The 114,911-nt window shown below is 63.4% G+C and carries 100 protein-coding genes, 2 tRNA genes and 4 pseudogenes; 56 read left to right on the forward strand and 50 right to left on the reverse strand.

The window, feature by feature from the left end; translation table 11 throughout:
* Positions 1 to 40 precede the first annotated feature (40 nt).
* From HDG34_RS13665 to HDG34_RS13695, 7 genes are all read right to left on the reverse strand, one after another.
* Positions 41 to 232, reverse strand: coding sequence for a recombinase family protein (locus HDG34_RS13665; RefSeq protein WP_311734757.1), 192 nt, complete (start codon positions 230 to 232; stop codon positions 41 to 43).
* A 929-nt stretch (positions 233 to 1,161) separates the two neighbouring features.
* Entirely contained in the window at positions 1,162 to 1,692 is a 531-nt protein-coding gene (locus HDG34_RS13670; RefSeq protein WP_184060803.1) for a hypothetical protein, read from the reverse strand.
* A 244-nt stretch (positions 1,693 to 1,936) separates the two neighbouring features.
* Positions 1,937 to 4,822, reverse strand: a complete 2,886-nt coding sequence (locus HDG34_RS13675) for a hypothetical protein (protein WP_184060805.1) — start codon at positions 4,820 to 4,822, stop codon at positions 1,937 to 1,939.
* Between the two features lie 1,533 nt (positions 4,823 to 6,355).
* Positions 6,356 to 7,129 (reverse strand): HNH endonuclease, encoded by a 774-nt coding sequence (locus HDG34_RS13680; protein ID WP_184060807.1) that lies wholly within the window; start codon positions 7,127 to 7,129, stop codon positions 6,356 to 6,358.
* 31 nt (positions 7,130 to 7,160) lie between these two features.
* A complete protein-coding gene (locus HDG34_RS13685; RefSeq protein WP_184060809.1) occupies positions 7,161 to 8,024 on the reverse strand; it encodes a hypothetical protein in 864 nt (287 codons plus the stop codon).
* A gap of 20 nt (positions 8,025 to 8,044) precedes the next feature.
* A complete protein-coding gene (locus tag HDG34_RS13690) occupies positions 8,045 to 8,782 on the reverse strand; it encodes a hypothetical protein (protein ID WP_184060811.1) in 738 nt (245 codons plus the stop codon).
* 24 nt (positions 8,783 to 8,806) lie between these two features.
* Positions 8,807 to 13,813, reverse strand: coding sequence for a type ISP restriction/modification enzyme (locus tag HDG34_RS13695; RefSeq protein WP_184060813.1), 5,007 nt, complete (start codon positions 13,811 to 13,813; stop codon positions 8,807 to 8,809).
* 150 nt (positions 13,814 to 13,963) lie between these two features.
* On the opposite strand from HDG34_RS13695, the gene HDG34_RS13700 reads away from it, so the two are divergent.
* Complete coding sequence (locus tag HDG34_RS13700) at positions 13,964 to 14,653, forward strand: DUF4145 domain-containing protein (protein WP_184060815.1); 690 nt, start codon at positions 13,964 to 13,966, stop codon at positions 14,651 to 14,653.
* 240 nt (positions 14,654 to 14,893) lie between these two features.
* On the opposite strand, the gene HDG34_RS13705 is transcribed toward HDG34_RS13700, so the two are convergent.
* From HDG34_RS13705 to HDG34_RS13725, 5 genes are all read right to left on the reverse strand, one after another.
* A tRNA-Ala gene (locus HDG34_RS13705) sits at positions 14,894 to 14,969 on the reverse strand.
* A gap of 64 nt (positions 14,970 to 15,033) precedes the next feature.
* Positions 15,034 to 15,387: a c-type cytochrome gene (locus HDG34_RS13710; RefSeq protein WP_184060817.1), complete on the reverse strand. Its 354-nt coding sequence runs from the start codon at positions 15,385 to 15,387 to the stop codon at positions 15,034 to 15,036.
* A complete protein-coding gene (locus tag HDG34_RS13715) occupies positions 15,387 to 16,178 on the reverse strand; it encodes a BON domain-containing protein (RefSeq protein WP_184060819.1) in 792 nt (263 codons plus the stop codon). The genes HDG34_RS13710 and HDG34_RS13715 overlap by 1 nt, the downstream gene beginning before the upstream one ends.
* A gap of 26 nt (positions 16,179 to 16,204) precedes the next feature.
* Positions 16,205 to 16,792, reverse strand: coding sequence for a phosphoheptose isomerase (locus tag HDG34_RS13720; protein WP_062125567.1), 588 nt, complete (start codon positions 16,790 to 16,792; stop codon positions 16,205 to 16,207).
* 142 nt (positions 16,793 to 16,934) lie between these two features.
* The gene (locus HDG34_RS13725) at positions 16,935 to 17,357 is read right to left on the reverse strand and encodes a YraN family protein (RefSeq protein ID WP_260321178.1); all 423 of its coding nucleotides are present in this window, start codon (positions 17,355 to 17,357) and stop codon (positions 16,935 to 16,937) included.
* Positions 17,358 to 17,445: 88 nt separating this feature from the next.
* Between HDG34_RS13725 and rsmI the strand changes: the two genes are divergently transcribed.
* A complete protein-coding gene (gene rsmI / locus HDG34_RS13730; RefSeq protein ID WP_184060823.1) occupies positions 17,446 to 18,330 on the forward strand; it encodes a 16S rRNA (cytidine(1402)-2'-O)-methyltransferase in 885 nt (294 codons plus the stop codon).
* A 120-nt stretch (positions 18,331 to 18,450) separates the two neighbouring features.
* On the opposite strand, the gene HDG34_RS13735 is transcribed toward rsmI, so the two are convergent.
* Positions 18,451 to 19,056, reverse strand: a complete 606-nt coding sequence (locus HDG34_RS13735; protein ID WP_184060825.1) for a septal ring lytic transglycosylase RlpA family protein — start codon at positions 19,054 to 19,056, stop codon at positions 18,451 to 18,453.
* A gap of 648 nt (positions 19,057 to 19,704) precedes the next feature.
* Between HDG34_RS13735 and HDG34_RS13740 the strand changes: the two genes are divergently transcribed.
* The 3 genes from HDG34_RS13740 (at position 19,705) to HDG34_RS13750 (ending at position 21,527) form a co-directional block, all read left to right on the forward strand.
* Positions 19,705 to 20,349 (forward strand): MBL fold metallo-hydrolase, encoded by a 645-nt coding sequence (locus HDG34_RS13740; protein WP_184060827.1) that lies wholly within the window; start codon positions 19,705 to 19,707, stop codon positions 20,347 to 20,349.
* Positions 20,346 to 20,978 carry an exonuclease gene (locus HDG34_RS13745; protein ID WP_090802665.1) on the forward strand — a complete coding sequence of 211 codons (633 nt, stop codon included), beginning with the start codon at positions 20,346 to 20,348 and terminating at the stop codon, positions 20,976 to 20,978. Before HDG34_RS13740 ends, HDG34_RS13745 begins: the two co-directional genes overlap by 4 nt.
* Positions 20,979 to 21,068: 90 nt before the next feature.
* Positions 21,069 to 21,527 (forward strand): Lrp/AsnC family transcriptional regulator, encoded by a 459-nt coding sequence (locus tag HDG34_RS13750; protein WP_012431468.1) that lies wholly within the window; start codon positions 21,069 to 21,071, stop codon positions 21,525 to 21,527.
* Positions 21,528 to 21,590: 63 nt separating this feature from the next.
* Here HDG34_RS13750 and HDG34_RS13755 read toward each other — a convergent pair whose 3' ends face one another.
* From HDG34_RS13755 to HDG34_RS13765, 3 genes are all read right to left on the reverse strand, one after another.
* On the reverse strand, positions 21,591 to 22,874 hold the full coding sequence (locus HDG34_RS13755; RefSeq protein ID WP_184061031.1) for a cation diffusion facilitator family transporter: 1,284 nt from the start codon (positions 22,872 to 22,874) through the stop codon (positions 21,591 to 21,593).
* Positions 22,875 to 23,158: 284 nt separating this feature from the next.
* Positions 23,159 to 23,461, reverse strand: a complete 303-nt coding sequence (locus tag HDG34_RS13760; RefSeq protein ID WP_008921239.1) for an H-NS family nucleoid-associated regulatory protein — start codon at positions 23,459 to 23,461, stop codon at positions 23,159 to 23,161.
* 404 nt (positions 23,462 to 23,865) lie between these two features.
* A complete protein-coding gene (locus HDG34_RS13765) occupies positions 23,866 to 24,528 on the reverse strand; it encodes a HugZ family protein (RefSeq protein WP_184060829.1) in 663 nt (220 codons plus the stop codon).
* Between the two features lie 251 nt (positions 24,529 to 24,779).
* Between HDG34_RS13765 and HDG34_RS13770 the strand changes: the two genes are divergently transcribed.
* On the forward strand, positions 24,780 to 25,994 hold the full coding sequence (locus tag HDG34_RS13770; protein WP_184060830.1) for an MFS transporter: 1,215 nt from the start codon (positions 24,780 to 24,782) through the stop codon (positions 25,992 to 25,994).
* Between the two features lie 106 nt (positions 25,995 to 26,100).
* Here the strand turns inward: HDG34_RS13770 and HDG34_RS13775 are convergent, their stop codons facing one another.
* Together HDG34_RS13775 and HDG34_RS13780 are read right to left on the reverse strand one after the other, a co-directional pair.
* The gene (locus HDG34_RS13775) at positions 26,101 to 27,246 is read right to left on the reverse strand and encodes a branched-chain amino acid ABC transporter substrate-binding protein (protein WP_184060833.1); all 1,146 of its coding nucleotides are present in this window, start codon (positions 27,244 to 27,246) and stop codon (positions 26,101 to 26,103) included.
* A 451-nt stretch (positions 27,247 to 27,697) separates the two neighbouring features.
* Positions 27,698 to 28,801, reverse strand: a complete 1,104-nt coding sequence (locus HDG34_RS13780; RefSeq protein WP_184060835.1) for a nitronate monooxygenase family protein — start codon at positions 28,799 to 28,801, stop codon at positions 27,698 to 27,700.
* Here HDG34_RS13780 and HDG34_RS38620 point away from each other — a divergent pair.
* From HDG34_RS38620 to HDG34_RS13790, 3 genes are all read left to right on the forward strand, one after another.
* Positions 28,800 to 29,027: a hypothetical protein gene (locus tag HDG34_RS38620; protein ID WP_184146058.1), complete on the forward strand. Its 228-nt coding sequence runs from the start codon at positions 28,800 to 28,802 to the stop codon at positions 29,025 to 29,027. The genes HDG34_RS13780 and HDG34_RS38620 overlap by 2 nt on opposite strands.
* Positions 29,028 to 29,122: 95 nt before the next feature.
* Positions 29,123 to 29,821, forward strand: coding sequence for a dienelactone hydrolase family protein (locus tag HDG34_RS13785; RefSeq protein ID WP_184060837.1), 699 nt, complete (start codon positions 29,123 to 29,125; stop codon positions 29,819 to 29,821).
* Positions 29,822 to 30,062: 241 nt separating this feature from the next.
* Positions 30,063 to 31,619, forward strand: coding sequence for an amidase (locus HDG34_RS13790; protein WP_221309134.1), 1,557 nt, complete (start codon positions 30,063 to 30,065; stop codon positions 31,617 to 31,619).
* A 65-nt stretch (positions 31,620 to 31,684) separates the two neighbouring features.
* On the opposite strand, the gene HDG34_RS13795 is transcribed toward HDG34_RS13790, so the two are convergent.
* The 3 genes from HDG34_RS13795 to HDG34_RS13805 all read right to left on the reverse strand — a co-directional run bounded on the left by HDG34_RS13795 (position 31,685) and on the right by HDG34_RS13805 (position 34,568).
* A complete protein-coding gene (locus HDG34_RS13795; RefSeq protein WP_184060839.1) occupies positions 31,685 to 31,996 on the reverse strand; it encodes a high-potential iron-sulfur protein in 312 nt (103 codons plus the stop codon).
* A gap of 132 nt (positions 31,997 to 32,128) precedes the next feature.
* A complete protein-coding gene (locus HDG34_RS13800; RefSeq protein WP_184060841.1) occupies positions 32,129 to 33,235 on the reverse strand; it encodes an NAD(P)/FAD-dependent oxidoreductase in 1,107 nt (368 codons plus the stop codon).
* A 355-nt stretch (positions 33,236 to 33,590) separates the two neighbouring features.
* Positions 33,591 to 34,568, reverse strand: a complete 978-nt coding sequence (locus HDG34_RS13805; protein ID WP_184060843.1) for an AAA family ATPase — start codon at positions 34,566 to 34,568, stop codon at positions 33,591 to 33,593.
* A gap of 270 nt (positions 34,569 to 34,838) precedes the next feature.
* Here HDG34_RS13805 and HDG34_RS13810 point away from each other — a divergent pair, with 270 nt between their 5' ends.
* Complete coding sequence (locus HDG34_RS13810; RefSeq protein ID WP_090802651.1) at positions 34,839 to 35,399, forward strand: hypothetical protein; 561 nt, start codon at positions 34,839 to 34,841, stop codon at positions 35,397 to 35,399.
* A 54-nt stretch (positions 35,400 to 35,453) separates the two neighbouring features.
* A complete protein-coding gene (locus HDG34_RS13815; RefSeq protein ID WP_184060845.1) occupies positions 35,454 to 36,251 on the forward strand; it encodes an endonuclease/exonuclease/phosphatase family protein in 798 nt (265 codons plus the stop codon).
* Positions 36,252 to 36,297: 46 nt separating this feature from the next.
* On the opposite strand, the gene HDG34_RS13820 is transcribed toward HDG34_RS13815, so the two are convergent.
* Positions 36,298 to 37,302 (reverse strand): aldose 1-epimerase, encoded by a 1,005-nt coding sequence (locus HDG34_RS13820; RefSeq protein ID WP_221309135.1) that lies wholly within the window; start codon positions 37,300 to 37,302, stop codon positions 36,298 to 36,300.
* A gap of 341 nt (positions 37,303 to 37,643) precedes the next feature.
* Here HDG34_RS13820 and HDG34_RS13825 point away from each other — a divergent pair, with 341 nt between their 5' ends.
* The 3 genes and pseudogenes from HDG34_RS13825 to HDG34_RS13835 form a co-directional block, all read left to right on the forward strand.
* Positions 37,644 to 38,696, forward strand: coding sequence for a LacI family DNA-binding transcriptional regulator (locus tag HDG34_RS13825; RefSeq protein WP_184060850.1), 1,053 nt, complete (start codon positions 37,644 to 37,646; stop codon positions 38,694 to 38,696).
* A 185-nt stretch (positions 38,697 to 38,881) separates the two neighbouring features.
* Positions 38,882 to 39,227 (forward strand): annotated as a pseudogene (locus HDG34_RS13830) (hypothetical protein); the annotation flags it as partial.
* Between the two features lie 18 nt (positions 39,228 to 39,245).
* Positions 39,246 to 39,455 (forward strand): annotated as a pseudogene (locus HDG34_RS13835) (ABC transporter permease); the annotation flags it as partial.
* A 186-nt stretch (positions 39,456 to 39,641) separates the two neighbouring features.
* Here the strand turns inward: HDG34_RS13835 and HDG34_RS13840 are convergent.
* Positions 39,642 to 39,854, reverse strand: a pseudogene (locus tag HDG34_RS13840) (hypothetical protein); the annotation flags it as partial.
* A gap of 683 nt (positions 39,855 to 40,537) precedes the next feature.
* Between HDG34_RS13840 and HDG34_RS13845 the strand changes: the two are divergent.
* From HDG34_RS13845 to HDG34_RS13900, 12 genes are all read left to right on the forward strand, one after another.
* Positions 40,538 to 41,308, forward strand: coding sequence for a ferredoxin--NADP reductase (locus HDG34_RS13845; RefSeq protein WP_018419136.1), 771 nt, complete (start codon positions 40,538 to 40,540; stop codon positions 41,306 to 41,308).
* A 407-nt stretch (positions 41,309 to 41,715) separates the two neighbouring features.
* A complete protein-coding gene (locus tag HDG34_RS13850) occupies positions 41,716 to 42,603 on the forward strand; it encodes a sensor histidine kinase (protein WP_184060852.1) in 888 nt (295 codons plus the stop codon).
* 10 nt (positions 42,604 to 42,613) lie between these two features.
* Positions 42,614 to 43,270 carry a response regulator transcription factor RqpR gene (gene rqpR / locus HDG34_RS13855; RefSeq protein WP_184060854.1) on the forward strand — a complete coding sequence of 219 codons (657 nt, stop codon included), beginning with the start codon at positions 42,614 to 42,616 and terminating at the stop codon, positions 43,268 to 43,270.
* Positions 43,271 to 43,570: 300 nt separating this feature from the next.
* On the forward strand, positions 43,571 to 44,962 hold the full coding sequence (locus HDG34_RS13860) for an amino acid permease (RefSeq protein WP_184060856.1): 1,392 nt from the start codon (positions 43,571 to 43,573) through the stop codon (positions 44,960 to 44,962).
* A 415-nt stretch (positions 44,963 to 45,377) separates the two neighbouring features.
* On the forward strand, positions 45,378 to 45,899 hold the full coding sequence (locus HDG34_RS13865; RefSeq protein WP_184025999.1) for a (2Fe-2S)-binding protein: 522 nt from the start codon (positions 45,378 to 45,380) through the stop codon (positions 45,897 to 45,899).
* A gap of 10 nt (positions 45,900 to 45,909) precedes the next feature.
* The gene (locus tag HDG34_RS13870; RefSeq protein WP_184060858.1) at positions 45,910 to 48,291 is read left to right on the forward strand and encodes a xanthine dehydrogenase family protein molybdopterin-binding subunit; all 2,382 of its coding nucleotides are present in this window, start codon (positions 45,910 to 45,912) and stop codon (positions 48,289 to 48,291) included.
* 28 nt (positions 48,292 to 48,319) lie between these two features.
* Positions 48,320 to 49,117, forward strand: coding sequence for a xanthine dehydrogenase family protein subunit M (locus HDG34_RS13875; protein WP_184060860.1), 798 nt, complete (start codon positions 48,320 to 48,322; stop codon positions 49,115 to 49,117).
* A 167-nt stretch (positions 49,118 to 49,284) separates the two neighbouring features.
* A complete protein-coding gene (locus tag HDG34_RS13880) occupies positions 49,285 to 50,166 on the forward strand; it encodes a MoxR family ATPase (protein ID WP_184060862.1) in 882 nt (293 codons plus the stop codon).
* 11 nt (positions 50,167 to 50,177) lie between these two features.
* Positions 50,178 to 51,443: a VWA domain-containing protein gene (locus tag HDG34_RS13885; protein WP_184060864.1), complete on the forward strand. Its 1,266-nt coding sequence runs from the start codon at positions 50,178 to 50,180 to the stop codon at positions 51,441 to 51,443.
* Complete coding sequence (locus tag HDG34_RS13890) at positions 51,434 to 52,048, forward strand: CoxG family protein (protein WP_184060866.1); 615 nt, start codon at positions 51,434 to 51,436, stop codon at positions 52,046 to 52,048. The genes HDG34_RS13885 and HDG34_RS13890 overlap by 10 nt, the downstream gene beginning before the upstream one ends.
* Positions 52,021 to 53,043 (forward strand): XdhC family protein, encoded by a 1,023-nt coding sequence (locus tag HDG34_RS13895; protein WP_184060868.1) that lies wholly within the window; start codon positions 52,021 to 52,023, stop codon positions 53,041 to 53,043. The genes HDG34_RS13890 and HDG34_RS13895 overlap by 28 nt, the downstream gene beginning before the upstream one ends.
* A gap of 9 nt (positions 53,044 to 53,052) precedes the next feature.
* Entirely contained in the window at positions 53,053 to 54,951 is a 1,899-nt protein-coding gene (locus tag HDG34_RS13900) for a DUF3857 and transglutaminase domain-containing protein (RefSeq protein WP_184060869.1), read from the forward strand.
* Between the two features lie 11 nt (positions 54,952 to 54,962).
* Here the strand turns inward: HDG34_RS13900 and HDG34_RS13905 are convergent, their stop codons facing one another.
* Positions 54,963 to 56,000, reverse strand: a complete 1,038-nt coding sequence (locus HDG34_RS13905; protein WP_184060871.1) for a serine/threonine protein kinase — start codon at positions 55,998 to 56,000, stop codon at positions 54,963 to 54,965.
* A 218-nt stretch (positions 56,001 to 56,218) separates the two neighbouring features.
* Positions 56,219 to 56,431 (reverse strand): hypothetical protein, encoded by a 213-nt coding sequence (locus HDG34_RS13910; RefSeq protein ID WP_018419122.1) that lies wholly within the window; start codon positions 56,429 to 56,431, stop codon positions 56,219 to 56,221.
* 246 nt (positions 56,432 to 56,677) lie between these two features.
* Between HDG34_RS13910 and HDG34_RS13915 the strand changes: the two genes are divergently transcribed.
* The 4 genes and pseudogenes from HDG34_RS13915 (at position 56,678) to HDG34_RS13930 (ending at position 59,946) form a co-directional block, all read left to right on the forward strand.
* Entirely contained in the window at positions 56,678 to 56,848 is a 171-nt protein-coding gene (locus tag HDG34_RS13915) for a hypothetical protein (protein WP_184060873.1), read from the forward strand.
* A gap of 2 nt (positions 56,849 to 56,850) precedes the next feature.
* Positions 56,851 to 57,870 (forward strand): annotated as a pseudogene (locus tag HDG34_RS13920) (efflux RND transporter permease subunit); the annotation flags it as partial.
* Between the two features lie 376 nt (positions 57,871 to 58,246).
* Positions 58,247 to 59,437, forward strand: coding sequence for an MFS transporter (locus tag HDG34_RS13925; RefSeq protein ID WP_018419117.1), 1,191 nt, complete (start codon positions 58,247 to 58,249; stop codon positions 59,435 to 59,437).
* A 326-nt stretch (positions 59,438 to 59,763) separates the two neighbouring features.
* Positions 59,764 to 59,946, forward strand: a complete 183-nt coding sequence (locus HDG34_RS13930) for a hypothetical protein (RefSeq protein ID WP_090805541.1) — start codon at positions 59,764 to 59,766, stop codon at positions 59,944 to 59,946.
* 100 nt (positions 59,947 to 60,046) lie between these two features.
* On the opposite strand, the gene mgrA is transcribed toward HDG34_RS13930, so the two are convergent.
* Positions 60,047 to 61,090: an L-glyceraldehyde 3-phosphate reductase gene (gene mgrA / locus HDG34_RS13935; protein ID WP_184060877.1), complete on the reverse strand. Its 1,044-nt coding sequence runs from the start codon at positions 61,088 to 61,090 to the stop codon at positions 60,047 to 60,049.
* Positions 61,091 to 61,318: 228 nt separating this feature from the next.
* On the opposite strand from mgrA, the gene HDG34_RS13940 reads away from it, so the two are divergent.
* Positions 61,319 to 61,525, forward strand: a complete 207-nt coding sequence (locus tag HDG34_RS13940; protein WP_018419114.1) for a DUF3185 family protein — start codon at positions 61,319 to 61,321, stop codon at positions 61,523 to 61,525.
* Positions 61,526 to 61,556: 31 nt separating this feature from the next.
* Here the strand turns inward: HDG34_RS13940 and HDG34_RS13945 are convergent, their stop codons facing one another.
* A complete protein-coding gene (locus tag HDG34_RS13945; protein WP_184060879.1) occupies positions 61,557 to 62,318 on the reverse strand; it encodes a phytanoyl-CoA dioxygenase family protein in 762 nt (253 codons plus the stop codon).
* A 572-nt stretch (positions 62,319 to 62,890) separates the two neighbouring features.
* Between HDG34_RS13945 and HDG34_RS13950 the strand changes: the two genes are divergently transcribed.
* Positions 62,891 to 63,265, forward strand: a complete 375-nt coding sequence (locus tag HDG34_RS13950; protein WP_184060881.1) for a hypothetical protein — start codon at positions 62,891 to 62,893, stop codon at positions 63,263 to 63,265.
* Between the two features lie 282 nt (positions 63,266 to 63,547).
* Here the strand turns inward: HDG34_RS13950 and metK are convergent, their stop codons facing one another.
* Positions 63,548 to 64,738 (reverse strand): methionine adenosyltransferase, encoded by a 1,191-nt coding sequence (gene metK, locus HDG34_RS13955; RefSeq protein ID WP_090802193.1) that lies wholly within the window; start codon positions 64,736 to 64,738, stop codon positions 63,548 to 63,550.
* 285 nt (positions 64,739 to 65,023) lie between these two features.
* Here metK and HDG34_RS13960 point away from each other — a divergent pair, with 285 nt between their 5' ends.
* The 9 genes from HDG34_RS13960 to hslU all read left to right on the forward strand — a co-directional run bounded on the left by HDG34_RS13960 (position 65,024) and on the right by hslU (position 74,699).
* A complete protein-coding gene (locus HDG34_RS13960; RefSeq protein ID WP_184060883.1) occupies positions 65,024 to 65,908 on the forward strand; it encodes a lipid A biosynthesis lauroyl acyltransferase in 885 nt (294 codons plus the stop codon).
* A gap of 172 nt (positions 65,909 to 66,080) precedes the next feature.
* Positions 66,081 to 67,016, forward strand: a complete 936-nt coding sequence (dapF, locus tag HDG34_RS13965; RefSeq protein ID WP_184061033.1) for a diaminopimelate epimerase — start codon at positions 66,081 to 66,083, stop codon at positions 67,014 to 67,016.
* A 57-nt stretch (positions 67,017 to 67,073) separates the two neighbouring features.
* Positions 67,074 to 67,820 (forward strand): DUF484 family protein, encoded by a 747-nt coding sequence (locus HDG34_RS13970; protein WP_184060885.1) that lies wholly within the window; start codon positions 67,074 to 67,076, stop codon positions 67,818 to 67,820.
* A 28-nt stretch (positions 67,821 to 67,848) separates the two neighbouring features.
* Positions 67,849 to 68,772 (forward strand): tyrosine recombinase XerC, encoded by a 924-nt coding sequence (xerC, locus tag HDG34_RS13975; RefSeq protein ID WP_184060887.1) that lies wholly within the window; start codon positions 67,849 to 67,851, stop codon positions 68,770 to 68,772.
* A 61-nt stretch (positions 68,773 to 68,833) separates the two neighbouring features.
* Positions 68,834 to 70,036, forward strand: coding sequence for a class I SAM-dependent rRNA methyltransferase (locus HDG34_RS13980; RefSeq protein ID WP_090802199.1), 1,203 nt, complete (start codon positions 68,834 to 68,836; stop codon positions 70,034 to 70,036).
* 227 nt (positions 70,037 to 70,263) lie between these two features.
* Positions 70,264 to 71,364 (forward strand): GTP-binding protein, encoded by a 1,101-nt coding sequence (locus tag HDG34_RS13985; protein ID WP_184060889.1) that lies wholly within the window; start codon positions 70,264 to 70,266, stop codon positions 71,362 to 71,364.
* Positions 71,365 to 72,046: 682 nt separating this feature from the next.
* Positions 72,047 to 72,466 (forward strand): RNA polymerase-binding protein DksA, encoded by a 420-nt coding sequence (dksA, locus tag HDG34_RS13990; protein WP_090802202.1) that lies wholly within the window; start codon positions 72,047 to 72,049, stop codon positions 72,464 to 72,466.
* Positions 72,467 to 72,805: 339 nt separating this feature from the next.
* Positions 72,806 to 73,342, forward strand: coding sequence for an ATP-dependent protease subunit HslV (gene hslV / locus HDG34_RS13995; RefSeq protein ID WP_184051150.1), 537 nt, complete (start codon positions 72,806 to 72,808; stop codon positions 73,340 to 73,342).
* Positions 73,343 to 73,352: 10 nt separating this feature from the next.
* Complete coding sequence (gene hslU, locus HDG34_RS14000; protein ID WP_090802203.1) at positions 73,353 to 74,699, forward strand: ATP-dependent protease ATPase subunit HslU; 1,347 nt, start codon at positions 73,353 to 73,355, stop codon at positions 74,697 to 74,699.
* 133 nt (positions 74,700 to 74,832) lie between these two features.
* Here the strand turns inward: hslU and HDG34_RS14005 are convergent, their stop codons facing one another.
* The 3 genes from HDG34_RS14005 to HDG34_RS14015 form a co-directional block, all read right to left on the reverse strand.
* Positions 74,833 to 75,375: a response regulator transcription factor gene (locus HDG34_RS14005; protein WP_184025882.1), complete on the reverse strand. Its 543-nt coding sequence runs from the start codon at positions 75,373 to 75,375 to the stop codon at positions 74,833 to 74,835.
* On the reverse strand, positions 75,372 to 76,682 hold the full coding sequence (locus HDG34_RS14010) for an ATP-binding protein (RefSeq protein WP_184060891.1): 1,311 nt from the start codon (positions 76,680 to 76,682) through the stop codon (positions 75,372 to 75,374). The genes HDG34_RS14005 and HDG34_RS14010 overlap by 4 nt, the downstream gene beginning before the upstream one ends.
* A 335-nt stretch (positions 76,683 to 77,017) precedes the next feature.
* On the reverse strand, positions 77,018 to 77,242 hold the full coding sequence (locus HDG34_RS14015; RefSeq protein WP_090802208.1) for a cysteine-rich CWC family protein: 225 nt from the start codon (positions 77,240 to 77,242) through the stop codon (positions 77,018 to 77,020).
* 265 nt (positions 77,243 to 77,507) lie between these two features.
* On the opposite strand from HDG34_RS14015, the gene argB reads away from it, so the two are divergent.
* The 7 genes from argB (at position 77,508) to HDG34_RS38625 (ending at position 84,863) form a co-directional block, all read left to right on the forward strand.
* The gene (argB, locus tag HDG34_RS14020; RefSeq protein WP_018419098.1) at positions 77,508 to 78,407 is read left to right on the forward strand and encodes an acetylglutamate kinase; all 900 of its coding nucleotides are present in this window, start codon (positions 77,508 to 77,510) and stop codon (positions 78,405 to 78,407) included.
* Positions 78,408 to 78,564: 157 nt separating this feature from the next.
* Positions 78,565 to 79,332 carry a pyrimidine 5'-nucleotidase gene (locus HDG34_RS14025; RefSeq protein WP_184060892.1) on the forward strand — a complete coding sequence of 256 codons (768 nt, stop codon included), beginning with the start codon at positions 78,565 to 78,567 and terminating at the stop codon, positions 79,330 to 79,332.
* Positions 79,333 to 79,373: 41 nt separating this feature from the next.
* Entirely contained in the window at positions 79,374 to 80,084 is a 711-nt protein-coding gene (slmA, locus tag HDG34_RS14030) for a nucleoid occlusion factor SlmA (protein ID WP_184060894.1), read from the forward strand.
* 321 nt (positions 80,085 to 80,405) lie between these two features.
* On the forward strand, positions 80,406 to 81,551 hold the full coding sequence (locus HDG34_RS14035) for a homoserine O-acetyltransferase (protein WP_184060895.1): 1,146 nt from the start codon (positions 80,406 to 80,408) through the stop codon (positions 81,549 to 81,551).
* Positions 81,548 to 82,156, forward strand: a complete 609-nt coding sequence (metW, locus tag HDG34_RS14040; protein WP_090802214.1) for a methionine biosynthesis protein MetW — start codon at positions 81,548 to 81,550, stop codon at positions 82,154 to 82,156. Before HDG34_RS14035 ends, metW begins: the two co-directional genes overlap by 4 nt.
* 14 nt (positions 82,157 to 82,170) lie before the next feature.
* Positions 82,171 to 83,565, forward strand: coding sequence for an AmpG family muropeptide MFS transporter (locus tag HDG34_RS14045; RefSeq protein ID WP_184060896.1), 1,395 nt, complete (start codon positions 82,171 to 82,173; stop codon positions 83,563 to 83,565).
* Positions 83,547 to 84,863 carry a M48 family metalloprotease gene (locus tag HDG34_RS38625; protein ID WP_184060897.1) on the forward strand — a complete coding sequence of 439 codons (1,317 nt, stop codon included), beginning with the start codon at positions 83,547 to 83,549 and terminating at the stop codon, positions 84,861 to 84,863. The genes HDG34_RS14045 and HDG34_RS38625 overlap by 19 nt, the downstream gene beginning before the upstream one ends.
* Positions 84,864 to 84,922: 59 nt before the next feature.
* Here the strand turns inward: HDG34_RS38625 and HDG34_RS14055 are convergent, their stop codons facing one another.
* From HDG34_RS14055 to gatC, 5 genes are all read right to left on the reverse strand, one after another.
* Positions 84,923 to 85,702, reverse strand: a complete 780-nt coding sequence (locus tag HDG34_RS14055) for an exodeoxyribonuclease III (protein ID WP_184060898.1) — start codon at positions 85,700 to 85,702, stop codon at positions 84,923 to 84,925.
* A 52-nt stretch (positions 85,703 to 85,754) separates the two neighbouring features.
* Positions 85,755 to 86,594 carry a PPK2 family polyphosphate kinase gene (locus HDG34_RS14060; protein WP_090802221.1) on the reverse strand — a complete coding sequence of 280 codons (840 nt, stop codon included), beginning with the start codon at positions 86,592 to 86,594 and terminating at the stop codon, positions 85,755 to 85,757.
* Between the two features lie 143 nt (positions 86,595 to 86,737).
* The gene (gatB, locus tag HDG34_RS14065; RefSeq protein WP_184060899.1) at positions 86,738 to 88,213 is read right to left on the reverse strand and encodes an Asp-tRNA(Asn)/Glu-tRNA(Gln) amidotransferase subunit GatB; all 1,476 of its coding nucleotides are present in this window, start codon (positions 88,211 to 88,213) and stop codon (positions 86,738 to 86,740) included.
* A 5-nt stretch (positions 88,214 to 88,218) separates the two neighbouring features.
* Complete coding sequence (gene gatA / locus HDG34_RS14070) at positions 88,219 to 89,706, reverse strand: Asp-tRNA(Asn)/Glu-tRNA(Gln) amidotransferase subunit GatA (RefSeq protein WP_184060900.1); 1,488 nt, start codon at positions 89,704 to 89,706, stop codon at positions 88,219 to 88,221.
* Between the two features lie 158 nt (positions 89,707 to 89,864).
* A complete protein-coding gene (gene gatC / locus HDG34_RS14075) occupies positions 89,865 to 90,164 on the reverse strand; it encodes an Asp-tRNA(Asn)/Glu-tRNA(Gln) amidotransferase subunit GatC (RefSeq protein ID WP_018419087.1) in 300 nt (99 codons plus the stop codon).
* A 372-nt stretch (positions 90,165 to 90,536) separates the two neighbouring features.
* Here gatC and HDG34_RS14080 point away from each other — a divergent pair, with 372 nt between their 5' ends.
* From HDG34_RS14080 to rodA, 5 genes are all read left to right on the forward strand, one after another.
* Positions 90,537 to 91,580, forward strand: a complete 1,044-nt coding sequence (locus HDG34_RS14080; RefSeq protein ID WP_004189550.1) for a rod shape-determining protein — start codon at positions 90,537 to 90,539, stop codon at positions 91,578 to 91,580.
* Between the two features lie 154 nt (positions 91,581 to 91,734).
* The gene (gene mreC / locus HDG34_RS14085; protein ID WP_184060901.1) at positions 91,735 to 92,871 is read left to right on the forward strand and encodes a rod shape-determining protein MreC; all 1,137 of its coding nucleotides are present in this window, start codon (positions 91,735 to 91,737) and stop codon (positions 92,869 to 92,871) included.
* Entirely contained in the window at positions 92,868 to 93,380 is a 513-nt protein-coding gene (mreD, locus tag HDG34_RS14090) for a rod shape-determining protein MreD (RefSeq protein WP_018419085.1), read from the forward strand. The genes mreC and mreD overlap by 4 nt, the downstream gene beginning before the upstream one ends.
* A gap of 79 nt (positions 93,381 to 93,459) precedes the next feature.
* Entirely contained in the window at positions 93,460 to 95,835 is a 2,376-nt protein-coding gene (gene mrdA / locus HDG34_RS14095; RefSeq protein ID WP_184060902.1) for a penicillin-binding protein 2, read from the forward strand.
* A 10-nt stretch (positions 95,836 to 95,845) separates the two neighbouring features.
* Positions 95,846 to 96,994: a rod shape-determining protein RodA gene (gene rodA, locus HDG34_RS14100; RefSeq protein WP_184060903.1), complete on the forward strand. Its 1,149-nt coding sequence runs from the start codon at positions 95,846 to 95,848 to the stop codon at positions 96,992 to 96,994.
* 84 nt (positions 96,995 to 97,078) lie between these two features.
* Here rodA and HDG34_RS14105 read toward each other — a convergent pair whose 3' ends face one another.
* From HDG34_RS14105 to def, 14 genes are all read right to left on the reverse strand, one after another.
* On the reverse strand, positions 97,079 to 97,813 hold the full coding sequence (locus HDG34_RS14105; RefSeq protein ID WP_184060904.1) for a tetratricopeptide repeat protein: 735 nt from the start codon (positions 97,811 to 97,813) through the stop codon (positions 97,079 to 97,081).
* Positions 97,810 to 98,592, reverse strand: coding sequence for an HpcH/HpaI aldolase/citrate lyase family protein (locus HDG34_RS14110; protein ID WP_090802233.1), 783 nt, complete (start codon positions 98,590 to 98,592; stop codon positions 97,810 to 97,812). Before HDG34_RS14110 ends, HDG34_RS14105 begins: the two co-directional genes overlap by 4 nt.
* Before the next feature lie 191 nt (positions 98,593 to 98,783).
* Positions 98,784 to 99,239: a 6-carboxytetrahydropterin synthase QueD gene (gene queD, locus HDG34_RS14115; RefSeq protein WP_184061034.1), complete on the reverse strand. Its 456-nt coding sequence runs from the start codon at positions 99,237 to 99,239 to the stop codon at positions 98,784 to 98,786.
* Between the two features lie 9 nt (positions 99,240 to 99,248).
* A complete protein-coding gene (queE, locus tag HDG34_RS14120; protein ID WP_184060905.1) occupies positions 99,249 to 99,881 on the reverse strand; it encodes a 7-carboxy-7-deazaguanine synthase in 633 nt (210 codons plus the stop codon).
* A 64-nt stretch (positions 99,882 to 99,945) separates the two neighbouring features.
* Complete coding sequence (gene queC, locus HDG34_RS14125) at positions 99,946 to 100,677, reverse strand: 7-cyano-7-deazaguanine synthase QueC (protein WP_184060906.1); 732 nt, start codon at positions 100,675 to 100,677, stop codon at positions 99,946 to 99,948.
* Positions 100,678 to 101,071: 394 nt separating this feature from the next.
* A tRNA-Phe gene (locus tag HDG34_RS14130) sits at positions 101,072 to 101,147 on the reverse strand.
* A 93-nt stretch (positions 101,148 to 101,240) separates the two neighbouring features.
* Positions 101,241 to 101,930 carry a response regulator transcription factor EsaR gene (gene esaR, locus HDG34_RS14135; protein ID WP_184051110.1) on the reverse strand — a complete coding sequence of 230 codons (690 nt, stop codon included), beginning with the start codon at positions 101,928 to 101,930 and terminating at the stop codon, positions 101,241 to 101,243.
* Complete coding sequence (locus HDG34_RS14140) at positions 101,931 to 104,357, reverse strand: PAS domain-containing sensor histidine kinase (RefSeq protein WP_184060907.1); 2,427 nt, start codon at positions 104,355 to 104,357, stop codon at positions 101,931 to 101,933.
* Positions 104,347 to 104,946 (reverse strand): DUF4390 domain-containing protein, encoded by a 600-nt coding sequence (locus tag HDG34_RS14145; protein WP_184025788.1) that lies wholly within the window; start codon positions 104,944 to 104,946, stop codon positions 104,347 to 104,349. The genes HDG34_RS14140 and HDG34_RS14145 overlap by 11 nt, the downstream gene beginning before the upstream one ends.
* Complete coding sequence (gene rsmB, locus HDG34_RS14150; RefSeq protein WP_184060908.1) at positions 104,943 to 106,382, reverse strand: 16S rRNA (cytosine(967)-C(5))-methyltransferase RsmB; 1,440 nt, start codon at positions 106,380 to 106,382, stop codon at positions 104,943 to 104,945. Before rsmB ends, HDG34_RS14145 begins: the two co-directional genes overlap by 4 nt.
* Positions 106,383 to 106,581: 199 nt before the next feature.
* Positions 106,582 to 107,439, reverse strand: coding sequence for a zinc metalloprotease HtpX (gene htpX, locus HDG34_RS14155; protein WP_018418965.1), 858 nt, complete (start codon positions 107,437 to 107,439; stop codon positions 106,582 to 106,584).
* Between the two features lie 105 nt (positions 107,440 to 107,544).
* Positions 107,545 to 108,186 (reverse strand): LysE family translocator, encoded by a 642-nt coding sequence (locus HDG34_RS14160; protein WP_184060909.1) that lies wholly within the window; start codon positions 108,184 to 108,186, stop codon positions 107,545 to 107,547.
* A 116-nt stretch (positions 108,187 to 108,302) separates the two neighbouring features.
* Entirely contained in the window at positions 108,303 to 109,298 is a 996-nt protein-coding gene (fmt, locus tag HDG34_RS14165; RefSeq protein WP_184060910.1) for a methionyl-tRNA formyltransferase, read from the reverse strand.
* A 30-nt stretch (positions 109,299 to 109,328) separates the two neighbouring features.
* Entirely contained in the window at positions 109,329 to 109,832 is a 504-nt protein-coding gene (def, locus tag HDG34_RS14170) for a peptide deformylase (protein WP_090805503.1), read from the reverse strand.
* 277 nt (positions 109,833 to 110,109) lie between these two features.
* Between def and dprA the strand changes: the two genes are divergently transcribed.
* The 3 genes from dprA to HDG34_RS14185 all read left to right on the forward strand — a co-directional run bounded on the left by dprA (position 110,110) and on the right by HDG34_RS14185 (position 114,794).
* The gene (gene dprA, locus HDG34_RS14175; RefSeq protein ID WP_184060911.1) at positions 110,110 to 111,339 is read left to right on the forward strand and encodes a DNA-processing protein DprA; all 1,230 of its coding nucleotides are present in this window, start codon (positions 110,110 to 110,112) and stop codon (positions 111,337 to 111,339) included.
* A gap of 101 nt (positions 111,340 to 111,440) precedes the next feature.
* Complete coding sequence (locus HDG34_RS14180; protein WP_018418960.1) at positions 111,441 to 111,818, forward strand: thioredoxin family protein; 378 nt, start codon at positions 111,441 to 111,443, stop codon at positions 111,816 to 111,818.
* A gap of 309 nt (positions 111,819 to 112,127) precedes the next feature.
* Positions 112,128 to 114,794, forward strand: coding sequence for a DNA topoisomerase III (locus tag HDG34_RS14185; RefSeq protein WP_184060912.1), 2,667 nt, complete (start codon positions 112,128 to 112,130; stop codon positions 114,792 to 114,794).
* The last annotated feature ends 117 nt before the right edge of the window (positions 114,795 to 114,911 follow it).

Consider the following 114,911-nt stretch of genomic DNA (forward strand, 5'->3'; position numbering starts at 1 on the left):
GTGGTTCGTCGTCTCCGGCGGCTACGCCGCCTCCGACTCCTCACCACCGGCCAAAACAATCGTCAACGACCGGCCAAGATAATTGTCGCCGCCCAGGCACTGAACCGGAAACTGTCTCTGTGATGATTCGCTGCTTTGCTACTGTGAACCCGGCTGCTTCGATTTCTTGTACTTGATTGTCCGTCGTCTGATCGACGGTAGAAACACGGCAATAGCAAAATAGTCGAGTCATCCGCACCTCATGTGTCCGTAAAGGAGGTACGAATCGTACCAGGTGTACGCAACGTATACAAGCTATTTTTCGGACACATCGAAAAGGTGTGTACGCAAGTGCTCGGTTTCGGACATTGCGTACAAAAGGTAGTGCACTACCTTTTGTACGCTTCGCGGATCATCGGACTTGGCTTGCATTCGGCACGCTCAATGCAATAGTCCTCCGCCTGACGTCGCGGGCAACCTTGGCTGTGGAGAAGCATTGCGCCGTCCCTGCGCACCTGGCCTGAGCAACAGGCACGGCGGACAAAAGGGTGGTACGCCTTTTTGTCCCATGAGGTGCGCGGTCTAAGTATCGCCATTTCCCCCAGACAAAAAATTCGCCCTGAGTAGGCTGTCGGATTCGAATCGATTGTTTATTCAGTTGGATGTCATTGCGCAAAGCAAGCACGACAGAAGGCTTCTTTTGGGAACTTGCAGTTATTCAGCACCCTGAGGAAAATGTTCGCATTAACCAGAGGAGATCAATCATGGGCGAATCATCCAACTCAAATGTCGATTACCTATCGAATCGATTCGAACGCATTTTGCGGACCAAACATTCGAAAATGCGTTGCCAGCAACGTGGAATCCCGGATGCTTGCATTCCCCTTATCGTGGATTTTGGAGACCACGAACACGATGGCCGTGGAGCGATTCGGATAACAATGACACGGCGTGCGATGCGACAGCTATATCGCACCTATGGGCGCACGTCGCGATTCGAGCAACTGGAAAACGTCTATATTGTCATATCCGCGCATGACCACGCAGTTATAACCGTAGGTCGCCTTTACCACTGAGGTTTATGCAGTCGCGTTCGATACCTTACGTCTTCCAGAATTTGCGGTCCTTTCCACGATTCTCAGCCCCACATGCAGACAAAAAATAGTCAAATACATAGGGCGGTTATGCGTACAAGTGCTCCCACTCCTCGCCACACGCATATCGGAGTGCAGATAGCTTGCCGTTCAAATTTTCCAGATCGATGTCGTCGATAACCACCAGGTTTTCCGCACCAATCTCCTCTTCGATCTTTTGCGCAGCCCTCTGCGCACTGGCCCATCTTTCGTCAGAGATGTAGTCCAGATTTTCTGGATATTTAATTGCATGCCACTCGGTGTCGCTGAGGACCTGTATTTCGCCTTCTTTGATCGATTCTCGAAGGTTCAGGTAATTCACGTTATACCAAATCTGCTTTCGAAGCATTTTAATGACTTCAGAAATCTCGGCCAAAGAGCGAGGCTTCTTTTCGAAAGGCCCGTCGTTGTTGTCGTTATCTTCGCCACAATATTCTTCGCAATTGGGGCTGACGACAGCGTTGATAGGAAAGCCTTCGGTGGCAGGCTTATTTTCAGCGGGAAGGTCGCTGTTTGAGTCTTCGCCGAAAAGGGCTTCGTACATCGGGGAAGTTACAGCAATGATTTTCTTTCGTTTCATGGTTGGTTATTTGGATTTTGTTGGGCTGTACGCCCGTCATGGATTAATAAGTGACAACAGGCGCGACGTATGGCGACCAGCCGGTTGTAAGCGGATTCAGGGTACCAGCCCCGTTAATTGTTGAATGCGGGCGACGAAGGAGATAAAGGAGACAATTCCGACCAAGTCACTTCAGTTATTAAAGATTAGCTAATAAATTTTCTGAAGGACTTAGTTTTATCTCCTTTACCTCCTACATCTCCTTTTACGACCCGCCTACTACACGCCAAGTGCGCCCGTTCTTATTGTCGCTGGCGACCTTCAGTGACAGACCATCGCAGATGCGATCACGCCGGTACTTCAGCAGCCTTCCGATTCCAGAGGTGGTGAGCTTCGGATTTGGTGATACTGCAAGTACGGCTTCGTCCAACCTTGTATCGGTTGTATCGAACGAAGATGCACGACCACAAGCCGAAAAAATTTCCTTCGCTGTAAATGTACGGCTGCCGAAGGACGCCTGCAATGCGCATAGCAGATCGCGCAGTCCATCACGTTCAGGGTCTTCGGACTGATTCTGCTTCAGTAGGTCCATTACATCGCCGAACTGGTTCGGTGCGAGTGTCTGCGCGATGAAAATGACCGTCTGACGCACGAACTTGTCCCACTCTTCGAATGAAGCAACGCGTCCTCTTGCAGGCTTGAACTCAGCGGATGTCAGGCAGAAACGGATCAACGTCAGCGCTGCGACAATCATTTCGAGACGGTGCGTCTGGCAGTATGGAAGCGGGTCTACATCGAAAGATCGTCCAAAAGGAGTTTCGACGTTTGCATCGATGCGGCAGACAACGACGCGCCTCGCCATGTCGCCAGACAGGACCATGTTGTTGCCGGTCAGCAGAACGACCGCGTTGTTCGGTACGCTAGAAACTTCAGACTTCGAGAGAACACGATCTTTGAACTGCTCTGTCGTAAGCATGGCCGCCATTGACGCGCTGTCGAACGTGCCAACAATGTTATCCAGCACAATCGCGCGATCACCTGCCAGCAATGCTGCAAACAGACGCTTTCGCATTTCAGCATCGTCATAGACGGGCGGGTAAAGCTCCGGTTCAATACCCGTTGTCAGCAAGGCGGCACACTGTGCAAGCAACGTCTTTCCGCTACCTTGCGTTGGCGCGTCATAACCGAATGCCGGAACGGCTGGCACAGCAGGTCGAACGGCTGCGGTCAACAGCGCCGCGAGATGCGCCGAACGTCCGAGATGGTCCACGAAGGGAAATTGCCGGAATGGATACCACAGCTTTTCCAGCGCCTTCCGTGCCTGTTCTTCAGTCGGGAACATCGGAACAGTGATGTCAAATTCGTGATCTACTTGAAGGAGCAGTCCAGTCTTAACATCGTAGCCGGGTTCGATCAGCAGACTGCCATCTGGCCGCAATGTCGGCGCCGAAATCACCGCCTTCAACCGCTTGAAGTTACGTGGAACGCCCGGCGACAGGATCATTTTGAACAGCTTGTCTGATGGGTCTTCCAGAACCTCGACCTGATGACCGTTCGAGGACACCAGACGATAGAACTGGACCATACCACCGAGCCAGTAACGAAGAGAATTCTCATTGAGCGCGACAGGCTTGCCATCGATGACGCGTACTACCGAATTTCCGAATTCGTAAATTTCCGGGTGATCGCGCATGATCTTCATGACATGGTCGGCCATCTCGCGTTCATAGCCTTTGCGCTTCTCGATTTTCACTACCTTGTTGCACAGCGCGAAGCTGACGCCACCGTGGGCGAAACTAAACAGGTTCTGGCGACCGGACAGGAACAGCTTACCGACGACACGTCCGCCGTCGTAGTCGGGTTCCAGTGGATCAAGGGTCAGCATTCCGTCATAACGCTGCGGGTCAGCCAAGACTTCGCCAACAGTCACTGGTTGATGATTGCCTTCAGGATCGACCACGGTGATCGACCAGTCAGCCATGAGCTGCTTACGCTGTGGATCGACAGCGTAATCCAGCATGCGCGTGACTAAGTCCGAAGGCATGGTCGGATTTGACTTCGTAAATTGTTCGAACCGTGCTTCGCGCCATTCGTCGAGCTTCTGTGCTGCTATGGTTGCCACAGCGATCCTCGCGGCGGCCTTGTACTTGTCAGCAACGGCGACGACTTCCGGGGGCGCAGTCGGAATCACGGTCTTCGTATCGACGGTACGCTTTGCGGCTATCTGGACCAACGGGTGACGGCGTTGTTCCAACGGAGGTTTACAGTCGGCGCCACCGGCGAAATCGATGCGATTTGTCTGCCATACCGTCGAGTCGAAAACACCCCGTTCCAGCAGCGAACCGCTCGATGACACTTCGACGTGGCCGTGGCCCGCCGCCCACAGGTGAACCAGCAACTCTTTGCCTGCGCGTGGAATATCAGCCGCGTCTTCGACGATGAAATAGATGCGTTGCCCTTTAATTCCGGCAAGGCATTCGCCAGTATCAGCGTTGTAGATTTCTGAGGACGTGCTTGGCATCCACACGGAATCGCACTCTGCAAGCACCGGGCAGACAGAATGAAGTAAATCAAAAAGATCGTTGCGATCCAGCGGTTCCGAACCGTCCTTCGGTGCATCATAGTCCAGCATGAGGACGCCGAGACCAGCAGGCCACGCAAATGCGGATGCTTTACGCGGTATCGCGTGCTTAGGACGCCCAGCACTTTGCCACACTGCCTCAGTCATCAATTCCATTTCAGGATGGGGCGCGACGCCGTAGATGCAGCACTGCTGTGGCGTCAGAAGTTCAAGCAGTTCGGCAAACTCATCGACGGAATCGAAGTTCTGAAGGAGAAGTTTGCCGGACGAGACGTTGCCGTGTATCTGTTTGTCGAGTTGGCCTTCGGGAGACAATGAAAACGACTTGGTAATAGGTACTGGCGACAACAGGACCGTCAGGCTGACAGGCGGCGGCAGATCGGCCTGCTGTTGTAATGCGGCATTCGTAATGCCGTCGATGCAGTCTTGCGACACCGCTGCGACCGGTGCTTCGTCGGCATTCGCCGACAGGATATTGCCTTCTTGGAACGCGGCGCACGCCGGTTCCGTGTATGTAGATTGTTGTTGATACATGGAATGAATTGTCCCGCGCAGCTTACGCGCGGCCATGACCGTACTTCATCGACCAACGAATTGATTGAATATCAACGCGCGGGCGGTCAGAACGGCTGCTTTATGGAGAAATACGCCCACTCCAATCAAATCCGGTGAGATCACGCGGCACTTTCGTGGAGACGGGCGGACTAGACAATCATATAGACGCGGTGAGCAGAACAAGCCACCGCTTAGGCGGGCTATCGGCACGGTGCCGAATACCCTTCACTTGATACTCATCGCGATGACACTCCATTTCCAAATGCGTTGTCACCGCTGTGAGAATTTGTATTATCTCAAATTCTGCAACCCCCGTCAATAAAGAGTTGCCGCCGCACCCTTTTTGTGGTATCGCGCCAACATTCCAGCTACAGCGTTGTGAACCACCTTGCCTTTATTGACACTCGCATTTTTCCGGTGAGTGCTGAATCGTCAGCACGGATCGCGGGACTAATAGCCCGAAACACCGGTGAGCGCTCACGAATCCGTGATGACTGAAACAGTCGGCCACCGACAGTGACACCGTTCCGCTGAACCATTGAACGGACTGGCACGACTGTCGGGACAGCGAGTTTTCCATCGCCAACAGTCGCGGGTGCAACAGTCGCCAGCAACCTTATCAGTGCAACAACCAATCAATCATCAATCGTTCGACTGCAACACGCAACGGATGACAGTCATTGGCTACTACCATCGGCTACAGTCACCAACCACGATTACCCGTCACCGGCAACCAATATCCATACCGTCACCGCCTACCATCACCGATCACAGGCAACAGGCAACAGGCAACAGGCAACAGGCAACAGGCACAACAATAACGCACCACTGGATCGGGTACCAAGTGCGACAGTCGCGATGGGTGCTATCAGTCCACCGTGCAATTGCCAGCATTGGTAGTCATCAGTCAGCGGCACCAGCCAGTCCATTGTTACCGATGACACCAGTCACGGAACAGACCGCCAAACAGCGCGGCGACCATTGGCACAGTGAGTGCCACCATTGCATGGCAGTGGGCTGATGGTCCGACAGACAGGTACAGTAGTGGTGAACGACGTGTCACCATCACCTGGCAATCCTATACAGTGTGACGCAACTGTAGACCAGTAAAGGATCACTCGGTCCACCATTGCAACGGTGGTGCAGTACAGTTGGTCATTGGAACCTACACCACTGGCTACCATTGACAGACCGTCTACCAATGGTCCCGCATTGGTAATGCGCCCGGTTACCACCACTGTGGTGGCATTGGCCCACTACCATTGGTATGGTTTGTCGCTGCCGTTTGAAACAGTCACCTACAGTACCAATGGCAACAGTCATTGACAGTCGAACAATAAAGTGCAACGGGGCATCAGCCGACAGCAACCGTCATCTCCGAGAACCCGACAGTTCAACAATGCAATGGTGGCGACGGTCCGACTGCTTCCACGAACGCAACAGTCGAAGCAGTACCAATGGTCACGGCGGCATACCATTGCGCTGGGAAAGGGTTGCAGTCAATGACGCGCCGCCCGCAACGGTCGCCAACAGTGCTGAATGACAACGCTACAGTGCTAACCCACTGTTCTCGTAATGGTGCGCCAACGCGGCTTCGCTTGGGCGATTCCGAGGGGCGGATGGAAGGCGCAGTTTCTTCCCATGCAGCGCACCATATTCCGTGGAACGCATCGCTGCGGCGATCATTACGACATTTGCCTTCGGTTCAATCGCCAACAGACCTAGATCAAAGAGCGTGTGGAGGTCCGTGCGCAGCAGAAGACCGTTGCCGACGTGGTTCGTTTGCGGCCCTTGGTAGGGAACAATGTGTGCCGCTTCTAAGATTTCCACTACGCCCGAACCGCTGACTGCGCAGTGCCCTCCGTATGCACGAAGCAGCTTACTTCGGAATCCGCGCTGGCCTTGTCGCTGGACAATAGCGGCGAAGGTCTTCCGTCGTGCGTCTTCGACACTATGAGGATCAAATGCACCCGATGCTTCGGCCTCATCCTGCATGTCGCTCATCTCAACGCTCAACGTCGCGCCGTTTGGCTTCGCGTTTCCCCGTTCGATCCGAAATCCCATCGCTTCGAGTTTTCGCTCGACCGTTGTCGCCCCGCCGTTGAAATCTCGCCAACCTAACGGCCCGAGTTTCGGGAACTGGTGTCCGTGCGCTGCGCCAAAGATCGCCTTGGAGTCGTAGCGCTTGCCGTTGATAAGCAGAAAATAGTCTCTCGCTTTGCCAAAGCCGTATTTTTCGAGGAAAGCGTCCCGACCGGACCGGTCGAACTCTTCCACGGCTTTCAGCACGGCTTCGGGGTCATTGACATCAATGAAGGCCATTTTGTTCTCTTGATAATGAGAGAGTCACGCGTTAAGTCATCCGACCTGACATCGGTCGATCCTCTGCCTGTGAGACAAGGTAGTCCGTCACAAGCCACATACCATTGTCAGTGGGCGCTTCGGGGAAGTTGAGTGGCTTTAGCGGCGACAGGTCTAACACCAAACGAGAAGACGCCGATATAACTGGCGATGAATCAGCAAGTCGGCGAAGGTTGAAGGGGTTGCTGTGGTCGCCCTCTTCGTTCCACACGATCCAGAAACCAAACGGGAAGAACTTGAAGACGTGTCCGTATATTGCCGTTCCGTTCCCACCCAAGAATCCCATAGCCGAGTGCTTCATGACGACCCGTCGTCGATACGGATAGAACCAATAGTAGACGCACACCTCATCCGGCAAACTTGCTGAAGAATCACGCACATACGCCCGAAGCGCGTCATCCAGTGGAATGGCGCGATCCTTCACCGTCACATCGGGAACCGCATTTGCCGCCAAGAGATGTCCAAGTACTGAACGAAGAAAACGGTTCGGCTGGTAGTCGAATAGTTGCGTTCGTGGCAAGGCCAACCGACTAACCGTTGCCCTTCGGAAATAAGCCTCAATGGTGCGAACGGCATCCCTTAAAGCAGGATCATATTCGGTTCCAAGCAGCATGTTATTGCACTGCCCGCATATCGTTCGGAAGTGCGATCCCCCCTGAGACAGAACCGGTTTGCCCGGTTTCTCCGGGCTGCTGCCGTAGACGTGGCTGATTACTGAATCGTTAATATTCCCGCAACCCTTGGGCGGCACGTGATCTTTCGTTAGAGGGCCATGCACCCGGCAGATCGCGCAGTAGCCGACGTTTGGCCCCCGGTTCGTCAACCTTTCAATTATGTTTTTCGAGTAATCGGCCATACTGGATCGCCACTAAAGATTCAGGTTTCCAGACTCACAATTGTCGCGCCACGGAGCGTGGCTTCGGGCAGCGGGGCGGCCCTGAGTCGTCGTTCATTCCCGTCGATCCACACGCGGCATGAAATATCCTTACTGTCCGCGTCTTGCGGATGGATTCGAATGTGCAGGATCGCCGGTCCAGGAATCCGACACGCGTTACCGCCGAAGCTGGCACTAATGGGGCCGACCAAGCCGATGTCCTTGTCGTCCGGGTTCGGCGATTCCCGAGAAAACCAGTAAGCGACAAAGACGCTTTTCTTTGCCTTTGGCGGAAGGTCGAATTTTTCGACGAAGCGCGGGCCGGTTGATCCGTCGTACAGTGGCGCGTTCATCACGTAGGCGGAACAGTCCTTCAGATCTACGTCCGACCGGTTCTGAACGATGGCTGCAACGCTATAGCTGCGAAATTGATCGTTGAATGCGAAATCCGGCGACCGCACGTCGTCGGCAACCGTCACGACAAGCGGCTGCATGTATCGCTGGGTCTTGATGAAACCAGCTACCGCGTAGAAGCCGACACCAATGACAAAGCCGCCCGCTGCCCCGACGACGTTGCTTACGAACGGGTCGCTGGACACATGGACGCCGAACTTTGAAAGGACGAAGCCGCCGAACGAACTGCCGAACAGCGTAAGCCATCCGAATGTCTGCGCGAACGCATCGTGAATCGTGTACCAAAGCCAACGGCGCATGAACAGCCACATTTGCTTCCAGTTCATTCGGCTTTCCCCGAGATCCGCCAATCACGCAGTCAGCGCGTCCGGCGCATCCTTCGATTCCATCAACTGGCCGACAGTTGGTCCAAGCTGCTGGACATCAAGACGCGGCAATGACTTCACGATCTTCATCGTTTCCAGACTGACGGTCACGACCCGCTGAAACAGTTCCAGCGGGTAGCGAGGATTGTTCATCGTTTCCACGGCCCAATCGTTGGCGTCATTGACGATGCCGCTGTCCTTGTCTGTCTTCACGCACTGACGTTCGACGACCCAATCCAATGCCGGTTTGCCGTTCACGACATATTCATATGCTTCCAAGGGAATGCCCTTCGCCGTGATCTTGTCGTTGTAGATCAACATCGTCGGGTCCTTGTCTTTGCCATTCTTGCCGTACCGCATCTTCTCGACACGGTAATCCGCATCGGTCAGCAACAGCCCGCTACCTTCGATCTGCAACGGGTGCTTCTCGACTGTTTCGTAATTGATGTGGAGGTCGGCCAGCTTCCGGCCCGCCTTGGAGAACGCCCAGAAGTCGGCAGCGGCTTTCACGCATGGGATGCGCGGCAACTCCTTTCCGAGATTGTCGGCATAACGTATCCTATAGTCAGGCGAGTGCAGCAAACCATAAACGTAGTAGAAAATGTCTTCCTTGGTGATCTGTTCTCCGGGATAAGAAGGCTGGAAATGAGCAAGCCCTTCGTCGGAGATTGCATCGCGGCACTTACGTTCATGCTTTGCTGGCTGCGAAGCATCAAACAGACCGCCCTGCATCGATTCGGACTTGATTTCATTGCTTGCATCGTCGTAAAGATAGAGTGGGAAGCACTGTGTGCCCCCTATAGTAGCGGCGATACATAGGTCAATCGGGGCATCGGACATCAACGCCGTAAAGCCCGAGACAGAACCCGGACCCGGCGCAGAAATGCAAATCACACGGTTAGTCGCCGTCTGGTCGGGGAAAATACGCGGCATCTGATAGACACGGTTATTAAAAAAACGGTCAAAGTAAAGCCAAGTCTTTGTGAAAGGCCGATACAGGCTCTTTACTAATACCGTCTCACTGTACTTACCTAGACGACCACTTCCCACCCCAAGTTTTTGAGCATGATCCCAACTGATCTTTGCAGGATCGACGTCGATGAAGCTGGCAACCGAACTTTCGCGGGTCTTCTTGTCTGATCCACCATGCGCTTTGCCAAAACGAGTTACCTCGCTGTTATAGAAGTCAATCATCCGCCTCATATTTGAGGACAAGCATTTCAGTGATGCGTTGTAGCACCAAGCGTCACGATTGGTCTTGACCCCACTGGAATAGCTGAGGAACAGCGCACTCGCCTCCTTACTGTCCTTATCACCCATCGCGATGTACTCGCTGAATCGATCATCGCGTTTTTTCAGCCAGTCGCCGTATTTGTCGGGCATGACGACCTGCCAGCCGTTGATGGCCCCAATCCCGGCGATGCTGGTGAACGCGGCGATCTTTTCCAACTTCTCTTCGCGGCTCAGGTAATCCCCGATGTCATGGAAATAAATCTGGCCGTGCTGCGCGGCGTCCGGATTCTTGACCAGAATCGAGACAGCAACCGGAGCGCGACTTCCCATACCGAACACGTTGTCTTTCTCTCTGCGACGCAGTTCCCCTGACGTGCGTGCATTACCACGTAGATGGAATACGTAGATGCTGCTGAACTCGTCAGCCAGACACTTTCGCAAGCCATCGGCAGTGTTTGCTTCAAGAAACCCGGCATTCGTCACGAAACCGATCACACCACTCTTGCCGATCCGGTCGCTGGCCCAGCGAATTGCGCGGATGTAGCTGTCGTAGAGAGCGGTTTTAAGCGTGGCAGACGAGCGTGCCGCATAGGTACCACGTATGCGGCTGTCCAAATGCTGATACGCGATATTCTGGTTATTGTCGTTGGCGCGGGTCTGACCGACCGAATATGGCGGGTTTGCCATGATGACACGAATATCCAGCTTCTTCTGCCGTTTGCGGCGGGCGCTATTTTGGACCAATAGCGCATCCACCATGTCTTCCTTCTCATACATTTGGAAGGTATCGGTGAGGCATATACCCTCGAACGGTTGGTACTCGCCGCCGACGATTCCATGATAGACCGCTTCGATATTGATCGCGGCGATGTAGTAGGCCAGCAGCACGATTTCGTTGGCGTGGATTTCGTGCTTGTACTTGTGCGGCAGTTCTTCCGGCTTAATCAATCCGCTTTGCAGCAACCGCGTGACGAATGTCCCGGTGCCGACGAAGGGATCGACGATGTGGACTCCCTTGCTGCCAAGCGTCTGACCGAACTCGGCTTCCAATATGTGGGCGACGCTATGGATGATGAAGTCCACGACTTCAACCGGCGTGTAGACGATGCCTAACCGCTCGGTCATCTTCGGGAAGGCGTTGCGGAAGAACTTATCGTACAAATCGACGACGATCTTCTGCTTGCCCGCTGCGTTGTCGATGCCTTCAGCACGCATTTTCACGCTTTCATAGAACCGTTCCAGCGTGTCGGCTTCCTTGTTCAGCCGGTGTTCTTGCAACACATCCAGCACGTCCTGCATGGCAAGCGACATCGGATTGTGCTTTGCGAAACTGTAGTCTTCGAACAAGGCGTCGAATACTGGCTTCGTAATCAGGTGCTGCGCCAGCATCTCGATGATTTCGCCATTCGTGATACTGCCGTTCAGGTCATCGCGCAATTCATGTGCAAAGGCATCAAAGGCTTCACGCTCGTTCGCATTGTCTGGGTTTTCGATGATGCCGGTGATGCGGTCGATGTGGGTCCGGGCAATCTTCGCTATGTCGTTGGCCCAATCTTCCCAATGATGGCGGTTGCCGACCTTCTGCACCAGCTTGGCGTAGATCGCCTTCTCGATCTCGCCGATCTCGAATTCAAGTTCGCCTTGGTTAGGTTGGGTCTGTTTCTTGACCACGTCGCCGATACCGAATCTGCCCTTACCCGCAACCTTATTCTTCGTGCCCTTTGTTTTAGGTTGCTTCTTCTGGACCTTGTCGGTGATGGCGATAATCTCCATCTTGCTGGTGTTCCTACCGGTCAGGTCCAGCTTGTTCACCATCGCGTCGAACTTATCGTCATGCGACCTAAGGGCTTGTAGTACCTGCCACACGACCTTGTAAGTCTGATTGTCGTTGAGGGCTTCGTGCGGCTCGACGCCCGCAGGGATGACCACCGGCAAAATGACGTAACCGCGCTTCTTACCGGGCGCATTGCGCATGACGCGTCCGACCGACTGGACCACGTCCACTTGTGAGTTGCGTGGCGTAAGAAAAAGCACGGCGTCGAGGGAGGGGACATCCACGCCTTCGGACAGGCAACGGACATTGCTGAGGATGCGGCACGTGTTTTCGGGCGCATCGGCCTTCAGCCACGCCAGCCTTGCTTCCTTCTGACTAGCATTCATCCCGCCATCAACGTGTTCGGCCTCACAAGTCAGACGGACTGCTTGCTCAAACTCCTCAGTCGCTTCAGCATTCTGATAAGCCTCGACGACCTCCTGGAACATCCCGGCAATCTGCTTCGAACTGACTTTGTGAGATTTGGCACCCTTCGAGATTTCAATAACCTGGCAGAATGCGACTGCGCGTGTCATCGGATCACCGTCGCCGACCAACTCTTCCGCCAATCCTTGCTTCGACATTGCCTTCCAGCAGCCGACAATCTTCGCCGCATCGTCAACCTTTAACTGGTTGTTCTCGTCCTTCAGCAAGTCTTGCAGACGACGGCTTACGTGGGCTTCCTCGACCGCCAGCACAATCACCTTGTAATCGACCAGCAGCCCACGCCTGACTGCTTCGGAGAAGGTTATGACGAACAGTTCGTCGCCATACAAGGCTTTGTCGTCCATCGAACAAAGAGCGACGTTGTCTCGTTCGGCGGTTGCCTTTGCTGTATCCGCATAGATACGCGGGGTCGCCGTCATGTACAGGCGTTTGGCGGCGCGAATGTAACCAGCGTCATGCACACGGACGAAGGTACTTTCATCCTCGCTGTCGAACGTCGCGCCGGTCGTGCGGTGCGCTTCGTCGCACACGATAAGGTCGAAGTCGGCCAGCCCTTGTTCCTTCTGCGCCCGACTGATGACATCAATCGAGTGGTACGTGCTGAATACGACGCTCATATGGTCATCGTCGTGTCGCTTCAGCATCTCCGAAGCCAGTCTTGTGGCATCCGTCGTAGCCGGGTATCGCAGTTCGTGGACGAAGGTCTGAACGGAGTCCTCCTCCTTTTTGCGCTTCTTACCCACATCGCTGTCAGAGCATACGGCAAAGCTGTGAAGCGGCGTCTCCGATTCCTGCGTCCATTCCGTCAAAGTCTGTGACAGTAGGGAAAGACTTGGAACGAGAAACAGCACCCGCTTGCCAGCGCCAGCCAATGTTTCGGCGACTTTCAGGCTGGTGAATGTCTTGCCTGTGCCACAGGCCATTATCAGCTTACCCCGGTCGGCATCGGCCAATCCCGCAATCACGCCATTCAGGGCATTGGTTTGGTGGTCGCGCAGCGACTTCTTCGCCTTGATAATTGGGGCAGTCTTCGGCTGGTACTTGCTCCAATCAATCTGACTGCTTTCCAGAGCGAACAGGTCGATCTTCGACACGGGCGGCTGTTGGTCAAACAAGGCGTGTTCAGCGTGTTCGCTCCACGGCGCGTTAGTTGTTGCGACGATGACCCGCTGTGCGAACGGCTTCTTGCCCGACGCAGTGAAAAAGCTGTCGATGTCGCTTTTCTGTACGCGATATTCCGACGCGTACATCTTGCACTGAATGGCGTGGTATTCGCCGGTACCATGCGTCTTCGCCACAAGATCGATACCGGCGTCTCGCTTGTCCAGTCCTTGCAGGTCCGCCCATTCCGCATACGTCCATACATCGCTGTATAGGTCGCGGTACGTGGCTTCGTTCCGCAGATAACAGACGATCAACTCTTCGAAGTAGGTCCCTTTCTCCCGTTCCGTGACGGCGGCTTGGCGGAAGGTATCGAGCAGTTTTTCGAGGGCGGTCATAGTGTTGGTAATTAGGGAATCGGGCCGAACGGGCCGCAAGGACGACATTATGCCGCCCCAGTCTGGTATATCGGCATCTTTCCGAATCTCCATAATGCGGGAAATACCCGCAGCATGCGGGTTGACTCAATTCAAACTGAGGCCGGAATCATGGCGACAATGAACGAACATGGACACGTCGTTGCAAACTGCCCCACTTGCAGCGGTGCACTGACGTCATTCCTTATCGGCGATCCACAGCGCGGGCCATACGGGCAGATATTCCGTCAAGTTGACGCCGGTCAAACCGAGATATACAGGTTGGCTCGGTGCACGGGATGCGGTGCGGGCGCACTCATCACGCTTTTGGCGTCGAATTTGCACGGGGACCATCCAGAATTAGCCGACTTCTACCCTGAAGCCGAAATTCGTCAAATCTTACGTACCGCCGTTCCAGAAGGTATCGTCAAGGAATTCCGTGAAGGTGAGGAATGCGCCGAAGCGGGATGCTACCGGGCGGCTGCAGCGTTGTTTCGGTCCGTGCTCGACACGACGCTGCGTGCTAACGGATACAAGCTAAAGAAGGGCACGTCGCTTGAACAGCAAATCGACCTCGCCGCCGCTGATGGCGTAATCACTGCTTCGCGCCGCAAGCGTGCGCATGACGAAATTCGGACGTTAGGAAATTACGTGCTGCACGAAAAATGGCGTGAGGTCACGCCAACCGAAGTCCAAACGGCGAAGGAGTATGCAGCACATCTCCTCCACGACTTCTACGACGACCGGGAAACTGTTCTGGCGTTGCTGCGCGAGAAAAATCGAATCGCGGAAGAGGGCCGCCCCATTGACGTTGACGGATAGAGGTGGGACCTGCTGCTAGGACAACGAAGACTGTTGACCGATTGCCAGACGCGGTGCCTTTTGCCTCGACGACGAACAGCCACCACTGTTGACCCCACATCACAGCATGTGTCATCCTCGACTCAGACAGGTAATTGTCCTGTCACCCTCATGTCACCCTCGCGGGGTGTCAAACCAAGTAACGACGGAAGAAATGCGCAAAAAAAATGGCCTAGCCATCGGCTAAGCCATTGATTTTATTGGTGGAGAGGAGGAGGATCGAACTCCCGACCTTCGCATTGCGAACGCGACGCTCTCCCAGCTGAGCTACCCCCCCAACACAAAAATAATTCTAGCACAGCCATTTTCCCTTTTGCCAAGCCTCCAGCCCCGGGAAAACCTCATCTGGACGGCGCGCCCGCGAGCACCCAGTCGACCACCGCGCGGATGTCCGCATCGCTCATTGATTGATGGGCCGGCATCGGAATCATGCCCCATACGCCGGAGCCGCCGTCCTTCACCTTGCGCGCGAGTTTGGCCGGCGCCTGCGCGTCGCCCTTGTACTTCGCGGCGATTTGCTGGAACGACGGACCAACCAGTTTGCGATCGACCGCGTGACAGCCCATGCACGCATTCGCGGCGGCGACCTGCTGGCCGCGCGGCGCCTCGCCCGCGCGAACAACCGACGTCATCGTGCCGGCGAGCGCGCCCACCACCAACGCGAACACGACACCCGCACGCGTCATACCGCGCATCAAGGCACCGCCTTCGGATTACCCGGTCGCACCGACGTCGACGAGTTGACCGGCGCAGGCGCCTGCTGATCGAGCGGCCGCGCGCTCACCGACGAATCGGGAATCGCGCCGACCGTCGGCTCGCTGACCTCGGGCTGCGAGGCGGCCACCGGCGCCGTCGCACCGGCGGCCGCAGCAGCTTCGGCTTCCTGCGGCTGGATGTACTGGAACACCTTGACCACCTCCACGACGCCCGGCACGCGGCTCGTGACGTCGGCGCCGATATTGCCCTCATTCATCGTGACGAGGCCCATCAGATAGACGTTGCCGCGCTCGGCCACGACCTTGAAATTGTTCGCCGAAATGTTCTTCTCGGCGATCAGAGCGGTCTTCACGCGCGTTTCGAGGTAGGTGTCGTTGGTGCGCGACGAGAACGAGCTCGCCGGCGCGATCGCCAGTTCATTGACGATCGTATTCACGTTGTTCATGTTCCGCACAATGCTCTCGGCACGCTGCTTGGACGCCTCGCCCGCGACCTCGCCGGTCAGCAGCACGCGGCGGTTGAACACCGTGACGTTGACGTGCGCGGAGTCCGGCAGATTCTGGCTGATCTGCGACAGCGCCTTCACCTGAATCTCGCGATCCTCGGTCTGCGCGCCGAGCGTGCGGCGGTCGGTCGCCATCAGCGCGCCGCCGCCCGCCGCGGCCCCGACAGCGAGAAAGCAGCCTTGCAGCGTGGCCGACAGACCCGCCGCGAACCCGACCACGAGCACGGTTCTCACCAGTGTCTTCTTGATGCGGAAAACGCTCATCAACTAGCTCTCCTTCGAAATCAGTCTCAGTCTTCGCCGAGCAACATGGCATCGATGCCGTCGCACAGGCAATGGATGGTCAGCAGGTGCACTTCCTGGATGCGCGCCGTGCGGTCGGACGGCACGCACACGTGAATGTCGGTGTCGCTCAGCACCTCCTGCGCGCGTCCGCCGCCCTTGCCGGTCAGCGCAACGACGATCATTTCGCGCTCATGCGCGGCTTCGATCGCGGCGAGCACGTTCGCGGAATTGCCGGATGTGGTGATCGCGAGCAACACGTCGCCGGGCTGACCGAGCGCCCAGACCTGTTTCGCGTAGATCTGTTCGAACGAATAGTCATTGGCGATCGCGGTGAGCACGGAGGTGTCGGTGCTGAGCGCAATGGCCGGCAGACCTGGCCGCTCGCGCTCGAAGCGGCCGATCAGCTCGGCCGCGAAATGCTGCGCGTCGGCGGCCGAACCGCCGTTGCCGCACGCGAGGATGCGATTGCCGTTGGCGAGCGCGGCGAACATCGTGTCGATCGCGGCGGCGATCGGCATCGACAGGGTTTCGAGGGCTTCGAGTTTGACTGCCGCGCTGTCGCGGAAGTGTTGTTGGATGCGTTCGACTGACATCGAGTCTCTATCTTCTACCGCGAATGGACCGCACTGCGCGGCCGTGTTGTGAAGTCATACTGCCAGGCTGTGGCCGCCGATGAGTTCGCGCGGCACGCGAGCGCAAGTTTATCGCACTCACGCGCGTTGTCTGCGCTGTCGGTCAGACTTCGTCGGCGCGAAACGCATCGCGCAACCACACGAGCCTGCCGCTCTCGAACGCGACGACGTCGAAACGGCACGCGGGTTCGTCGCGCGGGCCGCGGTTCGTCGTGGCGCGCGTCGCGAGATAGTGCCGCGCCGCTCGCACGATGCGCTGTCTCTTCTGCCAACCGATGCTCGCAGCCGCACCGCCATAATGCCGCTGCGCACGCGCGCGAACTTCGACGAACACCAGCGCGCCGTCACGATCACTCATCACGAGATCGATCTCGCCGCCCCGACAGGTGACGTTGCGCGCCACGAAGCGCAGACGCTGGCGCTGCAAATATTCTCGCGCGCGTGCTTCGAAAGCCGCGCCGACGGATTTGGACTGGTGAGCGCAGGAAAAGTTGTGGGCGGTTTTTGGACCGGCGTGTATGGGCATCTTTTGCGCAGTGTTCGGCACGGCCTGCTCGCGCAAGCCCACATGGCACAATGTCGGCCTCGTTCCGTCTGTTTGTGTCTTCCGTGTCATGACTCCTCTCTCCGAACTCGCGCAAGGGCAGCAGTACCCCGCCGCCGCGCTGTATGTGGTGGCCACGCCGATCGGCAACATCGCCGACATCACGCTGCGCGCGCTGCACGTGCTCGGACTCGCGGATCGCATCGCCGCCGAGGACACCCGCAACACCGGTCAGTTGCTCGCGCGCTACGGCATCTCGAAGCCGCTCGTCGCCGTGCATCAGCACAACGAGCGCACCGCCGCGCAGCGCGTGATCGAGTATCTGCAGGCCGGCGAGCGCGTGGCCTACGTGTCCGACGCGGGCACGCCGGGCATCTCGGACCCCGGCGCCAAGCTCGTCGATGCCGTGCGCGAGGCCGGCTTCGTCGTGGTCCCGCTGCCCGGCGCGAGTGCGCTCGCCACCGCGCTCAGCGCGACCGGCGACTGGGCCGCGACGTTCTCGTTCCTCGGCTTCCTGCCGCCGAAGCCGAAGGCGCGCGCCGCCGCCTTGCAGGCGCTCGCGCAACATCCTCACGCGATGGTGTTCTACGAAGCGCCGCACCGGATCGTCGAGACGGTGCAGGCGCTCGCCGATGTGTTCGGCGGCACACGCCGTCTGCTGATCGCGCGGGAACTGACGAAGTTACACGAAGCCCTGCACCAGGGCACCCTGGCCGAAGGGCCAACGTGGCTCGCTGCCGACGCGAACCGGCAGCGTGGCGAATTCGTGCTGGTGGTCGAAGGCGCGGCGCCCGAAGCGGCCGGCGAGCACGATCACGACGCGCTGCTCGGCATCCTGCTGGAAGAATTGACGGTGAGCAGCGCGGCGAAGGTCGCGGCGGCGCTCACGGGCGCATCGCGCCACGCGTTGTACGCGCGCGCGCTGGCGCTGAAGGAAGACAAGCCCGAAACGTGAGGGTCGGGCCCGGCGGGTAAAAGGCTGACGGCAACAGAAAAGGGCCGCATGTCGCGGCCCTTCGATTTTCTGCAGACGGTTGGTTCAGCCGACGCGGCATCATCGCCACGTAACGTCACATCACTTGTTCGAATCCGAGTTCGACGCGAGCGTCTCGTTCAGCTCGGCGCGCGCTTCCTGCTGCGTGAGCCCTTCGATCTTGACCCGCGCGGTGCCGGTGTGGCGCATGTCGAGCATGGCGGCGGCCGCCATCGACAGGTCGATCACGCGGCCGCGGGCGTATGGGCCGCGGTCGTTGATCCGTACGATCACCGAGCGCGAATTGGCCGGATTGGTCACGCGCACGTACGAGCCGAGCGGCAGCGTGCGATGCGCGGCCGTCATGGCATGCATGTCGTAACGCTCGCCATTGGCGGTGCGGCGGCCGTGGAAGAAGCGTCCGTACCATGACGCGCGTCCGATCTGATGGAAGTCCGCGACGTCGACGCCGTCGTCGGTGAGCGGCTGCGCGTCAGCCAGCGGCGACGCGGGCGCGTTCGACGCGCTCGGGCTCGAGGCCGGCGCGCTACCGAACGATTGCGGTCCGAAAGAGCTCAGGTGCATGTTCTTTGTACTTTGCGGCGTGTCGTTCGCGGACGTATCGGGCGCGCCCGGAGGCGTGGCACAGCCGGCCAGTACAAAAAAGGCAAAAAGAGTCCCTACACCACGGGTTAGCCGAGTTTTCATAAGACGTGCAATCACATTGTCGAGCCGCGTCACCCGCAAACTGCTGGGTATGTTGCTTGCGGCTCCGGCGGTAGGGACGACAACGCGCCGCGCGAAAATGCGCAGTACGTCAAAGCCCGGATACGGCTCACTCAGCCGCTACCGCACGGTTAATTTTCACGTCTGGCGCAACCTGTCCCCGGCAGCCTGACCAGACCCCACATGCCGCCAACTGAACGTGGCAATGACACGTTCTTGCGCGCGCAACTCAGCGCGCAGGAACGGCGGCGTAGGCCCCACCCAGCGTCACGGAGATTAATTCCGTAGCAGGCGCGCGGCGCCTGGCTGGGCAAGACGTGTGCATCGAACGCATCGATACTGATGGCCGTCGGTATTCCGACAGCCCTTACTTGAACGGCGAGCGGCATTCCCTTTTTGTGGGAACGCATCGCCTTGTGGCAGCACAATTCCTAGTGCATGGAGTCCATTATACCCAAAACTTTTTTTTGGGATGGTGAGCTGCTCAAAAACTTGATCAATCTTCACATTTATCGCAAAAATGGACATACGAAAGTCCGAGACGGGCCGTGAGCCGGCCCCGTCGCATGGGCGGCGGAGGCTGTCGCGAGGCCCGGTACAATCAACGTTTTCCCAGCGCGTCGTCCAGCCATGAAAGTCACCCTGATCCCCGTCACGCCGTTCCAGCAGAACTGCTCGCTGCTCGTTTGCGAGGCCACCGGGCACGCTGCCGTCGTCGATCCGGGCGGCGACCTCGACATGATCCAGCGCGAGATCGCGCGGCAGAACGTGACCGTCGAAAAGGTCTTGCTGACCCATGGCCACATCGATCACTGCGCCGGCGCGAAGACACTCGCCAGCCACTACGGCGTGCCGATCGAAGGTCCGCATCCCGACGAACGCTTCTGGCTCGACAAGTTGCCGGACCAGAGCACGCGCTTCGGCTTCCCGGCCGCCGACGCCTTCGAGCCGGACCGCTGGCTACAAGACGGCGACACCGTGCATTTCGGCGACGAAACCCTCGAGGTCTACCACTGCCCCGGCCACACGCCGGGCCACGTAGTCTTCTTCAGCCGCGCGCACCGGCTTGCACTAGTTGGCGACGTGCTGTTCGCCGGCTCGATCGGCCGCACGGATTTCCCGCGTGGCAATCATGCGGATCTGATCCGCTCGATCCGCGACAAACTCTGGCCGCTCGGCGACGACGTCACGTTCGTGCCCGGCCACGGCCCGACCTCGACGTTCGGCGCCGAGCGCCGCACGAATCCCTACGTCGCAGACGGAGTGGGCGCATGAGCAGCGAAATCTATGTGAGTACCGACGTCGAAGCGGACGGCCCGATCCCCGGCCCGCATTCGATGCTGAGCTTCGCATCCGCCGCATACACCGAAGACAAGCAGCTGATCGCGACGTTCTCGGCGAATCTCGAACTGCTCGAAGGCGCAGCGCCGCATCCGGTTCAGGAAGCGTGGTGGAAGACCCAGCCGGAAGCATGGGCGGCCTGCCGCCAGGACTTGCAGAAACCCGAGGCCGCCCTGACCGCCTATGTCGAATGGGTCGAGGCGCTGCCGGGCAAGCCGGTGTTCGTCGCGATGCCCGCCGGCTTCGACTTCACCTATATGTTCTGGTACATGATGCGCTTCGTCGGCCGCTGCCCGTTTTCGTGGTCGGCGCTCGACATCAAGACGCTCGCGTTCGCGATGACCGGCCTGCCGTACCGCAAGAACATCAAGCCGCGCTTTCCGAAGCACTGGTTCGACGAGCATCCGCACACGCACGTCGCGCTCGACGACGCGATCGAGCAGGGTGCCCTCTTTTGCAACATGCTGAAGGACTTGCGCGCGCGTCAGCCCGAGCTGCCGGGGGATGGCAAGGATGATGGGGACGGCTCAGGGCAAAACGCCGCTCCCGACCCGGTAAATTAGGCAATCTCGCTCGCGAGAGCCGTTTTACATTGCGTTTCGTTTTCGCGCCCTCTACCATGCGTTGATACGGCGACGCTAACGGAGGCGCAGTTGACACTCGATACGTTCTCACAGAAGATCCTGCGCCTACTGCAGCTCGACGCACGTCGTTCCGTGCAGGAAATCTCCGACCAGGTCGGGCTGTCGAGCACGCCGTGCTGGCGGCGCATCAAGGACATGGAACAGTCGGGCGTGATCCAGCGCTACACGGCGCTGCTCGATCGCGAAAAACTCGGCTTGCATGTGTGCGCGCTCGCGCATATCCATCTGACGCGCCACACCGAAGGCGGCGTCGAGCAGTTCGAGCGGGAAATCGCCACCTGCCCCGAAGTGACCGAGTGCTACAGCACGACCGGTGAATCCGATTACATCCTGAAGATCGTCGCGCCGGACATCAAGGCGTACGACAGCTTCCTGCACGAACGCATTTTCAAGATTCCAGCCGTCGCGCAGGTGCGGACGAGCGTCGTGCTGCGCGAAATCAAGTTCGATACGCAGTTGCCGTTGTGACGCATGCCGCCGCCGCGGGCGGCATGAAGGTTCGCGGCATCGGGTGTCCGAAACTCATCGGACTCAGGCGGCGTTGTGAGGCTCCGTGGCGATTGACCGACCGCCGGGGGCGACGCCGGTCTTGAGTTCCGCCACCGAACCACCTTGCGCGGCCGAGATATCCCGTTGCAGCAGCACGTCTAGCTTGCGCGCGCCGAGACGACGCTTGAGCGCCTCCAGATCGACGCGCCCAAGCGACTGCGCCTCGCTTTCCAGCAGACGCGCGGCCTCTGGGCCGTCTGCAGCGCGCCCTTCAACGGACGCCGCCGCCGGTAACACCACCTCCACGTCGAGCCCGGTGCTCAGGTAGTGCAGATTTATCCCAGCGGCCTGCAAGCCCCAGGCCGCCAGCGCCGCGTCGACCTCGGCGGTCACGCGCTCCCGCGGCGGCAGATCGACCGGTGGATGCGCGAGCGCATCGTTTTCCGGATCGACGTGGATCAGCGCGTCGAGCACGCGCTTGTCGGTCAGCACACGCAGCCGCGCCGACTCCGCGATGTAATGCCCTTCCGATACCGAAATCATCGGATCGACCAGAATGTGCGCGTCGACGAGCGCGAAATCGCCCATCTTGCGCGTACGCATTTCGTGCACGTCACGCACGCCGGGGGTGGACATCAGCAATGCGCGCATGTCGGCCGCGGCGGTTTCGTCGAGCGCGCGGTCCGACAGATCCTGCAGCGCGTCCCAACCGAAGGTCCAGCCCATGCGCGCGACCATGAAACCGACGATGGCCGCCGCGATCGGGTCGAGCAACCGCAAGCCGGCGAGACTGCCGATCACGCCGATCCCCACCACCAGCGACGACGCCGCGTCCGAGCGCGCGTGCCATGCGTTCGCGATCAGCATCGCGGAACGCACGCGCTTCGCCTCGCGCAGCATGTAGCGAAACAGCGCTTCCTTGCTGACCAGCACGAGCGCCGCGACCGCGAGCGCGCTCATGTGGACGGCGGGAATATTTTGCATGTCGGCGAGCCGCGTACCGGCGCGCCACAACATGCCGACGCCGACCGAGATCAGCAGCGCGCCGAGAAATAACGACGCCACCGTCTCATAACGGCTATGCCCGTAATTGTGATCCGCGTCGGGCTTGGCCCCGCTGTGCCGATTGGCAATCAGCACGACAAAATCGGAAATAAGATCGGCAAGGGAATGGATACCGTCGGCAACTAGCGCCTGCGAGTGCGCGATCGTGCCGATGGCGATTTGCAGCGTCATCAACACGCTATTGAGCGCAATACTCGCAAAAGTACTTTTGCGCGCAACGCGTTGTTTCTCGGTGGTTTGGGCGATCGCGGCGGACTGCATGCTGAAAGGCGGAAAGGTCAATTATTGTTATTGTACCCGCCGCGAATCGCGCGTGCAGGGAAAAGCGGAAAAAACCTTTTTAAATCAATCGCTTATCTAAACGAAAAGCATTCGCGTTCCAGTTGCCCTGAAGCGCATGCGACAAAAAGTCGGCGCCGCAAATGACGAAAACCGCGCCCTGAACGGTGCGCGGCTTTTTCAGATTCTGCAGCAGGCTATAAACGCGGTGGATTGCCGCTATTCGTACTACGTGCGGCCAACCCTCACTGCCCGCCTGATCGTGATTACTTCTGGATCAGAAACTTTTCGCGATCAAGACCTGCAATCCAGCGCGGCGGCTTGCCACGACCGGACCATGTGCTGCCGCTTTCCGGATCGCGATATTTAGGAGCGACGCCTGCGCGCGGCCGGCTCGCTTTAGCGCCTTTTGGTGCGCGGCCGCCGCCGAGTTCGCTCAGCGAAATGCCGTAATCCGCCATCTTCTGCTTGATTTCATTCAAGACTTCCGCGTATTCGCGCGACTTCGCTTCTTCAATCTGCTTTTCGAGCTTCTCGCGCTGTGCGAGCAGTTCCTTGTAAGAAGACATAGGTTTCCCTTGTGGTATGGATAAATGACCGCCGGTCTTTTGCCGACTCGCCTTTGAAGGTTTCATGCCTCGGAATTTGACGGCGAGATTAACACAAAATAGAAAGGCTGGATAAGCAACCGGAAAAAATTAATTTAAATTCGTTTCAAAAAGTTTCCTGCGCTGCTTTTGGGTCGGACTACGGCCTTTCTAATCGCTGATTTCGCATGTCGCTAAAAAAGTCCACTCATCTGCATATTTACATGATTTAACTATCAAGAAATGAGACTTGAGCGGTCCATTGCACATCGAACATTTCACGGCATGAAAGCTTTGACTTGGATAAACCGCGCACTATTGAGACAAAGATCAGACCCGTTCGTCGCGACTAGCGCACGCGCGCTTTCTCGATAAACGATAAATACTTAATCCGCATGCCGCTCGATGCAGACTTCGAGCGCGGCGTGCAATGTCCCGGTATCGGACCGGGCGCCATCGAATGCGAAACGGTGGCGCACGCCGTTGCGTTTCAGATCGGCGCCATAACGGTCGACACCCAGCAATTCGACGCCGCCCGCGCCACTCAGCCGGTGACCGAATTCCGCGATCAGCGCGTCCTCCTCGCTGACTGCAAGCGGCGGCAGCGGATCGAGTTCGGCGCCATCGAGCCAGCCCATCGCGCCAAAGCCGCCGATGTAGCGCAGCCGCTCGACCTCCATGATCCAGAACGTGAAATCGCCCAGCATCAGGTAGCGCTCCGCGTCCGGGTGATAGCGCAGGTAGCGCCGCGCCAGTTCCGGGCTCGAGCCGACCGGCTCGAAGCGGCCAAGCAGCGTGACGCGCTGGCCGCCCAGCACGTCGCCGTCGGGTGCGTCGACGGCCAGAAAACCGGCGCGCGGATCGGCGTGCAGGTTGTGCGTGTGCTCCGCGAGCCGGCTCACGAGGATCGTCGGATGATGCCGCGCGTCCGGCGCGAACGGCAGCACCGACGGATACGGAAAGCCCTCGGGCTGGCGAGCGTGCGTGGCGAGCGTGCCGACCGTGGCCGTGTGCAGCAGATGCAGCGGAGCGTGAGCCGGAATGTTCAACTGAGCGTTCCTCGGTGAATTAGGAATGAATGGAAAGCGGCGAGCGGCAGAAAAGCCGCCGCGCACGGCAATGCAAAAACCAACTGCGGCGTGCCATGGCATGACAGCCGGCAATACCGCCAGGTTGCATCCCCTAGCCTATCAATCGTATGCGCCCGATCCCACGGCTCCAAGCATTCGCCACCACGCTTCGATAGAATCGAAGATCCGCTTTCAATGCGCTTTCTCGCGCACTTCGCCTCGAGACCTCCGTGCCCGATCACCAAGCCTCCGAATTCGCCGTCCTGCCCGCCGCGCATCGCAATCTGTCCGTCACCGCACGGCAACGCGCACGCATTGCCACGATGGCGGTATTTTTCATCGCCGGCATGATGTACGCGTCGTGGGGCGTGCACGTGCCGACGGTGCGCGACCGCTTCCATCTGAATCCGGCGATGCTGTCGTTTGCGTTGTTCGCGGTGGCGGGCGGATCGATCGGCGCGATGGTGACCAATGCGTCGTGGATCGCGCGGGTCGGCACGCGCCGCGCCTGCCTGACCGGCGGCCTCGCGATGGCCGCCTGCGCCGCGTTGGTCCTCGTCGTGCCGGCGTACTGGATCCTGCTGGTCGTGCTGGCCGTCTTCGGCGCGGGCATGGCCACGCTCGACGTCGCGATGAACGCCGAAGCGAGCGCCGTCGAAAAGGCGCTCGGCAAGCCGATCATGTCGTCGCTGCACGGGATGTTCAGCCTTGGCGGCATGTTCGGCGCGGCGGTGGGCGGGGCGCTGCTGTCGCGCGGCATGGCGCCGGCTGTGCATCTCGCGCTCGCCGCGGCGGCCAGCGCGCTCGTGCTGGTGCTCGCGTGCCCGTCGGTGCTGCCGCACGTGCCGCACGCCGAGCATCCCGATGCCGCGACGCCGCGCGCGAGCCGCTGGCGCTCGCCGGCGTTGTGGGCGCTCGGCACGATGGCGCTGGTCGCGCTGATCGCCGAAGGCGCGATGTACGACTGGGCAACGGTCTATATGCGCGATGTCGTGCTCTCCACGCCCGCGCTCGCCAGCGCCGCCTACGCGGCGTTTTCCGGCGGCATGGCGGCAGCGCGTTTTGCCGGCGACGCGGTGCGCGCCCGCTTCGGCGCGCCGCAACTCGTGATGATCAGTGCGGCGCTCGCCTGCGCCGGGATGGTCGACGCGCTGCTGCTGCCGAATCCGGTGGCCGCGCTCGCCGGCTTTGCGCTGATCGGCCTGGGCCTCGCGAACATGATGCCGGTGCTGTTCGCGGCGGCCGCGAGCGTGAAGGGCATCCACGCGGCCGAGGGACTGGCGCACGTCGCGGGGCTGGCCTATTTCGGGTTGCTGCTCGGACCGGTGATCATCGGTGCGGTCGCGCAGGTGACCAATCTGACGATCGGGCTGTCGGTCGTCGCCGTGTGCGCCGCGATGATCGCGCTCGTCGGGCCGAAGGTGCTGCGGCGTTTGAAGATCTGACGCAAACGCAACGCCAAAAAGAAGAGGCACGCAAGCCTGACGGCCCACGTGCCTCTTTAGCGGCAAATCGAAGTGCGGCCCGACGCCGCCTTCGACCACACCGAATTTACATCTTCACGACGTCGAGCAGCGTCTTCTTGCCTTGCTTGTAGTTGTACAGCGAGATCACGCCGTGCTGCAGGTCGCCCTTCGAGTCGAACGTCGTTTCGCCGATCACGCCCTTGTAGTCGGTCGTCGGCATCGCTGCCAGGATCTTCGCCGGATCGGTCGAGTTAGCGCGCTTCATCGCGTCGACGATGATGTACACCGCGTCATACGTGAACGGCGCGTAAATCTGGATCGGCTGGCCGAAGCGCTTCTCGTACTTCGTTTCGAACGCCTTGCCGCCCGCCATCTTTTCGAGCGCCATGCCGGCTTCCGAGCAGACGATGTTGTCGGTTGCGTCGCCGGCCAGGTCCGACAGCTTGTCGGTACACACGCCGTCACCTGCCAGCACCTTCGCGCGCAGGCCGAGCTGCTTCGCCTGCTTGGCGAACGGGCCGCCGGTCGCGTCCATGCCGCCGTACATGATCGCGTCGGGATTTTCACCCTTGATCTTCGTCAGAATCGCGCGGAAGTCGACGGCCTTGTCGTTCGTCGCGTCGTGCGACACGACGTTCATACCGAGCGACTTCGCCGTCTTCTCGAATTCGTTCGCGAGACCCTGGCCGTAAGCGGTCGAGTCGTCGACGATCGCGACGCTCTTCACCTTCATGCCCTTCGCCGCGTAGTTCGCGAGAGCCGGGCCTTGCTGCGCGTCGGTCGCGACGACGCGGTAGGTCGTCTTGAAGCCTTGCTGCGTGTAGGCCGGGTTCGTTGCCGACGGCGAGATCTGCACGATGCCCGCATCGCTATAGATCTTCGATGCCGGGATCGAGGTGCCCGAGTTCAGGTGGCCGACCACGGCGACGACCTTGTCGTCGACGAGCTTCTGCGCAACCTGCGTGGCCGTGCGGGGGTCGGCCGCGTCGTCCTGCGCGTCGAGTTGCAGCGTGATCTTCTGGCCGCCGATCGTCAGACCCTTCACGTTGATTTCCTCAATGGCGAGGCGCGCGCCGTTTTCGTTGTCTTTACCCAGGTGAGCGATACCGCCAGTCAACGGCGCGACGTGACCGATCTTCACGACCGTGTCGGCCGCGGCCGATGTTGCCAACGTCGCGAACAGCACCGCCGCAGCGCTGATCGGCAACAGCTTTTGAATCTTGATGTTCATGTAAGTCTCCAGTTTCGGTCAAAACAACGTAATCGCCCTGTGCCCCGCTTCCCCTACTCGTGTCGCTCAGTCCCGTGGACGACCACGCCGGTTGCATCGTTCATGCACTTGGCCAGTACGTTTACCGGACTGTTTGTGACAGTTGGCAAACCGTACTTGCGCGCAAGTGTAGGCCATCAAATTAATTTGCGGGAATTTTTTGAGAAAGTGGGAACAACACTAATAGCGCAGTTCCCGGGCGAACCGCTCGTGGCTTGGGCGAGCGGACCGGAAAGCCCCAGCCCATGCGGGTTTCCGCTAATTAGGAAGTTTCTCCGCGGGCGCGGATTTAGCCATTTTCCGGCTTCTGTCACATATGATTCGAAGGGTTTTTCAACTCAAAAATGTGGCGTGCCGCACAGGATAGTGAGTGCGGTAAAAAACTTGAATCAGCCTTAAATCGGCCATGCAATCAACGCAAGAACGCGGCGATTCGCACGGAGGCCGCCTGCCATTCCTGCTCGAGCTGCGCCATCAGTTCGATCGCGCCGATTGCTTCGGCGCGCGTGTGGCCAAGCGGCGCACCCTGCCCCGCCCACAACGACAGGTAATCGCCGTTCTGCGCACGCGCCGCGTTTTGCCGCAGCTCCTGCGTCAACGCGTTTTGCACCGGATATGGCGCGATGCTGTCCGCCGAGTCGCGCAAACGTTGTATCAACGGATTGCGGATACCGCGCGCGTGGCGACCCGTGATCGCGCGCGTCACGGTGGTCGAGGTATCTGACATGCCGCGCACGCGGGTTTTCCATACCTCGGGGATCGCGCTCTCGCGGGTGGTCAGAAACGCGGTGCCCATCACCGCGGCTTGCGCTCCGAGCGCGAGTGCCGCGACGATGCCGCGACCGTCCATGATGCCGCCGGCCGCGAGCACCGGCAGCCCGGTCGCGTCGACCATTTGCGGCACGAGCGCCATCGTGCCGACCAGCGCATCTTCGAATGCGCCGATGAACGTGCCGCGATGCGCGCCCGCCTCCGCGCCTTGCGCGGCGACGGCATCGGCGCCCGCATCGCGCCACGCGATGCCTTCGGCAACATGCGTCGCAGTCCCAACTACATAGCTGCCGCTCGCGTGCAAACGCTCGACGTCGTCCGCTGCTAGCAGTCCGAACGTAAAGCCGGCGACCGGCACCCGCAATTCGATCAGCGTTTCCAGTTGCGCGCGAAAGTCAGGCGCATAGCGTGCGAGCGGCTGTCCCGGCGGCAAGCCGAGATCGGCTCGCAGCGGATCGATTGCGTCGAGAGCGCGGCGCACGGTGGCTTCATCGGGCGAGACCGGATCGAGCACGAACAGATTCACGCCGAACGGGCGATCGGTCAGCGCGCGAATCGCCGCGACCTCGCTCGCGATCTTCTCGGGTGCGAGCGCCGCCCCCGCGAGAAAACCAAGTCCGCCCGCATTGGATACCGCCGCGACGAGCGCCGGCGTCGTCGCGCCGCCGGCCATCGGCGCCTGCACGACGGGTATCCGCATCTGGAAGTGCTCGGCGAACGGCGTCACGAAACTGCCTTCATTCATGTTCGTTTCCTTCCGGCGCAAAGCCGTCGATGTGCTGATTCATGCGCTCGCCAACATGTTCGCGAGATGCGCTGACACGCGCGAGCCATCACGCGCTGACTTTACCGACACGCGCCATCGCGGAGAAATGAATTATCGAGATCGTTTCAATCGCCTGACGAGAATCGAAGCACGCCGCATCACCCGCGAGGCCCCGTCCCGCCTCCCTGCAAGGCGATTCTTTTGATGGCAAACTAACCGCCCGTTGCAGGGCCTCGTGGCCTTGAGCGTTTCGTACACACCGACCTCGCGCGGCGGTCGCGCGAGTCAATGGAGAACAGCATGAGCACGACTTCCCGATGGATCGACATCCCCGCCGGCAACGACAGTTTCGGCGGCTACCTCGCGCTGCCGAAGGGCGGCAAGGGACCGGCCGTCATCATCATTCAGGAAATCTTCGGCGTGAACGGCCATATCCGCTCGGTCGCGGATCAGTACGCGCAGGACGGCTATGTCGCGCTCGCCCCGGACGTGTTCTGGCGCGTGCAGCCGCGCGTCGAATTGACGTATGACGGCAAGGATCGCGAAAAGGGCATCGAGCTGATGCAGAAAACCAAGGTCGACGACGCGGTCGCCGATCTCGGCGCCGCTGCGGCCGCCTTGCGCGCGCTGCCGGAAGTGACCGGCAAGATCGCGGCGATCGGCTACTGCTTCGGCGGCCGTCTCGCCTATCTGGCCGCGGCGGCCGGTTCGGTCGACGCCGCTGTCGCCTACTACGGCGGCGGCATCCATAACCATCTCGACAAAGCCGCGAACATCAAGGTGCCGATGCAGTTCCACTACGGCGAGCTCGACACGCATATTCTGCCGTCGGACATCGGCCAGATTCAGGAGCGCTTCGCGGGTCGCGGCGACGTGCAATTCAACATCTACCCGAACGCCGACCACGGTTTCAACTGCTCGGAGCGTGCATCGTACAACCAGCACGCGTCGGCATTGGCGCATGGCCGCACGCTGACGTTCCTCGGCGAGCGGATGTAATCCGCGGTTCCGGTATTCGCCGGCCCCGCCGCGTTGCGCATGTGATCGCACGCTCGCGCATTTGAAGTGCGCACTCGGATTCACACGAGTCACGTCGGCGCTCAACTCGGGTACTCTGTGCAAGACGGCGTGTCGGCCGACACGCCGTCTTTTCACATGTGCGACGCCCGAGCGGGGCAACGCGATGCCGAGCGAAACGCCTCAGTCGCGCGTGCATGGCCGGCCACGAATTCGACGCAGCATGCCAACCGACCGCGAGGGCTCAACCGACGTGCAATCAGACTATCTCGCTCATGACGCCATCGGCCTCGCCGAACTCGTGCGCACGCGCCAGGTCAGCGCGCGCGAATTGATCGACGTCGCGATCTCGCGCACCGAGGCCGTCAATCCCGCGATCAACGCGGTCGTTCTGAAGGACTACGATGCGGCCCGCCAACGTGCGTCGCGCGAAGACGCGAATCGCGCGAATACCGTCGACGGCGCGAACGGAACGGACAACTCCGCCGCCCACGCCGCGCTCGCCGGCGTGCCGTTCCTGATCAAGGATCTCGGCGCGCCCGTCGCGGGACTGCCCATGGCAATGGGCAGCCGACACTACCGGCACTTCATTCCGACTCAGGATGCGCCGGTCGTCGCGCTCGCGAAAGCGGCGGGTTTGAATATCTTCGCGAAGACCAGCACGTCCGAGCTCGGCCAGATGCCTTATACGGAGCCCGAACTATTTGGCGCGTGCCGTAATCCGTGGAATATCGATCACACGCCGGGCGGTTCGAGCGGCGGCGCGGCGGCGGCGGTCGCTGCCGGCATCGTACCGCTCGCGCATGCGTCGGACGGCGGCGGCTCGATCCGGATTCCGGCGTCGTGCTGCGGACTGTTCGGCCTGAAACCCTCGCGCGGTCGCGTGCCGCGCGCGGCGCAGGCCAGCGCCGGCGAACTCGGCATCGATCACGCCGTGTCGCGCAGCGTGCGCGACAGCGCGTTGCTGCTCGATCTGCTGGCCGGCAACGCCGAGCGGCCGAGCGGCGCGCCCGGCACCTTTCTCGGCGCGACGCGCGAGCCGTGCAAACCGCTGACGATCGCCTACGTGACCGAGCCGATGCTCGCGCCGTCGTTATCGGCCGATGCGCGCGCCGCGCTCGACGACGCCGCGCAACTCGCGAGCTCACTCGGCCATCGTCTGGAGCCGGTGTCGCTCGGCGTCGATTTCGCGGCGGTCCGTCATGCGTTCCTGACACTGTGGTCGGTGACCGCCGAGGACCTCGTGCTGAACGCGGAGCGCATCACCGGCCACAAGCCAACGCGCGGCGAGTTCGAGATTTCGACATGGGCGATGGCGCACGTCGGCCGCAAGCTCGGCGAGCAGGGCTTGCCGGCCGCGCTCGACGAACAGCGCCGCATCACTGCGCGTCTGACCGACCTGCTGAACCGCTACGACGTGCTGTTGTGCGCGACGCTCGCGTCCGCGCCGATCAAGATCGGCGAGATGCGACCAAGCTCGGTCGAGCGCATGCAGATGCGCGCGGTCACTACGATACCGCTAGAACGATTGATGAAGAAACTGCTGTTCGAAGCGTCGAACAAGGCGTTCGCGTGGGCCGGATGCACGGAGCTGTTCAACCTGAGCGGCCAGCCGGCGATGTCGGTGCCTTTGTACTGGAATGCGCGCGGGCTGCCGATCGGCGTGCAGTTCGCGGCGCGTACCGGCGGCGAGGCGACTCTGTTCAGACTCGCCGCGCAACTCGAGGCGGCACGGCCGTGGTTCGACAGGCGGCCACCATTGATGAATGCGCGCCGCTAATAGTCCAGCGGCCCGCTGCAATGAAGCTTTGAAAAACCGGCCCGGCTTGCGCCGCGCAGGCTTGATCAGGCCTTCTTGTTATAGGCGCTGCACCATCCCGTGGCCGCGACCTGCTTGCCCGCGAACATCGGGCAGAGGCCGTAGGCATCGCCCGCCTTGCCCTGGAAGAAGCTGCAGTTGCTGCATTGCTCGCCAGGCGTGTATTTGGCGAATTTCGCCTTGTCGACCTTGCTCGCGTCCGCCTTGTAGCCAAGCGCCTGCGCGGTCGGATCGGTTTCGGAGACTTTCGGCGCGTCGGCGAACGCCTGGCGCGACAGCGCGAACGTCGATGCCACACCGATGCTGGCGATCAAAAACGTACGACGGGAAGAACTCATGGGGACTCACTCCATTTATATGGGAATCAACGCCGTTCTGATGACAGCGTTCGCCAAGCATAGCAACGTAGCCGTCGCCCGTGATATTCCAAATGCTAAAGATAAGCGGATCGGTACGGTCCAAACGCAGCCTCAAGGCCGCCCGCTCAGCTCGCAGACCCGCTGCGCAATCGCAAGCGATGCCGTCAACCCCGGCGACTCGATGCCGAACAGATTGACGAGCCCGCGCACGCCATGCGCGGCCGGCCCCTGGATCATGAAGTCCGCGGCGGGCTCGCCCGGGCCGGACAACTTCGGACGAATACCGGCGTACGCCGGCTGCAACGCGCCATCGGGCAAGGCCGGCCAGTACGCGCGAATCGCCGCATAAAACGACTCCGCGCGACGCGGATCGACGTCGTAATTGATCGCATCGACCCATTCGACGTCGGGGCCGAAGCGCACCTGGCCGCCCAGGTCGAGCGTCAGATGCACGCCGAGGCCGGCTTCGTTCGGCATCGGATAGATCAGGCGGCTGAACGGCGCGCGCCCCGAGATGCTGAAGTAATTGCCGCGCGCCAGGTAGAGCGGCGGCACGTGGCGCGAGTCGAGTCCGCGAATCTTGCGCGCGAGTGCGTTCGCATGCAGACCCGCGCTGTTGATCACGCAGGCAGCGCTGATCGTGGTGGGCGCCGCACCGCCGACCGCGATGGTGAAACGGCCGTTGTGAGCCTCGATCGCCTCGACCGGCGCATGGAACGCGTACACGGCGCCGTCGCGCTCGGCATCGCCTTGCAGCGCGAGCATGTACTGATGACTATCGACGATCCCCGTTTGCGGCGAAAACACCGCCTCCACGCATTCGAGCGCCGGTTCGAGCGCCTGCGCCTGATCGCCGGTGATGCGCAGCAGGTCGAGCACGCCGTTGTCGCGCCCTTTGGCCATGATGCTTTCGAGCTGCGGAATCTGGTTGCGCGACGTGGCGACGAGCAGCTTGCCGCAGCGCGAATGCGGCACGTTGCGCTCGGCGCAATAGTCATACAGCATTTCGCGGCCGCGCACGCACAGCGTGGCCTTCAGCGATCCGCGCGGATAGTAGATGCCCGCGTGAATCACTTCGCTGTTGCGTGAACTCGTGCCCACGCCGATGGCGTCGGCGGCCTCCAGCACGATCACCTCGCGCCCGCGCGCCGCCAGCGCGCGCGCCGTCGCGAGGCCGATCACGCCGGCGCCGATCACTACACATTCGATCTGATCCATATCCGTTGACGCGGCGCATTGGGCCGCGCGCTGCCTCGTTCAGCCGATGGAAGGAAGACAAGTACGGCACCTCGCCGCCGCGTTCCGTTTGTTGTCGAACGCATCTGTCCGCTGGTCTGCTTATGTCTTTTTATCACCGCCACGGAAAATTGTACGACTCGGTACAGACAGAAGTGACAAACGTTCGTGCGCGCCGACCAGGCGATGGCGGCGCAAGCTGGCTCGATTCTGCGCTCCACATCGAAAATAGCAATAATTGCCGCGGCATTCACCACGCAGGCTGTCCAAATTTGCCGAGACAGCTCCCCAAATTCCAGAGAAGCGGGGTTTGGGTGCAAAAAACCGACCGAAAACCTCAAAAACCGATCGGTTTTCGCCGGTTTCCGTAATCGAGGCGGATATCGGCGGGCTCGATCTGGTCGCGTCCTGCGATGCGCGCCGCGCCGAAGCCGTTCAGGATCGCGCGGCGCATCTCGCGCGGCGACGCCCGCTTGAGCGCATCGAGCGTCGCTTCGCCAAGCGTCCCCGGAAAGCGCAGGCCCCAGTTGTGCGCGCCGCGGATCTCGTCGTAGATCGACTGCGCGATGCGTCGCGCGCCGGCGTGGTCCGGCGGCGAGATCTCGTAGACGTTCATGCGGTTCAGGATCGGCTCGGGGATCGCGCGTTCGTCGTTGGCGGTCGCGATCCAGATCACGTTGCCCGCGTTGATCGGTATCTCGGCGAACTCGTCGATGAAGCTCTGGGCGGTGTCGTGTTCGAGTAGCGCGTACAACGCGCCGAGCGGATCGTATTGCGAATCGCCGCTCGCCTTGTCGATTTCGTCGACGGCGATCACCGGGTTCGCGTAGCTGCCGTTCACGAGTGCATCGAACACCTTGCCCGGCTTCGCGTTCTTCCATTGCGACGAGGCGCCCGACAGAATCCAGCCCGCCGTCAGCGAACTCATCGCGACGTATTGGTACGCGGTGCCGAGCAGGCGCGCGAGCTGCTTCGCGAAATGCGTCTTGCCGATGCCGGGCTCGCCGAGCAACAGGATCGGCATCAGTTCGAGCCGGTCCTCGGTTTCGAGGCACAGCGCGACCTGCTTGCGGATGTCGTCGAGCGGTGCGGAAAAATTGGGCAGCGCGCCGATCAGATCGTCGATCGACGGCATCCGGTTCGGCTTCACGCAGAATCGCAGATTGCCGGTTTTCAGCATCTTTTCGTAGGTCGCGCGCAGCGCCTCGTTCGCGCCCTCGCCGAGACCGTTCAGCGCGCTTTCGACCTCGTCGAGGTCATACACCCGGCTGAACGAGGCCACGGCGATTTCCTGTTTGACCATTGCTGTCGTCATCGCTCACCCCGTCTGGCTGATTCTGCAGCGGCGGCGCCTTGTGAGCGCCGGTTCGAGTCCAGTGTAGCGAGGACACAAACGCGTGCAAGCCAGCAGTCATGTGGCTCTGCTGCTAACGATCGCGGGCATCCCATCCTCATCTGGAATGGAGTGTTGCTGAACCGGCCCTCGTCGACCGTGTCAGAAATCGTTGCGGCCATCGGGGGTAAGATGGCTCTCTAATTGCGACGAGGCACCCACGCAAGCGACGCGTAAGCGGAGATCCTTTTTATGTGGAAAACCAGTATCGTGGCCATGCTGCTTGGCGCTTCGTTGCTCGCCCACGCGCAACAACAGCCAGCGCAGCAGGTCGTGCAATGGCAGCTGCAGGTGGTGAAAGATGGCCAGCAGATCGATTCGTTCGACGGCACCACGACCGTCGGCCAGGCGCGCACGGATACGCATCACCAGGTCGTGCAACACGAGGTCGGCTGCAAGGACCAGCCGGCCGGCAGCATCGATCTGTCACGCACGATCACGGTGTCGCCGCTGCGCGTCGATCCCGAGGGCGTGATGTTTTCGATCGACACGCAGGAAACGCTCGAGGACGACAATGCGCGGCGCACCGACATCGGCTGCAAGCTGCCGCCGCAGCCGCGCCAGGTGAGCGCGAGCCACCCGGGTCTCGTGGTGCCGCCGGATCAATGGGCGAGCTGGACGATCGTCGATCACAATCCGAACCTCGTGTACCGCGTGCATGCGAACGTCGTGAGCAACGGCGCGAACGGCAACGGCACGAACGGCGGCATGAGCGGCAATGGCGCCGCGACCGGCAGCAGCAATCCGAACTGACAGGAACCGCGCGCCTTACCGACGCGCTCAAACAGAACACGTGGATAACGCGGCATGCGAAACCCAGAAGAACTGATCCGCGAGAGCCTCGCGCCGAACGATTTCGTCGCGGTGAGCTGGAACCTGCACAAGGGCCGCACACCGCTCGGTTTTCAGGCCTGGCAGGCGATGCAGCGCTGGGTTCAATCGACCCACGCGGACGCGTACTTCCTGCAGGAAGCGATGGCGCGGCGTATGCCGTCGCCGGTATTGGCGAGCAGTTTCGGCACGCCGATGGGCGATCCACTGACCGATGTATGGCACTGTCAGGCAACCGAAATCGCGCGCGCGCTCGAACTCGAAGTCGCGCTCGGCCCGAACGTGTTCAAGCCGTCATGGCGGCACGGCAATGCGATCCTGTCGCCGCATCCGCTCGATCTCGGCGGCCGCTGGGACATCTCCGCGCACCGCTTCGAAAAGCGCGGCCTGCTGGTCGCGCGTGCGACCTTCGGCGGACGACTCGTCACGTTGCTCTGTGCGCATCTCGCGCTGACGCGCCCGGCGCGGTTGCGGCAGATGGACTGGATCGCGCACTGGATCGCGAAGGAAGCCCCCGACGGTCCGCTCGTGCTGGCCGGCGATTTCAACGATTGGCGCAACGATTCGGTGCCGCTCTTTCGCGAGCATGGCTTGCAGGAAGTCGCGACGCTGCTCGGCGAACCGGCGCGCACGTTCCCGGCGTTCTCGCCGGCGCTGTCGCTCGACAAGATGTTCGTGCGCGACATGCAGCCGGTCGAATGGATCCAGCCGACGCAGGAGACCGCGTGGCTGTCCGATCATTTGCCGTATATGGCGAAGTTGCGGCTGGAGTGAGCGCTTCTGCTGGTTGAGCTTTCGCCAACGGAACGCGCGTCCCGCCTCACTCGCGATGCGGCGTCCAGCTCAACGCCGCTTCGATCTCCTCCCCCGGCTGCAATACGCAGCCACCGACGTGTTCTTGTGTACCCACCGCGTTGAAGCAATCGGTCGTATTCGTGACCGGTTCCACGCATAGCTGCGGATCATTGACCGGCGCGAACACGACCAGGTGATCGAACGGCGCGTCGGCACGCATCGTCAGATTGCGGCGCTCGTCGGGCCACGCGATCGTCGCCACGCGCGACCAATTCGAAAAGTTGTTGTCGAGATCGAACGCATCGGGCGACATGCCCGCGCGCAATGCGTCGACGGCGGGATGCGGGCCGAGATGCGTCGGCAGCACGTCGGTGTCCGCGTGCCACATCGCCTGCACGTCGGCATGGATGCGCGTCGACGCGGTGCGCGGATAGTACGGATGATGGCCCATGCCGAACGGCATCGGCCGGCCGGCGAGATTCCGCGCGGACATCGTGATGTGGAGCGCGCCACCGCGCAACTCGATACGCTGCCGCGCGCGATAGCGAAACGGCCAGTCGCCGGTCGCGCTCGCATCCGGTTCGTGCTCGAAGTGCAAGTCCACCGCGCTTTCGCTGCGCGCGCCGACGCGCCACGGATGCCGCCACGCGTTGCCATGCAGCGCGTGGGCGAAACGCGGGTCGTTGCCGGCGAGATCGATCGTCGCGCCGTCGAACGCGAAGCGCGCATCGCGAATCCGGTTGCAGTATGGGAACAGCGGAAAGCTCGCCATGCGCAGCGGATCGCGCGCTTCGAACGCTTCCGGCAGCGCCGGCCGCAGCCAGTGCAACGGACCTTCCGGCGTGACTTCGTAGAACGCCGCGAGCGCGCCGCCAACGTCCGGCGCGAGCACCGCTCGCAACGCACCGGCCGACAACGTGACGAGGCGCGCGGCGATCACGGGATCGTCGAGCCATGAGCGTCGAGTCGCCGATCGAGTCACGGCATGTGCCTCGCGCGGCCGGGCAGGATTCAGGGAAACGTCGCGCATGGTCAGACGAGGCGAAACCGCGAGTGGAAAGCGGCATCAACGTGCATTCATATCTCCTTTGACGTGCCGCGCACCCCCGCGGCCGGCGGACCACCTCAGTCCGCCCCGAGCGAGAATCGCACGACACCGCACCATTGGTCAATATTATTAGTAATAAATTCGTTCAAAAAGGGCCGGTAACGGACCGTACGCTCCGTTCCCAAATGGCGGGTTAGCGCGCGTTGCCGCGCGCATATTATTAGTGGTACCGTCAGTAGCATGATGCCGCTGGCATTCCCCCGCTTCAGCGCCGCCTCCGCGTGGCCCGCACGATGAAAAAATCGACTCAACGCCGTCCCACCATGACCGACATCGCCAAGCTCACCGGCGTGTCGCAATCCACCGTCTCGCTCGTGCTCAACAACGCGGCCGGCGCGAAATTCTCCGATGCGACCCGCAACAAGGTGCTGAAGGCCGCGCACGACCTCGGCTACCGGCTGTCGCTGCGCGCGCCCGTAGCGGCATCGGGCGACGAGCGCAACCTGATCGTCTATCTGGCCGACGAAATCTCGACGAGCCCGCACCCGGTCGTCAACATCGACGGCGCGCGCGACGCCGCGTACGTGAGCGGCAAGATGCTCGCGGTCTACTCGACGCACGGCAACGCCGACATCGAAAAACAGGTACTCGACACGGTCCTCACCAATCCGCACGTGTTCGGTGTGATCTACGCGACCGTCTACACGCGCAAGGTCGCGCCGCCGAGCGCGCTGTCGCAGGTGCCGACCGTGCTGCTGAACTGCTACACCGGCGACAGCACGTTCTCGTCCGTGGTGCCAGCCGAGGTCGCGGGCGGCCATCTGGCGACCGAGTACCTGCTGCAGGCCGGCCACCGGCGCATCGGCTACATCAACGGCGAGCCGTGGCAGGACGCCGCGAAAGACCGCCTGAAGGGCTACCGCACCGCGCTCGCGACCGCCGATCTGCCTTTCGCGGCCGAACTCGTGCGCGACGGCGACTGGAGCCCCGGCCTCGGCTTCGAGCTGACGCTGTCGCTGATGCGCGAGGCCAATCCGCCCACCGCGATCTTCTGCGCCAACGACCTGACCGCGATCGGCGCGATCGAGGCGCTCAAGCAGCTCGGCCTGCGCGTGCCCGAGGACGTGTCGGTGCTCGGCTACGACGACCAGGAAATCGCGCGCCACACGCATCCGCCGCTGTCGACGGTGGTGCTACCCAACTACGAACTCGGCCGCTGGGCCGTCGAAACGCTGCTGCAGGAAGAGCACAACCGCGCAGCCGGCGCGCCGGTGCGCCATCGCACGGTCAAGCTCGACGGACCGCTGGTGGACCGCACCTCGGTCCGGGTAATTACCGAGGCAAGAGCTGCGACAATTAATATTATTAGTGGTTAACCGATAATAATTTTGAGTGGAATAATCGGCACGTCAGGTCGGGAAGACAGCGCACCGGTGGGTCATAGCCAATCGCGCGCTCGCCGGCGAACCAACGTCGGCCCCCCGGCTGGACAGAGGCAATCCCGAGCAGCACGAAAAGCAAATAAACCGTCACCGGTTACTGGAGGAAGACATCGCGGCAAATGGTGGCGCTTGCGCGCGCGGTGTCGTCGGACGCGAAGATGGTGATCATGGACGAATCGACGTCGTCGCGCGACGAGCGCGAAGTCGAACTGCTGTTCACCGTCGTGCGCAAGCTGCGCGACGACGGCCGCGCGGTGATTTTCGTCTCGCATCGGCTCGACGAGCTGTGCGCTGTGCGATCGCGTGACCGTGATGCGCGACGGCCAGACGGTCGTGCAAAGCACGATGGCCGAGATGGACAAGCTGCAGTTCGTCACGACGATGCTCGATTTCCGCACGCCCAAGCAGGCGCGCGAAGCGGGCATCAGCACGATCTACCGGGAGATCAACCTGGTGCCGTTCCGCGAATCTGAGCGTCGCCGCGGGCGCGAGGGTTCAGTCGCGATGACGATTGCCGGCGTGCTGCTGCTCGGGCTCGTGTTCAATCTGCTGAACTTCGAGAACGGGCTCGGGTTCATCAGTCTGTCCGCGTACTGGCAATCGGTGATTCGCGGCGTGTTCCTGCTACTCGTGATCGTGCTGCAGGCGCGCGTGTTGAAACAGCGCGGAACAAAGCGGGTGCCGGCGGTGTGAGCAAGCGGCACCTGCGAATTGGCGTCATCAATTCCATCGGACAGAATTTCCTTACTTGGCCGAGGCTTGCCGCCACAATCGCCGCCCCCGACCCATCTCTGTGTACCGATAGACTCGCCGCGAAACCGTGTGACCGTGACGCGTCCCCGACGCGTCACGACGTCCCCGATCGTCGTCCCGGTTTCCTTATTGACTGTCGGTGCGCAACGTCCAGACGGTCGCCGTATTCGTGGCGTCGTCTACCGCGGTGAACTGCAAGTGGCGCTTGCTATCGAGGCCGAGTGCGAGGCCGAACGCGAGGCCAAACGCGGAGCCCGGCGCAGGGTCGACCGACATTTGAGCGACGAATTGTCCGTCGACGGTGAACTCGACGATTTCGCTAGGACGTTTCGGGTCGGGCGCGCGACGCACGCGGCGCGATGCGCGTGCCCGTATCACCAACCCGTCGAAGCCAGTGTATGAACCGAATGCAGATATCGCACGAGAAGCCTCCATTTGACACCTCCTACTCGCATGGGCGGCCGCAGCCGCCAGGACGAGTCGCGCACCCACCGCGCTGCCTGGCTTAGCGCGACTCGCCTCCTGCGTAAACGAGGCAACGTCGGGCGTATTCCCCAAAAAATCGCGGCGCGCAAACGATAGTCGAAAGCGGGGCGATCTCGATGGCGCCGGCAGGGCTCCTCCCCATTTGCCAGTTTTATCAGCAGGGTCAATGCTGCAGCGCACGCCGCCTTTCGGTATCATCCTGAAAATGTTGCCCTTGCGGCGCGTCGCTTTCGCGCCTGCCGGGCAACCAATGGCAGCCGCCCTTCGCGGCGTTCGCCGAATCGCCGTACCCCGCTGAAGCACGGCCGCACTCACGCCAACGTACTTCGCGGCGCCAGCAAGCCGGCGCCGCCGCTTCCCGGTTTGGCAACCCGCTTTACCACGCTCGACCGCCGCGCCGCGGCCCCGCCCCGGCAGGCACGGTAAAATGACGGATTGCGCGGGAGTCCCGACCACGGGTCAGCGCAGCATCGCCCTTGCCGTGCCGGCCGGCTCAGACGACTGGCCGCCTTTGTTTTCGCACTATCCAAGAAGCCATGAGCAACCTGAATTCACAAACCGTCCTGAGCGTCCATCACTGGACCGATACGCTTTTCAGCTTCACCTGCACGCGCGATCCGTCGTTCCGTTTCGAAAACGGCCAGTTCACGATGGTGGGCCTGCAGGTCGAGGGCAAGCCGCTGCTGCGCGCATACAGCCTCGCCAGTGCGAACTACGAAGAACATCTCGAATTCCTCAGCATCAAGGTGCAGGACGGCCCGCTCACATCGCGTCTGCAGCACCTGAAGGTCGGCGACGAAGTGCTGATCGGCAAGAAGCCGGTCGGCACGCTGGTGGCCGACAACCTGCTGCCGGGCAAGACGCTGTGGCTGTTGTCCACCGGCACGGGCCTCGCGCCGTTCATGTCGATCATCAAGGATCCGGACATTTACGACCGCTACGAGCGCGTGGTCCTCACGCATACCTGCCGTTTCGTCGACGAACTCGCGTACAAGGAATACATCACCGAGCACCTGCCGGCGCATGAACACCTCGGCGAGTTCGTACAGGAAAAGCTGCTGTACTACCCGACCGTCACGCGCGAAGCGTTCCAGAACCGCGGCCGCATCACCGAGCTGATCGAAACCGAAAAGCTGTTCGCCGACCTCGGCGTGCCGGGTTTCTCGCTCGAGGACGACCGCGTCATGCTGTGCGGAAGCCCGCACATGCTGCGCGACACGCGCAAGCTGCTCGAAGACGCGGGCTTCAAGGAAGGCAGCAACAACGAGCCGGGCCATTACGTGGTCGAAAAGGCCTTCGTCGGCTAAGCCGGCCGGCATTCTTCTTCGCGGCCCGCGCGCCGCGAATTCCAAAAAAAAGGAGCCTCCGGGCTCCTTTTTTTGTTGCTCCGTTACAAATCGGAGCGCGTTGCGTCACCTTCGCTGTCAGAATTCCTCTGACAGCACGAGTCCGCGGTAAACATCATGTAATCTCTGAAGACTCTGCGCTAAGCCTTGGTACGACTGCTTTTTTAATCTTTTTGAGATATCATCGCGCCGCGAGATCAGACGAATTCATGCACCGATTGTCGTCAATCCGAGTTGTTACTGAATGTAAATTTCGTTACGTTGGGCCATCGTGTTTCGTCCGACGCGAAACCTCGTCATTCGCGGGCTTTGATTCCGTCTGCGCGTGCCCGCTTCGCCGTCCACTCCGCCTCCTGAGAGGGAAATTCATGGATACGTCGACTGCCGTCCCGTTCAACGCTGCGCTGGCTTCGTCCGCGCAGCGTGATGGCTTCGACATGCCATCGCTCGCCGCGCGCGAGATCGAGCGGCTGCGCGCGCGGGTACGCGAGCTGTCGGCCGAATTGGTCGACGCGCAGGAAAGCGTGCGCCGTCACGTCGCGCGCGAGCTGCACGACGGCGTCGGCGCCGAGCTGACTGCGACGCGCTTCGCGCTCGCCGGCATCGAAACCTGGCTGCCCGCCGACGCGCCGCCGCAATGCGCGGCCGCGCTCGCGGTCGCGAATCGTTCGCTCGACGCCGTGCAAGCGGCAAATCGCGACGCCATCGCGCAACTGCACGCGCCGTCGTTCGAGACAGGCCTCGCCGGCGCGCTGCAGTGCTGGGCCCGCGACTTCTCCATGCGCACCGGCTTGCGCATCACCTTCACCTGCAGCGTCGACGCGCGGCTCGCGCGCCTGCCCGCCGATGCCGCGCTCGCCGTGTTCCGCGTCGCGCAGGAAGCGCTGAACAACATCGCGAAGCACGCGCGCGCGACCTGCGCCGACCTGCGCGTCGAAACCGGTGCGCGTCATCTGAGGCTCCTCGTCAGCGACGATGGCATCGGCCTGCCGCGCGGCGCGCGCGAACGCGGTGGCCAGAAAAAAACCGGCGATCATTTCGGCCTCGCCGGCATGCAGGCGCGCTGCGCCGCATTCGACGGCACGCTGCGAATCAGCGCGAGGCGCACGAGCGTCGGTCGTGGCGAGGACAGCGGCACTGGCAGCAACGGCGCCATCACCCCGCGCGGCACCCTGATCCAGGCCCGCTTCGCGTGGCACGCGCTGCTCGCGGCCGCCCCAACGCCGCGCGCCGCCCGGCGCGCGCTGCAATCGTGAGCCCGCGACCATGAGCCTGCGCATCCTGATCGTCGAAGATCACGCGGTGGTCCGCCAGGGCGTTCGCCATCTGCTGCTCGATCGCGGCGTCGCGCGCGAGGTCGCCGAGGCGCAAAGCGGCTCCGAAGCGCTCGACCTGGTCGTCCACCAGAGCTTCGACGCCGTGCTGCTCGACATTTCGCTGCCCGACATGAATGGCGTCGAGGTGCTCAAGCGTCTGAAGCGCAAGGCGCCGCGCGTCGCGGTGCTGATGTTCTCGATGTACCGCGAAGACCAGTACGCGGTGCGCGCGCTCAAAGCCGGCGCGTCCGGCTATCTCTCGAAGACGGTCGATGCCGCGCAGATGATCGGCGCGATCCAGCAGGTCGCGGCGGGCCGCAAGTACGTGAGCCCTGAGATGGCCGAGGCGCTCGCCGACTACGTGTCGTTCGACGGCGAGCAGTTGCCGCACGAAAAGCTGTCCGATCGGGAGTACCAGACGCTGTGCATGCTCGCGTCCGGCAAACGTCTCACCGATATCGCGGCCGCGCTGTCGCTGTCGGTGAAGACCGTCAGCGTGTACCGCACGCGGCTGCTCGACAAGATGAAGCTGCGCAACAACGCCGAGCTGACCTTCTATGTAATGAGCAACCGCCTCGTCGATCTGAATCCCGCGATGGCGGGCTAGCCCAGCAGGCGCCGCCAGCCGTGCCTGCGGCGTTGCGCCGCAGGCGTCCGATCGTGGCGCCGGCGCAAACGGAGAGATTCCATCCTCATCAATTGACTATTCAGTCAATAGCTTCACCGCCGCCCCGCTTCCGGCACCGCAAGACCTCCTCGAAATCACCTCCTGGCGGGAGTTTCCGCCCATCGCCTTGGCCCAGAAAGCGCCGCGCGCGAACCAGCCCGGCGACACGCATCCGCTAGAATCGCGGGTTTTCCCGACATTCGGCGCGCAACACGCGTGCACCACTGGAGACCCACGCCAATGTCCCTGTTTCGCAAAAAGAGCGTCGAGCACATGCTTGCGGCGAGCGCTCAGACCGCCGGCCTGAAAAAGGCGCTGGGCGCGCTCGACCTGACTTTCCTCGGCGTCGGCGCCATCATCGGCACCGGCATCTTCGTGCTGACCGGCACGGGCGCCTTACAGGCCGGTCCCGCGCTGATGATCTCGTTCCTGATCGCGGCGGTCGCCTGCGGCTTCGCCGCGCTCGCCTACGCTGAATTCGCATCGACGATTCCGGTCGCCGGTTCGATCTACACGTACTCGTATGCGACGCTCGGCGAGCTGGCCGCGTGGATCATCGGCTGGGACCTGATGCTCGAGTACGGGCTCGCGACCTCGGCGGTGTCGGTCGGCTGGTCCGGCTATCTGCAGTCGTTGCTGTCGGGCTTCGGCGTATCGCTGCCGATGGCGCTGAGCGCAGCCCCCGGCGCCGTGCCCGGACACGAAACGCTGTTCAACCTGCCCGCCTTCCTCGTGATGATGGCGATCACCACGCTGCTGTCGCTCGGCGTGCGCGAATCCGCGCGAATCAACAACATCATGGTTGCGATCAAGGTCGTCGTCGTGCTGCTCGTGATCGGCGTCGGCGTGTTTCACGTCACGCCGGCCAACTGGCACCCGTTCATGCCTCACGGCTGGAGCGGCGTGTTCGGCGCGGCCGCGGTGATGTTCTTCGCGTTCATCGGCTTCGACTCGGTGTCGTCGGCGGCCGAAGAAGTGAAGAATCCGAAGCGCGACCTCCCGATCGGCATCATCGCGTCGCTCGGTGTGTGCGCGGTGCTGTATGTGGCCGTGGCCGCGGTCGTCACCGGCATCGTGCCGTCCGGGAAGTTCATGGGCATTTCGCACCCGGTGTCGTACGCGCTGCAACTCGCGGGGCAGAACTGGGTCGCGGGCTTCATCGACCTCGGCGCCGTGCTCGGCATGCTGACCGTGATTCTCGTGATGGCCTACGGTCAGACGCGGGTGATCTTCGCGATGTCGCGCGACGGCCTGCTGCCCGCGAAGCTGTCGAAAGTGCATCCGCGTTTCGCGACGCCGTTCTTCACGACGTGGCTCGTCGGCATCTTCTTCGGCCTGATCGGTGCGTTGGTGCCGCTCAATGTGTTGGCTGAGCTGATCAATATCGGCACGCTCGCGGCGTTCTCGATGGTGTCGATCGCAGTGCTCGTGCTGCGCAAGACGCACCCAGAGCTGCCGCGCGCGTTCCGTTGCCCTGGCGTGCCGGTCGTGCCGGTGCTCGCGGTCGCATCGTGCCTGTTCCTGATGCTGAACCTGCAAGGCATCACGTGGGGCGCGTTCGTGATCTGGCTGCTGATCGGCATGGTTATCTATTTCGGCTACTCGCGCCGTCATTCGAAACTGGCAAAGTAAAGCGCCGTTCCGATGAAGCCACGCCAATGAGCTGAATGCTCGCGAGCGTGGCCTCGCTTTCCGCTGATCTATCGATGCGCCCCGTCATGCTCCGCAGACGGGGCGCTTGTCTTTGCGGCGTCCCATTCCGTGGCCGCCGTGTTCTCTTCGTGCGCTCGCGCGCGCCGAACACACTTCCCCTCATAGCGCGCCCGCGCGATTTGTGCTTTACTTTTCGGCAGATTTGTAAAACCCGTAGCACCCTCATCGGACTTGGCGAATCGAAGTCAGCACGCAGTCGAAGCAAAGCAGGGGCAATAACAATCACAGGTCCGGTCTCACCCACAGCAACTATCTTGCATGGGATCGTGGTCTGCGCCGAGGCAGGGATCGATACGCCGAAGCGCTCGCTCCGATCAATATAGGAGACAGCTTCATGGCGATCAGCATCAGTCTGACGGTCAATGGCGCGCCCGTGAGCGCCTCAGTCGACCCTGGCACCCTGCTTGTCCAGTTCCTGCGCGATCAACTCCGTCTGACCGGCACCCATGTCGGCTGCGATACGGCGCAATGCGGCGCCTGCACCGTCCATCTGAACGGCCGCGCGATCAAGTCCTGCAACATCCTCGCCGTGCAAGCCGATGGCGCGGAAGTCACGACCATCGAAGGGCTCGCGCACAACGGCGCGCTGCATCCGATGCAGGCCGCGTTCAAACACTGCCACGGTCTGCAATGCGGCTTCTGCACGCCGGGCATGGTGATGAACGCGGTGTCGCTGGTGCAGCGTCAACCCGATCTGACCGGCGACGAGGTGCGCGAGCAGCTCGACGGCAACCTGTGCCGCTGTACGGGCTATCACAACATCGTCAAGGCCGTGCTCGAAGGCGCCGCGGGTATGAAGTCCGCCGCATCGAGCGCATCTGCCGGCGCGAATGCCGCCGGCGCCACCGCCGCCTGAGGAGCCGTCGATGAACGCACCCGATACACAGAGCCTGATTGGCGCCGCCGTCGAACGCAAGGAAGACTATCGCTTCCTGACCGGCAAAGGCCAGTACACCGACGACATCGTGCTGCCGCAGCAAACCTACGCGGTGTTCCTGCGCTCACCGCACGCGCACGCGAAGATCAGAAGCATCGACACGAGCGCGGCCAAACAGTCGCCGGGCGTGATCGCGATCTTCACCGGCGCGGATCTCGCCGCCGACAACGTCGGCGGACTGCCGTGCGGCTGGCTGATCCATAGCACCGACGGCAAGCCGATGAACGAGCCGCCGCATCCGGTGATCGCGCATACGAAAGCACGGCACGTGGGCGATCAGGTCGCGCTCGTGATCGCTGAATCGATCAAGGCGGCGAAAGATGCGGCCGAACTGATCGAAGTCGATTACGAAGAACTGCCGGCCGTCGTCGATACCGCGCATGCGGCCGACCCTGGTCAAGCGGCCGTGCACGACGAAGTGCCCGACAACGTCTGCTACAACTGGGGCCACGGCGACAAGGCCGCGACCGACGCCGCGTTCGCGAAAGCCGCGCACGTGACCACGCTCGATATCGTCAACAACCGCCTCGTGCCGAACGCGATCGAACCGCGCGCGGTCAACGCGAACTATTCGGCGCAGGACGAGAGCTACACGCTGTACGTCGCGAATCAGAACCCGCACGTCGAGCGGCTGCTGATGGCCGCGTTCGTGCTGTCGCTGCCGGAATCGAAGCTGCGCGTGATCGCGCCGGACGTCGGCGGCGGCTTCGGCTCGAAGATCTTCCTGTACGCCGAAGACGTCGCGCTCACCTGGGCGTCGAAGAAGATCGGCCGGCCGGTCAAATGGACCGCCGAGCGCTCCGAGGCGTTCCTTTCCGATGCGCACGGCCGCGATCACGTGACCAAAGCCGAGCTTGCGCTGGACGCCGACGGCAAGTTCCTCGCCATGCGCGTGCATACGATCGCCAACATGGGCGCGTATCTGTCGACGTTCGCGTCGAGCGTGCCGACGATCCTGTACGCGACGCTGCTCGCCGGGCAATACGCAACGCCCGCGATCTACGCCGAAGTGAAGGCCGTCTTCACCAACACCGTTCCCGTCGATGCGTATCGCGGCGCGGGCCGGCCGGAAGCGACGTTCGTCGTCGAGCGTCTGGTGGAAGCCGCGGCGCGCGAGATGAAACTCGACCCCGCGGAAATCCGCCGCCGCAATTTCATCACGCAATTCCCGTACGCGACGCCGGTCGGCCTCACCTACGACACCGGCGACTACAACGCGATCCTGTCGCGCGCGCTCACGCTCGCGGACGTCGAGGGCTTCGCCGCACGCCGGCAGGAATCCGAAAAGAACGGCAAGCGCCGCGGCCTCGGCTATTCGTGCTACATCGAGGCATGCGGTCTCGCGCCGTCGAACATCGCGGGCGCGCTCGGCGCGCGCGCGGGCCTGTTCGAAGTCGGCCAGATCCGCGTACATCCGACCGGCTCGGTCACCGTGTTCACGGGCTCGCACAGTCACGGCCAGGGGCATGAAACGACCTTCGCGCAAGTCGTCGCGGATCGCCTCGGCATTCCGCTCGAAAGCGTCGAGATCGTGCACGGCGACACCGGCCGCATCGCGTTCGGCATGGGCACGTATGGTTCGCGTTCGATCGCGGTCGGCGGCTCGGCCATCTCGAAGGCGCTAGACAAGATCGAAGCAAAGGCGAAGAAGATCGCCGCGCATCTGCTCGAAGCGTCGGCTGAGGACATCGAGTTCAGGAACGGTGTGTTCCGCGTCGCGGGCACCGACCGCACCAAGGCGTTCGCGGAGATCTCGCTCGCCGCGTACGTGCCGCACAACTATCCGCTCGACGTGCTCGAACCGGGGCTCGAAGAAAGCGCGTTCTACGATCCGACCAACTTCACGTATCCGTCGGGTGCGTATATCTGCGAGATCGAAGTCGATCCGGACACCGGCGTCTCCCGCATCCAGCAGTTCACCGCGGTCGACGATTTTGGCAACGTGATCAATCCGATGATCGTCGAAGGTCAGGTGCATGGCGGGCTCGGGCAAGGCATCGGCCAGGCGATGCTCGAGCGCTGCGTGTACGACAACGACAGCGGCCAGTTGCTGTCCGGCTCTTACATGGACTACGCGATGCCGCATGCGTCCGACCTGCCCGACTTCACGGTCGAAACGTCGAAGGGCACGCCGTGCACGCACAATCCGCTCGGCGTCAAGGGCTGCGGCGAAGCGGGCGCGATCGGCTCACCGCCGGCCGTGATCAACGCGATCATCGACGCGCTCGCGCCGCTTGGCGTGACCAATCTGCAGATGCCGGCCACGCCGCATCGCGTCTGGTCCGCGATTCAAGCGGCGAAGCAAGCCTGACCCAACGATCCTGAGCGGAGCATTCGACATGTATTCATTCGAGTATCAACGCGCGACGGATCCGCAAGCGGCCGCCGCAGCCCTCACCGCCGACAGCGACGCGAAGTTCCTCGCCGGCGGCCAGAGCCTTCTGCCGACGATGCGCCTGCGTCTCGCGCAGCCGTCGCAACTGATCGACGTGACGCGCATTCCCGCGCTCAGGACGATCACCGTCGACGCCAGCACGGTGACGATCGGCGCAGCCGTCTGTCACGCGGACGTCGCCGAACACGCGGACGTGCGGCGCGTGTTGCCCGCGCTCGCGGAGCTGGCCGCGAATATCGGCGATCGCCAGGTGCGCGCGCTCGGCACGATCGGCGGCTCGCTCGCGAACAACGACCCGGCCGCGTGCTACCCGGCGGCGGCGATGGGCCTCGATGCGACGATCGTCACGGACCGGCGGCGCGTCTCTTCGGCCGATTTCTTCGTCGGCATGTACGAGACCGCGCTCGCGCCCGACGAGCTGATCGTCGCCGTCGAGTTTCCGGTGCCCGAGCGTGCCGCATACGAGAAATTCCGCAATCCGGCCTCGCACTTTGCGCTGGTCGGCGTGTTCGTCGCGAAGGTCGCGAGCGGCGTGCGCGTCGCGGTAACGGGGGCGGCGTCATCGGTGTTTCGCGTGGCCGAACTCGAAAGCGCGCTGTCGACGAACTTCACGCCCGAGGCGGCACGTGCAGTGAGCGTGTCGCCAGACGAGCTGAACGACGACATGCACGCGAGCGCCGCGTATCGCGCGCATCTGATTCCGGTGCTCGCCGCGCGCGCGGTCACGAAGGCAAATGCCTAGCGATCCTCGCTAGGCGCCCCGGCTTGCCGCGCCTTCACCACGGCGCGCGCAAGCCGGCTTCGTTCACTTCGCGAGCCGGCGCGACAGTTCGACGCCGGGCTCGCGGCCATTGCGTTCTTCACTCGCGCCACGCTTTGCCATGGCCGTCGCGCAGATTCAGGACCACCATGCAGCCGGCTTCGATCGACGACACCCTCGCCCAACTCGCCGCCCAACGCTATTTCGCGAGCCGCGAGCTCGCGACCGCACTGTATCTCGCGCTGCGCATGGAGCGGCCGTTGTTCGTCGAAGGCGAGCCGGGTGTCGGCAAAACCGAGCTCGCGAAAGCCGCGGCGGGCATGCTCGGCACCACGCTGCTGCGGCTGCAATGCTATGAAGGCCTCGACACCGCGAGCGCGCTTTACGAATGGGACTACCCGCGCCAGATCATGGCGCTGCGGCTTGCCGAAGCGAGCGGCGAGCGCCCCGACAACGACACGCTATATCGTGGCGAATTCCTGCTGAAGCGTCCGCTTCTGCAGGCGTTGATGCCCGACGAAAACCATCCCGGCGCGCGGCGCGTGCTGCTGATCGACGAAATCGACCGCGCCGACGAACCGTTCGAGGCATTCCTGCTCGAACTCCTGTCCGACTTCCAGGTATCGATTCCAGAATACGGCACCGTGCACGCGACGCAGCCGCCGCTCGTCATCATGACGTCGAACCGCACGCGCGAAGTGCACGACGCGTTGAAGCGCCGCTGTCTGTATCAATGGATCGGCTATCCGGACCGCGATCGCGAACTGGAGATCGTCGCCGCGCGCGCGCCGCAAACGTCGGCGCAGTTGCAGCGGCGCGCGGTCGACTTCGTGCATCGGCTGCGCGGCATGGATCTGTTCAAGGCGCCCGGCATCGCCGAGACGATCGACTGGTGCCGCGCGCTCGAAGCGCTGTCGGTCACGGAGCTCGATCCGCAATCGGTGCAGAACACGCTCGGCGTGCTGCTCAAGTATCAGGACGATCTCGCGCGTGTGGATGCCGCGCAGATCGCGCAGTGTCTGTCCGGGTGAGGGTGATTGGCATGACGAACGGAACCGGCTCGGGCAGGCTCGACGACACGAACCAGCACACTGCGCCCACGCTCGCGCGCAACGTCGTCCATTTCGTGCGCGTGCTGCGCGGTGCCGGCTTGCCGATGTCGCCCGCACAGGCAGTCGACGCACTCGCCGCGTTGCAGTGGATCGACCTCGGCCGCCGCGACGACGTGCACGCCGCGCTTGCGGCGCTGCTCGTCACCGCGCCCGACGAACGCGAACTCTTCAATGCCGCGTTCGATCTGTTCTGGCGCGACCCCGATTGGGAAGGCAAGCTGCGTGCGCTGCTGCTGCCGAAAGTGCGCGACGGGCTGCCACCGCCGAAGCGCAACAACCGTCTCGCCGATGCGCTCGCGGTGCGCATGCCACCGTCGCCGCATCTGAATGCGCCGCAGGAAACCGAGCAGCACGAGTTGCATGCGCAGTTGACGTTCAGCGCGCAAGAGCGGCTGCGTCATCGCGATTTCGACACGCTGAACGCCGACGAATGGCGCACGCTGCGGCATCTGATTCGCGGCCAGCGGCTGCCGCTCGCAACCGAATCGACGCGGCGCCTGAAGGCGGCATCGCACGGCACGCATGCGGACTTGCGCGCGAGCGCGCGGCATGCGGTGCGCGCCGGTGGCGACTGGACCGTGTGGAAGTATCGCGCGAGGGTCGAGCGCAAGCCGCCGCTCGTGCTGCTGCTCGACATTTCCGGCTCGATGAGCAACTACTCGCGCGCGGTGCTCTACTTTTGCCACGCGTTGTTGCAGTCGCGCGAACGTCTGCAGGTGTTTCTGTTCGGCACGCGGCTCACGAACGCGACGCGCGCATTGCGCGAACGCGATCCGGACGTCGCGATCGCGACGCTCAGCGATCAGGTGGTCGACTGGTCGGGCGGCACGCGCATCGGCGCGGCGCTCGCCGAGTTCAACCGACGCTGGGCGCGCCGCGTGCTCACAGGTCGTGCGACGGTGCTGCTCGTCACCGACGGTCTCGATCACGAAGCGATCGACGTGCTCGATACCGAAATGGCGCGGCTCGCACGCTTCGCGCATCGCATCGTGTGGCTCAATCCGCTGCTGCGGTTCAGCGGCTTTACTCCGAAGGCGCGCGGCGTGCAGGCGATCCTGCCGTATGTCGACGCGCATCGTCCGGTTCATAATCTAGACAGTCTCGCAGCATTCGGCCACGATCTCGCGCAACTGACGCGCGCGCCTCGCCACGCCGTCGCCGCGACGACATTCGCAGGAGCAACGTCATGGAATTGAGCGAAATTCATACGCTGCCGGTCACGCAGCAGCAAACCTGGGACGCGTTGAACGACACCGAGATTCTGCGCGCTTGCATCCCCGGCTGCGAAAGCATCGACCCGGACGGCGAAAACGCGTACCTGGTCACGCTGAGCGCGGCGGTCGGCCCGGTCAAGGCGCGCTTCAAGGGGCGCATGCAACTGACCGATATCGACGCGCCGAACACCTACACCATTGTGTTCGAAGGCCAGGGCGGCGCCGCGGGTTTTGCCAAGGGCAACACGCATGTCACGCTCGAAGCCGACGGCGATGCCGCGACGAAGCTCTCCTACACCGCCAATGCGCAGGTCGGCGGCAAGCTCGCGCAGATCGGCTCGCGGCTCGTCGACGGTGCGGCGCGCAAGATTGCGGGGGAGTTTTTCAAGCGCTTGAGCGCCCAGCTCTCGGGAGACAATAGCGCTGATGAAACAGCGGAAGGCGACGCCCCGGTGCAGACCGAAACCGAAGCCGAAGCCGCATCCGCCTCCGGGCAAACGGAATCGAACGAGGCCGCGGACGGCGAGTCCGGCGGCGAAGCAAAGAAAGGGAAGAAATCATGGACAGCGTGGATCTCGAAGTTCTGAAAACCAGCGCCCGCTGGCTGGCGGACGGACATCGCGCGCTCCTCGTGACGGTCGTGAAGACGTGGGGCTCGTCGCCGCGTCCCGAGGGCGCGATGCTCGCGGTGCGCGATGACGGCCTCGTGGTGGGCTCGGTGTCGGGCGGCTGCATCGAAGACGATCTGATCGATCGCGTGCGGCAACGGGGCATCGAGCAGACACATCCGGAGGCGGTGAAGTACGGCATCACGGCCGAGGAAGCGCATCGCTTCGGCCTGCCGTGCGGCGGCACGATCCAGCTCGTGCTCGAACCGTTGACGCGGCAAAGCGGCATCGCCGAGCTGTGTCACGCGGTCGAAAATGGCCGGCTCGTCGCGCGCGAACTCGACATGACGACGGGCGCGGTGCGGCTCGACAACGCGCAGGCGACCGACGGCGTGCATTTCGACGGTGAGCGTCTGTCGACGATCCACGGCCCGCGCTACCGGATGCTAGTGATCGGCGCCGGGCAGTTGTCTCGCTACCTGTGCCATATCGCGGTGGGGCTCGATTATCAGGTGACGGTCTGCGATCCGCGCGAGGAATACACCGAGGAATGGGACGTGCCGGGCACGAAGATCGTACGCACGATGCCGGACGATACCGTGATCGACATGAAGCTCGACGAGCGCTGCGCAGTGATCGCGCTCACGCACGATCCGAAGCTCGACGATCTCGCGCTGATGGAAGCATTGAAGACGCCGGCGTTTTATGTCGGCGCGCTCGGCTCGCGCAGGAACAATCACGCGCGACGCGAGCGCCTGAAGGAGTTCGATCTGAACGAAGCCGAACTGGCCCGCTTGCACGGACCTGTCGGCATTTATATCGGCAGCAGGACGCCGCCCGAGATCGCGGTGTCGATTCTGGCGGAGGTGACGGCGGCGAAAAATGGCGTGTCGCTGCCGACGCTATTGCAGGTCGAAGGCGCGAAGGCCGCGCGGGAGATTGCGGCGTCGGGTGGCGCCGCTTACAGCGTGTAGCCCGCCGTCATGCGACTCTGCCTCGTGGTCCTTGCCTCCGCCGGCTGGCTGGCCGGCGTTCACGCCGCGAGCGCGAGCGCGCCGCTCAACCTGGACGATCCCTACACCAACGAAGGCGAGACGCAGACCTTCACCGTCAACACTGACGGCTCGTATGCGAAGCTCGATTCGATGACGCTGCGCGTGAACAACGAAGCCGGCGTCGAGCGGGTCGCTCAGCAATACGTCTGGTTCAACCGCAACATGGCCGACGTGCAGATCCTCGAGGCCTACACGGTCACCGCCGACGGCAAGCGTCACGACGTTGCGCCCGAGCAGATCCGCGACGTGCAGGAAGTCCGCTCGTTCGACGCGCCGATGTTCCAGGACATCCAGGAAAAGGTGATCGTGTTCCCCGCGGTCGAACCCGGCGCGCGCGTGCATCTGACGTACCGCAAGACGCAGCGTCAGCCGATAGTGCCGGGCGAATTCAGCGACTTCACGCCGCCCGATCTCGCGCCGACCCGCAACTTCCGCCTGATCTACGACCTGCCCGCCGACAAGCCGCTGTATGCGGACGCGCGCGGCTTCAGCGCAGTGACACCGGTCACGCGCGACGGCCGCACGCGTTACGAATTCCGCTATGACAAGGCACACTTCGACCGGCTCGAACGCGGCTCGGTCGCGTACGTGTCGTACGGTGATCGGCTGATGGTGTCGACCTTCCCGAGCTATGCCGCGTTCGCCGCCTCCTATCGCAGCTCCGCGGCCGACCCGGGCGCGCACGACGTAGCGATCACCCAGTTCGCGCAGCAGCTGAGCGCGCACGATCAAACCCCACACGACAAAGCCAAAACGCTGTACGACTGGGTTCGCCGCAATATCCGCTATGTCGCGATCTACGTCGGACGTGGCGCCGTCGTGCCGCACAGCGCGAGCGCGATTCTCGCGAACCGCTATGGCGACTGCAAGGACCACGTCGCGCTCTACGGCGCGCTGCTCGACGCGGTCGGCGTGAGCAACGAGCCGGCGTTGATCAGCAGCGGCACGATCTACACGCTGCCGAGCGTCCCGGGCTACGGCGTCATCAATCATGCGATCACGTGGCTACCCGATTTGCAGATGTACGCGGATTCGACCGCGTCGAACGTCGAATTCGGTTTTCTGCCTTCGTCCGACATGGACCGTCCTACCGTGCTGATCGGCGACGGCGTGCTCTCGCAAACGCCGGCCACCGCGCAGATGTCGCGCAGCACCGATCTCGCGATCAAGATCGAACCGGATGGCTCGGCGAGCTTCACGTATCGGCTGCAGGATGCCGGGCCGTACGCCGAGCAGGCCCGCGCGCGGCTGCGCACGCAAACGCCCGCGCAACGCGAGGAATCGATTCAGGCCGAGTTACGCAACGCGAATCTGCGCGGCACCGCGACGCTGACGACGAGCGACCTCAGCGCGGCCGACGGCCCGCTCACGCTGACGATGAAAGGCACGCTCGAGAGTCTCGTGGTGACCGGCATGACGGCCTCGATTCCGGCCTTGACGAGCCTCGGCGGCGGCGTCGAAGCCGACACGCGCTACTGGCTCGGCGAACGCAAGCGCACGCAGCCGTTCGTGTGCCACAACCTCGCGATCCACGAACGCGCGCGCATCGAACTGCCGGCCAATTTCCGCGTGCTCGACATGCCGGAGGCGCAACGCACGCAGGACCGCTTCGTCGATTTCACGTCGCAGTACGCGTTCGACCCGCGCAGCAACGTGGTCACGATGACGCGCGACGGCGCCACCCATTTCGACAGCGACGTCTGCACGCCCGACGATTTCACGCGCATGCGTCCCGCGATCGAAGCGATTGGGCGGGACGTGCGCGCGGAGGTAATCGTCAGATCGACGTTGGTGGAGTCGTCGAATGTGGCGTCACAGGCGCCTTGACCGTCAACACGTCAAACCGGCCACAACGGCCCTTCCTGCATCGCGCCGATCTGCTCGCGCATCTCGAGGATGCGATCTTCCCAGTAGCGCTGCGTGTTGAACCACGGAAACGCGGCGGGAAACGCCGGATCGTTCCAGCGGCGCGCGAGCCATGCCTGATAGTGAATCAGCCGCAACGTGCGCAGCGCTTCGATCAGATACAGCTCGCGCGGATCGAATTCGCAGAAATCCTCGTAACCGGCGAGCAGATCGGCCAGCGCGCGCGACGCCTCCGCACGCTCGCCCGGCAGCAGCAGCCACAGATCCTGAATCGCGGGCCCCATGCGGCTGTCGTCGAAATCGACGAAATGCGGGCCCGCGTCGGTCCACAGCACGTTGCTCGGATGACAGTCGCCGTGCAGACGCAGCCTGCGAATCTCGCCAGCCCGCTCGAACGCACGCGCGACGCCTTCGAGCGCGAGATTCACGACGGTTTCCCACGCGATGCGCAGATCGTCGGGCACGAAACGGTGCGCGAGCAGAAAGTCGCGCGGCTCGTAGCCGAACGTGTCGATGTTTAGCGTGGGACGTTCTGCGTAGTCCTGGGTCTGCCCGATCGCATGAATGCGTCCGATGAAACGCCCCAGCCATTCCAGCGTGTCGCGCCGGTCGAGATCCGGCGCGCGACCGCCGCGTCGCTCGAAGACCGAGAAGCGGAAGCCGTCGAAGCTGTGCAGCGTGCGGCCATCGAGCACACGCGCGGGCACGGCTGGGATCTCGCGCACGACGAGTTCGGCGACGAACGCGTGCTCTTCGAGAATCCCCGCGTCGCTCCAGCGCTCGGGACGATAGAACTTCGCGACCACGGGCGGACCGTCTTCGACGCCGACCTGATACACGCGATTTTCGTAGCTGTTGAGCGGCAACAGACGGCCGTCGGTACGCACGCCGGTCGTTGCGAGCACGCCGTCGATCGCGTCGAGCACGGTTTCCGGCGTGAGCCGCGCGAATGGCACGGCGCCATCGGCGCCGGCCTCGGGATAGGAATTGTCGGGAATGGTGTCGTTCATGCCCCGCATTGTGCGCCGCGCCGCGGGTAAAGACGAGGGCGACGACTCACAATGCGTGGGTGGCATCGCTAGAAATACGGGCTGATTTGGGACGCGCCGTGAATCGACGCGCGCATCGGCCCACGGCGATGCTGGCGAGCCGAGCTCACCTTACAGCATCACTACAGCCCGCACCTGCGGGTCACACAACGGCAATGAGCAACCGGTAAGCCTCTCGTTCAATGCGTCTGCGCGCCGGCCGGACGTATCAGGTCGCCGGTATCGATCAGATCTTCCAGGAAAAAGGGTTCGGTATTGAGTTGCTGCGAGGCGCCGGGCTCGCCGGCGTACCATGCCACCATCGCCATGTCGCCAAGAATGCGCATGACGATTCCGCGCGCGCCTTGCGGCACGGCGATATGTACCGATCGGACAATGGAACCGACTTCCATGATAATTCCCCGCTTCCCTTAGCCGGCTTTATGATTTCACGCCGGTCGAGGTGATGATAAAAACGCCGCTTCGCATTTGACGTTGCGTGCGCACTTAATCTGTCGCGCGCATGGCGCGTAAGAGGTTCGAGTCATTGTTCCCGCTTTGCGGGGCTTTGGGAAGGCGAATAGAAGGCTTTCACCCGTCGTTTCGCCCTATTCCCATTACGCTGAGCACGGCCGATTATCTCGGCGTCAGACGTCGTAATGCAGACCATCATAAACCCTGCGGGGGGAGACATCAAAAACGTGCATTGCCGGAACGATCTGCCAGATGCGGGCGCCGCGCGGCTTCGCACCTGCCTTCGCGCCGAGGTGCGCGCCTGCGTTTCCGATCCGCGCGGCGCGGTCGCCGCTCGTTTCATTCGTCTGCGCTAGTCATGTGGATCGTTCGTCTCGCGCTACGGCGCCCCTATACGTTCGTCGTGCTGGTGCTGCTGTTGCTGATCGTCGGACCGTTGACTATTCTGCGCACGCCCACCGACATCTTTCCGAACATCGATATTCCGGCGCTCTCGGTCATCTGGTCGTATAACGGCCTGCCCGCCGACGAAATGGAGCGGCGCATCGCGCTGAACTACGAGCGCGGCTTGTCGGTGGCGGTCAACGATATCGAACACACGGAATGTCCACGCTCGATATCGTCGACCGCATCAAGACGATGATGCCGACGCTGCGCAATCTGGTGCCGCCGTCGCTGAATATCGATCCCGTCGCCGACCAATCGCTGTTCGTGCGTGCATCCGTGCAGGGCGTATTGCGTGAAGCGCTGATCGCCGCGTCCCTGACGGGCCTGATGATTCTGCTGTTCCGCGGCAACTGGCGCGCGACGCTGATCATCGCGGTATCGATTCCGTTGTCGATGATCACGTCGATCATCGCGTTGTCCGCGCTCGGTCAGACGATCAACAACATGACGCTCGGCGGCCTCGCGCTCGCGGTCGGGATTCTCGTCGACGATGCGACCGTCGCGATCGAAAACATCAGCCATCAGCTCGAACAGGGCAAGACGCTGGAACAGGCGATTCTCGACGGCGCGCATCAGATCGCGATTCCGACGCTAGTGTCGACGCTGGCGATCTGTATCGTGTTCGTGCCGATGTTTCTGCTCACCGGTGTCGCGCACTATCCGTTCATTCCGCTTGCCGAAGCGGTGGTGTTCGCGATGCTCGCGTCGTACTTCTTCTCGCGTACGCTCGTGCCCGCTCGCGAAGTATCTGCTGCGCTATCACCACAAGCCCGCGGATTTACATCACACACCGGTGCAAACGCGCAATCCGTTGATGCGCATGCACTACGCGTTCGAGCGCGGTTTCTCGCGTTTGCGCGAGCGCTACCGCGTATTTCTTGAAGCGCGTGTCGCGCGACCGGGACTGTTCGTCACGCTGTTTCTCGCGTGCCGACTCGGACATCCTGATCACGCTGAACCCTGATCATCATCCGAGTGCCGGGCGACGACGCGCTCGCGCATCCGTCGACGGCGACTTCGGGGGCGACGCGGGCGCCGGCGCCGGGCAGTGAAGCCGGGGCGCACGGCTAGCGCCGGGAGACAGGCGCGCGACATGTTGCGGATGGAGCGCTGCGGGTCACCATTGGCACGCCGCGTTGCCCGCGACGCCGGCTTGAAACGCGTTTTCAGCGTATCCTTAACACTTTTGCGCGTTTCCGTGTGACCCAAGGAGTTTTGTTGTGACCCTGCCGCCGCCATCCCAGCGGACCGCATCTGCCGTTCCCTCCCGCGGCGCAGCTTCAGCTGCTTGCGCAAGCACCACCACCGTGTCGGACATCCCTTATCTCGAACGCGGCTCGCGCGCGTACTGGCGTGCCAGCCTCGCGCTGCTGTTCGCCGGCTACGCGACGTTCTCGTTGCTCTACTGCGTGCAGCCGCTGCTGCCGTCGTTCTCCGAAGCGTTCAACGTAACGCCGGCGCAAAGCAGTCTGTCGTTGTCACTATCCACTGCTGCGCTCGCGCTCGCGATCTTCGTCGCCGGTTTCGTCTCCGAGGGTTGGAGCCGGCACAAGTTGATGACGCTGTCGCTGACGGTGTCGTCGGTGCTGACGATTGGCGTATCGGTCGCGCCGCACTGGCACCAGCTGCTCGTGCTGCGTACGCTCGAAGGGCTCGCGCTCGGCGGCGTGCCGGCCGTCGCGATGGCTTATCTCGCCGAGGAAGTGCATCCCGACGGCCTCGGCCTCGCAATGGGCCTGTACGTCGGCGGCACGGCGATCGGCGGCATGGCCGGGCGAGTCATCACCGGCGTGGTCGCGGATCTGTTTTCGTGGCGCGTCGCGATCGGCACGATCGGCGTGCTCGGCCTGCTGTCGATGCTCGCGTTCCGCGCGCTGCTGCCACCGTCGCGCCATTTCGTGCCGCGCCGCGGGCTCGGCTTCGCGCATCACCGCACGCTGCTGTTGCGCCAGTTCACGCGACCGGGTCTGCCGCTGCTGTTCCTGCTCGGCTTCGTGCTGATGGGCAGCTTCGTCACGCTGTACAACTACATCGGCTACCGGCTGCTCGCGCCGCCGTATCGGTTGAATCAGACGGAGATCGGCGCGATTTTCATCGTCTATCTGGTTGGCGTGGTCGCGTCGCCATGGTCCGGGCGCATGGCCGACACGTTCGGCCGCGCGCGCGTGCTGATCGGGAGCCTGCTGCTGATGGTGTTCGGCCTCGCGCTGACGATGCTGCATCCGCTCGCGGCGATCGCGACCGGTATCGCCTGCGTGACATTCGGGTTCTTTGCCGGGCATTCGGTCGCGAGCGGCTGGGTCGGGCGTCTGGCGAAAGACGCGAAAGGCCAGGCCGCTGCGCTGTATCTGCTCGCGTACTACATCGGCTCGAGCCTGGTCGGTTCGTATGGCGGCCATGTGTGGGCCGGTCATGGCTGGAACGGCGTCGTCGGGCTAGTCGGTGCGCTGCTCGTGATCGGCTTGATCGCGGCGAGCCGCCTGCGCGGGCGCGAATAGCCCGGCGTATCGGTCGCGTTGCGCGGTGCGGGCACCGCGAGCCGGCCGCAATCAGCCAACCCGCATGGATCGGCGGCAAAACGAAAGGCTTGCGTAAGCGAACGTTTGCTATTTTCCGCCGCGTTTTGTTGCGCCGCGCCAATCGCCGCGGGCCGCGCCGCGCCTGGGTTCAGCAGCTTACGAATAAGCGCCGACGCGCCAGCTTGCGCCGTCGCGCCGCTCGATCGGTCTCCTATACTCGATTCGTGCAATGGCGCGGCATGATTTCGAAGCCGCGGCCTCTGCCGGAACGACATAGCAACCATCCCGCATGGGAGGAGACGAAGATGACCTACTTTACGATCGGCGATTTCATCCTGGTCATTCCGATGGCATTGGCGGGCGCGCTATTCGTCGGCGCGCTGCCCTGCAAGACCGAGTTGCGACACAACGGGCTGCGTGTGCTGGGCGCGCTGATCGGTGTGATGTGCGCGGTGGCGCTGGTCGAGGGTCTGCCGGCGCTCGTGTAGCGGCGCGGCAAAATACCTGCAGAAAAGCCGCACGCTGAGCGTGCGGCTTCGTTTTGCCCTTGCGTCCGTCCGCCTGTTGTGCGGACGGCTCCTCACGCGATCAGATCGCCTGATCGGTCGACGGCTTTTCCCACAGATTGATCCCGCCTTCGGTCGCATAGCGATCGATTTCAGCGAGTTCGTCGGCCGAGAATGCGAGCTTCTTCAGCGCGCCGACGTTCTCGCGCACCTGCTCCGCGCGGCTCGCGCCGATCAGCACCGAGGTCACGCGTGGATCGCGCAACGCCCACGCGAGCGCCATCTGCGCGAGGCTCTGACCACGGCGCTGCGCGATGTCGTTGAGCTTCCGCACGTGCTCGATGTTCCGCGGGCTCAGATGCTCGTCTTTGAGCGAACCGCCGCCCGGCTTGTTGACGCGCGCATCTTCCGGCACGCCGTTCAGGTACTTGCCGGTCAACAATCCCTGCGCGAGCGGCGTGAACGCGATCGTGCCCGCGCCGACTTCATCGAGCGTATCGAGCAGGTCGTGTTCGATCCAGCGGTTCAGCATGTTGTACGACGGCTGATGGATCAGCAGCGGCACCTTGTATTCGGCGAGCAGCTTCGCCATTTCGCGCGTCTTCGCCGACGAGTACGACGAGATGCCGATGTACAGCGCCTTGCCCTGCTGCACCGCGCTCGCGAGCGCGCCCGCGGTTTCCTCGAGCGGTGTATGCGCGTCGAAGCGATGCGAATAGAAGATGTCGACGTAATCGAGGCCCATGCGCTTCAGGCTCTGATCGAGACTCGCGAGCACATATTTGCGCGAGCCACCGCCCTGGCCGTACGGACCGGGCCACATATCCCAACCGGCCTTCGACGAAATCAGCAACTCGTCGCGATACGGTTTGAAATCGTCCGTGAACAGACGGCCGAAGTTGGTTTCCGCGCTGCCGTACGGCGGGCCGTAGTTGTTCGCCAGATCGAAGTGCGTGATGCCGAGGTCGAAGGCCGTGCGCAGGATGTCACGCTGCGTCGAGATCGGCGTGGTGTCGCCGAAGTTGTGCCACAGGCCGAGCGACAGCGCCGGCAGTTTGAGACCCGACTTGCCGCAGACGCGGTATTGCATGTCCGAATAGCGTTCTGAAGCTGCTTCGTAAGCCATTGCTAGTGTCCTTGTCGATGAGATCGCCCGAGGATGGCGGGCGTGAGGATTCGCGCGTTGCGGGAGGCGTGCTGCTGGGGAGATTTGTTGTTGTGGTGTCGCCGCGGTGCGGCCAGACCGCTATGTTAGCCAATCGACGCGGCGCTTGCAGCGCAACCAGTATGCGGGATGGACGAGCACGCACGGCTCACCTACACTCTCGCCGGTTCAGGTTGATGGGAGGTGCAGATGACGAAAGCGATTTCGATCGCGCTGATTGTCGGCGGTATCGTGCTGCTGTATTTCGGCGGGCAGGCATTCAATTCGGTGAGCAGCGACGTGTCGCGCTTCTTTACCGGCTCGCCGAGCAACAAGGCGATCGTGCTGATCGTCGCGGGCGTGGTGGCGACACTCGCCGGGCTGACGGGAATCGCGATGTCGGGGCGCAAGCGCTGAGCGTCGGCGCGAGGCCCGCGACCAAAATAATCTAGAACGCGATCTCGGGCTTCGCGGCCGAGCGCGTGCCGGGCAGGGGCACATTGCTTGCGCCGTGATAGGTGAACACCAGCGAGAACTTCACCTGGTCGCTCAGATTCTTGCCGGCCGAGTGCAGCGTGTTGCAGTGAAAGAACGCCACGTCGCCAGTCTTCAGCTCGGGCGACACCGCCGTGCGGATCGCGGCCTCGTTCTCGGCGAGATCCGCGCGGAAAAACTTCGCTTCGTCGAAGCGGTCCGATGTGAACGCGGCGCCGTGCGATTGCGGCACGAACCACAGCGCGCCGTTATCGACGGTTTCCGGGCCGACAGCGAGCCACACCGACACCAGATCGTCGCGCTCGAACGACCAGTAGCGCACGTCGCGATGCCAGCCGGTCAGGCTGCCGTACGCGGGGTGCTTGGTCATCATGCAGTTGTGATGCGCGCGCGACAGACGCGGCTCCTCGCCAAAATACAGCTCCATCCAGCCACGGATTTCGGACGCGGTCGCCCATTGCGCGAACGCGGAGTGACGACCGTACGCGTCGAGCAGGCGCCGCACCGTATGTCCGCCCGGAGCATCCTTCGATGACGGCGCGCCCGGATACTGCAAATCCGCTTCGAATTCGATCGGCGCCGCCGCTTCCTGCAGCTGTCGCTGCGCGATCCGCTTCAGCTCGTCGCAACGCTCGGGCGACACGAGTCCTGGCACGACGACAAAACCCTGCTCCCGCAACGTTTGAATCTGCTCTTTCTTCGAATGGAGTGACATGGCGTTCCGTTACCGTCGACTGACTGATGTTCGATTGTAAAACGGGCGCGATCGGGATGCGTTGGTTCACCGCGAGAGGCTCCTGCGTCCTGCTGATCTTTTGCGCTGGTCGCCTTCGCTTTTCGCGGCGCGCCAATGCACCGGTTTCAGGCGCGCGGCGCGCCCGCACCGCACATTCGCTGGGCAAACGCGCACGCAAATCGCCCGTAAGGGGTGACAGCAAACCGGCATCAGCGACGATTCGATCCGCGGAGAAATCTGGTTCGCGCAGGGTATTAACCGACTTTCTGACGTCACGATTCCCGTGTAGCCTGCTCGCATGTCGATCGTCGCTTACGCAGTTTTCTGTTGTGCGCAGGCCGCCAGGGCCCGTGCCGTCGGTTTCTCCGCGTTGTACCTTTGCTGCGCTGTGCGCCGTGTTTCGCGTCGCAATCTCCCGCGCCACGACCCGCAACGAATTTCCCGCTTTCAGGCCGTTCATCGCAACCCCGTCATTGGCACATATGGTGCTGTTTGTCCGTGCACATCCGGTGCACGCGCCGACGTGCGGTTCATTGCCTAAATGTGAAGCCATGCATACTCTTTTGAGCACCCGTCTTACCCGCGCCGCGCTGAAAGCGGCGCGTCCCGCGCGCCGCCATATGATGCGGGCGCTGCGCCATCATGCCGCGCGCACCCGCGCGCTCGGCGAGCAGTGGCGCGACGCGAAGGCCGTCGACGGCTTTCGCACCTGGTTCCATACGTTCTTCTCGGCGCTACGCCAGCAGAGCGGCACGCGCCGTCTGTCGCTGCGCACGCTGCTGCGCAAACCGACACCGTTGCGCCTCGCGGTCGCGAAACGCGCGCCGGCGGTGCGCACGCCTGCGAGCCGCCGACCGCGTCGCCTGTCGGCGAGCAGCGGCGGGTGGTTCGCGTTTGCGTTTGCGTTTGCGTTTGCGAGCCGGTGAGATTGCTGGGCCGGGGAGTTGCAGTTGCGCGTTGAGTGGCTAGACCGCTGATCTGCCGACCGGCTGGCCGTTCACCGCTGGGCCGACTTCGAGCACCGCAAGACTTCGAGCACCGCAAGACTTCGAGCACCGCAAGACTTCGAGCACCGCAAGACTTCGAGCGCGCCGCCTCGACGACGTGCTTCGCGCGGCGGCATCGCTACGCCATCAATGGACAAAGAAAAACCCCGCCGGCTCACGCCGGCGGGGTTCGTTTGCTTTCAAGCGGCGATCGGCTCGACCTTATTCGGCAAGCGCCGCGACCGGCTCAGTGCCTGCCGCTTCAGCGAGTGCGAGCGCCTTGTCGGTGGCTTCCCACGTGAATTCCGGCTCTTCGCGGCCGAAATGACCATACGCCGCGCTCTTCTCGTAGACCGGGCGCAGCAGGTCGAGCATCTGGATGATGCCCTTCGGACGCAGGTCGAAATGCTGACGCACGAGTTCCGTGATCGTCGCATCCGACACGCGGCCGCTGCCGAACGTGTTGACCATCACCGAGGTCGGCTGGGCGACGCCGATCGCGTACGACACCTGGATCAGGCAGCGCGATGCGAGGCCCGCGGCCACGATGTTCTTGGCGACGTAACGGCCGGCGTACGCTGCCGAGCGGTCCACCTTCGACGGATCCTTGCCCGAGAATGCGCCGCCGCCGTGCGGCGCCGCGCCGCCGTAGGTATCGACGATGATCTTGCGGCCCGTCAGACCGCAATCGCCCTGCGGACCGCCGATCACGAAACGACCGGTCGGGTTCACGAGGAACTTGATGTCACCCTTGATCAGTTCGGCCGGCAGCGTCGGCTTGATCACTTCCTCGATCACCGCTTCGCGTAGCGTGTCGAGCGCGATGTCCGGCGAATGCTGGGTGGACAGTACGACGGTGTCGATCGAATGCGGCTTGCCGTCGACGTAGCGCACGGTGACCTGCGACTTGGCATCCGGACGCAGCCAGGGCAGACGGCCGTCGCGGCGCAGATTCGCCTGACGCTCGACGAGGCGGTGCGACAGGTGGATCGGCAGCGGCATCAGTTCCGGCGTTTCCTCGCACGCGTAACCGAACATCAGGCCCTGGTCGCCCGCGCCTTGATCGAGGTTGTTGTCGTGCGCGCGGTCCACGCCCTGGGCGATGTCCGGCGACTGCTTGTCGTAGGCGACGAGCACCGCGCAGCCGCGGTAGTCGATGCCGTAGTCGGTGTTGTCGTAGCCGATGCGCTTGATCGTGTTGCGCGCGATCTGGATGTAGTCGACGTTCGCGGTGGTGGTGATTTCACCGGCCAGCACGACGAGACCCGTGTTGCACAGCGTTTCGGCCGCGACACGCGAGTACTTGTCTTGAGCGAGGATGGCGTCGAGGATCGCGTCCGAGATCTGGTCCGCGACTTTGTCGGGATGGCCTTCGGAAACGGATTCGGAAGTGAAGAGATAGTCGTTTGCCACGTTGCAGACTCCTGTTAGTGGTTACGGTTGCGTTCCACGTAGCCGACTTCGGGAGTCTGAAGCGGCGACGCTTTAGCGGATTACCTGACCGATGGACGCATAACCCATGAAAACCCATGGACCGCACCCGCCGGCTTCGCCCCGCAAGTTGTCTATTAACTCGGCGAAGCCCTTATTATAGCGACTTCCTTTGAATGTCACAGAGTCGAAACGAGTGCGGTATCACTTCAATTTTTCCGCTTTCCACAATTTCGCCCCCTGCGGCGCCGCGCGCCTGGAGGCTGCATGCTGAGCCGCTACGGCGCGAAGCTCGCGATCGGGCTGCTCAAACTCTTTGCGCTGTTGCCTTACGGATTCGTCGCTCGTCTCGGTGACGGGCTCGGCTGGCTGCTCTACCAGATCCCGAGCCGTCGCAAGCACATCGTTCATACGAATCTGAAGCTGTGCTTCCCCGACTGGAGCGACGAGCGCCGCGAGGACGTCGCGCAAAAGCACTTCCGTCATGCGATCCGCAGCTATCTCGAGCGCAGCGTGCAGTGGTTCGGCCCGGCGAAGAAGCTCGACAAGCTGATCCAGCTCGACAGCGCGATCGACCTGACGGATCCGAACCTGCCGCCCACATTGTTTCTCGGCTTTCATTTTGTCGGCATCGAGGCCGGTTCGATCTTTCTGAACTACTCGCTGAAGCGCCAGTGCGGCTCGCTCTATCAGCCGATGTCGAATCAGGAGTTCGAGGAAGTCGCGAAAGCAGCGCGCGCGCGTTTCGGCGCGGACATGGCGAGCCGCGCGGACAGCGCGCGCGTCGTGCTGCGCTGGCTGCGCGAACGCAAACCGGTGATGCTCGGCGCGGACATGGACTACGGCGCGCGCAATTCGACGTTCGTGCCGTTCTTCGGCGTGCCGACCTGCACGCTGACCGCAGTCGGCCGTCTCGCCAAGGTCGGGCACGCGCAGGTCGTACCGTTCATCGGCGAGGTGCTACCGAACTACAAGGGCTACCGGCTCAAGGTCTTCAAACCTTGGGACGACTATCCGACCGGCGACGATGACGCTGATGCGCGACGCATGAACGAGTTTCTCGAAGAGCAGATTCCGCTGATGCCCGAGCAGTATTACTGGGTGCACAAGCGGTTCAAGACACGCCCGCCGGGGTTGCCGGGGGTGTATTGAAGGTGGGGCTGGGCTCCTTGCATGCCGTACCGTTTCCGATGTGCCAACGTGTATCATCTGCTATTGGCCGGGCACGGCTCCAATGGGTGATTCACCCAACGGCGGTGAGGCCGGGATTTCCGGCTTCGCCCGCACGCGCGAAGCCCTACGCAGCAACGGATACACGGAAAACGTGAAGCTCAAATTCACCAAAATGCACGGCGCGGGCAACGACTTCGTCGTACTCGACGGCTATACCCAACCGGTTGATCTAACCACGGCGCAGGTGCGCGCGTTGGCGAACCGCCATTTCGGCGTCGGCGCCGACCAGTTGCTGCTGGTCGAAAAGCCGACCGTCGAAGGCGTCGATTTCAGATATCGCATCTTCAATTGCGACGGCGGCGAGGTCGAACACTGCGGCAACGGCGCGCGCTGCTTCGTCAAGTTCGTGCGCGAGCGCGGTCTCACCGACCAACGCAGCGTGCGCGTGCAGGTCCAGAAAGGCACGATCACGCTGACGATGCAGGACAACGGCGAAGTGATCGTCGACATGGGCACGCCCGTGTTCGATCCCGAACTCGTGCCGTTCGCGACCAAGGGTCTGCAAGGCCGCCGCGAAGGCGAGGATACGCTATGGCCGCTCGACGTGAACGGCACGACGCGCTGGATGTCGGTGGTGTCGATGGGCAATCCGCACGCCGTGCAGGTCGTCGACGATGCCGAGGTGTTCCCGGTGCTCGCCGAAGGTCCGGCCATCGAGCGGCACACGCGCTTCCCGCAGCGGGTCAACGCGGGCTTCATGCAGATCGTCAACCGCAACGAGATCAGGCTGCGCGTCTACGAACGCGGCGCAGGCGAAACGCTCGCGTGCGGCACCGGCGCGTGCGCGGCGGTCGCGGCCGGCATCCGGCGCGGGCTGCTGGATTCGCCGGTGCTCGTACATACGCACGGCGGCGATCTGACCATCACTTGGGACAGCGCGCACCCAGGCGCGCCGCTGCTGATGGCCGGCCCCGCAGCCACCGTCTTCGAAGGGGAGATCGAGTTGGCCGAAGAGGCGTCGAGCGCCTCGTCGGACTCGACGCAGCACAATCCGTCCAGCCCGGCCGACATGGCGCCCTCCGTCTAACTCATTGACCGACGCGCCGCCGTGAGGCGGCCGTCCCGTAGTCCTCTAGCCGAAACCATGAACGATCGCGAAGTCGCCGAATACCTGCTCGCCAATCCCGAATTCTTCGTCGAACACGCGGAAACGCTCGCGACGATCCGGCTCGCGAACCCGCACGGCAAAGCCGCGGTGTCGCTGCAGGAGCGGCAGATGGAGATGCTGCGCGACAAGAACAAGCATCTGGAGCGGCGTCTTGCCGAACTGCTGCGCTACGGTCACGAGAACGACAGCATCGCGTCGAAATTCAACCGCTGGACCATCCGTGTGATGGCCGAGCGCGATCCCTACGCGCTGCCGCGCACGATCGCCGGCGGTCTGCGCGACATCTTCGACGTGCCGCAAGCGGCTCTGCGCGTGTGGGACGTCGCCGAGCCGTATGCGCAAGCGGACTTCGCGCGCCACGTCAGCGAGGAAGTGCGGATTTTCGCGGGCAGCCTGAGCACGCCGTACTGCGGCGCCAACACCGGCTTCGAGGCCGCGCAATGGCTCGCGCAAGCTGCGGTCGCGTCCCACGGGACGACCAACCCGGCGGCAAGCGCGACCGACGACCTCGGCGTCGCGTCGAACGGGACGGCGCAGAGCACCGAATCGATCGCGCTGCTCGCGCTGCGCGACCCCGAAGGTGTCGAAGACGCGCCGACGTTCGGCCTGCTCGTGATGGGCTCATCCGACCCGCGGCGCTTCCACGAAGGCATGGCCACCGATTTCCTCACGCAGATCGGCGCGCTCGCGAGCGCCGCGCTGAGCCGGCTGCTGCCGCGCTGAGCCGCGCCACGCAACGTCACCGCGTACCGTGACCGCCGCCGACCCGATCGCCGCCTACCTGTCGCATCTCGAGCACGAGCGGCGGCTGTCGGCGCACACCCTGCGCGGCTACACGCATGAGCTCGCGGAACTGAAGCAGCTCGCCAAAGGCCGAGCGCTCGAAAGCCTCACCGCCGTCGACATCCGCGGCGCCGTTGCGCGCGCGCATGCGGGCGGTCTCACCGCGCGGTCGATTGGCCATCGGCTGTCGGCATGGCGGGCGTTTTATCGCTGGCTCGCGGGCCACGTCGAGTTGCCGGCCAATCCGGTCGCCGCGGTGCGCGCGCCGAAGCAGGCGAAAATGCTGCCGAAGGCGCTTTCCGTCGACGACACCGCGCGCCTGATGGACAGCCCGCCCGCCGACTCGCCCGAAGGCCTGCGCGATCACGCGATGCTCGAGCTGTTCTACTCGTCGGGCCTGCGCCTCGCCGAACTGGTCGGCCTCGACGTGCGTTTCGCCGACGTCGACGGCTATCGCTCGGCCGGCTGGCTGAAACTCGATTCCGGCGAAGTCGAAGTGCTCGGCAAAGGCAACCGGCGGCGCGTCGTGCCGGTGGGCAGCAAGGCGGTCGCGGCGCTGAACGCATGGCTCGAGGTGCGCGAACCGATGGTCCGCCACGATCCGCATCCGCTGTTCCTGTCGGCGCGCGGCAACCGGCTGTCGCCGAACGTCGTGCGCGAGCGCGTGAAGCGCGCGGCGCTCGCCGCCGGCATTCCGGCCAACGTGCATCCGCACGTGCTGCGCCATTCGTTCGCGACGCACGTGCTGCAGTCGAGCGGCGACCTGCGCGCCGTGCAGGAGCTGCTCGGCCACGCGAGCATCACCGCGACGCAGGTTTATACGGGCCTCGATTTCCAGCACCTCGCCCACGTCTACGACAGCGCGCATCCTCGCGCAAAGAAACGCAACTGATCACGCGACTGACGCCGCGCGCCACGACGCGCCGCCTTCGCTTGCACTTTACCTACACCTGATGAATACCGTTACGCTCAAACCGTCGAAAGAAAAATCGCTGCTGCGCCGCCATCCGTGGGTTTATGCCAATGCGATCGAGCACGTCGACGGCCGCCCCGCGCCCGGCGCGACCGTGCTCGTGCGCGCGCACGATGGCCGCTTTCTCGCCCGCGCCGCCTACAGCCCGCACTCGCAGATCCGCGCGCGCGTCTGGAGCTTCGACGAAGCCGAGCCGATCGATCACGCGTTCTTCAAGCGCCGCGTGCAGCGCGCGTTCGCGCATCGTCAGGCGATGGTGCGCGACACCGGCGCCGTGCGGCTGATCTTCGGCGAGGCGGACGGTCTGCCGGGCCTGATCGTCGATTACTACGTCGCCGAGGACGCGGATCAGCGCAGCCAGATCGTCTGTCAGTTCATGGCGGCCGGCGTCGAAGCATGGAAGGACGCGATCGTCGCGGCGCTGGTCGGCGCGACCGGCTGCCCGAACGTCTACGAGCGCTCGGACGTGTCGATCCGTCAGAAGGAAGGGCTCGAGCAGATCACCGGCGTGCTCGCGGGCGAGCCGCCTTCCGAGAAGCTGATCGCGAGCGAAAACGGCGTGCGCTATCACGTCGACGTGCGCAACGGCCACAAGACCGGCTTCTATGTCGACCAGCGCGATAACCGCCTGCTCGTGCAGCAGTTCGCGAAAGATCGCGACGTGCTGAACTGCTTCTGCTACACCGGCGGCTTTTCGCTCGCGGCGCTCAGGGGTGGCGCAAAGCGCGTGGTGTCGGTCGATTCGTCGGGTGAAGCGCTCGCGCTCGCGCAGCAGAACGTCGCGGCCAACGGCTTCGACGCCGACCGCGCGACCTGGCTCGACGCCGACGCGTTCAAGACATTGCGGCGCCTCTACGACGAAGGCGAACGCTTCGACCTGATCGTGCTCGATCCGCCGAAATTCGCGCCATCGCGCGAGCACGTGGACCGCGCCTCGCGCGCGTACAAGGACATCAATCTGACGGGCCTGAAGCTGCTGCGCCCGGGCGGTTTGCTGTTCACGTACTCGTGCTCGGGCGCGATCGATCCCGAGCTGTTCCAGAAGATCGTGTCGGGCGCGGCCGCCGACGCACGCGTCGACGCACGCATCCTGAAGCGCCTTGGCGCGGGCGTCGATCATCCGCTGCTCACTGCGTTCCCCGAAGGCGAGTATCTGAAGGGGCTGCTGTTGCAAATCGCCTGATCGCCCTTATTTTCCCGGTGATTGCGCGTGGCGGCGGCGGCAGCGGCCCGCCTCCGCGCAGGCGGCCATCAGCGCGGCCGCCCCTGCGCCCGCCTGGCAAATATGTTTCAATGACCGGCTGGACGGGGCTCGCGCCATCTGGCTGCGGCGGCCCGCCTAACGCATCTGGCTAGCCTTGCGCGCTAGCGTCCGATCACGCACCGTTTCACGACTTACAGGCGACCCACATGATTCCAGTCACCATCCTGACCGGCTTTCTCGGCAGCGGCAAAACCACCCTGCTCAAGCGCATCCTGAACGAAAAGCACGGCATGAAGATCGCCGTCATCGAGAACGAGTTCGGCGAAGAGAACATCGACAACGAGATCCTCGTGCAGGACACGAGCGAGCAGATCATCCAGATGAGCAACGGCTGCATCTGCTGCACGATTCGCGGCGACCTGTCGCGCGTGCTCAACGATCTGGCCGCGAAGAAGCAGGCGGGCGAAGTGGACTTCGACCGCGTCGTGATCGAAACCACCGGCCTCGCGAATCCGGGCCCGGTCGCGCAAACCTTCTTCATGGACGACCAGATCGCGAGCGAATTCCTGCTCGACGCGATCATCACGCTGGTCGACGCGAAGCATGCGAACCATCAGCTGGACGAGCACGAAGTGGTGCAGCGCCAGGTCGGTTTCGCGGACCGGCTGTTCATCACGAAGGCCGATCTGGTCGACGAGCGGCACGTGGGCGATCTGCGCCACCGTCTGCTGCACATGAACCCGAAGGCGGCGATCAAGGTCGTCAATTTCGGCGAGGCGGACATCAAGGAAATTTTCGATCTGCGCGGCTTCAACCTGAACTCGAAGCTCGAAATCGATCCGGACTTCCTGAGTGAAGACGAACACGCGCATAGCCACGCGCACGCGCACGACGAGCACGGCCACACGCAAGGCGACCATGACCACGATCACGCCAATTGCGATCACGACCATGGCCATTGCGATCACGAAGGCCATGATCACGGACATCACCACCATGCGCATCACGACGACAAGATCAAGTCGTTCGTGTACCGCAGCGATCGTCCGTTCGATCCGAACAAGCTCGAAGACTTCCTCGGCGGCATCCTGCAGATCTATGGCGAGCACCTGCTGCGCTACAAGGGCGTGCTGTACATGAAGGGCGTCGATCGCAAGGTCGTGTTCCAGGGCGTGCATCAAATGATGGGCAGCGACCTCGCCGCGAAATGGCAACCGGCCGAGAAGAAGACCAACAAGATGGTGTTCATCGGCATCGAACTGCCGCGCGATCTGATCACCGACGGTCTCGACGCCTGCCTCGCCTGAGCGGGCGCAGCGCCGTCGCGCAAGCAAGCCTCGGAGCAAGCCCACGACACGCCGCGCGCAGCGCGGCATGCGCCGTGCTACTTCTAGTGCGGTGAGACGCCCGCCGCCGACTGCGCGGGCGTGAATCCTCTGCTGAAACTGCGACGCCGCGGCGCCGAGGCCTTTCGAATCCAGGCCATATGAAAAACGCGTGAAAACCCTGCTGTATTAAAGCGCGCACGACCATCGCTTTTTGGCTTTCTGCGCGTTATATTTTCGGGATATCGCAGCGCCGCAGGCCGGCTTTCAGCAGTTGCGGTGCCGTATTGTGATTCAGTTACAATACGTGCCCACTGGAGAATGACAACGAATTGCCCGGTCGCGCGTATCCCGCGACGGGCCTGAAACGGCGCCGGAAAATCTTGTCCGGAGACACGCCGAAAACGCCGGCGGGCATGGCCTGAAAGGGCACGCGCTCGTCGGCGAGCGATGCCTCAGGAGCATGTGTGAATCGGTTTCCAGAGGAGTTCGGCCCCGCAGCGGCGTAGCTAGCAACGCCCGGTGTGTGGGCGCCAGGCGCTTCGGCGTCACGACAGTCCAACGTTCGTGGCCACCCTGCGCTGCGCGTCCGCGCGACGCGTTTGCGGGCAATACGAAAGTGCGGGCCCTATGAGTTTTGCCTCACATTGAAGAAGTAAGCCAGATGACGACGAAACGACTCTTGACCGAAGCCGAAATCCTGAAGATGAGCGACAAGGATTACATGAATGCGGATCAGCTCGCCTTCTTCAAGAACAGGCTCGAACAGTTGCAGGCGGACATTCTCCGCAATGCCGGCCAGACGACCGAGAACCTGCGCGAAACGGTCATCGTGCCGGACCCGGCCGATCGCGCCACGATCGAGGAAGAGCATGCGCTCGAACTGCGCACGCGCGACCGCGAACGCAAGCTGCTGAAGAAGGTGCAGCAATCGATCGCGCGAATCGAGGCGGGCGACTATGGCTGGTGCGAGGAAACGGGCGAGCCGATCGGCATTCCGCGTCTGCTTGCGCGGCCCACGGCTACGCTGTCGCTCGAAGCCCAGGAGCGCCGCGAACTGCGCCAGAAGCTGTTCGGCGACTGATTATCTGCGGCGCGGCTTCGGCTTAGCGCCCTGAAAACGCTGCTTCGTCGAGAGGCGCACGGTGAACCGTGCGCCTTTTCTTTTTGCGCGACATCCGCGCATGCTCCGCCATCCGTCCCGCCCCGCCGTCCCTTCCCGCCTCGTTTCTCAGGCTCCCTGAGCGGATTTTCAGTTTTTCGTCCTATGCCTTCCGGCGGATCTTGATATGACCGCGCGCGCCCTAAAATAGATCGGACATGCGCTCACGAGCGCGCCAGCCGGCGCGCCGTCCGCTGACTGGATTCATGCGGTAGCGCACAGCGCTGCCGCGTTCTACCCGTTTTGCAAAGAGGAACGCATATGGAGCAATTTCACGGCACGACGATCGTTTCCGTGCGCCGCGGCAACAAGGTGGCGCTCGGCGGCGACGGCCAGGTCACGCTCGGCAACATCGTCATGAAAGGCGGCGCGAAGAAGGTCCGGCGCATCTACAACGGCAAGGTGCTGGTCGGCTTCGCCGGCGGCACGGCGGATGCCTTCTCGCTGCTCGACCGCTTCGAGGCGAAGCTGGAAAAACATCAGGGCAATCTGACGCGCGCGGCCGTGGAGCTCGCGAAAGACTGGCGCACCGACCGCATGCTGCGTCGTCTCGAGGCGATGCTGATCGCCGCGGACGCGACCACCACGCTCGTCATCACCGGCAACGGCGACGTGCTCGATCCCGAAGGCGGCATCTGTGCGATCGGCTCGGGCGGTGCGTACGCGCAGGCGGCCGCGAAGGCGCTTGCCGACAACACCGAGCTGTCGCCGCGCGACATCGTGGAGAAGTCGCTGGAAATCGCCGGCGACATGTGCATTTACACGAACCATAACCGCGTCATTGAGACGATCGAGTAAGGACCCATCGATGAGCACCATGACCCCCGCCGAGATCGTCTCCGAACTCGACAAACACATCATCGGCCAAGGCCGCGCGAAGAAGGCCGTGGCGGTCGCGCTGCGCAACCGCTGGCGCCGTCAGCAGGTCGACGAACCGCTGCGCCAGGAAATCACGCCGAAGAACATCCTGATGATCGGACCGACCGGCGTCGGCAAGACCGAAATCGCGCGGCGTCTCGCGAAGCTCGCGGACGCGCCGTTCATCAAGATCGAAGCGACCAAATTCACCGAAGTCGGCTACGTGGGCCGCGACGTCGACAGTATCGTGCGCGACCTGATCGAAATTTCGGTCAAGCAGACCCGCGAAACCGAAATGCGCAAAGTGCGGACCAAGGCCGGCGATCTGGCCGAAGACCGCATCCTCGACATCCTGCTGCCAACCGCACGGCCGGTCGGCTTCGGTTCGAGCTCGAGCTCGACCGACACCGCCGATGAAGGCAGCACGACGCGTCAAACGTTCCGCAAGCGCCTGCGCGAAGGCCAGCTCGACGACAAGGAAATCGAGCTCGACGTCGAGCAGCCGCAGGTCGGCATGGACATCATGGGGCCGCCGGGCATGGAAGACATGACCGAGCAGATCCGCTCGATGTTCGCCAACATCGGCGGCGGCAAGAAGATGCGCCGCAAGATGAAGGTCAAGGAAGCGCTGAAGGTGCTCACCGACGAAGAAGCCGGCAAGATGCTGAACGACGAAGAGGTGAAGAGCAAGGCGGTGCAGAACGTCGAGCAGAACGGCATCGTGTTCCTCGACGAAATCGACAAGATCGCGTCGCGCAACGAAGCGGGCGGCGGTGAAGTGTCCCGTCAGGGTGTCCAGCGGGATCTGCTGCCGCTCGTCGAAGGCACGACGATCAACACCAAGTACGGCATGGTGAAGACCGATCACATCCTGTTCATCGCGAGCGGCGCGTTTCATCTCGCGAAGCCGAGCGATCTGATTCCCGAGCTGCAGGGACGCTTCCCGATTCGCGTCGAGCTCGATTCGCTGTCGGTCAACGACTTCGAATCGATCCTCGTGTCGACGGACGCGAGCCTCGTCAAGCAATACCAAGCCCTGCTCGCGACCGAAGACGTGCACCTCGAATTCGCCGACGACGGCATCCGCCGTCTCGCCGAGATCGCGTACTCGGTCAACGAGAAGACCGAGAACATCGGCGCGCGGCGTCTTTATACGGTGATTGAAAAACTGCTCGAAGAAGTGTCGTTCTCGGCCGGCAATCATTCGGGCCATGCAGTGCAGATCGACGCGGCGTATGTCGATAGCGCGTTGAACGAAATCGCCGAAGACGAGGATCTGTCGCGCTACGTGCTTTGACATGCGCGGTGACAGCGCGAAGCGCTGATGCATGAAAAACGGGCTGCCTTCGCATAGGCAGCCCGTTTTGTTTTGTGCCGCCCTTCCCGCGGCGGCGCCTCGAACAGCCAACGCCGCGCCAGAAGATCGCCGCCTACTGCTTCACCGGCCGCTTCGCCAACTTGCGCTGCAACGTGCGCCGATGCATGTTCAACGCGCGCGCGGTCGCCGAGATATTGCCGTTGTGTTCTGCGAGCACACGCTGGATATGCTCCCATTCGAGCCGCGCCACCGACAGCGGCTGCGGATGCTCGATCGCCTCCTCGGCCTGCAACGCGCTCGCCTCGCTTTGCAGCGCCGACAGGATCGTCTCGACGTTGGCGGGCTTTGCGAGATAGTTGTCGGCGCCGTCCTTGACCGCCTGCACCGCGGTGGCGATGCTCGCGTAGCCGGTCAGCACGAGCATGCGCGCATCGGGCTGCAGATCGCGTAACGGCGCGACGAGCGTCAGGCCGGAGTCGTTACCGAGATGCAGGTCCACGGTGATCTCGCTGAACTTCTGCTGATTCGCGAGCCGGATCGCCTCGTCCGCGTTGTGTGCTTCGGTCACCGTGTAGCCGCGCCGCGTCAAGCCGCGCGCAAGGATGCCGGAGAACACTTCGTCGTCGTCGATCACCAGAAAATTCTTCTCGCTCATGCCTGTTTCTCCGTGTTGGATGGCGCGGCGCCATGTGGGCTCGCTCCGGAAATCTTGCGCGCGGCGAGCGGTAGTCGCAGCACCGCACGCGTGCCGCGCGGCCGTCCGCCGTTGGCGTCGGTCAGCTCGATCGATCCCTTCAGACGCGCCGCCGCCGAAAACGCCAGATACAGGCCGACGCCGTGACCGCCCTGCGTGCTCTCCACCGGCATCGCGCCGAGCGAGCCGCGCAGCGCGGCCGGAATGCCCGGACCGTGGTCGCACACTTCGAACACGATCTGGTCGCCGCGTGGCGCGAGCACGCAGGACAGCGTCACGTGATCGCGGCTCGCGCGCGCGGCGTTGTCGAGCAGGATCGTCAGTATCTGGCTGACGGCCACCGTGTCGTTGAGACTGACATCGGCGGGCGGTGTGCCAAGCCGCTCGAACTTCACGTGAGGATGGCGCAGGCGCCATTGCCCGGCAAATGATTCGAGCCATTCGTCGACCGGCTGGCGGTTCGTCGTGGTCGTTGCGCGGCTGCGCAACCGCGCGAGCGCCGACGTGCACAACATCATCTGCTGCTCGAGCAGCTCGAGATCGGCGCGGTAGGGGGCGAGTCCCGCGTCGGTCCGCGCCGCGTCGCGCAATTCTTCGGACAACATCGCGATTGTAGACAGAGGGGTGCCGATTTCGTGGGCCACGGTGGCCGCCTGCACGCCGAGCGCGACCGCCCGTTCGTCGTGGAGCAAGCGCTGCTGCGCTTCTCCAAGCGCTGCGTCACGTAGCCGCAGCGCTCGGGACATGCGCGCGACGAACCACGCAATCAGCCCCACGCTGACCATGAAGTTGACCCACATGCCCGAGCGGTAGTAGTCGAACAGGTTGGCGGGATTCTCGAGATTGAGCGGCACGGAATCGAAACTGAGCATCGCGTAGCAGGCGACCGCGAACGCCGCGAGCCAGGCCATCAGATACCACGGCAGCACGGCCGCCGCGATCGCAAGCGATGGCAGGTACAGCGACACGAACGGGTTGGTGGTGCCGCCGGACAGGAACAGCAGCGCCGACAACGCCCCGAGATCGACCCAGATCTGCCCGAACAGCTCGAGGTTGGACTCGGGACGCTGCTGCGACACGCGCCACCACGTGAGCGCGTTGAACAGCACTTCGAGCCCGATCACGAGCAGCATCGCCGGCAACGGCAGATTGGCGCCGATGAAGATCTGCACGAACGCGATCGTCAGCAGCTGACCGATGATCGCGAGGCTGCGCAGCCAGAACAGATGACCGAGATTGACGCGGCCGGTGTTGGTTATACGGTGCATGACCCTAGTCTACCCGTTACGCCGCCGCGGCCCGAGCCAGTGGCGCTGCGGCAGATGAAGCCCGTTGCTTCGCCGCCGCGGCCAAACTGCACCCGCTCGACGACGCCCGCCATTATTGCCCCACTCGACCCGGGAAACGCCGTCGCACAATTCCGCGCCGGCTACACGCTGCGGATGGCCAGCCGGCACGCCGACGCGATCGCCGCGGTTCGGCAGCTGCGGTTCGGCGAATGGGAGCCGGCGCTGGAAGCGATTGTGCGCGATCTGCGGGCGCGGGTGGCGCAGCATCGCCGCGCGTCGGCGGTTTCTGATCGGCCCCGGGGCAAATCCGACCATCACGGCCGCTCATGCTCACTCGCCTCGTGTGTCGCCTGTGCAATCTCCGCGGCCAGACACTCCGGGCATAGACACCGGCCGCCTGGCTTTAACCGCTCGACCGGTAGCGGCGGCAGCGCGCGGCACCAGCAGTTGGACGGCTCAGTCTGCATGCCGCAGTCGAAAGCATTGCCGCAGCGCGGACAGCGTGCGCTGCGTTCGGAGCGGGGGGAAGACGATTTCATCGCAGATCGGCGCTCAGGGCCGGGGACATTGATCAAGCCATGATGCCATGACTGACACGCTCAGGTGCAGTCGTCCGTTCGGCCAATGCACAGCCGTCACGCAAGTGCGTTACGCTTGCTGTTCGTCGCCCCCGTGGCGCGTCATGGTGCGGTACGCCAAGCCTGCACCGCCCGTCGCTCGCGCCGCGGCCGAAAACCCTGTTGCAGCGCGCCAGTCCTGTACAATTCGCGCTGTTTCAACTGTTCCGTGCCCGAGCCTGCCGCCATGTCCGAGCTTCCCGACCTCTCGCAGATTGCGCCCACCCTGAAAGCCGAAATTCTGGCCGAGGCGCTGCCTTACATCCGTCAGTATCACGGTAAGACCGTGGTCATCAAATACGGCGGCAACGCCATGACCGAAGAGCGTCTGAAGCAGGGCTTCGCGCGCGACGTGATTCTGCTGAAGCTGGTCGGCATCAACCCGGTCATCGTGCACGGCGGCGGTCCGCAAATCGACCAGGCGCTTAAGAAAATCGGCAAACAGGGCACGTTCATTCAGGGCATGCGCGTCACCGACGAAGAGACGATGGAAGTCGTCGAATGGGTGCTCGGGGGGGAGGTGCAGCAGGACATCGTGATGCTGATCAACCACTTCGGCGGCCACGCGGTCGGCCTGACCGGCAAGGATGGCGGCCTGATCCACGCGCGCAAGATGCTGATGCCCGATCGCGAAACTCCGGGCCAGTACGTCGACATCGGCCAGGTCGGCGAAGTCGAGTCGATCAACCCGGCGGTCGTGAAGGCGTTGCAGGACGACGCGTTCATTCCGGTCATCTCGCCGATCGGCTTCGGCGAAGACGGCCTGTCGTACAACATCAACGCGGATCTCGTCGCGGGCAAGCTGGCGGTCGTGCTGAACGCCGAAAAGCTCGTCATGATGACCAACATCCCCGGCGTGATGGACAAGGAAGGCAATCTGCTGACCGACCTGTCGGCGCGCGAAATCGACGGTCTGTTCGAAGACGGCACGATCTCCGGCGGCATGCTGCCGAAGATCTCGTCCGCGCTCGATGCGGCGAAGAGCGGCGTGCGCTCGGTGCACATCATCGACGGCCGCATCGAGCACTCGGTGCTGCTCGAAATTCTGACCGAACAGCCGTTCGGCACAATGATCCGCTCGCATTGATCGTTGCGGCATCCCCGGCACAGGGGTTGCGTCCGAGGGGCGCGACGCCTGTGCCCCACCTCGCGGCCGGCAGTCCATGCGCGCCCCCGAGCGTTGATGCGGCAATCTCTGCGCATCCGCAGCATGAAACGCCCGTCAGCGGCTGAAGAAGTTCACCATGTGCACCCACACTTCGCGGCGCCGCCGTCCTGACCTCGCAGGCGGCAAGCCCGTCTGGCTGTTCGATCTCGACAACACGCTGCACCGCGCGTCACATGCCATTTTCCCCGCGATCAATCGCGGCATGACCCAGTACATCATCGACGCGCTGCAAGTCGACATCGACGAAGCCAACCGTCTGCGCACCGGCTACACGCTGCGCTACGGCGCAGCACTGCTCGGTCTCACGCGCCACCATCCGCTCGACGCGCACGACTTCCTTAAGGTCGTGCACACGTTCCCCGACCTCTGCTCGATGATCCGCCACGAGCGCGGCGTCGCGCGTCTGATCGCGGCGCTGCCGGGCCGCAAGATCGTGCTGACCAACGCGCCCGAAACCTACGCGCGCGCGGTGCTCGCCGAGTTGCGCATCGAGCGGCTATTCGAGCGCGTGATAGCGATCGAGCACATGCGCGATCGCCGCCAATGGCGCGCGAAGCCCGATCACGCGATGCTGCGCCGCGCGATGCGCGACGCGCACGTGTCGCTGAAAGACGCGATCCTCGTCGAGGACACGCGTTCGCACCTGAAAAACTATCGACGGCTCGGCATCCGCACCGTGTGGATCACCGGGCACCTGCCGCGCAAGCCGCACGCGGACGGTGTACCGACGCGCCTGCCGGGCACCGGCCGGCCGCATTATGTCGACCGCAGCATTCGTTCGCTAAAATCGCTACGACTGGGCACGCGCTCGGTTCGATGGAAGGGACGCAAGCCGGGACAGTAGGGACGAAAGCCGCCAACGACATCAGCCGGGGGACCACAGCCATGCAGCCGATCGACAAGCCTGACGAAACCTCAGCCGCAGCCTCCCCCGCGGCGCCGGCCGCCACACGCTCGCCGCGTCCGAAGCCGGGCGAGCGTCGCGTGCACATCCTGCAGACGCTTGCCAGCATGCTCGAGGCGCCGAAGCGCGAGAAGGTCACCACGGCCGCGCTCGCCGCCCGGCTCGGTGTGTCGGAAGCCGCGCTGTATCGCCATTTCGCCAGCAAGGCGCAGATGTTCGAAGGGCTGATCGAGTTCATCGAGCAGACGCTGTTCGGCCTCATCAACCAGATCACCAATCACGAAAACAACGGTGTGCTGCAGGCGCGCGCGATCGCGCTGATGCTGCTCAACTTTCCCGCGAAAAATCCCGGCATGACGCGCGTGCTGACCTGCGAGGCACTGATCGGCGAGCACGAGCGACTCACCGAGCGCGTGAACCAGATGCTCGAACGGGTCGAGGCATCGCTGAAGCAGTGCTTGCGGCTCGCGCAGACCGAAGCGCTTGCCCGTGCGGATAACGACGTCACAGGCAACGCCGGCCCGCAGACCGCACCGCAATCCGCTGCGTTGCCTGCCGGCTACGATCCCGCCATTCGCGCGAGCCTGGTGGTGAGCTACGTGATCGGCCGCTGGCATCGCTATGTGCGCAGCGGTTTCGCGCGGCCGCCCGCCGAACACGCGGACGAGCAACTGCTGCTGATTCTTCAGTAGTCCGCGAGGACTCGCCCCCTTCGCGCGGCATCGCCCGTGCCGCTGCCGCGCGGAATTTTCCGCTATACTTTGCGCCTGATGTTGCCGCGGCCTTCCGATGCATAACGGGCCGCGCCAAGGCATCCCGATACACGTTGCACCCGGTTTCACACCCTTTCACGCGCCGATTTGCTGACTCGATTGCGGGCGCGCGAACCCTTGGCCCCAGGCCCGCGGTTCACTATAAATGCGGCTAAAGAGGTCGTCAGCTGCGCACACCGTCCTTCTCTTCGTGCTTCGCCGACGCCGTTTAGCCGCCCTGTTGACTCAATGGCGGAATGAATGGAATCCATCGGCATCGTCGCTCCCCAAAAAATGCATTTCACCGAGCCGCTGCCATTGCGCAACGGCAGCTCGCTCGCAGGCTACGACCTGATGGTCGAGACCTACGGCACGCTCAATGCCGCGCGCAGCAATGCGGTGCTCGTGTGCCACGCGCTGAACGCATCGCATCACGTGGCGGGCGTGTACGCCGACGATCCGAAGGACATCGGCTGGTGGGACAACATGGTCGGCCCGGGCAAGCCGCTCGATACCGACAGGTTTTTCGTGATCGGCGTGAACAACCTCGGCTCGTGCTTCGGCTCGACCGGGCCGATGAGCATCGACCCCGCGACCGGCAAGCCGTATGGCGCGACCTTTCCGGTCGTCACCGTCGAAGACTGGGTCAACGCTCAGGCGCGCGTCGCCGACGCCTTGGCCATCACGCGCTTCGCCGCCGTGATGGGCGGCAGTCTCGGCGGCATGCAGGCGCTCGCGTGGAGCATGATGTATCCGGAGCGGGTCGCGCATTGCATCGTGGTCGCATCGACGCCGAAACTGTCCGCGCAGAACATCGCGTTCAACGAGGTCGCACGCTCGGCGATCCTGTCAGACCCCGACTTCCACGGCGGCAACTACTACGCGCACGGCGTGAAACCGAAGCGCGGCCTGCGCGTCGCGCGGATGATCGGCCACATCACGTATCTGTCGGACGACGACATGGCCGAAAAATTCGGCCGCTCGCTGCGTCGCGCGGAAGGCGCGCTCGATGACTACAACTTCAGCTTCGACGTCGAATTCGAAGTGGAATCGTATCTGCGCTATCAGGGCGACAAGTTCGCCGACTACTTCGACGCGAACACCTACCTGCTGATCACGCGCGCGCTCGACTACTTCGATCCGGCCAAGGCCTTCGACGGCGATCTGACCGCCGCGCTAGCGCACACCACCGCGAAGTATCTGATCGCGAGCTTCTCGACCGACTGGCGTTTCGCGCCGGCACGCTCGCGCGAACTGGTGAAGGCGCTGCTCGACCACAAGCGCACGGTCACCTATGCGGAGATCGACGCGCCGCACGGCCACGACGCCTTCCTGCTCGACGATGCGCGCTATCACAACCTGCTGCGCGCCTACTACGAACGCATTGCAAACGAGGTCAACGCATGAACCAGCGAGCACTTGATTACCTGGCATTGCGCCCCGACTTCCGCGCGATCGCCCGCTGGGTCGAACCGCGCGCGACCGTGCTCGATCTCGGCTGCGCGGACGGCTCGTTGCTGTCGCTGCTGAACGAAGAACTGGACGTGCAGGGCTACGGCATCGAGATCAACGACGCCGGCGTGCTCGCCGCGACGCAGAAGGGCGTCAACGTGATCCAGCAGAATCTCGAAGACGGCCTGCGCCTGTTCGAAGACGGCAGCTTCGATTTCGCGGTGCTGTCGCAGACGCTGCAGACGATTCATCAGACCGCGGCGATCCTGCGCGAGACGGTGCGCGTCGGCAAGCAATGCATCGTGTCGTTTCCGAATTTCGGCTATTGGGCGCATCGGCTGTCGGTGTTGCAGGGGCGTATGCCGGTGTCGAAGTCGCTGCCTTATCAATGGCACAACACGCCGAACGTGCGTGTGCTGACGATCAAGGACTTCGAAGCGCTCGCGCCCGAAGTCGGCATCGAGATTCTCGATCGCGTCGTGCTGCATGACGGACAGGTGGTGCGTTGGGGCGTGAACTGGCGTGGTAGTCTTGCGGTCTATCGCGTCAAGAAAAGCTAACGTCACTTATCCACATGTCGAACCCGCCGCACGAGGCGCCCGCACTTACCGCTCACGAAGAACATCCCGGCTGGCGCGCGTTTTTGAATACGCGCATGCTGATTTGCGTCTTTCTCGGCTTCACGTCGGGATTGCCGCTGTTTACGCTCGTCTACCTCGTGCAGGCGTGGCTGCGCTCGGAAGGCGTCAATCTGAAGGAAATCGGCCTCTTCGCGCTGATCCAGTTTCCGTACACCTGGAAATTCGTCTGGGCACCGCTGATGGACCGCTACGTACCGCGCGTGCCCGCCTGGCGGCCCGGCAGACGGCGCGGCTGGATGCTCGTCACGCAATTGCTCGTGGCCGGCGCGATGGCGACGCTCGGTTTCGTGTCGCCACGCGAATCGATCTGGACCGTCGCCGCGCTGACCGCTCTGGTCGCGTTCTTCGGCGCGAGCTCCGACATCGTGATCGACGCGTACCGGCGTGAATTGCTCAGCGACACGCAGCAGGGCCTCGGCAACGCGGTGCACGTGAACGCGTACAAGATCGCGGCGCTCGTGCCCGGTTCGCTCGCGCTGATTTTGTCCGATCATCTGCCGTGGAGCACCGTCTTCATCGTGACGGCCGCGTTCATGCTGCCGGGCGTTCTGATGACGCTGGTCGTGCGCGAGCCCGAGGTGCACGGCGAGCCGCCGAAGAATCTGCGCGAGGCGATCGTCGAGCCGTTCAGGGAATTCATTCAGCGCGACGGCTGGCGCACTGCCCTTTTCGTGCTCGGCTTCATCTTCCTGTACAAGCTCGGCGATACGATGGCGACCACGCTGTCCACGTCGTTCTTCCTCGACATCGGCTTTTCGCGCACGCAGATCGGCGTGATCGCCAAGACCACGGCGTTCGGCGCGAGTCTCGCGGGCGGCATCGTCGGCGGGATCTGGCTGATGAAGATCGGCATCGGCCGCGGCTTGTGGATCTTCGGTTTGCTGCAGATGGTGTCGACGCTCGGCTTCGCGTGGCTCGCGCATCTCGGCCCGGATTCGCCCGGACTTGCCGCGATTTACAACATTGCCGTCGCACTGAGCCAGGGGACGACGAAGCTGCTGTCGTTCGTCGGCATCGACTGGAGCGTGCAGCTCGATCCACGCTCGGTCGCGCTCGCGCTCGTGTACGGCTTCGAGACCTTCGCCACCGGTCTCACGATGGCCGCGTTCACCGCGTATATCGCGAGCACCACCGATCCGCGCTACACCGCGACGCAGTTCGCGCTGTTCACGAGCCTCGCGTCGGTGCCGCGCACGCTCGCGTCGGCGGCGAGCGGCTATGTGGTCGCGCGGATGGGCTGGTTCGACTACTTCATCCTCTGCACCGCGCTCGCGGTGCCCGGCATGCTGCTGCTGGTGCGCATCGCGCCGTGGAGGGACCGGTCGTGAAGGTACCGCTTCCGACCCGCGCGCGCCGCACCACACTCAGCGCCGTAAGCGTCCTCGGTTGCGCGAGCGTCGCGCTGGCGATGCCGGCGGGCGCCTATGCGGCCGGCACGCCGGCGACTGGCGCGAGCCCGGTGAGCGGCGCGCAAGCGCCCGCGCCGGCCGCCGCCGCCGCGACCACCAGCGGTGCGACGCCCAACCCGGCCCCGATGCCTGCGGCCAGGTCCGCGACCAGCGGCACCAGCGCCGCGGAAAACGCGACTTCGGCTGCAGGCGGCAACAGCGGCAACAACAGCGCCGGCGGTGCCAATCCTGGCGCGAATAACAGCACCGGTGCCAACGCCGGTGCCCCGGGCACGCCCAGCGCTAGCGGTAGCGCTCCGGGCGCCGCTACTTCCGGCTCCGCGCCGCAGCTCGCGCACGCCCCCGCCACCGCCAAAGCGCCCGCCGCGGCATCGGCCCCCGCGGCCGTCCCGCCGCCCTACTACGTGAGCCCGCAACTGCGCTACGGTGGCTACATGGTGTTCCGCAACCTGATCCCGTCGTCGATGCTCGAGGCGCAGGCCGCCGAGGAGTTCAACCAGATCGTCTACGGCGCCAGCCACGCGAACCGCCTGTACGGCGAGACGGACGCGCGCGTGACGCGCGTGCGCTCGATCATCGACCGGATGATTCCGTACTCGTTGAAATGGAACGAGCGAGCCAAGCTCTGGAAGTGGGAAGTCGCGGTGGTGCGCTCGACCGACATCCGCATGTACTGCCTGCCGGGCGGCAAGATCGTCGTCTATAGCGGGATTCTCGATCGCGTCCGCCTGAACGACGACGAGGTCGGCATGCTGATCGGCCATGAGATCGCGCACGCGTTGCGCGAGCACGCGCGCATGCGGCTCGGTCAGTTGCAGGCGAGCCAGCTCGATTCGTCCGGCACGATTCCGCAACTGTTCGGCCTCGCCGATCTGGGCATGGCGCCGCTCGGCATCGGTTCGCGTCTGCTGGAAATGAAGTACGAGAGCACCGACGAAACCGAAGCCGACGTGATTGGCAGCGATATCGCGTCGCGCGCCGGCTTCGATCCGCGCGCGGCGGTCACGCTGTGGGATAAGCTCGCGCAGGCGACGCGCGGCAGTCGCGGCCAGGGCTTCATCTACGTGCACCCGTACACGCCGGCGCGCCGCGACGACATCATCAAGCGGCTGCCGGACATGCTGCCGCTGTACGCGAAGGCAATCGGCAAGAGCGTCGACGAGTTGCCCGATTATGCAGGCATCGGTCGGCCGACCCGCAAGCCTGCGCGCGACTGATACCCCGGTTCTACGACTGCCGGCGGGCCACGGCGCTGCACGCGTCGCGGCCGGTGGGCTTACTTTTTGACCTTATGGTCATAGTCGACGGTCAGCGGCGCATGGTCGCTGAACTTGATGTCGCGGAACACGTCGGTGCGCTTCGCCTTGCTTGCGATGCCCGGCGTCGCGATCTGGTAATCGATCCGCCACCCGACGTTCTTCGCATACGCCTGACCGCGATTGCTCCACCACGTGTACTGCTCGGGCCGCTGGTCGAGCGTGCGGAACACGTCCACATAACCGACTTCGTCGAACAGTTTGTCGAGCCATGCGCGCTCTTCGGGCAGGCAGCCCGAATTCTTCTGGTTGCTCTTCCAGTTCTTGATGTCGATTTCCTTGTGCACGATGTTCACGTCGCCGCAAACGATCACCTCGCGCTCCTTCGCCAGTTCGGCGAGATGCGGCATGAACTCGTCCATGAAACGGAACTTGGCCTGCTGGCGCTCGTCACCGCTCGACCCCGACGGCACATACACCGAGACCACCGACAGCTTGCCGAAACGCAGCTCGACATAGCGCCCTTCCGGGTCGAACTCCTCGCTGCCGAAGCCGATGACCACTTCGTCCGGCTCATGACGCGTATAGACGCCCGCGCCGCTATAACCCTTTTTTACCGCATGCTGGAAATAGCCGGTGAAATCATGCGGCGCCATGAACTCCGGCGTCATGTCATCCTGCGAGCATTTGATTTCCTGCACGCAAAGCACGTCGGCGCCCTGTTCGCCGAACCAGTCGAAAAAGCCCTTCTTCGCCGCCGAGCGGATGCCGTTGAGGTTGGCGGTAATCAGACGCAACATGTCTTTCCTCTTTTGTTCGATTCGTTTCTGAAGCCAAGGGGCAAGGCCGCGTTCACTCGACCTTGACGCCCTTCAGCGATTCCTTGGCCGGCGGATATTCGAGCTTCAGCGCGTCGAGCGTGCGCAGCAGCAGTTCGGCGACCATCACGTTGCGATGCGTCTTCGACTCGGCCGGAATCACGTACCACGGCGCGTATTCCGTCGACGTCGCGGCCAGTGTGTCGCGATACGCGGACTGATACGCGTCCCACTGCTTGCGCGCTTCGAGATCCGACACGTCGAATTTCCAGTGCTTCAGCGGATCGTCGATGCGCTCCTGCAAACGCACACGCTGCTCGTCCCTTGAAATGTGCAGCATGCACTTGAGAATCGTCGCGCCGCTGTCGGCGAGCATCTCCTCGAACTGACGGATGTGGCGGCACCGCTGCTGGAACGCCGCGGCGTCGAGCGCGCCCAGCACGGTCGGCACGAGCAGGTCTTCGTAGTGACTGCGGTTGAAGATCGTCAGCTCGCCGGCCGCGGGTGCCTGCGAATGCACGCGCCACAGGAAGTCGTGCGCGAGTTCGACAGGCGTCGGCGCCTTGAACGGCACGATGCGCAAGCCGAGCGGGTCGACTTCGTGAAATACCGCGCGGATCGTGCCGTCCTTGCCGCTCGTGTCCATACCTTGCAGCACTAGCAGAACGCGGCGCTTGCGCTGCGCGTGCAGCCGCTCCTGCAGGTTGTCGAGCAGCAGGCCTACTTCCGACAGACGCGCGCGGTCCGCGTCTTTCGAGCCGCTCGAAAACGGCTTCGCCTTCGGATCGAAATGGTCGAGCGAGAAGTGGTTTTTTTTCTTGCCGTCGTCGAAATACGGCACGCGGAAATCGTCGAGATCGGGTTGCTTTGTCATGCATACACTCCAAGGTCTACGCTTACCTACGCTTAACCGGCTGAAGCGGGTCCGCAAAATAAAACGGGCCGTTGCCCTGCTTCGATCCGGCAACGGCCCGTGGTGACACGGGCGCGATCACGCCCGGCCCGCGGCACTTCAACTCAGGACAACTTCTTCTTGAGCAATTCATTGACCTGAGCAGGGTTGGCCTTACCCTTGGTTGCTTTCATCGCCTGGCCGATCAGCGCGTTGAACGCCTTTTCCTTGCCGGCGCGATATTCGTCGACCGACTTCTGGTTCGCGGCGAGCACTTCGTCGATGATCGCTTCGAGCGCGCCGGTGTCCGAAATCTGCTTCAGGCCTTTCGCCTCGATGATGCGATCGGCGGCGGCTTCGTCGGTGGCCTTCTCTTCCCAGATCGCGAGGAAGATTTCCTTCGCGATCTTGTTCGAGATCGTACCGTCGGCAATACGTTGCAGAACCAGCGCCAGCTGCGCGGCCGAGACCGGGCACGCGGCAATGTCGAGGCCTTCGCGATTGAGCTGCGACGACACTTCACCCATCACCCAGTTCGCCGCGACCTTCGCGTTGGCCGCACCGAACTTGGCGACCACCGCTTCGTAGTAAGCGGCCGTCGCCTTGCTCGAGGTCAGCACGTTCGCGTCGTACGGCGTGAGTCCGTACTGCGACACGAAGCGCCGCTGGATCGCTTCCGGCAGTTCCGGCATCTCGCTCTTCACGCGCTCGACCCACGCGGCGTCGATCACGAGCGGCATCAGGTCGGGGTCGGGGAAATAGCGGTAGTCGTGCGCGTCTTCCTTGCTGCGCATCGAACGCGTCTCGCGCTTGTCCGGATCGTACAGACGCGTTTCCTGCACCACCGTGCCGCCGTCTTCGATCAGCTCGATCTGGCGACGCACTTCGTACTGGATCGCTTCTTCGAGGAAGCGGAACGAGTTCAGGTTCTTGGTCTCGGTGCGCGTGCCGAATTCCTTCTGGCCGACCGGACGCACCGACACGTTCGCGTCGCAGCGGAACGAGCCTTCCTGCATGTTGCCGTCGCAGATGCCGAGCCACACGACGAGCGTGTGCAGCGACTTCGCGTAGGCAACGGCCTCGGCCGCGCTGCGCATTTCCGGCTCGGTGACGATTTCGAGCAGCGGCGTGCCGGCGCGATTCAGGTCGATGCCGGTCATGCCCGCGAAGTCTTCGTGCAGCGACTTGCCCGCGTCTTCCTCGAGGTGGGCGCGCGTCAGGTTGATGGTCTTCTCGTACGCTTCCTTGCCCGCCTTTTCATTGGCCGGCACCTGGATCGTCACCTGACCGCCCTGCACGACGGGAATTTCGTACTGGCTGATCTGGTAGCCCTTCGGCAGGTCGGGGTAGAAATAATTCTTGCGCGCGAAGATGCTGCGCGGCGCCACCGTTGCGCCGATCGCGAGGCCGAACTGAATGGCGCGTTCGACCGCGCCGCGGTTCATCACCGGCAGCGTGCCCGGCAGCGCCAGATCGACGGGGCTGGCCTGCGTGTTCGGCGCGGCGCCGAATTGGGTCGCGGTGCCCGAGAAGATTTTCGAATGCGTCGACAACTGCGTGTGGGTCTCCAGACCGATCACGACTTCCCATTGTTTGGTCATGGTGCTCACACTCCTGCCGGTGCCTGACGGTGCCAGTCGGTCGCGCGCTGGAACGCGTCGGCCACCTGCAGCATCCGGGCTTCGTTGAAATAGTTGCCGATGATCTGCAGACCGACCGGACGCTGCGCGTTCGCGCCCGCGCCGAAACCGCACGGCACGCTCATGCCCGGCAGGCCGGCGAGGCTCACCGACAGCGTATAGATGTCGGCCAGATACATCTGCACCGGATCGTCGCCCTTCGCGCCGATGTCCCACGCCACCGACGGCGCGACCGGTCCCATGATCACGTCGCACTGCTTGAACGCTTGCTGGAAGTCCTGCGCGATGATGCGGCGGATCTTCTGCGCCTGCAGGTAGTACGCGTCGTAGTAGCCGTGCGACAGCACGTAGGTGCCGACCAGAATGCGGCGCTTCACTTCCGGGCCGAAGCCTTCGGCGCGCGACTTCTTGTACATGTCGAGCAGATCGCGGTACCCGGCCGCGCGATGGCCAAAGCGCACGCCATCGAAACGCGACAGGTTCGACGATGCTTCGGCCGGCGCGATCACGTAGTAGACCGGGATCGACAGTTCGGTCTTCGGCAGCGATACCTCGACGAGCGTCGCGCCAAGCGCTTCGTACTGCTTCAAGGCGGCGTCGATCGACGCGCGCACGTCGTCGGCGAGACCGGGGCCGAAATACTCCTTCGGCAGGCCGATGCGCAGACCGGCGAGCGGCTTGTCCGTGCCGCCGTCCTGCCACGACTTGCCGAGATAGCGCGTGTAGTCCTCGCGCTCGTGCGAGAGGCTCGTCGAGTCGCGCTCGTCGAAGCCGGCCATCGCGTTGAGCAGCGTCGCGCAGTCCGCGGCGCTTTGCGCCATCGGGCCGCCCTGGTCGAGCGACGACGCGAACGCGATCATGCCGTAGCGCGACACCCGGCCGTACGTCGGCTTGATGCCGGTGATGCCCGAGAACGACGCCGGCTGGCGGATCGAGCCGCCGGTGTCGGTGCCGGTCGCGGCGGGCGCGAGACGCGCGGCCACGGCGACAGCCGAGCCGCCCGACGAACCGCCCGGCACGGCCTTGCGGTCCCACGGATTCTGCACGGCGCCGAAATACGAATTCTCGTTGGACGAACCCATCGCAAACTCGTCCATATTGGTCTTGCCCACGCACACCATGCCGGCGTTCTGCAGACGCGCGACCACGGTCGCGTCGAACGGGCTTTCGTAGTTCGCGAGCATCTTCGAGCCGGCCGTGGAGCGCCAGCCCTTCGTGACGAACACATCCTTGTGCGCGATCGGCAGGCCGACCAGCGGGCCCGCATGGCCGGTGTGCAGCAGCGCGTCGGCGGCTTTCGCCTGCGCGAGCGTCAGTTCCGGATCGACCTGAATGAACGCGTTCAGGCTATTGGCCGCGTCGATCCGCTTCAGGTACAGCTGCGCCAGTTCGACTGCGGAGCATTCCTTGGCCGCGAGCGCAGCGCGCAGTTCGCTCAAACTTTTTTCATGCATTGCGTTTTATCCTGGAAAGCGCGGCAGCGTGGTCACGCCGCCGTGGAGGCGTTCGGTTGCCCGTCGGCAGACCGGTCCGGCAAGGTTCGCGGCGAGGACGCGCGTCTGGACCACGGAGGCTCGCGCCGACGCCAGACCCGGGGTCTGCCCGGCGGGTCTTATTCGATCACCTTCGGCACGAGGTACAGGCCGTCCTGAACGGCCGGCGCGGGGCGCTGGAAAGCCTCGCGCTCGACCGTCTCCGTGACGGCGTCGTCACGCAGACGCAGCGCGACGTCTTCGATCTGCTCGATCGGGTGGGCAAGCGGCGCGATGCCGGTGGTATCGACCGCCTGCATCTGCTCGACGAGGCCAAAAAAATCATTGAGCTGGGCACGCGTGTGCTCGGCGTCGGCATCGGCCAGTTCGAGTCGCGCGAGATGCGCGATGCGTTTTACATCGGTCAGGGTCAGAGCCATGCAGTCACCGGAAAGGGTGGAATGTCACAACAGTTAAAAAGTCGCGTTGTAACAGCGGGTTACGACAAGATAGGACAATCCGGAAAAAGGAGCGGCAATGACAAAATGTGCGCTCCGTTTCCTTCAAAACATCCAAAATTATAAGGTATCATTACGCGTTCGACCCAAACCCGGACCGACTTACCAAGGCCTTACGGACAATTCCAAGAACGTCCGGCGCTTTCCGCCCTGGCTTTGCAACGGCCTCCGGTAGACTCCCCCGCGGCTTCAAGTTCATGTGGCGTCGCTACCGCCCGGTTGAAGCTGTTATTTTTCCGCTGCCGCCCTACGCATACGGTGCGAGGCCCGGCCCCCAGCGAGACAGGATTTTGAATGTTCGGTTTTTTGCGCAGCTACTTCTCCAACGATCTGGCGATTGACCTCGGCACCGCCAACACCCTTATCTACATGCGCGGCAAGGGCATCGTTCTCGACGAACCGTCGGTCGTGTCGATCCGCCAGGAAGGCGGCCCCAACGGCAAGAAGACCATTCAGGCAGTCGGCAAGGAAGCCAAGCAGATGCTCGGCAAGGTGCCGGGCAACATCGAGGCGATCCGCCCGATGAAAGACGGCGTGATCGCCGACTTCACCGTCACCGAGCAGATGATCAAGCAGTTCATCAAGACTGCTCACGAATCGCGCATGTTCTCGCCGTCACCTCGCATCATCATCTGCGTGCCGTGCGGTTCGACCCAGGTCGAGCGTCGCGCGATCAAGGAAGCCGCGCACGGCGCGGGCGCCTCGCAGGTGTATCTGATCGAAGAGCCGATGGCTGCCGCGATCGGCGCGGGCCTGCCGGTGTCGGAAGCAACGGGTTCGATGGTCGTCGACATCGGCGGCGGCACGACAGAAGTCGGCGTGATCTCGCTCGGCGGCATCGTGTACAAGGGCTCGGTGCGCGTCGGCGGCGACAAGTTCGACGAAGCGATCGTCAACTACATCCGCCGCAACTACGGCATGCTGATCGGCGAACAGACCGCCGAAGCCATCAAGAAGGAAATCGGCTCCGCGTTCCCGGGCTCCGAAGTCAAGGAAATGGAAGTGAAGGGCCGCAATCTGTCGGAAGGCATTCCGCGCAGCTTCACGATCTCCAGCAACGAAATCCTCGAAGCGCTGACCGATCCGCTGAACCAGATCGTGTCGTCGGTGAAGATCGCACTGGAACAGACGCCGCCGGAACTCGGCGCGGACATCGCCGAGCGCGGCATGATGCTGACCGGCGGTGGCGCGCTGCTGCGCGACCTCGATCGCCTGCTCGCCGAAGAAACCGGCCTGCCGGTGCTCGTCGCCGAAGACCCGCTGACCTGCGTCGTGCGCGGCTCGGGCATGGCGCTCGAACGCATGGACAAGCTCGGCAGCATCTTCTCGTACGAGTAAGCGAGCCTTCCTCCCATGTCAGTAGCGCGGATCTGGCACACGGCCCCTTGCGGGCCGCTTTGTCGTTGGCTGGGCCGACCAGCCTCCGCTCGCTGACCGCGCGCGCCTTGCGCGTCGCCGTCTCACCCAACCGCTCACGCCCCCGGCGCCGACCATGGAATACAGTCCGCCGCCCCTGTTCAAGCAAGGCCCCTCCGCTCTGGCCCGACTGGTGTTCTTCGTCGTGCTGGCGCTCGCCCTGCTGATCTCCGATGCCCGCTTCCAGACGCTCGAAATCGTCCGCGGCGTGCTCGGCGCGGGTCTTTATCCTTTGCAGCGCGCAGCGCTCGTGCCGCGCGACATCTTCATGGGCGCCGCCGACCTCGCCGTGACGAGCGCCACGCTGCGCGACGAGAACGCGAAGCTGCGCGCGAAGGATCTGCGGCTGTCGCAGCAGGCCAATCTGGCCGCGTCGCTCGCCGCCGAAAATGGCCATCTGCGCGCGCTGATGCAACTGTCGCAGAGCCTCACCACGCAATCGCTGCCCGCCGAAATCCAGTACGACACGCGCGATCCGTTCACGCAGAAGGTCGTGATCGGACGCGGCGCGCAGCAAGGCATCCAGAACGGCTCGCCGGTCGTCGACGAAGATGGCGTGATCGGCCAGGTCACACGGGTGTTCCCGCTGCAGGCCGAAGTCACGCTGCTGACGGACAAGGACCAGGCGGTGCCGGTCGAAATTCTGCGCACCGGCTTACGCAGCGTGATCTACGGTACGCCGAAGGGCGACACGCTCGATCTGCGCTTCGTGCCGATCAGCGCCGACGTCCAGACCGGCGACGAGCTCGTCACGAGCGGCCTCGACGGCGTGTATCCGCCGGGGCTGCCGGTCGCGAAGGTCGTGCGCGTCGACAAGCAGGCCGACACCGCGTTTGCGCACGTAGTCAGTCTGCCGGTCGCCGCAGTGCGCGGTGCGCGTCAGGTGCTCGTGCTGCACGTCCAGAACAACGCGCCGCCGCGCCCGGCGGACGAACCCGACGCGGCAACCGTCGCGAAGGAAGCGAAAGCGAAGAAGGGCGCCAAAGCAGCGGACGGCAAGGGCGCGGCGGACAAATCCGCCGCCAGGCCAGCCGACAGGAACGCCGCCGACAAAGCGCCGACCGAAAAGCCCGCAGCCAAATCCGTGGAAAAGGCGCCGGGCAAAGCTGCGGCCGACAAGAAGTCCGACAAGCCCGCAGCCGACAGGAAAGCCGAAAAGCCGGCCGCCGCGAAGAACGTGAAGCCGCAAGCCGAGCCGGGGGCTCAGCCATGAATCGCCCGCAATACATCCTGCAGCCGGTCAACCCGTACTTCATCGCGTTCAGCCTCGCTTCCGCGTTCCTGCTGAACCTGATGCCGTGGGGGCGTCTCGCCGGCGTGCCCGATTTCGTCGCACTCGTGCTGCTGTTCTGGAATGTCCATCAGCCGCGCAAGGTGGGCATGGGCATCGCGTTTCTGCTCGGTCTGCTGATGGACGTGCACAACGCGAGCCTGCTCGGCGAGCACGCGCTCGCCTACACGCTGCTCTCGTACGGCGCGATCACGATTCACCGCCGCGTGTTGTGGATGTCGCTCGGCGTGCAGACGTTCGCGGTGATGCCGCTGCTCGTCGTCGCGCAACTGGTGCCGTTCGTGATCCGGTTGTTGACCGGCGCGGCGTTTCCGGGCTGGAGTTATCTGATCGACGGTTTCGTCGAAGCTGCGCTGTGGCCGGTCGCCAGCATCTTGCTGCTGATGCCGCAGCGCCGCCCCGCCGACCCGGACGATACGCGCCCCATTTGATCCCGCATCGGGCCCACCGGCCGCGGCCAGTTTGGGCGCACACTCTTGATGGCCGCATGCCGGCCTTTTGCAGAATCGCATGACCGAATTCAAGGACACTCAACAGCAGCTCACGAAATTCCGCCTGCGCGTCGCGGCGGCCGGCCTGTTCGTGTTTGTCTGCTTCGGGCTGATCGGCTTCCGCTTCCTGTTCCTGCAGGTCTGGCACTACAGCAAGTACTCGCTGCAAGCCGATGAAAACCGCATCTCCGTCGCGCCGATCGTGCCGAACCGCGGCATCATCACCGACCGGAACGGCGTCGTGCTCGCGAAGAACTACTCGGCCTATACGCTTGAAATCACCCCGTCGAAGCTGAACGACACGCTCGATAACGTGATCGACAACCTCGCCACCGTCGTGTCGATCGATGCGCGCGACCGTCGCCGCTTCAAGAAGCTGCAGGAAGACTCGAAGAACTTCGAAAGTCTGCCGATCCGCACGCGCCTGACCGACGACGAAGTCGCGCGCTTCACCGCGCAGCGCTTCCGCTTCCCTGGCGTCGAAGTGCGCGCGCGGCTGTTCCGCCAGTACCCGCTCGGGCCGACGGCCGCGCACGTGATCGGCTACATCGGACGGATTTCGCAACGCGACCAGGACCGCATCGACGACGCCAGCGATCAGAACGACAGCGATCCGGACCACTACGATCCGCGTCTTGACGCGAACAACTACAAGGGCACCGATTACATCGGCAAGATCGGCGTCGAGCAGAGCTACGAGACCGAACTGCACGGCCAGACCGGTTTCGAGGAAGTCGAGGTGACGGCGGGCGGCCGCCCGGTGCGTACGCTGTCGCGCACCCAGGCGACGCCGGGCAACAACCTCGTGCTGTCGCTCGACATCGGCCTTCAGCAGGTCGCCGAGCAGGCGTTCGCCGGACACCGCGGCGCGCTCGTCGCGATCGAGCCGTCCACCGGCGACGTGCTCGCATTCGTGTCGGCGCCGAGCTTCGATCCGAATTCCTTCGTCGACGGCATCGACCAGCAGACCTGGGACGAGCTGAACAACTCGCCCGACCATCCGCTCCTGAACCGGCCGCTGCACGGCACCTATCCGCCGGGCTCGACCTACAAGCCGTTCATGGCGCTCGCCGCGCTGACGCTGCACAAGCGCACGCCGAGCTGGGGCTTCCAGGACCCCGGTTACTACACGTTCGGCGGCCACACGTTCCGCAACGACGTGCGCTCGGGCCAAGGCTGGATCGACATGAACCGCGCGATCGTCGTGTCGAACGACACGTACTTCTACATGCTCGCGCACGATCTCGGCGTCAACAACATCGCGAACTTCATGAAGCCGTGGGGCTTCGGGCAGATCACCGGCATCGACATCGCCGGCGAAGCGAAGGGCATCCTGCCGTCGACCGACTGGAAGCGCCACGCGTACCGCCGCCCCGAGCAGCAGAAGTGGTACGAAGGCGAAACGGTCAGCCTCGGCATCGGCCAGGGCTACAACTCGTTCACGATCCTGCAGCTCGCCCATGCCACCGCAACGCTCGCGAACAACGGCGTCGTGATGAAGCCGCACCTCGTGCGCGACATCGAGAATCCGATCACGAAGGACACGCGGCCGGTGGTGCGCGATCCGAGCGACAAGATCGCGGTCAAGCAGCAGGACATCGACTTCATCAAGCGCGCGATGGAAGGCGTGGTCACGAACGGCACGGCGGCCAAAGTATTCGCGGGCGCGCCATATCAGGCGGCCGGCAAGACCGGTACCGCGCAGGTGTACTCGCTGCAAGGCGCGAACTACAAAGGTCACGCGGTTGCCGAGAATTTGCGCGATCACGCGCTGTTCATCGCCTTCGCGCCGGCCGATCAACCGAAGATCGCACTCGCGCTGGTCGTCGAAAACGGCGGTTGGGGCGCGGAGGCGGCCGGTCCGATCGCGCGCAGGGTGCTCGACTATTACCTGGTCGGCAAGAACAAGCCCGGTGCGGAAGAAGCGGCCGTCGCGGTAGCGGCATCGACCACGCTCGAAGCATCCGCGCCGCAGGTCGGCGATACGCCGGCCTCGCATGATGGCGCTCAGCCGCTCAGGATTGCGGCGGGCTTCAAGGCACTGCCGATGCCAGGGGCGGCGGCTGCCGCGGTGACCTCCGGTGCGTCGGCGGCCGTTGCGGCTTCGGGCGCGAATGGCGCGTCTGTGCCGGTGGCGGCGTCGGCTGGCGCGGCGGCAACGGTGCCGGCCAGCGCGCCGGCAGCGGCTTCGGCCACCGCAGCGCGCGCGGCCTCGGCGGCGAAGCCGGCATCGGCTTCGTCCGTGGCAAAGAAATCCGCGTCGCGTACGTCCGGCGCCCCGCACCAACCCCGTCCGGCAAGCGAGCCGGCGCCGACCGCAGCGGCACCATCGCGCGAGGACAGCTTCCAGGGCGCGTCGCCGCGCCAGCCGGCCGCCGGCGGCATCGACGAATAAGGAGAAAGGCATGCAATTCGACAAGCGCGCCTGGCTCGAGCGCATCAAACGGATGTTCGTAGGCTTCGACCGTCCGCTCGCACTGATCGTGTTTCTGCTGCTGTGCGTCGGCATCGTCACGCTGTACAGCGCGACGCTCGACATGCCGGGCCGCGTCGAAGACCAGTTGCGCAACATCCTGCTCACCTTCGTGCTGATGTGGGGGCTCGCCAATGTGCCGCCCACTACGCTGATGCGCTTCGCGGTCCCGCTCTACGCGTTCGGGATCGCGCTACTGGTCGCAGTCGCGATGTTCGGCCTTACGCGCAAGGGCGCGAAGCGCTGGATCAACGTCGGCGTGGTGATCCAGCCATCGGAAATCATGAAGATCGCCACACCGCTGATGCTCGCCTGGTACTACCAGCGCCGCGAAGGCGTGATGCGCTGGTACGACTACCTGGTTGGCTTCGTGATCCTCATCGTGCCGGTCGGCCTGATCGCGAAGCAGCCCGACCTCGGCACGGCCGTGCTCGTGTTCGCGGCCGGCCTGTTCGTGATTTACTTCGCGGGGCTGAGCTTCAAGCTGATCATGCCGGTGCTGATCGCGGCCGTGATTGCGGTTGCATCGATCGCGGCGTTCCAGGACAAGATCTGTCAGCCCGAAGTGCAGTGGCCGCTGATGCACGACTACCAGAAGCACCGCATCTGCACGCTGCTCGATCCGACCTCGGACCCGCTCGGCAAAGGCTTCCACACGATTCAAGCGGTGATCGCGATCGGCTCGGGCGGCCCGCTCGGCAAGGGTTGGCTGAAGGGTACGCAGGCGCATCTGGAGTTCATCCCCGAGAAGCACACCGACTTCATCTTCGCGGTGTTTTCGGAAGAGTTCGGTTTGGCAGGCGGAATCGTGCTGCTCACGCTGTACATGCTATTGATCGCGCGCGGGCTCTACATCGCGGCCAACGGCGCGACATTGTTCGGGCGATTATTGGCCGGCTCGTTGACGATGGCGTTCTTCACGTACGCGTTCGTCAATATCGGCATGGTGAGCGGAATTCTGCCGGTGGTCGGCGTGCCGTTGCCGTTCATGAGTTACGGTGGCACCGCGCTGACTACATTGGGCGTCGCGATCGGGCTGATCATGAGCGTCGCGCGACAGAAGCGGTTGATGCAGAGCTAACCCGTAGCTAGCGGCACGCTAGCAAACGACAATGCAAAAAAGGGCGCTCGTTGCGAGCGCCCTTTTTGCTTTTTTGCTGCTTTATTACTGCGGCTTCACTTCCTTCTGATCGCGCAGCTGCGCGCTCAACTGCTGATACTTCAGGCGCGCGGCCGGATCGCCCTGCGCCGCCGCGGCCGCGTAATATGCGCGCGCCACATTCAGATTCCGGTCGACGCCATCGCCGCCACGCTCGTAGAACGAGCCGGTCACGTACTGCGCGGTCATGTCGCCGCCCTGCGCCGCTTTCTTGTACCAGACGAACGCCTGCTTGTTGTCACGCTCGGTACCGCGTCCGTCGAGGAACTGATTCGCGAGCGCGAGCTCCGCCTGCACATGGCCCTGCGCGGCCGCCTTCATGAACCAGCGATGCGCCTCCACCGGATCGCGCCCGACGAACTCGCCATCGTCGTACATCTTGCCGTACACGTATTGCGCGTGCGACATGTTCGCGTCGGCGGCCTTGCGCAGCCACTTCTTGCCTTCGTCGACGTTGACCGGCGTGCCTTCGCCGTTGAGCAGCATCATCGCGTAATTGAACTGGGCGAGGCGGCTGCCGCGCTCGGCGGCCTGGCGGAATTCGCTCAGCGCCGCGCCAAGATTGCCGGCGTTGTAGTCGGCCACCGCGGATTGCGTCTGCGGATCGTTCGCCTTGGCGACGTGATCCTGTGCATACGCGGCGTTCCACGCCCCAGTCGCGAGCAGCGCCACCGCCATGGTCACTTGCGCGGTCACTCGCGTGATCATCCGCCCGGCGCCCCCCTGCACTCTGCCGTTCATGACCTCACCTCCTGTAATGCCTGGCGCGTCGCGCGCAACATCCAGATCACGTCGGCGGCTAGCGCGACGAAGCGAAAACCGGCGTCGCGATGCTGCCGCGCGCTCGCCACGTCCATCGCGAAGATGCCGGCGGCAATGCCGGCTTTGTCCGCCGCGCTGACGATACGCGCCATCGCCGCCTGCACGTCCGCGTGTTTCGCGTCGCCGAGATGACCAAGGCTCGCGGCCAGATCGGCCGGCCCGACGAACAGGCAATCGACGCCCGGCGTCGCCGCGATCTGCTCGACCTCCCGCAAGCCGCGCGCCGATTCGATCTGCACAATCGTCGCGATCTGTGCGTTGGCCGTCTGCACGTAATCACGCCGCATGCCGTAACCGGCCGCGCGCACGACGCCCGCGACGCCGCGCAGGCCGTCGAGCGCCTCGGCGGTCGGATATTGGGTGAGCCGCACGGCGCGTGCCGCGTCTTCAGCGGATTCGATGTTCGGGAACATCAGCGTGCGCGCGCCGGCGTCGAGCACGCGCTTGACGAGCCACGGCTCGCTCGCGGGCACCCGCACCACCGGCTCGCTCGGCAGATGCGCGGCGGCAATCGCGCGCAATTGCGACTCGACGCCGCCGCTATCGTTGGGCGCGTGCTCCATGTCGATCAGCAGCCAGTCGAAGCCGGCGTGCGCGAGTGCTTCCGCGGCGGCCTCGCTGCCGAGCGACAACCACAGCCCGATCAGCGGCGCGTTGTCCTTCAGACGTTGTTTGAGGGAGTTGGTGAAGGTGCTCATCGGCTGGCCTCGTGCAGGTTTGCAATGCGAAGCGGGGCCAGATAGCGGATCAGCCAGGCACCGGGGCGCTGACGGCCTCGTTGCCTGCTGCGACGCGATGCGGTGACCGGCATGTCTCGCTCCGTGTGTTGGTCGGAACGATCATACCGTGACAATAACGCGAGAGTTCGTTCGCGTGGCGGGGCGTGGATTCAGGTGGGAAGCGAGTCGCGGACCACCTCGGCCCAGCAATTCGGCGTCTCGTACAGACGCACTTTGTGCAGGCGCAGGTTCACGCCGTAGTGCGCGTCGTAGACGTTCGCGAGAATGTCGAACGCAATCGCGGCGAGGTTTTCGACGGTCGGAATGCGATCGATCACGACCGTCTTGTGATCCGCCATGCTGTCGAGGAAGCCACGCACCTGCGTGTCGCCTTCGTAGACGAGAAACGCGTGGTCCCACTTGTCGACCAGGTGCTCGTTGGCGAGCGACTTCACGTCGGCGAAGTCCATCACCATGCCGCGATCGGGCGCGCCTTCGGTGTCGACCAGATCGCCTAGCAGCGTGATTTCGAGCACGTAGCGATGGCCATGCAGATTACGGCACTGGCTGCGGTGATCGGGAATGCGGTGGCCCGCGTCGAATTCGAGTTTTCGGGTAATCGTCAGCACGGCAAATCAGGGAATGTTCAGATACTTGTGAGTCTGCATCGACAGGCGCCACTGCGGATGACGTTTGCACCAGTCGATCGCGAGCTTCGTGTTGATGTCGCGCGACGGGCCGTCCATCGGCTGGACGAGGAAATACTCGAAGTCGAGCTTGGCGTAGTCGTCGAGGCGCTGGTTGTCCTGCGGGATCACGACTTTCAGTTCGTTGCCCTTCGTCACGACGAGCGGCGCGTCGGCCTTCGGGCTCACGCAGATCCAGTCGATCGTGTCGAGCACCGGCAGCGAGCCGTTGGTCTCGATCGCGATCTCGAAGCCGGCCGCGTGCAGCGCGTCGACGAGCGGCTGATCGAGCTGCAGCATCGGCTCGCCGCCAGTGCACACGACGAAGCGTTCGCCCTCGCCTTGCGGCCATTGCGACGCGATCATCGCGACCAGTTCGTCGGGGGTGCGGTACTTGCCGCCGTTCTCGCCGTCGGTGCCGACGAAATCGGTGTCGCAGAAACGGCAGACGGCGTCCGCGCGATCCTCTTCGCGGCCGGACCACAGATTGCAGCCCGCGAAACGGCAGAACACGGCCGGCCGCCCGGCATTCGCGCCCTCGCCCTGCAACGTGTAGAAAATTTCCTTGACCGCGTACGTCATGCTGCTTTCTGTCCTGTGTTCCTGAATCAATGATGGTCAATGATGGGCGCTCTCGCGCGAGCCGTCAGACCGGCTCGGTGACTTTTTCGCCGGCGAGATAGGCCTCATAGCCGCGTTTGCGCAACCGGCATGCCGGGCATTCGCCGCAGCCGAAGCCCCATGCGTGCAACTCGGCCCGTTCGCCGACGTAGCAGGTATGCGTCTCGACACGCACCAGTTCCACCAATGCGTCGCCGCCGAGCTCGCGCGCGAGGCGCCACGTGTCGGCCTTGTCGAGCCACATCAGCGGCGTCTCCAGCGCGAAACGCGCGTCCATGCCGAGATTCAGCGCGACCTGCAGCGCCTTCATCGTGTCGTCGCGGCAATCGGGGTAGCCCGAGAAGTCCGTCTCGCACATCCCGCCGACCAGCACCTGCAAACCGCGCCGATACGCGATGGCCGCGGCGATCGTCATGAACATCAGATTGCGGCCCGGCACGAACGTGTTCGGCAACCCATTGGCCATGGCTTCGATTTCGATCTCGCGCGTCATCGCGGTGTCGCTGATCGCGCCGAGCAGCGACAGGTCGATCGTGTGATCGTCGCCGAGACGATCGGCCCACGCCGGAAACGCACGCACGACGGCCTGACGGAATCCTTCGCGGCATTCGAGTTCGACACGATGACGCTGACCATAATCGAAGCCGACCGTTTCGACCGTGTCGTAACGGTCGAGCGCCCACGCAAGACACGTGGCGGAATCCTGGCCGCCGGAAAACAGCACGAGCGCGCTACGCTTAGCGTCTTTGCGGATCACCGTGATACTCCGTGAATGAGAGTGCCACGTCGCGCTGCGCGAGGTGCGCCATGCAAGCAACGCGGCGCGACGTGTGCCGGCACTGTGCCGGCCCAAAGCAGTATAGGTCGCGCGTTGCGCGGGAACGTGGCTGGGCGCTTATACCGCCGATCGTCGGGCGAAGGATTGGGTGCTTCGGTGCGACATGCTCGGCACTGCATTCGCGCGGTGCACGACCGCGTGCGACGCCTGCATGCAAGTCCTTGAACTGGCGCGATTTTATCACGCGACACCGAAGTCGCCGACACCAGCTGTTCCACGCGCGCGGCTTCAACTGCATGGCAAGCCGAAGTGACGACTTGCCCGCCAAACGGAAAAGCCCCAGGGAATCTTGCGATTTCCTGGGGCTGAATCCTGGTGGCCTGGGGCGGAATCGAACCACCGACACGCGGATTTTCAATCCGCTGCTCTACCAACTGAGCTACCGGGCCAACGAAGAACGAAACTATATCAAGCGATCCGCAGTTCAGCAAGCCCTTTCATAAATAATCTGCCGGGCCGCGTTCGCATGCAACACGTGGCGCTCACTCCCCTTTGTTCTTGCCGAGATCGACGCCGAGTTGCTTCAGCTTGCGATAAAGATGCGTGCGCTCGAGACCGGTCTTCTCCGCGACACGCGTCATGCTGCCGTTCTCGCGCGCGAGGTGATATTCGAAGTACGCGCGCTCGAACGCATCGCGCGCATCGCGCAGCGGAATGTCGAACGAGATCGACGCGGTTTGCGCGACGAGCGTGCCGCCGCCGACGCCATCGGACGACAGTATCGGCAACGCGGCCGCCGACGCGACTGACGATGCGCTGACCGGCAACGCCGGCTTCGCAGCCACGCCGCCAGGCACGGCCGCCGCGTTACCACGCGCGAGTCCCTGCTCGACCGCCTTTAATAGCTTCTGCAACGCGATCGGCTTTTCGAGGAAGTTGAGCGCGCCGATCTTGGTGGCCTCGACCGCGGTGTCGATCGTCGCGTGACCGGACATCATGATCACGGGCATCGTCAATTGACCTTGCGCGGCCCATTCCTTGAGCAGCGTCACGCCGTCGGTGTCCGGCATCCAGATGTCGAGCAGCACGAGGTCCGGCGCCTGACGCAGACGGAACTCGCGCGCCTCCTGCGCGTTTTCAGCGGCCTCCACGACGTGTCCCTCGTCGCTGAGGATCTCCGAGAGCAGTTCCCGGATGCCCATTTCATCATCTACCACCAGGATGGTTGCCATTTACGCTGCCCTTGTCTGCACTGTTGCTTTTGTCGTTCCCTGCGACGCGCCGCCGTGCGCCGGATGGGCACCCGAACCAGGTGCACCCGGCTGCGCGGGGTCGTCCGCCAGTTGAAGGAAGAGAATCGAAATCTGCGCGCCTTCGATCACGTCGCCGGCCTTCATGCGATTGCGAATGTCGATGCGCGCGCCATGTTCGTCGACGATCTTCTTGACCATCGCAAGTCCCAGACCCGTACCCTTGGCCTTGGTCGTCACGTACGGCTCGAACGCGCGCGTGAGGATACGCGCGGGGAAGCCTGGTCCGTTGTCCGACACTGTCAGACGGACCGCGACGCGCGCCTTGCCTTGCGCGTCGGGGTCTCCGTATTCTACTGTCCTCGTCTCGAGCAAAACACGCGGATGCGCGACTTCGGCGACCGCGTCCTGCGCGTTCTGCAGCAGGTTGTGGATCACCTGTCGCAACTGCGTCGCGTCGCCGCGTATCGCGGGCAAGGTCGCCAGCTCGACCTGGATCGCGCCCTTGCCTTCTTCGATACCGTACAGCGTGAGCACCTCGCTGACCAGACCATTCAATTGCAGATGCGCGAGTACCGCGGGCGGTGTGCGCGCGTAGTCGCGGAAATCGTCGACCATCTGCTTCATCGCGGCGACCTGATTGACGATCGTCGTCGCGCCGCGCTTCAGCACGTCCGCATCCGACGGCGCGAGCTTGTCGGCGAGCTTCATCTGCAATCGTTCGGCCGACAGTTGAATCGGCGTGAGCGGATTCTTGATCTCGTGCGCGAGGCGCCGCGCGACTTCGCCCCATGCGATCGAACGCTGCGCGGAGATCACGTCGGAGATGTCGTCGAACACGATCACGTAGCCCGCGGTCTGCATGCCCTCAGCGTCGCGCTCGTTCGCCGCGACGAGGCGCGCGCCGCGCACGAGCAGCGTGAGCGGCTCGGTTTCGCCGGGCACCGGCACCGAGAACTGCTGCTGCCAATGGCCGTTGTCGTCATGGCCGTCTTCACTCGCCGCTTCGCGATCGGCGAATGCCTTGCGCACCATCGCGCCGAATTCGCCGAGCACGCCGATCTGATCGAGCGACGAGCCGAGCACCGTCTGGAACGGCTGACGGAAAATCCGCTCGGCGCCTCGATTCGCGGTGGTCAGCCGGAATTGCCGGTCGAACACGAACACACCCGCGGTCAGGTTCGCGAGGATGCTCTCGAGATACGCCTTCGAATGCTCGAGCGCGATACGATTTTTCTCGACCGCCCCGCGCGCTTCCGACAACTGCCGCGTCATCGCATTGAACGACTGCGTGAGGAAACCGAGTTCGTCGCGCGACTTGATCTCGCGCTTTGGCGTGTAGTCGCCCTCGGTGATTTCCTTCGTGCCCTGCGCGAGCAGGAATAGCGGCCGCGCGAGCTGATTGCCGAGCGCCAGCGCGAGCATCATCGCGATGAAAGTCGCGAGAAACAGCGACAGGGTCAGCGTGCCGATGTACATCTTGCGCAAGCCGGTGCGGCCGAGCGCCTTCTCCTGATACTCGCGATACGCGCGCTGCACCGAGTCGGCATTGCGCGCGAGTGTCGTCGAGACCGGCTGCGTCAGTTGCAGGAAGCGCTCGGCGGGCTGCAATAGCGACGCGTTCGCATCGGGAATACGCTGCACCACGCGCAGACGCAGCGCTCCCTTGCCGCCGTGCGCATTCGGATCGCCGTCCACTTCGCCTTCGATCGCCGCATAGCCATGGCCACGCGCCTGCTCGATCATCAGCGGTGTCGGCAGATCGTTCGGCAGCAGCATCGCGTAGTTGCCGGACGCCTGCGCGACCACGTGCATGTCCGGCGTCGCGCCAGACATGCTGCGGGTCGGCTCGACGATCGTCGCGTCCTGCACACCGAACTGGTCGCGCAAACGCAGCAGCGTCAACGTGGTGCCGGCCGCATCCGCGCTCGCGAGCTGCTCGGACATCAGACGCGCCTTCGTCTGCAGATCGGACAGCGACGCGTCGAGCATGCCGCGCCCGAGGTTGAGGCCGGACGCGAGCGCGGTTTCGACGTTCACGTCGAACCACGACTCGATGCTGCGCGACACGAACTGATACGACACGATGTAGATGATGCCGCCCGGCACCACACCGACCAGCGCCATGAAGAACGCGAGCTTCGCGAGCAGCCGTGTGCCGAATTTGCCCGTGCGTAATCGCACGATGATGATGACGACGAGCGTCGCCACCACCAGCAGAAAGATCAACGCGACCGCGACGTTGGCCGCATACAGCCACTGGTAATAGCGGTCGAAGAATTCGGTGTTCGCGCTGGCGGCGGCCAGCAACACGAGCAGCAACACGGCCGTCACCGCGACCGTCGACACGAGCACGCGCACGACGATGCTGCTGACACTGGTGGAAGATGAGCGCACTTTATTTAGCACGATCGGCGGCCGTGAAAGTGAAGCGCTTCCAATCGGAGGCGAGGTTCCAGTCGCGGTTGTTCACCGCGTCGATCTGGAACGGCTTGGGCATCAGCCCGATGTCGAGTTGCATGCGCACGGACGCGTTATAGGTTTCGCCGACCCGCACCTGATTGCGGTCGATCACGTGCCACGACGTCACGTGCTTGATCACCGCGAGCGCATCGTTGAGCGTGGAAAAGCCGAGCTGCAAGCCGCCCGACTGCACGCTCGACACGCGATATTCGCGCGTGAGTGGCTGGAACGACAGCCGCAAACTTTGCGACACGCTGACCGGCTGCTCGTCGAACCAGTACCAGCGCGGCCGGCTCAGTTCGAAATCGGTCGTGAAATAAAGCGGAATGCCTTTGTTGACCGCGTCTTCGAGATTGCTGTTCAGCTGGAATTCGAAATGCGCGTCGAGACTCCAGCCGCCGTTGTCGGCCTGCAGCGACGCCCGCTGCACCGCTATCGAGTCAGCGTGCGCCGCGCCCGGCGCTGCAAGCCAGACGGCCAGCGCGATCCAGAGCACGGCAGCGAGCCGAAGCGGGAAGAAGCGTTTTATGGTCACCGTTTCTGAAAGCGCGCGTAGAAAAATCCGTCGTGGTCTGAGTTCGTGCCGGCGCTGAATTCAGCGGGTCGTCCAGCATGAGAACCGGCCGATGGGTCGGCGGGCGCGCGGGCAACTGAGGGTAAAAGCTGCCCCGGCGCGTCCAATCGTACCGCATCCTGGTGCTGGTTTCCAAACCACTGTGCCTGCAACTCGCCCTCTTCGGGGAAGATCGAACAGGTGACGTAAAGCATCTCGCCGCCCGGTTTCACGAGCGGCCACAGCGCGTCGAGAATGCGGCGCTGTTCGGCGACGAGCGCGGCGATATCGGACTGACGACGCAGCCAGCGAATATCCGGATGACGCCGCACGATGCCCGACGCCGAGCACGGCACGTCGGCGAGGATGCGGTCGAACGGCTGGTCGAGGTCGTCGTGCCACTGCGCGGGGTTGCCCGCGTCGCCGATGCGCACTTCCGCTTCGAGCTTCAGACGCCGCAGGTTTTCGCCGATGCGGCGCGCGCGAGACGCATCGCTTTCGAGCGCAACCACTTGAATGTTGGCGAGCTCGAGCAGATGCCCGGTCTTGCCGCCAGGGGCCGCGCATGCGTCGAGCACGCGCATGCCGTCGCGCACGCCGAGCAATTGCGCGGCGAGTTGCGCCCCTGCGTCCTGCACGGACACGACACCTTCGCTGAAGCCCGGAATGCGCTCGACCGGCATTGGCGTCGCGAGCGTGACCGCGTACTCGCCAGCCTTGCTTGCGGCGATCTGCTGGCGTTGCAGCACTTGCAGATAGGCGTCGACCGTCGAATGACGCGCGTTCACGCGCAACGTCAGCGGACCTTGCGTGTTGCCGGCGGCCAGCACCGATTGCCACGCCTCGGGCCATGCGCGCTTCACCGCGTCGATCCACCAGGCCGGATAGTTCCAGCGCGCTACTTCATCGGCTTGCACCGAGGCGAGCAACGTGTCGCGCTCGCGCAAGAAGTTGCGCAGCACCGCGTTGACGAGCCCCTTCGCGAACGCGAACTCGCGACGCGCGCCAATCACCCTGACCGCCTGGTCGACGACCGTGAACGGCGTGTAGGCGGCGCTCGCTTCGTCGTCGACGAGCAGCGCGAGCGCGCACGCGAGCACATGCGCGACGTGCGGCGGAGGCGCCTTCTTCACCAGCTTCGCGATCAGCCACTCGGCGGTTGCGAGACGGCGCATCGTGCGATAGGCGATATCCTGCACCGCGCCGCGCGCCGCTGCGGCGTTGTCCTCGGGCACCGCCACGAAAACGCTTTGCAGCGCCGCGGGCAAGGCCGCGCCGAGACGCACGGCGCCGACGGCCTGGGCCGCGCAATCGAGTGCGAACCCGAGCGATTCGGGCGACAGTTGCAGCGTCGACAAACGGGATTCGCGCGAATGCGCCGACGAGGAAGCAGAACGCGAAGAAGGCTTTGGAGTCATGAAGGGAGCAAGGGCAAGCCGCACGGTGCGCGCGGCGCAATCAGCGCACATTGTAGCGTGGCGCCGGTGGGGCGCTGCCATGCGTGGGTGGTGGCCGCAGACGCTGTCGCGCAGTGGCGACGAACGGTGCGAAAAAAAGCGGGCCTCGCGGGCCCGCTCTTCAGTACTTCAGGCTCGACGCGCCGAGCGACGCGGCGCCTCAGTCGAAGCGCCCGGTGCGCGCCATTTCCATCAAACGCGCGATGCGTTCCTCGGTCGCCGGGTGCGTCGAGAACAGACTCGCGATACCGCCGCCCGACAGCGGATTCATGATCATCATCTGCGCGGTGGCCGGATGCGCCTCGGCCGTCGGGAACGGAATGCCGCTCGCATAGCGATGGATCTTGTCGAGCGCCGACGCCAGTGCCTGCGGGTCGCCCGAAATCTGCGCGCCGCCCCGGTCGGCTTCGAATTCGCGCGCACGCGAAATCGCCATCTGGATCAACGCACCCGCAATCGGCGCGAGCAGCGCAACCGCGATGCTCGCGATCGGGTTCGCGGGACGGCCGTTTTCGTCGCGGCCGCCGAAGAACATCGCGAAGTTCGCCAACGCGGAAATCGCGCCGGCCATGGTCGCCGAAATCGTCGAGATCAGAATGTCGCGATGCTTCACGTGCGCGAGTTCGTGCGCCATTACGCCGCGCATTTCGCGCTCGGACAGTACGCGCAGAATGCCGGTGGTCGCCGCGACTGCCGCGTGCTCCGGGTTGCGGCCGGTGGCGAACGCGTTCGGCGCGTCTTCGTTGATCAGGTAGACGCGCGGCATCGGCAGGTTCGCGCGCGTGGCGAGATCGCGCACCATCCGATAGAACTGCGGCGCGCTGTTTTCGTCGACTTCCTGCGCGTTGTACATGCGCAGGACCATCTTGTCGGAGAACCAGTACGAGAAGAAATTCATCCCAAGGGCGATCACGAGCGCGACCATCATGCCGCGCGACCCGCCGATCATCCCGCCGATCACGATGAAAAGGGCCGTAATCGCGGCCATCAACATCGCGGTTTTCACCCAGTTAAACATGTCTGCAACTCCTTGCCCCGAGCGTGGCCTTCATCTCCGTGCCGCGCGATTGCGGCGCCAGACTGTAAGCGAAATGTTAGATATGGGCGATGCGGGAAAATTCAATCATCGCGCGGCGCTCGCGAGTTTGATGCCCAGGCCGACGAACGCGCTGCCGACGCCGCGATCGAGCCAGCGCTTGACCACCGGTTTGCCCGAGAAACGCTGCGTGACGCTTCCCGCGATCCACGCGACGAAGCTGTTCCAGACCATGCTCATCAGCACGAAGACCGCGCCGAGCGTGAGAAACGCGAAGGTCTTGTGTTCGCTGCCCGTCGTGACGAATTGCGGGAAGAACGACACGAAGAACAGCACGACTTTCGGGTTCAGAACGTTGGTCCAGAAGCCTTGCAGGAACAACTGCCGCAGCGACTTCGGCGTGGACGACGCGCGCGCGTCGCCGACCGGCGCATCCGCGGCCGGTTTCGTGAAGATCAGGCGCACCCCCAGATAGATCAGATAAATCGCGCCGACGAATTTGACGATGGTGAACGCCGTCGCCGACGCGGCCAGCAGCGCGGTCAGTCCAAACGCGCAGGCAAGCGAGTGAATGCAACAGCCCGCCGAAATGCCGAGCGCCGACATCAGCCCCGCGCCGCGGCCCTGGGCGACGCTGCGCCCGACGATATAAGCGGTATCCGGCCCCGGCGTGATGTTCAGGAGAAAAACCGCGACGATGAAAAACTCGAAATGGACGATGCCGAACATGTGATGCACCCTCGAAAACCTGGTCTGCTGCATGGAGGATTCTAACGCGCGTCGCGCTCGCGGCGGGCGCGGAGAACACCGGCCGAATGGACGATGCTCCGGCGTGCGAGACGCGCTTATTGCGCCTCGGGAAGCTGGAAGCGCTGGCCTGCGGCGAGCGGCGAGCCAGCAAGGAATTCGCGCACCGGCAGGCGCTTGCCGCCGGGCTTCTGCAATTGCGTCAGACGCAGTGCACCTTCGCCGCAAGCGACCAGCACGCCGTCGGGCGCAACCTCGACGATGGTGCCTGGCGCCTTGTTGCTGCCCGACGCCGGCGAGGCCACGGCGGTGGCGGCCCAGATCTTGACGGTGCTGCCGTCGTCGAGCGTGCCGGCGCCGCCGGGGAACGGGTCGAACGCGCGCACCTGACGCGCAAGCGCCTCGGCCGGCCGGCGCCAGTCGAGCGCCGCTTCGTGCTTGGCGATTTTCTCGGCGTAGGTCACGCCGTCGGCCGGTTGCGGGATCGACGTCAGCTTGCCGCTGCGCTCGAGCTCGATCAGTGCGTCGACGATCAGTTGCGCGCCGTCCCCGGCGAGGCGGTCGTGCAGCGTGGCGGTGGTGTCGTCGGCGGAGATGGGGGTGCGTACTTCGGAAATCATCGCGCCGGTGTCGAGTCCAGCGTCCATCTGCATCAGCGTGATGCCGGTTTGCGCGTCGCCCGCCTCGATCGCGCGATGAATCGGCGCCGCGCCGCGCCAGCGTGGCAGCAGCGACGCGTGGATGTTGATGCAGCCGAAGCGCGGAATGTCGAGCACTTCCTGCGGCAGGATCAGCCCGTAGGCGGCGACAACCATCACGTCGTGCGGCGTCGCGCGCAGTTGCTCGACGCCGGCGGCGGCTTCCTGTGGATATTTGCCAGCGCGGCGCAGCGACGTGGGCTGCGCAACCGCAAGGCCGTGCTCCTGCGCGTAGCGCTTGACCGGACTCGCCTGCAGCTTCATGCCGCGACCCGCCGGCCGGTCCGGCTGCGTCAAGACGAGCGGCACGGCAAACCCGGCGCCATGAATCGCGGCCAGCGCGGCCGCGGCGAATTCCGGTGTGCCGGCAAAGATGACGCGCAACGAATGACTCATGAATGGGGCGATAGGCAAGTTGAAAGCGCGTTACATCGCGTGGGCGAGCTTCTTCATCTTGCTCTTGATGCGCGTTTGCTTCAGCGGCGACAGATACTCGACGAACACGTGGCCCATCAGGTGATCCATTTCGTGCTGAATGCACACGGCGAGCAGCCCCTCGCAATCGAGCTCGAACGTTTCGCCCTTCTCGTTGAGCGCACGCACGCGCACTTTCTCGGCACGCTCGACGTTGTCGTAGATCCCGGGCACCGACAGGCAGCCCTCTTCCGACAACTTCCTCTCATCGCTCGACCAGACGATTTCCGGATTGATGAACGCGAGCAGTTCGTCGTGCGTTTCCGACACGTCGATCACGATCACGCGTTCGTGCACGTCCACTTGGGTGGCGGCGAGGCCGACGCCGGGCGCCGCGTACATCGTTTCGGCCATGTCCGCGACGAGACGGCGGATACGGTCGTTGACCTCCGGGACTGGCTTCGCCACCTTGTGCAGCCGTTTGTCCGGGTAATTGAGGATGCTCAGTAAAGCCATGATTTCGAGTGTGATTTGAGACGCCGCCAACCGTTGGCGGCTCGCGTTGGCCATTTGGCCAGGTTGTGAGCCTGTCGTAATACGCAGAGGATAGATGATGTCGAACCGGTTCGATTCAACGCGCCTCGTGCGCCCGACGACGAACCCGCGCCGGTAAGCGCGGCGCCGCGATTATTCGCGGCTCATTGCCGTTTTATTTCCGCGTTTTTATTTCGGATGATGAAAATTTTAGCATGGCGCCCGCCTGCCCGCAGGCCCCGCCAGAGGAGCGACCCGCATGCAGACCTTGCCCGCGACCCGTATCGAACTTGCCGCCTGGCTGCGGTTGTCACTTGCGCCGGGCCTAAAACCCGCGGCGTTGCGCCTGTTGCTGGGCGCATTCGGGCTGCCGCAGGCGCTGTTGGCGCAGTCGCCGGAGACGCTCGTGGAGGTCGCCGGTGACGCCGCGGCGCGCGCGGTGCTGGCGCCGCCGGGTCCAGCGTTCGACGGCCAGCTCGATGCGGTGCTCGCATGGCGCGAGCAGCCGGGCAACCAGATCGTCACGCTCGACGATCCCGCCTATCCGCCCGCGCTGCTGACGATCCCCGATCCGCCACCGCTCCTATATATAAAGGGCCGGCTTGATTTGCTGCATACGCGCGCGGTCGCGCTGGTCGGCAGCCGCAGCGCGACGCCGCAGGGCATCGAGGATGCGCGGCGGTTCGCGCGAGAACTGTCGGCGGCGGGCGTGACGGTCGTATCGGGGCTCGCACTCGGCATCGACGGCGCCGCGCATCGGGGCGGGTTGGAAGGTGCCGGCGGAACGGTCGCGGTGGTCGGCACCGGCGCGGACCTCGTCTATCCCGCCGCGCATCAAGCGCTCGCGCGGCAGATCGCCGCGCAGGGTGCGATTCTCTCGGAGTGGCCGCTCGGCACGCCGGCACGCGCCGCCAACTTCCCACAGCGCAACCGGCTGATCGCTGGGCTGGTCAGCGGAGTCGTGATCGTCGAGGCGGCTATGCGTTCCGGTTCGCTCATTACCGCGCGGCTTGCCAATGAGATGGGGCGCGACGTGTTCGCGTTGCCCGGATCGATTTACGCGCCGTTGTCGCGCGGCTGTCATCGGATGATCAAGCAGGGAGCGCGGCTCGTGGAAACGCCTGACGAGGTGCTGGAGGAGCTCGGTTTTGCCCGGCGGCCGGCGGGCGATGCGAGACGCTCGGCGAAGCGGGCCGTGCCGCTGGAGCATGCGGGTTTGCACGTTTCGTCGGGTGGGACCGCTTTGCCCGCTACGACCGCAGCCTTCGCCGACTCACCGGCGTCCGGGCCGGCCCCGCAGCCGGCGCTCGCCCCTGACGCACAGCGTCTGCTCGCCGCGCTCGGCCATTCGCCGACCACGCTTGAAATTCTCGCCGCCCGTACCGAGATGGAGAACGCCGCCCTGCACGCCGCCTTGCTCCGGCTCGAACTCGCCGGCGAGGTCACGCTGCTGCCCGGCGGCCGCTTCATGCGAGCCCATCATGACTGAGCCGAGACTGACCGGCGTCAATGCAGATTGGCAACTTTTCGCGACCGGCCATGCTACATTCGCGCCAAAGCACCCGACAAAACACACAAGGAAATCACTTCATGCCCGCGCTGAACCTCGACACCGACCAGGACCGGATCGCCGAGCGCGTCAACGAACCCGACACGCTGTTCGTTGCATGCCTGTGCGCGGAGTGGTGCGGAACGTGTCGCGAGTACCGGGACTCCTTCAACCAACTGGCCGAGCGGCACCCGGAAGTCTGTTTCGCATGGATCGACATCGAAACTCATGCGGATCGGTTCGACGATCTGGACGTCGAGAATTTCCCGACCGTCCTGATCGAAGACTCGGTGACGACACGGTTTTTCGGTACGGTTTTGCCACAGGTGTCGATCGTCGAGCGGATGCTGTCGGATCTGACCGCGCTGCCCGGCGTAACCGGAGCGCCGAAGCTCCGACCGGCGCTGGCGGTCGCCTGAAGGCGGCCTCGCGCGCCGCCCGGTCAAACGGAAAGCCTCGCGACGAGCGGCTTGCGGCACAGGCCCCCGCCGATCATTTGGGACGGCATCGCGGCTGGCATCGCTGTCCGCACGCGGCGTTTGCCGCAGTTGATCAACCGCCGGACGCGCAATTATGATGACGCGCTTTTTATGGCACTTGACCCGTTGGGTTCGCACCTTGTGCTATAAAGCGGTCGTTATTGGATCGAAAGAGGTCTCAAGCGAGCGTCTCGCGCCATGTTGGCCCTCAAGGCCACCAACCCGGATCTACCAACCTCACATCGAGTCATGTCCAAAGCACTGATCATCGCCGAAAAGCCTTCTGTCGCGAACGACATCGCGCGCGCTTTGGGCGGCTTTACCAAGCATGACGAGTACTACGAAAGCGACGACTACGTCCTTTCATCGGCAGTGGGCCACCTGCTGGAAATCGCCGCGCCCGACGACTACGAAGTCAAGCGCGGCAAGTGGAGCTTTGCCAATCTGCCCGTCATTCCTCCGCATTTCGATCTGAATCCGATCGCGAAGAGCGAGTCGCGCCTGAAGGTGCTGACCAGGCTGATGAAGCGCAAGGACATCGACCGTCTGATCAACGCATGCGACGCGGGGCGCGAGGGCGAACTGATTTTCCGCCTGATCGCGCAGCACGCGAAAGCCAAACAGCCGGTGCAACGGCTGTGGCTGCAGTCGATGACGGCCGGCTCGATCCGCGACGGTTTCGCGCGTCTGCGCAGCGACGAAGAGATGCAGCCGCTCGCCGACGCGGCGCGCTGCCGCTCGGAGGCGGACTGGCTCGTCGGCATCAACGGCACGCGCGCGATGACCGCGTTCAACAGCAAGGGCGGCGGCTTTTTCCTGACCACGGTCGGGCGCGTGCAGACGCCGACGCTTTCGATCGTCGTCGAGCGCGAAGAGAAGATTCGACGCTTCGTGCCGCGCGACTACTGGGAAGTGAAGGCGGAGTTCGTCTGCGCGGGCGGCTTCTACGAAGGCCGCTGGTTCGATCCGAAATTCAAGCGCGACGAGTTCGATCCGGAGAAGCGCGATTCGCGCCTCTGGGCGTTGCCAGCGGCAGAGACGATTGTCGCGGCTTGCCGCGGCCAGCTCGGCACGGTGACCGAGGAGTCGAAACCGTCGACGCAGCTGTCGCCCGCGCTCTTCGACCTGACCAGTCTGCAGCGAGAAGCCAACGGCCGCTTCGGCTTTTCGGCGAAGAACACGCTGGGTCTCGCTCAGGCGCTGTACGAAAAGCACAAGGTACTGACCTATCCGCGAACCGACGCGCGCGCGTTGCCCGAAGACTATCTGGACACGGTCAAGCAGACGCTCGGCATGCTCAAGGAGAGCAACAACTACCTGCCGTTCGCGAAGCAGGTGCTCGACAAGGGCTGGGTGAAACCGAACAAGCGCATCTTCGACAACTCGAAGATCAGCGACCACTTCGCAATCATCCCGACGCTGCAGGCGCCGAAGAATCTGTCCGAGCCGGAGCAGAAGCTCTACGACCTCGTCGTGAAGCGCTTCCTCGCCGTGTTCTTCCCTGCCGCCGAATCCCGAGTGACGACGCGTATCACCGAGGTGGTCGGCCATCACTTCAAGACTGAGGGCAAGGTGCTCGTCGAGCCGGGTTGGCTGCAGATCTACGGCCGTGAAACCAGCGGCGATGACGCGAACCTCGTGCCGGTGCAGAAGGACGAAAAGGTCAAGACCGACAAGATCGCCGCGCAGCAACTGATCACGAAGCCGCCCGCACGCTACAACGAAGCGACGCTGCTGTCGGCGATGGAAGGTGCGGGAAAACTGGTCGAAGACGACGAATTGCGCGAAGCGATGGCGGCCAAGGGGCTCGGCACGCCGGCAACGCGCGCGGCGATCATCGAAGGTCTGCTCACCGAAAAGTACCTGATCCGCGAAGGACGTGATCTGATTCCGACCGCCAAGGCCTTCCAGCTGATGACGCTGCTACGCGGCCTCGGCGTGAAGGAGCTGACTGCGCCGGAGCTAACCGGCGAATGGGAATACAAGCTGTCGCAGATGGAGCGCGGCAACCTGCCACGCGACGCGTTCATGCAGGAAATCGCGCGCATGACGCAGACTATCGTCAAGCGCGCGAAGGAATACGATTCCGACACGATCCCGGGCGATTACGCGACATTGCAGACACCTTGCCCGCATTGCGGTGGCCAGGTGAAGGAAAACTACCGGCGTTTCGCGTGCTCGAAGTGCGAGTTCTCGATCTCGAAGATTCCGGGCGGCCGTCAGTTCGAGATCGCCGAAGTCGAAGAACTGCTGCAGAACAAGACGATCGGGCCGCTGTCGGGCTTCCGCAGCAAGATGGGGCGGCCGTTCTCGGCGATCCTGAAACTGTCGCTCGACGACGAGATCAAGAATTACAAGCTCGAGTTCGACTTCGGCCAGGACGCGGCCGGCGAAGACGGCGAGCCGCCCGACTTCTCCGATCAGCAGCCGGTCGGCGCGTGTCCGAAGTGCCAAGGCCGCGTTTTCGAGCATGGCATGAGCTACGTCTGCGAAAACTCGGTGGCGAATCCGAAGTCGTGCGACTTCCGTTCCGGCAAGGTGATCCTGCAGCAGGAAATCGCCCGCGAGCAGATGGCCAAACTGCTCGAGGAGGGTCGCACCGATCTGCTGACGAACTTCAAGTCGTCGCGTACCGGCCGTAACTTCAAAGCTTTCCTTGTCAAGCAGAACGACGGCAAGATCGGCTTCGAATTCGAGAAGAAGGAGCCGGCGGCGGCGAAGACCGCAGCGGCGAAGACTTCGGGTGCTCGTTCCGCGGCCAAGGCGATGCCGGAAGCGGACGAAGGTGATACCGCGGTGGCCGTGAAGGCCGAGCCGGCGGAAAAGAAGGTGGCGGCGAAGAAGGCGCCCGCCGCCAAGACCGCGGCGGCCAGGAAGGCACCGGCGAAAAAGACCGCGGCGCGAAAAACCGGCTAGTAGGGCGAGATTCGGATCGGCGGCTCGCGGTGGTAGCAGGAATAGCTACATTAGCCACCGCAGTCGGCGATCCGTGCACAGCCCGCGGCGTAGTCCGCATCTGTCCATGAAAAAAGG

The organism is Paraburkholderia sp. HC6.4b (assembly GCF_014200875.1).
Classification (GTDB): domain Bacteria; phylum Pseudomonadota; class Gammaproteobacteria; order Burkholderiales; family Burkholderiaceae; genus Paraburkholderia; species Paraburkholderia tuberum.

Excerpts from the sequence above, each read along its gene's own strand:
- HDG34_RS13665 (WP_311734757.1), bottom strand. The coding sequence starts at position 232 with ATGACTCGACTATTTTGCTATTGCCGTGTTTCTACCGTCGATCAGACG.
- HDG34_RS13670 (WP_184060803.1), bottom strand. The coding sequence starts at position 1,692 with ATGAAACGAAAGAAAATCATTGCTGTAACTTCCCCGATGTACGAAGCC.
- HDG34_RS13675 (WP_184060805.1), bottom strand. The coding sequence starts at position 4,822 with ATGGCCGCGCGTAAGCTGCGCGGGACAATTCATTCCATGTATCAACAA.
- HDG34_RS13680 (WP_184060807.1), bottom strand. The coding sequence starts at position 7,129 with ATGGCCTTCATTGATGTCAATGACCCCGAAGCCGTGCTGAAAGCCGTG.
- HDG34_RS13685 (WP_184060809.1), bottom strand. The coding sequence starts at position 8,024 with ATGGCCGATTACTCGAAAAACATAATTGAAAGGTTGACGAACCGGGGG.
- HDG34_RS13690 (WP_184060811.1), bottom strand. The coding sequence starts at position 8,782 with ATGAACTGGAAGCAAATGTGGCTGTTCATGCGCCGTTGGCTTTGGTAC.
- HDG34_RS13695 (WP_184060813.1), bottom strand. The coding sequence starts at position 13,813 with ATGACCGCCCTCGAAAAACTGCTCGATACCTTCCGCCAAGCCGCCGTC.
- HDG34_RS13700 (WP_184060815.1), top strand. The coding sequence starts at position 13,964 with ATGGCGACAATGAACGAACATGGACACGTCGTTGCAAACTGCCCCACT.
- HDG34_RS13710 (WP_184060817.1), bottom strand. The coding sequence starts at position 15,387 with ATGCGCGGTATGACGCGTGCGGGTGTCGTGTTCGCGTTGGTGGTGGGC.
- HDG34_RS13715 (WP_184060819.1), bottom strand. The coding sequence starts at position 16,178 with ATGAGCGTTTTCCGCATCAAGAAGACACTGGTGAGAACCGTGCTCGTG.
- HDG34_RS13720 (WP_062125567.1), bottom strand. The coding sequence starts at position 16,792 with ATGTCAGTCGAACGCATCCAACAACACTTCCGCGACAGCGCGGCAGTC.
- HDG34_RS13725 (WP_260321178.1), bottom strand. The coding sequence starts at position 17,357 with ATGCCCATACACGCCGGTCCAAAAACCGCCCACAACTTTTCCTGCGCT.
- rsmI (WP_184060823.1), top strand. The coding sequence starts at position 17,446 with ATGACTCCTCTCTCCGAACTCGCGCAAGGGCAGCAGTACCCCGCCGCC.
- HDG34_RS13735 (WP_184060825.1), bottom strand. The coding sequence starts at position 19,056 with ATGAAAACTCGGCTAACCCGTGGTGTAGGGACTCTTTTTGCCTTTTTT.
- HDG34_RS13740 (WP_184060827.1), top strand. The coding sequence starts at position 19,705 with ATGAAAGTCACCCTGATCCCCGTCACGCCGTTCCAGCAGAACTGCTCG.
- HDG34_RS13745 (WP_090802665.1), top strand. The coding sequence starts at position 20,346 with ATGAGCAGCGAAATCTATGTGAGTACCGACGTCGAAGCGGACGGCCCG.
- HDG34_RS13755 (WP_184061031.1), bottom strand. The coding sequence starts at position 22,874 with ATGCAGTCCGCCGCGATCGCCCAAACCACCGAGAAACAACGCGTTGCG.
- HDG34_RS13760 (WP_008921239.1), bottom strand. The coding sequence starts at position 23,461 with ATGTCTTCTTACAAGGAACTGCTCGCACAGCGCGAGAAGCTCGAAAAG.
- HDG34_RS13775 (WP_184060833.1), bottom strand. The coding sequence starts at position 27,246 with ATGAACATCAAGATTCAAAAGCTGTTGCCGATCAGCGCTGCGGCGGTG.
- HDG34_RS38620 (WP_184146058.1), top strand. The coding sequence starts at position 28,800 with ATGTTCGTTTCCTTCCGGCGCAAAGCCGTCGATGTGCTGATTCATGCG.
- HDG34_RS13780 (WP_184060835.1), bottom strand. The coding sequence starts at position 28,801 with ATGAATGAAGGCAGTTTCGTGACGCCGTTCGCCGAGCACTTCCAGATG.
- HDG34_RS13785 (WP_184060837.1), top strand. The coding sequence starts at position 29,123 with ATGAGCACGACTTCCCGATGGATCGACATCCCCGCCGGCAACGACAGT.
- HDG34_RS13790 (WP_221309134.1), top strand. The coding sequence starts at position 30,063 with ATGCCAACCGACCGCGAGGGCTCAACCGACGTGCAATCAGACTATCTC.
- HDG34_RS13795 (WP_184060839.1), bottom strand. The coding sequence starts at position 31,996 with ATGAGTTCTTCCCGTCGTACGTTTTTGATCGCCAGCATCGGTGTGGCA.
- HDG34_RS13800 (WP_184060841.1), bottom strand. The coding sequence starts at position 33,235 with ATGGATCAGATCGAATGTGTAGTGATCGGCGCCGGCGTGATCGGCCTC.
- HDG34_RS13805 (WP_184060843.1), bottom strand. The coding sequence starts at position 34,568 with ATGACGACAGCAATGGTCAAACAGGAAATCGCCGTGGCCTCGTTCAGC.
- HDG34_RS13810 (WP_090802651.1), top strand. The coding sequence starts at position 34,839 with ATGTGGAAAACCAGTATCGTGGCCATGCTGCTTGGCGCTTCGTTGCTC.
- HDG34_RS13815 (WP_184060845.1), top strand. The coding sequence starts at position 35,454 with ATGCGAAACCCAGAAGAACTGATCCGCGAGAGCCTCGCGCCGAACGAT.
- HDG34_RS13820 (WP_221309135.1), bottom strand. The coding sequence starts at position 37,302 with ATGCGCGACGTTTCCCTGAATCCTGCCCGGCCGCGCGAGGCACATGCC.
- HDG34_RS13825 (WP_184060850.1), top strand. The coding sequence starts at position 37,644 with ATGACCGACATCGCCAAGCTCACCGGCGTGTCGCAATCCACCGTCTCG.
- HDG34_RS13845 (WP_018419136.1), top strand. The coding sequence starts at position 40,538 with ATGAGCAACCTGAATTCACAAACCGTCCTGAGCGTCCATCACTGGACC.
- HDG34_RS13850 (WP_184060852.1), top strand. The coding sequence starts at position 41,716 with ATGGATACGTCGACTGCCGTCCCGTTCAACGCTGCGCTGGCTTCGTCC.
- rqpR (WP_184060854.1), top strand. The coding sequence starts at position 42,614 with ATGAGCCTGCGCATCCTGATCGTCGAAGATCACGCGGTGGTCCGCCAG.
- HDG34_RS13860 (WP_184060856.1), top strand. The coding sequence starts at position 43,571 with ATGTCCCTGTTTCGCAAAAAGAGCGTCGAGCACATGCTTGCGGCGAGC.
- HDG34_RS13865 (WP_184025999.1), top strand. The coding sequence starts at position 45,378 with ATGGCGATCAGCATCAGTCTGACGGTCAATGGCGCGCCCGTGAGCGCC.
- HDG34_RS13870 (WP_184060858.1), top strand. The coding sequence starts at position 45,910 with ATGAACGCACCCGATACACAGAGCCTGATTGGCGCCGCCGTCGAACGC.
- HDG34_RS13875 (WP_184060860.1), top strand. The coding sequence starts at position 48,320 with ATGTATTCATTCGAGTATCAACGCGCGACGGATCCGCAAGCGGCCGCC.
- HDG34_RS13880 (WP_184060862.1), top strand. The coding sequence starts at position 49,285 with ATGCAGCCGGCTTCGATCGACGACACCCTCGCCCAACTCGCCGCCCAA.
- HDG34_RS13885 (WP_184060864.1), top strand. The coding sequence starts at position 50,178 with ATGACGAACGGAACCGGCTCGGGCAGGCTCGACGACACGAACCAGCAC.
- HDG34_RS13890 (WP_184060866.1), top strand. The coding sequence starts at position 51,434 with ATGGAATTGAGCGAAATTCATACGCTGCCGGTCACGCAGCAGCAAACC.
- HDG34_RS13895 (WP_184060868.1), top strand. The coding sequence starts at position 52,021 with ATGGACAGCGTGGATCTCGAAGTTCTGAAAACCAGCGCCCGCTGGCTG.
- HDG34_RS13900 (WP_184060869.1), top strand. The coding sequence starts at position 53,053 with ATGCGACTCTGCCTCGTGGTCCTTGCCTCCGCCGGCTGGCTGGCCGGC.
- HDG34_RS13905 (WP_184060871.1), bottom strand. The coding sequence starts at position 56,000 with ATGAACGACACCATTCCCGACAATTCCTATCCCGAGGCCGGCGCCGAT.
- HDG34_RS13910 (WP_018419122.1), bottom strand. The coding sequence starts at position 56,431 with ATGGAAGTCGGTTCCATTGTCCGATCGGTACATATCGCCGTGCCGCAA.
- HDG34_RS13915 (WP_184060873.1), top strand. The coding sequence starts at position 56,678 with ATGCAGACCATCATAAACCCTGCGGGGGGAGACATCAAAAACGTGCAT.
- HDG34_RS13930 (WP_090805541.1), top strand. The coding sequence starts at position 59,764 with ATGACCTACTTTACGATCGGCGATTTCATCCTGGTCATTCCGATGGCA.
- mgrA (WP_184060877.1), bottom strand. The coding sequence starts at position 61,090 with ATGGCTTACGAAGCAGCTTCAGAACGCTATTCGGACATGCAATACCGC.
- HDG34_RS13940 (WP_018419114.1), top strand. The coding sequence starts at position 61,319 with ATGACGAAAGCGATTTCGATCGCGCTGATTGTCGGCGGTATCGTGCTG.
- HDG34_RS13945 (WP_184060879.1), bottom strand. The coding sequence starts at position 62,318 with ATGTCACTCCATTCGAAGAAAGAGCAGATTCAAACGTTGCGGGAGCAG.
- HDG34_RS13950 (WP_184060881.1), top strand. The coding sequence starts at position 62,891 with ATGCATACTCTTTTGAGCACCCGTCTTACCCGCGCCGCGCTGAAAGCG.
- HDG34_RS13960 (WP_184060883.1), top strand. The coding sequence starts at position 65,024 with ATGCTGAGCCGCTACGGCGCGAAGCTCGCGATCGGGCTGCTCAAACTC.
- HDG34_RS13970 (WP_184060885.1), top strand. The coding sequence starts at position 67,074 with ATGAACGATCGCGAAGTCGCCGAATACCTGCTCGCCAATCCCGAATTC.
- HDG34_RS13980 (WP_090802199.1), top strand. The coding sequence starts at position 68,834 with ATGAATACCGTTACGCTCAAACCGTCGAAAGAAAAATCGCTGCTGCGC.
- HDG34_RS13985 (WP_184060889.1), top strand. The coding sequence starts at position 70,264 with ATGATTCCAGTCACCATCCTGACCGGCTTTCTCGGCAGCGGCAAAACC.
- dksA (WP_090802202.1), top strand. The coding sequence starts at position 72,047 with ATGACGACGAAACGACTCTTGACCGAAGCCGAAATCCTGAAGATGAGC.
- hslV (WP_184051150.1), top strand. The coding sequence starts at position 72,806 with ATGGAGCAATTTCACGGCACGACGATCGTTTCCGTGCGCCGCGGCAAC.
- hslU (WP_090802203.1), top strand. The coding sequence starts at position 73,353 with ATGAGCACCATGACCCCCGCCGAGATCGTCTCCGAACTCGACAAACAC.
- HDG34_RS14005 (WP_184025882.1), bottom strand. The coding sequence starts at position 75,375 with ATGAGCGAGAAGAATTTTCTGGTGATCGACGACGACGAAGTGTTCTCC.
- HDG34_RS14010 (WP_184060891.1), bottom strand. The coding sequence starts at position 76,682 with ATGCACCGTATAACCAACACCGGCCGCGTCAATCTCGGTCATCTGTTC.
- HDG34_RS14015 (WP_090802208.1), bottom strand. The coding sequence starts at position 77,242 with ATGAAATCGTCTTCCCCCCGCTCCGAACGCAGCGCACGCTGTCCGCGC.
- argB (WP_018419098.1), top strand. The coding sequence starts at position 77,508 with ATGTCCGAGCTTCCCGACCTCTCGCAGATTGCGCCCACCCTGAAAGCC.
- HDG34_RS14025 (WP_184060892.1), top strand. The coding sequence starts at position 78,565 with ATGTGCACCCACACTTCGCGGCGCCGCCGTCCTGACCTCGCAGGCGGC.
- slmA (WP_184060894.1), top strand. The coding sequence starts at position 79,374 with ATGCAGCCGATCGACAAGCCTGACGAAACCTCAGCCGCAGCCTCCCCC.
- HDG34_RS14035 (WP_184060895.1), top strand. The coding sequence starts at position 80,406 with ATGGAATCCATCGGCATCGTCGCTCCCCAAAAAATGCATTTCACCGAG.
- metW (WP_090802214.1), top strand. The coding sequence starts at position 81,548 with ATGAACCAGCGAGCACTTGATTACCTGGCATTGCGCCCCGACTTCCGC.
- HDG34_RS14045 (WP_184060896.1), top strand. The coding sequence starts at position 82,171 with ATGTCGAACCCGCCGCACGAGGCGCCCGCACTTACCGCTCACGAAGAA.
- HDG34_RS14055 (WP_184060898.1), bottom strand. The coding sequence starts at position 85,702 with ATGTTGCGTCTGATTACCGCCAACCTCAACGGCATCCGCTCGGCGGCG.
- HDG34_RS14060 (WP_090802221.1), bottom strand. The coding sequence starts at position 86,594 with ATGACAAAGCAACCCGATCTCGACGATTTCCGCGTGCCGTATTTCGAC.
- gatB (WP_184060899.1), bottom strand. The coding sequence starts at position 88,213 with ATGACCAAACAATGGGAAGTCGTGATCGGTCTGGAGACCCACACGCAG.
- gatA (WP_184060900.1), bottom strand. The coding sequence starts at position 89,706 with ATGCATGAAAAAAGTTTGAGCGAACTGCGCGCTGCGCTCGCGGCCAAG.
- gatC (WP_018419087.1), bottom strand. The coding sequence starts at position 90,164 with ATGGCTCTGACCCTGACCGATGTAAAACGCATCGCGCATCTCGCGCGA.
- HDG34_RS14080 (WP_004189550.1), top strand. The coding sequence starts at position 90,537 with ATGTTCGGTTTTTTGCGCAGCTACTTCTCCAACGATCTGGCGATTGAC.
- mreC (WP_184060901.1), top strand. The coding sequence starts at position 91,735 with ATGGAATACAGTCCGCCGCCCCTGTTCAAGCAAGGCCCCTCCGCTCTG.
- mreD (WP_018419085.1), top strand. The coding sequence starts at position 92,868 with ATGAATCGCCCGCAATACATCCTGCAGCCGGTCAACCCGTACTTCATC.
- mrdA (WP_184060902.1), top strand. The coding sequence starts at position 93,460 with ATGACCGAATTCAAGGACACTCAACAGCAGCTCACGAAATTCCGCCTG.
- rodA (WP_184060903.1), top strand. The coding sequence starts at position 95,846 with ATGCAATTCGACAAGCGCGCCTGGCTCGAGCGCATCAAACGGATGTTC.
- HDG34_RS14105 (WP_184060904.1), bottom strand. The coding sequence starts at position 97,813 with ATGAACGGCAGAGTGCAGGGGGGCGCCGGGCGGATGATCACGCGAGTG.
- HDG34_RS14110 (WP_090802233.1), bottom strand. The coding sequence starts at position 98,592 with ATGAGCACCTTCACCAACTCCCTCAAACAACGTCTGAAGGACAACGCG.
- queE (WP_184060905.1), bottom strand. The coding sequence starts at position 99,881 with ATGACGTACGCGGTCAAGGAAATTTTCTACACGTTGCAGGGCGAGGGC.
- esaR (WP_184051110.1), bottom strand. The coding sequence starts at position 101,930 with ATGGCAACCATCCTGGTGGTAGATGATGAAATGGGCATCCGGGAACTG.
- rsmB (WP_184060908.1), bottom strand. The coding sequence starts at position 106,382 with ATGACTCCAAAGCCTTCTTCGCGTTCTGCTTCCTCGTCGGCGCATTCG.
- htpX (WP_018418965.1), bottom strand. The coding sequence starts at position 107,439 with ATGTTTAACTGGGTGAAAACCGCGATGTTGATGGCCGCGATTACGGCC.
- HDG34_RS14160 (WP_184060909.1), bottom strand. The coding sequence starts at position 108,186 with ATGTTCGGCATCGTCCATTTCGAGTTTTTCATCGTCGCGGTTTTTCTC.
- fmt (WP_184060910.1), bottom strand. The coding sequence starts at position 109,298 with ATGAGTCATTCGTTGCGCGTCATCTTTGCCGGCACACCGGAATTCGCC.
- def (WP_090805503.1), bottom strand. The coding sequence starts at position 109,832 with ATGGCTTTACTGAGCATCCTCAATTACCCGGACAAACGGCTGCACAAG.
- dprA (WP_184060911.1), top strand. The coding sequence starts at position 110,110 with ATGCAGACCTTGCCCGCGACCCGTATCGAACTTGCCGCCTGGCTGCGG.
- HDG34_RS14180 (WP_018418960.1), top strand. The coding sequence starts at position 111,441 with ATGCCCGCGCTGAACCTCGACACCGACCAGGACCGGATCGCCGAGCGC.
- HDG34_RS14185 (WP_184060912.1), top strand. The coding sequence starts at position 112,128 with ATGTCCAAAGCACTGATCATCGCCGAAAAGCCTTCTGTCGCGAACGAC.